Genomic DNA, 110,885 nt, shown 5'->3' on the forward strand with positions numbered 1-110,885 from the left:
GGCAAGGAGAACGGCAAGACCTTCGTCACCAGCGAGAACATCACCATCGAGCGGGCGAAGAAGGTCTTCGACCCCAAGACGGGCAAGTTCCTGCGCAACGACCCGGGCATCCGCCGGGTCTACGTCGAGGCGCAGAAGAGCGGCACGAAGTACGAGACGGGCACGCAGGACAACTACCGCGTGCAGGGCCTCAAGGGCGCCGACGCACGCAACGTCTACGGCATCGCGCAGAAGCTCGCCCTCGACAAGAAGGACTTCCAGGGGATCAGGGACAGCTACGAGTTCGACCCGGTCGCCGAGAAGTACATCAAGGTCGACCCGATGAACGAGGCGCGCTGGTACCCGACGCTGACGACGCTCTCGGACGGCAAGGTCCTCTCGGTCTCCGGGCTCGACGACATCGGCCAGCTCGTCCCCGGCAAGAACGAGACGTACGACCCGAAGACCAAGAAGTGGACGTACACCAAGGGGATCCGCCAGTTCCCGACCTACCCGGCCCTCTTCCAGATGGAGGACGGGAAGATCTTCTACTCGGGCGCCAACGCGGGCTACGGGCCCGACAACGTCGGCCGCACGCCCGGCATCTGGGACCTCGAGACCAACAAGTTCCGGAAGATCCCCGGGCTGAGCGACCCGAAGCTGATGGAGACCGCCGGCACGGTGGAACTACCGCCCGCACAGGACCAGCGCTACATGGTGGTCGGCGGCGGCGGGGTCGGCGAGTCCAAGGAGTCGAGCCGCAGGACGCGGATCGTCGACCTGAAGGCCAAGGACCCGAAGTTCGTCGACGGTCCCGAGCTGGAGAAGGGCACGCGCTACCCGCAGTCCTCCACGCTCCCCGACGACACGGTCCTGGTGTCCGGCGGCTCGGAGGACTACCGAGGCCGAGGCGACTCGAACATCCACCAGGCGCGGCTGTACGACGTGAAGACCAACACGTTCAAGCGCGTCGCCGACCCGCTCGTCGGCCGCAACTACCACTCGGGCTCGATCCTGCTGCCCGACGGCCGCGTGATGTTCTTCGGCTCGGACTCGCTCTACGCCGACAAGGCGAACACCAAGCCCGGCGTCTTCGAGCAGCGCATCGAGATCTACACGCCGCCGTATCTCTACCAGGACTCGCGGCCGACGCTCAGCGGCGGCACGAAGACCGTCGCGCGCGGCGGCACGGCGACGTACAAGTCGGACCACGCTCCGGCGATCAGGACGGCCCGGCTGATCAGGCCGAGCGCATCCACGCACGTCACGGACGTCGACCAGACGTCGATCGCCCTCGGCCTGAAGAAGTCGAAGGACAGCGTCACGGTGACCATCCCGAATGACCGCAGCCTCGTCGAGTCGGGCTGGTACATGCTGTTCGTGACGGATGATCAGGGCACGCCGAGCAAGGCGCGGTGGGTGCACGTGCCGTAGTGCAAGCACGTAGGCCGTAGGGGGTGTGGGGCCAGTGGCCCCGCACCCCCTACGGCACTCCAGCTCGCTCTACTCGCTCTATTTGCTCCACCTGCTGGCCTTGGCGAGACCGAGGGCGTACTCCGGCCACCAGGCCCCCGCCTTCGGACCCCCCTTGCAGTCGCCGTCCGACTCCCCGGGCCGCTTGACCCACAGGTACGCCTTGACCAGAGGGTCGCCCGTCCTGGTGCCGGGCTCCTCGCCCAGCGCCCTCCCGGGAGGATTGCACCAGCGCTGGGCCGGGTCGCCGCCCGTGTAGGGCCCCTTCCCGTTGCGGCTGGTGTCGATGACGAACGGCTTGTTGCCGACCTTCCCCGAGAGCTCCTTGCCGTACTTCACGGAGTCCGCTGTGGTGTAGAAGTTCGACACGTTGACCGAGAAGCCGTCGGCCTGGTCGATGCCGGACCGCTGGAGCGGCTGGAAGATCTGGTCGGGCTTCCCCCAGCCCGCGTTGCCCGCATCGAGGTAAACCGTCGTGTTCTTCAGTGACTTGAGCTTGCCGACGGCGCCCTTGAGGAGGTCGTAGCGCTCCTCGTGGAACTCCTCCGGCGTGCAGTTGTCCACCATGTGCTGCACGGCGTCCGGCTCCAGGATCACCGTCGCGTGCCGGTCGCCGATGCCCTTGGCGACACTGTCGATGAACGCCCGGTACTGGTTCCCGTCGGCCGCGCCGCCCTTGGAGAACTGGCCGCAGTCGCGGTGCGGGATGTTGTAGAGCACGAGCAGGGCGTCCCGGTCGGCCTGGTCGGCCGCCTCGGTGTAGCCCCGGGCCTGGTCCTCCGCGTTCTCCGGGAGGATCCACTCGCCGCTCGGCTGCTCGGCTATCTTCCGGATCTGCTCGGCGTCGTCCTTCTTGCCGGACTTCTCGTAGGCGGCGACCTGCTTGGCTGCGCTGCCGTCCGGGTTGACCCAGTACGGGTCGGATCCCTTCGGCTGCTGTTTCACGGGTGACGGTGAGCCGTTCTTGTCCTCGCCGTCCCCGGAGGAACAACCGGACACCAGCAGCGCCGCCCCCACGGCCGCCGCTCCCGCCCTCACCCCCCAGGCGCCGACACCGCGTACGCGGCCTGCGTCCTTGCGGTACATCCACTCCCCCTTGGGTGCCCTGTACGACTCTCAATCCTGGCATACGGGCCGCCCCGACCACGAGGACGGACAGGGTTCGTCAACTACCTGTTACAGCCCCCGCGTTCGGTGTTCACCAGGTGAGCGAGCACATCCGGACTTGGCGTCAAACAGCCTCTGGGCCACGTCGCCCATCCGCTCTACAGTCGTCGTGAGCGACCCGAGCCCCCGCCGTCACCACCTCTTGGAGAGGGCAGGTCTCTCCCACGGCCTCCCGCGCCGACGCCGGGTTACTCCCGCAGCCCGAGCGCGCGCGGTCGAGGACCAGCCCGGCCGGCGGCTCCCCGGGGGGAGCGGGTCACCGGCCGGGCCAGGTTGTCAGCGCTGTGGGTGTTGTCGGCGCTGTCGGTGTTGCCGGCGTTGTTGTCGTTGTTGTCGTTGTTGTCGTTGTTTCAGCTCGCAGACGTGGGCGCGTTGGCCACTCCGGTGAGGTACGCGGACACGACCACGTTGGCGGTGTAGGTGTGCGACGCCCGGTCGAAGGAGCCGCCGCACGTGATCAGCCGCAGCTCGGCCCGGTCGGACTTCCGCTGCCCGTACGCCTTTTGCGCGTCGAACCGTGCGCGGCTGAAGACCTGCACGTCGTCGACGGTGAACTCGGCGACGGAGCCGTCGTCCCGCCCGACCCTCACCTTGTCGCCCGGCTTGGCCGAGCTGAGGTGGTAGAAAACGGCGGGCCGGGTGTCCGTGTCGACGTGCCCGACGAGCAGGGCCGTGCCGCGCTCGCCCGGCTTCGCGCCTCCGCCGTACCAGCCGACGACACCTGCCTCCGAGAAAGGCGGCGGGTCTATCGCGCCGGTCCCGTCGAGACCGCTGACCGTCACCGGCGCCTTGATCTTCAGTGCGGAGACGTCGATGCTCTGCGGCTTTGCGCCGGACATCGACATCGGCTTGTGCGCGGGCGGCAGTTCGATGCCGGGCGGCCGTCCCACTGCGGCCGCGTCGCCGGTCGTCGGCGCGGACAGGCCGTGGAAGTCGGTGACTTCGCGGCCCCACACCCACAGGCCGAGCAGCAGTACGGCCCAGGCCACTCCGGTCACGAGCCGCCCGTTGCCATGAGGTCGTTCGCCGTCAGACATGAGCGGCCCCCGCTCAGTCGGATCGGCGCCGGCGGACGCTGCGGCAGGCCACGGCCACAGCCGCGACCGCCGCGAGCACCAGGCCGATCACCGCGTGCCGGGTGCCGGGGCCCTCCCCGCGCACACTGTCGGTGATCTCGGCGGTGTGGGCCGCGGTGAGCTGCGCGGTCCCGCCGCCGCCCGCGTGCACGGCCGCGGTGGGTGTCGGCGTGGGCCGGCCCGGCTGCAGGACCTGGACGCTGCCCCTGACCTTGTCGCCGGCGCCGTCGCAGGTCACCTTGGCCTCGTAGACCCCGGGCGTCGCTGACGAGCGGATGCGGGCCCGCGTCGTCAGGGTGGGCTGATCCGCGGACCGGACGAGGTCGCCGGGCGCCTCGAAGGCGTCCGAGTAGACCTTGCCCTTGGAATCCTTGCAACCGGAGACCCTGAGGTCGACCTGGGTCCCCGGGGCGGGGGCGTACGGGGTGACGGTGATGGAACCGGTGGATCCGTCGGATTCCCCGCCTTCCGCGTGGGCGGCGGCGACGGGCAGTGTCACCAGAACGGCTGCCGCCCCTATGGCACGGAGAGCGAACATCTCTCTACGCATTGTGAACCTCCTGTATGGAAGGGTCACGCGCGCAGGCCCGATCCGCATCCCGGGGCCGCCGGAAAAGGCCGCCCCGGGATGCGGGATCAGACGAGTTCGACCAGGTCAGCGATGGAATTGACGACCTCGGAAGGCCGGAAGGGATAACGGTCGACGTCGGCCCTGCCGGTCAGCCCGGTATCGACGAGCGGGAAGCCGAGCTGGTCAGGAAGGCCTACAAGGACGTGCTTCTCGGCAAGCGGGCCGCCATCGTCCACCGCGAATGGGCGAAGCTGGGAGTCCGTGGCCCCCCAGTGATCATCAAATCCGCAGGCAAGGGAGGGGCGCAGCGAGGGGTGTTTCGCCCTGATCTGATCGAGATCGTATGGAAGTGCTGACCGGTCCATCGTGAACAGGGGAATCGGTTGACGGGCCGTCGCCCGGCCGCATGCATAACATGGCCGTCCCGCAGGTCGACAGGGTAGGAGTCCGCACCCATGACAGAGCCCAAGCCCATCAAGTCGTGGCTGACCGACATGGATGGGGTCCTCATGCATGAGGGGGTTCCGATCCCCGGGGCGGACGCCTTCATCAAGAAGCTGCGCGATTCCGGCAAGCCCTTCCTCGTCCTCACGAACAACTCCATCTATACGGCCCGCGACCTGCATGCGCGACTTAATCGCATCGGCCTCGAAGTGCCGATAGAGAACATCTGGACGTCCGCTCTGGCAACCGCCAGATTCGTCGACAGCCAGCGGCCGAACGGCACGGCCTACGTGATCGGTGAGGCCGGCCTCACCACCGCTCTGCACGAAGCGGGTTACATCCTCAGTGACGCGGACCCCGATTTCGTAATCTTGGGGGAAACCCGCACTTACTCCTTCGAGGCTCTCACCAAGGCGATTCGCCTCATCAATAACGGTGCCCGTTTCATCGCCACCAACCCGGACAACACCGGCCCGTCCACGGAGGGTGTGCTCCCCGCCACGGGGTCGGTGGCCGCTCTGATCACCAAGGCGACCGGCAAGGAGCCGTATTTCGTCGGCAAGCCCAATCCGCTGATGATGCGCACGGGGCTCAACGCCATCGGTGCGCACTCGGAGTCCAGCGCGATGATCGGCGACCGTATGGACACCGACGTGCTGGCCGGACTCGAAGCCGGAATGACGACCTACCTCGTTCTGACCGGACTCACGAGCAAGGCCGATCTCGACCGCTTCCCCTTCCGGCCCACCAAGGTGGTCGAGTCGATCGCGGACCTCGTCGACCTCGTCTGACGAGTGCCCCGGCCACCCGGGGCGACCGGGTGGCCGGGGCACGACGGTGAAGGGTCAGTGCCCGTCGCCGACTTCCAGTCCTCCATGTTCGTCTGGAGGTTCTTGTCGATGTCGTTCCAGTCGGGCTCGAAGATCGACGCCGTCCATCACCTTGGACAGGGCGATGGCGTTCTCGTCGGTGGCCTTGACGTCCTTGCGCAGGAGTTCGCCCTTGTCGACCGGGGGCGGTCCGGGAGTGCGGTGCGCGCGGCGGGCGGTGCGGCCGGAATCCGCCCCTCACTCGCGGCCGGCGCGCAGCCGCCGGGAGCCCGCCACGAGGGCCGCGCCACCGATGAGCAGGGCACCGGACCCGAGGCCGAGACCGCGCAGGGAACGCGGCCCGGTCCGCGCGAGCTCATCGGGCGGCGCGAGCTCATCGGGCGAGAGGGGGCGGCCGTCGGGATCGGCGCCGATGCCGGTGTCTTCGCCTTTGTCTGCGCCCGTGTCTGCATCGGTGCCGGCGCCTGAGTCGCTGCCGGTCGACGGTCCCGTGGTGGGGCCGGTAGTGGGGCGGGTCGTGGGGCCGGTCGTGCGGGCGGTCGTGGGGCCGGTCCCGTCGGTGGGGCGGGCGCTCGCGGTGCCGCTGTCGCGGCCGGGCTTGCGCAGGCCGTCATCCCCGGCGTCGGGTTCGTCGCGCCGCTTGCCGGGACGCCTTCCGGGCGGCTCGCCCTCCTCGTCGTCGGTGAGCGTGAACCGGTAGTCGCCCGACTCCCCCACCCAGTCGCCGTCGTCGTCCCGGCGTTGCACAACGGCCGCGTTGGCGACGACGCTGTTCGGCTCGGCGTCGGAGGTGAACGTGAGCCGGGCCTTGACGGTGACGGTCTTGCCCGGGGCCACCCGGAAGCCGGGGAAGCCGTCGTCGAAGACGCCGACGTTCTCGTCCCACTCGGTCCGCTCGAAGCGCACGGGGTGGTGGCGCTTGCCGTCGGAGAACTCCAGCTGGATCTGCCGCGTCGTCAGCGTCCGCTTCTTGTCGATGAGTACGAGGACGGGGTGGATGCGGGCGCACTCGGCATCGGTCTTGTTCGTGAGGTCGAGGGACAAGGTGCGGAAGCCGCCGCCGGGGTGGTACGTCGTGGGGCCGCCGCGGATCCGGGTGCGGATCGGGAAGTCGGCGGGGTACTGGGCGGCGCAGGTGGGCTCGAGCGGGGCGGACCCGGCCGGGACCGGGTCGGCCGCGCGGGCGGGGCCGCCGGTCACCACGGAGATCAGGGCCACGGCAGTGACGGCGAGCGGGATACGCGGTCGCATGAGGAGCCTTTGTGATCGCGGGGCGGGAAGAGTACTGCCGTGGCGACCGTGTCACGCGCGACGCGCCCCGCGCCGGACCAGCAGGGCCCCGTTCGGCCCGATGCCCGAGCGATTCCGCTCGATCAGCTCAGATTTCTTTCATTCCGGTTGACTGGGAATGTCCGTCATCCGGTGGGCCGGGAAGTGACCGTGCGCCCGGCCGTACAGGGGCGCGAGGACCAGCTGGGCGGCGCCCTCGACCACCGCGGTCGCGGCGCCGGGCGCGCGCAGGACCGGGACCTCGAGCGTGCCGCCGCGCCGCGCCCGCTCGCCGAGCACCGCCCGTACCCCTTCGACGAAGCGCTCCTCGGCGGCTGCGACCGTGCGCCCGCCGAGCAGGACGAGGCCGATGTCGAGGAGGCCGACCATGTTCGCCGCGCCCTCGCCGAGCACGCGCGCGGCCTCGTCGAAGGATCCGGCCGCGACCGCCGCGAGGCACAGCGCCTCGATGCAGCCGCGGTTGCCGCAGCCGCAGAGCGGGCCGTCCAGCTGGATCACCTGGTGGCCGAATTCGCCCGCTCCCGTGTGCGGCCCGCGATACGGCGTGCCGCCCAGGACGAGTCCGGCGCCGAGCCCCGTACCGAGGTGGAGGTACGCGAACGAGTCGCCGCACCCGGCGAGCGCGAGGCCGAGCGCGGCCGCGTTGGTGTCCTTGTCCACGACCACGGGAAGCCCGAGCCGCTCCGCGAGCGCGTCCCGCAGCGGGAACCCGTCCCACTCGGGGAACCCGGTGACGCGGTGCAGCACGCCGGAGGAGTGGTCGAGGGGCCCGGGCAGCGCGACACCCACGCCGAGGACGCGGGGGGTGGGGGGTTCCGGGGGTACCGGGTCCTGCGCGTGGGGGTGGTCCGGGTCTCGGTCATCCGCGCCCCCGGCGCCCGCTCCCGCATCCGCTCCCGCTCCCGCGTCCGTGAGCAGCGCCTCCACCTCGCTCGCCGCCGCCTCCACCACCGCGTCGCCGCCCGCGCCGAAGGCCAGCGGGGCGCGGCGTTCGGCGACGACCGTGCCCGCGAGGTCGACCAGGACCGCCGTCAGTTCGTCGCGGTCCAGGTGGAGTCCGACCGCGTGCCCCGCGTCCGGCACGAGGCGCAGGACGGTGCGCGGCTTGCCGCCCGTCGAGGCGCGGCGGCCGGTGTCCGTCACCAGGCCCTGCTCCCGGAGCCGCGCCGTGATCTTGCTGACGCCCTGCGGCGTGAGGCCCGTGCGCTCGGCCAGTTCGAGCCTGCTGATGCCCTCGTCGCCCGCCGTGCGCAGCAGATCGAGTACGAGTGCGGCGTTGTGGCCTCGCAGCACCGTCAGATTGACCCCGGAGTTAGCCCTGTTCACTCCCCCATTGTCCCTTCCGCTTGCACTTTGGCAACACCGTTGCTTAAGTGGATGCATGACTGAAGGCATGACATCAGGTACGGCTGGGGCCACCGGCTCCCCCCTCCGCGTCGGTCTCGTCGGCTACGGCCTGGCGGGCTCCGTCTTCCACGCCCCGCTGATCGCCGCGACCGACGGCCTCGTACTCGACACGGTCGTCACCTCGAATCCGGAACGGCAGGCGCAGGCCCGCGCCTCCTTCGGTGACGGCATCCGCTTCGTGGCCACGCCCGACGAGCTGTGGCCCCTGGCCGGCGAGCTCGACCTGATCGTCATCGCCTCCCCGAACAAGACGCATGTACCGATCGCGACGGCCGCCCTCAAGGCGGGCCTCCCGGTCGTCGTCGACAAGCCGATCGCCGGCACCGCGGCCGAGGCGCGCGAGCTCGCGGCTCTCGCCGAGGAGCGCGGCCTGCTGCTCTCGGTCTTCCAGAACCGCCGCTGGGACAACGACTTCCTGACGCTGCGGAGTCTGATCGCGGACGGCGAGCTCGGCAGCCTCGGCGATGTATGGCGTTTCGAGTCGCGCTTCGAGCGCTGGCGGCCGCAGCCCAAGGGCGGCTGGCGCGAGTCCGGCGATCCGGAAGAGATCGGAGGTCTCCTCTACGATCTCGGCAGCCATGTCGTCGACCAGGCCCTGGTCCTGTTCGGCCCGGCCGTCTCGGTCTACGCGGAGTCCGATGTGCGGCGCGCGGGCGCGGCGGCCGACGACGACACCTTCATCGCGATCACGCACGCGAGCGGCGTCCGCTCCCATCTGTACGTCTCCGCGACCGCGGCCCAGCTCGGCCCGCGCTTCCGCGTCCTCGGCTCGCAGGCCGGCTATGTGAAGTACGGCCTCGACCCGCAGGAGGCGGTGCTGCGCGAGGGCACGATCCCGGCGGCCGGCGAGCCCTGGGGCGTGGAGCCCGAGTCGATGTGGGGCCGGATCGGTTCCGGCGAGTCCCCGCTGACCGGCGGCGGACGCCCCGTCGAGACGCTCCCCGGCGCCTACCCCGCGTACTACGCGGCCGTCGCCGCCGCCCTGCGCGGCACCGGCGAGAACCCGGTCACCGCCGAGCAGGCCGCGGCCGCGCTCGATGTCCTGGAGGCGGCCCGCCGCTCGGCCCGCAACGGTGTGACGGTGGCCCTGTGAGCGCGCCGACGGCCGAGGAGATCGAGGAGCAGGAGCGCCGCCTGATCCTGCCCAAGTTCACTTACGAGGACGCCTGGGAGCTGGGCTCGCTGCTCGTCGAGCTGGCCAGGGAGCGCAAGGCGCCGGTGGCGATCGACATCACGCGCGGCGGCCAGCAGCTCTTCCACGCGGCGCTCCCGGGCTCGACCCCGGACAACGACGCCTGGATCGCCCGCAAGCGCCGCGTCGTCGAGCGCTACGCCTGCTCGTCGCTGCTGGTCGGAACCCGTTTCCGGGCGAAGGGCACGACGTTCGAGGACTCGTCCAGGCTCGACCCGGACGCGTACGCGGCACATGGCGGCGCGTTCCCGCTCGCCGTCGAGGGCGCGGGAGTCATCGGAGCGGTGGTGGTCTCCGGCCTCCCCCAGCTGGAGGACCACGCACTGGTGGTCAAGGCCCTGGACCTCTTCGTCGCCGGGTGAGGGAAGCGCCCCTGAAAGGGGCGCGGGGAACTGCGCGCTCAGCCACAACGGACCGCGGCCGACAAACGACCGCCACCCGATGGCCCCCGCAGTTCCCCACCTGACCCAGCGGAGCGCTTACGCGTCCTTGAGTTCCTGGCGCTGGCGCCCCAGACCCTCGATCTCCAGCTCCACCACGTCCCCGGCCCGCAGGTACGGCTTCGGCTCGGGCTGCCCCATCGCCACGCCCGCCGGAGTCCCCGTGTTGATCACGTCGCCCGGGTACAGGGTCATGAACTGACTGACGTACCGGACCACTTCGGCGACCGGGAAGATCTGGTCGGCCGTGGAGCCGTTCTGCTTCAGCTCGCCGTTGACCCACAGTTTCAGGCCGAGCGCCTGCGGGTCCGGGACCTCGTCCGCCGTCACGAGCCAGGGGCCCAGCGGGTTGAACGTCTCGCAGTTCTTGCCCTTGTCCCACGTGCCGCCGCGCTCGATCTGGAACGCGCGCTCGGAGACGTCGTGCGCCACCGCGTATCCGGCGATGTGCGCCAGGGCCTCCTCGTGCGACTCCAGGTAGCGCGCCGTGCGCCCGATGACGATCGCCAGCTCGACCTCCCAGTCCGTCTTCACGGACGTGCGCGGTACGAGCACGGTGTCCTCGGGGCCGACGACCGTGTCCGCCGCCTTGAAGAAGACGACGGGCTCCGACGGCGGCTCGGCGCCGGTCTCGGCGGCGTGGTCGTGGTAGTTCAGGCCGATGCACACGACCTTGCCGATCCGCGCGACCGGCGGGCCGACCCGCAGGCCGTCCGCGTCGAGCACGGGCAGCTCGCCGGACTCGGCGGCGGCCCTTACGCGCCCCAGCGCCGCGTCGTCGGCGAGCAGTTCCCCATCGATGTCGGGGACGACTCCGCCCAGGTCACGCAGGACACCTTCGGCATCGAGCAGGGCCGGGCGCTCCGCCCCCGCGGTACCGACTCGCAGCAGCTTCATGGTTGAGACTCCTTGATCGAGGAGGGGCCTCGCGACGGGTGCAGCCATCGGAGGACTGGTCGATCGTCCAAGGTCCTCGTCCAGTCCGCAATACCTCGTTCACGGACTGGACTTCCCCCAAGCTCTTGAAGCGCTCCTTTTAGAGAGCAGGGGGGACCCCCACCGCGGCAGTGGCAAGCGCCGCGGCAGAGGGCATGTCGCGGTAGAGAACGGCCCGCTCGACGGCGCTCCACGTCGTGCTCGTGACCACGTACAGGGCGGCCGCGAGCGGCACGAAGCCCACCGTGAACAGCGTCATGAACGACATCAGCGGCATGATCTTCGTCATCGAGGCCATCGCGCCCGCGCCCGGCGCCTGCGGCCCGTCCGCGGCGGCCGGCAGCATCGGCTGGGCCGCCATCTGACGCTTCGTACGGGCGTAGTTGAAGCTCGCCACCGCCGCGACGATCGCGAACAGGACCAGATAGACGACGCCCTGAGCGCCGAAGAGCCCGCCGTCCGCGAGCGCGTCCTTGAAGCGCCCGCCGAGCGGCGCGGCGCCGAGGGTGTGGCCGAGCAGGGCGTTGGGCTCGCCGCCGATGCTGCCGTTCGAGAACAGGTGGTAGAGCAGGAAGAAGGCGGGCAGCTGGAAGAGGCTCGGCAGGCAGCCGGACAGCGGCGAGACCTTCTCCTCCTTGTGCAGCTCCATGATCGCTTTCTGGAGTTTCTCGGGGCTCTTCTTGTGCTTCTTGCGCAGTTCGGCGATGCGCGGCTGGAGCTTGGCGCGCTGGCGCTGCCCGCGGGCCGAGGCCCTGGACAGGGGGTGCACGAGAAGGCGTACGAACGCGGTGAAGAGGACGATCGCCGCCGCGGTCGCCGAGGCATGGAAGAGCGGGTCGAGCAGGTCGGCGATGTGCTCGACCAGGGTGGCGAAGACAGACATGAACGTCGACATGGGTGAGCCCTCCGGGGGTCCCGTCGTGCCGGAATCGGAAGACCGCCGGGAAGGGCGGCCGATCGGCGTGACGGCCCGTAGGGGGACTGCGGGTGGAGCAAGTCCGTGGAGCAAGTCCGTGGAGCGACTCCGTGGAGCAAGTCCGTGGAGCAGATCCCCTACGCGGCCGTCAGGAGGAGACGGCCGGGTGCTCGGGGGCGGCTGCGCCCGCGGGCGTCGGGATCGCGCTGCGGCAGGAACGCGGTGCGCTGCTCGCGGTCGCGCATCGTGGTGCGGACCCGGGTGCGGGGCACGGCGGGGGCGCTGCGCGCGGCGAGCAGGGAGCAGACGGCGAGTGCGGAGCCCGCGGCGGCGGTCGCGGCGAGCGCGACGGCGGCGGTGAGGCTGCCGGTGTCGACGAGAACGGTCTCGACGAGGAGGAACAGCAACAGGGCGGCGGGCCGCAGGGCCGTGCCCCAGGTGCGCGTCATGTCCGGCGTCCCTCCTTCCCGCTGCTCGGTCCCCTCCACGTGTTGTGGCGTTCTGCCCGTTATACAGGATGGGCCCGGACCGGATGAAGGGGCGGCTTCTCGGCCCCTCGCTCACCGGGGCCACATCCACTCGCTCATCGGGGCCGCATCCACTCACTCACCGGGGCCGCATCGACCGCAGCTTCCCCCACACCGCGAGCCGGTACTTGGACGTGTACTCGGGCGTGCAGGTGGTGAGCGTGATGTAGTACCCCGGCTCGCTGTACCCGGCGCCCCGCACGACCGCGCTGCGCGGCACGCCCGCGATGACGCCGCCGTCGCGGGCGGAGGTCTGCGCGAGGGTCTTGTCGACGACGTACGTGTACTCGGCGCCGCGCGTGCGCACCTGGACCTCGTCGCCCTTGCGCAGCCGGTTGATGTACCGGAAGGGCTCCCCATGGGTGTTGCGGTGCCCGGCGAGCGCGAAGTTCCCGGCGCGGCCGGGCTGGGCGGTGGCGGGGTAGTGGCCGACGTAGCCCTTGTTGAGGACGTTCTGCTTCCCGACGCCCTCGGCGACGGGGACGGTGAGGCCGAGGCGGGGGATGCTGAGGACGGCGTAGGCCTGGTCCCAGCGCGGTGTCGGGGGTGCGGTGGCGGGAGTGGTGCGCCGGGTGGACCGGCTGCCGTCGCCGCCCGCCCCGGAACCGGCCGGGCTGTCGTCAGCGGCCGGATCGGAGGCCCGGTCCTGGCCCCTGTCGCCCTGCCCGTCCGAGGGGGCGGCCGCCCACTCCCGCTCCAGCGCCCGCACCTTGCGCTCGGCGCCGGCCCGGGCCTCGCGGTTGGTCCACCACAGCTGATGGACGACGAGAAGGAGAAGGACGACCCCGAGGGTGACGGTGATCTCGGCGCCGGTCCACAGGGTGCGGCGCAGGGCCGAGGGGCGTCGCGTCGTCGTGGGGCGCCGCGGGGCCGATGAGCGGCGCAGGGCCGAGGAGCGGCGCCCGGGCGCACGGCGTCCCGCGCGCGGCCCCTGCCGCACGACGACCGGCCGACGCTCCCGTTCCCGTTCCCGCCGCCACTCCGGCTCCCGCTTCCGCTCCCGCTCCCGCTTCGGCTCGCGCACGGCCGCAAGATAGGCCCTGCCTCCGTAACTCACCAGGGAACGGACCGGCCCGCCCGTAAGATCGCGCCTCATGGGTCCCCTCTGGCTGCTCGCGCTGATCCCGTTCATATCGGGCCTCGTCCTGGCCGTCTCGCAGATTCTGCAACTCGTCACCGAGACACTCCGGCGTAGCACCGGCACGGTGGTCGACGCGGCCGTGACGGGCCATGTCGCGTCGAACGAGGCGTCGTACGCGGCGCTGTACCCGGTGGTCAGCTGGACGGCGGCCGACGGCACGGCGCACGAACAGGCGCTGCCCGACGAGGTGGGCCCGCACGCGCTCCCGGAAGGCCGCCGCGTACGCATACGCGTCGACCCGGCGCACCCCGGTCTCGCAGCCCTGGACACCGACCGCCGCTACCGCTCGTGCGTGGCCTGGCTGTGGGCGGGGACGGTGCTGTGGGCGGGCACGCTGGCCCTGGTGGTCGGGCGCATGGCGTACGTGTTGAACGAAAGCGACGGGTACGTGAGCCGGTGGTGACCTGGCGCCGGTGACGGTGGTCGGCAGTACGGTGTCCCCCATGCGCCCCGACACGCCTGCTACGCCCGCCGAGCCTGTAGACCATGCCAACCACATCGCCGAAGCCGAGCGCCTGGAGCGCATCGCCGGCCTGTATCCGGAGGACGCCGAGCAGCTGCTCCTCCAGGCCGCGGCGCACTACGAACTGGCGGATGCCCGCCAAAGCGCGGCCTCGCTGTACGACGGCCTCATTGCCCGACCGCCGTCCGAGCTGGAGCAGCCGCATCTGGTGAAGGCCCTGATGGCCGCGAACCTGTGGGAGTACGGCCACGAGGCCGAGGCTCGCGCGATCATCACGGGCATCCGGACGGCGGCCCCGAAGGACCCGGCCGCGTATGTGATCGTGGCGGAGGCCCTGGAGTCGCACGACGAACTGGAAGCGGCGCACGAGTCCTTCACGGAGGCCCTGACGCTGCTCCTGCCGGAGGCGGAGCGCACGAACCCGCCGTACGAGACGCACCCGCTCCTCCTGGGCCGCCACCGCGTACGCCGCCTGATCGGCCTGGAGCACGACGAGTGGGACGCGCTCGCGGACCGCGTCCACAAGTCCGAGGTGACCCTGGACGAACTCCACGACCCGAACCGGACGTGGGCGCTCGGCTCGGACAACCCGGCGGAGCTGAGGGCCGAAATCCTGCGCCTGCGCGCGGAGTTGGGCTCGTACAGGCAGGCACTGTCCCGCCCGTTCCCGGTGGCGGTACTGCACTGGACGGAGTCGGAACTCTCGGAACTGGTAGCGGCCTACCCGTCCCTGTCCGCCGAATACCCCTCCCACGAGGAGCACTTGGCGACCATAGAGTCCTCCCTCCGCGAACTCGCGGCATCGGGCACTCCGAACCTGGGCATCGTCACGGGCACGGTCCCGTCGTACGAGGCGTTCGCGGCGTCGGAGTCCTCGCCCCCCACAGACGCGTCGCTGCTACCGCAGTACGCCACGACGCTCGCGGCCCGAGGCCGCGCGGTGCCGTGGCCGCCGGAGGCGGGGGCGGAGTGCTGGTGCGGGTCGGGGTCGGCGTACGGGGAGTGTCATGGAGTGGAGGGGTACTGACCAGGGACGCGGAACCTGGTCAACTGGCCTCTGGATGGCAAGGGTTGAACATTCACGTGACGACGGACGGAGAGGCGGGAAGCGAAAGTCCCGACGGGGTTTCCGCCCATTCTTCGGACCCTCGCCACGCTATGTCCGACCCTTGCTGCACGTAACGCGACGGAATTGGCAGATCTGAGCCACAACGCGGATCAGCGGACGTCGGTGCTGGAGGGCCTCACGAGCCGACCGTCACACTCGGCTCCCGGCGTGGGCAGTAGTACGAGGCGCTCGCCTCCACGATCGGGTACAGCGACCTGCTCAAGGTGCTGTGCGAACTGCCCTGGCCGGAGCCCGCACGGTTCTCGCCACACCTGGAGTCGCTCGTCGAGGCCGGTGGCCTCGATCCTCCAATCGACGTCTGGGTCGTGATCCCCCCGGCAGACCGCGGGCCGACGCACTGGGACCAGGATCCTCAGCTCCTGGCCCCACTCCCTCGCCCGACGCATCCGGCGGCGTGGCCGTCTGCGACGCGGAGTAGCCGTGCTGTACCCGGTCGTCGAGGCCACGCCCACTCTCGGCACGGACGGATCGATCGACCCGCGCCACTTCGTCATGGCCTTTAACCTGGTTCCACCGGCGGGTTCTGTACGGCCGGGCCAGAGCCGGCTGCGTTTACGTGCCCGGGACTCGGGCAGGAGCGAGTTCGCGATCATCGATCGCCAGGACATCCGGCCGTAAGAGGCACACGACCCCATGAGCACCGCCAAACCCTCCTCGCCCGGCGTCTCCGCGAGAATGAGCCGGCAGGCGAGGCGGGACACAGCACCCGAGGTCGCGGTCCGCCGCCTGCTCCACGCCTCAGGCCTCCGCTACCGACTCAATGTGCGAGTCCCGGACATGCCCAGGCGGACGATCGACATCGCCTTCCCACCCGCGAAGGTCGCCGTCTTCATGGACGGCTGCTTCTGGCACGGCTGCCCGCAGCATGCGACACAACCGAAGGCGAACGCGGGATGGTGGCGCGCGAAGCTGGACAAGAACATGGCGCGGGACCGGGAGACGACCGAGCATCTGGTCGCTGGAGGGTGGACGGTTCTGCGATTCTGGGAGCACGAAGACCCAGAGGAAGTGGCCGTACAGGTAGGGGCTGCCGTGGAACGGCGCCGCGCACAACAAGCGAGGGGACGGAACGAATGGGCGGGCTGACCTTCGTGGACGTGTGTTCCGGGGCGGGAGGGCTCGCCCTCGGCCTCGAACAGGCGGGATTCGAGCCGCGACTGCTGCTGGACGACGACAAGCACGCCGTCACCACTCTGCGGACCAACCGACCCCTGTGGAACGTGCTTCACGCCGATTTGCTGGACTTCGAACCGTCCGAACACCCTGAGAGCTACGACGTCGACCTCCTGACAGCGGGCTTGCCACGAGTGAAATCGAGTGCGACGGTCGGGCGGGCCGACTCGCATGTGGAAGAGCGGCTGTTAGAGGCCACGATCTATCTCGTCCATGCGATCAGGCCTCGGGCGGTCCTCATCGAGAACGTTCCCGCGCTCGCGCACTCGGGCGAGTACCAGCAGTTCCGTGATTTCGCCCGGGCCGAACTGGTGCACTTGGGATACGAGTTCAGTTGGTTCGTCCTGAACGCCGCGGATTTCGGGGTTCCGCAGAACCGCAAGCAAGGCGTCCTGGTAGCCGTCGAACAGCGCCGCGCCGGGGCATTCCGGCCGCCGACTCCCTCCGTGCAGGAGCCGACGACTGTCGGGGCCACTCTGGGGCCGTCCATGGCCTCGCGCGGCTGGATGGACGCCGCCCGCTGGGCCTCTCAGGCCGGCCAGCTGGCTCCGACACTGGTGGGCGGCTCCAAGAACCGGGGCGGTGCCGACCTAGGACCGACTGGAGCCAAGCGAAAGTGGGCGACCATGGGCGTCGACGGCCACACCCTGGGCGACGAGATCCCCGGCCCGGACTTTGTATGGGACCCCGAAATGGGCAGGGGCGGCATGGTGAAGATCACATCTGAGCAGGCCGCGCTGTTGCAGGGATTCCCTGAGTCATGGGAGATCTCTGGACGCAAGACACCCCGGTACCGCCAGGTCGGGCATGCAACGCCGCCGCCCGTCGGGCGGGCACTGGGGCGAGCCGTCGCTGAAGCACTGAACGGGGATCCGGCATCCCCTGTTGCCGGCTAGACTTCGGCCACATGACCAGCACGGCGCCCCACAAGTCCATCCTCGACAAGCCCTTTGTCCTGGACCTCTTCGCGGGACCCGGCGGACTGGACGTCGCCGGGCACAAGCTGGACATCCCGAGTCTCGGCATCGAGTGGGAGAAGAGCGCCTGCCTGACCCGATACGCAGCGGGACTGGACACCATCCACGCCGATGTGAGCGCGGTTCGCCGTGACTCCTTCGATACGCTGCCGCCGGAGATCAATGTCCTTGCCGGTGGCCCTCCGTGCCAGACCTACTCTGTTGCCGGACACGGTGCCGGCCGTGAAGCTCTGGAGGAGGTCAAGAAGTACATCCACCGGCTGATCGCGGGCGAGTCCGACGAGGCGATCGACGCGGATCTGAGAAAGCTCACCGACCCGCGTACCGCCCTGGTCCTGGAGCCTCTTCGCTACGCCATCCAGGCAACCAGGAGCCAGACCCGTGCGCACCGCCCGTACGACGTCATCGTTCTCGAGCAGGTACCCACGGTCGCCCCGGTCTGGGAGCGATACGCCGAGGTGCTGACAAGCGAGGGCCTCCCTGATGGCACCAAGTACGAAGTCGTCTTCGACGTTCTCGCCACCGAGCGGTACGGAGTGCCTCAGACGCGGTCACGCGCCGTGCTGATCGCTCGGCGTGCAGGACTCGGACGGCCCTCCCTACCTTCGCCGACCCACCGTGCCTACGAGCCGAAGGGATGGACTCGTAGGAGTGCCTCGGCCGAAAGCCAAGTCCATCAGCCCACTCTGGACGACACCAGCGCGCCGGCGGCAGACGGACAGGAAGGGGCAGAGAAGCAATCGTGGAGGTCCATGGGTGAGGCCCTCCGCGACCCCGTGGGCACACATCCCGGGCGAACCACTCCCTTCCTCGTCCGCTCGAACTACGGCAGCTCCGGAAACCCGGGGCGCCGCGGGGTGCGGACCGACCAACAGCCCGCCGCCACCGTCACCGGTCGCATCTCCCGCTTCGTGGTCTTCGAGCACCTCGACGAGAACATCGTCCAGGAGGGTGCTCGATTCAGCATGAACGAGGCGGGGATGCTGCAGAGTTTCCCGCCGGACTACCCGTGGTCCGGTACGGCTCAGGCCCAGCAGGTCGGCAACGCCGTGCCGCCCGCGTTCGGCATGCACCTGCTGAGCGCAGCACTCGGTCTTCCGGTCCCTGACACAAAGACCCTGAGCAAGCCGTGGCAGGCCACAACAGAGCACCAACGGGCCAAGCTGCGAAGCCACGGCTGCGGGGCCGCCGACACGTGCACCGACAGGTGTCCGCGTCCGCAGGACCAGGTGCCACCGCCCTCCTCGCGCCCGCGCAAGAAGGCTTCGGTCAAGAAGGTCGCTCCGCGCTCGACCGGCCTCTGACCGGCGCGGTCTTGAGCAGGTCGGCGAAGTAGTCGGTGAGCGCGGCCACGGATTCCTCCGGAGCCGGCTCCTCGTCGGGCCCCTTCGGGAGCGCATGCCGCTCCACGGGTGGCGCCGACCCCGCCTCCGCGATCCAGTCCCGCAGACGGGCCGGGTCTCTGGGCTCGTCCGGTGCCAGGACGTCATAGATCAAGGTTGCTCCGGCCGCGTTGATTGCGGCGCTGAGGCCATTGACCCCTCGCCCTGTGGTGACCTGTTCGTTCCGCAGGAGCCGAACCAGGGCTTGGGCGGTGGGCCGGTGGTCGATCAACTCCAACCGGAGAACGGTGTGAATGAGGTCCTGGTTTCCGCAGGCCGCCTCGACCGGCTCGTAGTCCGACCCGTCCCTGAAGAGTTCAGCCGCCCACCACAGACGGGAGAAGCACTGGCGATCGGCGACGCCACGGAAGCGCTCCACGGCGATGCGCCGTTCCGGCCTCTTGGTCGTCGGCTCCGACAGGTGGCGCCACGCGACATAGTCGGGAGCCACGGCAAGGGCCAGGTGGTTCCACAGCCGCTTGTCAGCCGCCTCTCGCCGCGTAAGGCGCAGAGTGGCATGGAGCCGTGGCGCGAGCCAGGCGTCCGCTCGGGTACGGTCCTCCCGGAACTCGAACATGGCGTCTTCCACCAAGCCACGGATCGGTTCCGCCGACCACCTGGCATCGTCCTCGGGAAGCGGCTCGACCACTTTGGCGAGGTCGATACCACCGTGTACCTGCTCACCCCTGAGCAGTTCCTCGGTGAGAAAGGGATCGACAGCCGACGTGGGAAGGTGCGCCAAGCGATCCGGCACGTGGTTCGGCTTGGTGATCACAAGTTCCCCCGGTTGATCTGTTCCAGACTGCGAATCGCATAGCCCAGCGCCTTGGCGGCTTCGGCACGGCGGACCGCCGCGTAGTGGATGCGGGTCTGCAGCTCCACCCAACCCGAGTCGCCTGTGCGGCGACGATGGACCTGCCGCAGGGCTTCCTCCACATGCACGCCGGGAATCACATCGGGGAGCATCTCCCGCAACACCTCGCCCTGCCAGTCGGTCGGGAAGACCGGGCCACTGCCGGGCTCGACCTCCAGATCACCGATAGCGCCGTGGAACACCGCCGTCCAGGCGTCGGTTGCCATCTGGGCCACCACGAGGTCTCGCACCTTGCTGTCCACGCCGGAGCCACTGCTGTCCAGCAGCCCCATGACGCCCTCCACATCGGTGTTCACGAAGACGGTGGGCACCCGGGCCGAGGTGTCCACGATCCAGGGCGCGTCGGCGTACGCGTTCAACCATTCCCGGGAGCTTCTCCTGAACGAGGCTTTCTGGACATCCAGTTGGAGCCCACGGGTCGGCTCCTCCGAGACCGTGTCGATGATCCAGCTCTGGTCGGTCTCCGCGATGGCCCGGCCGCACACTCCGTCCACCGTGGCGACGGCGTGCACGGCGAGGAAGGCCCGCCCCACGTGATCGTCGCGGAGGACCTCCAGGGATCCGGACCAGTCTCGACCGTCCTCGGTGTCGTGCCCCAACTCCACCGAGGTGCGAATGTTGGTCTCGCCGTCGGTCAGCACAGCCAGGACCCGCACGTCGGACCAGGGTGCGTCCGATGCGTTCGCACCGGGCGGCAGAGTTGCCGACAGACCGATCGTGGCGCTCACCCAGTCGGCGTGACCAGCGACACCGAGTGCGACGGCCTGTTGCTGGGTCGAGTACGCGTTGGTCTCCAACGGGTCGAGGGTGCCGTCGGGGAGCCTCAACGAGGCTGAGTTCACCCTCAGCGTGACCGGACGGTTGAGTCGCTTGTACGGATAGATCTTCACGCGTCATCCCCCTTGCCTGCTCGGAGTTCGACGACGAGACGGGTGAGCGTCGTCCTGACCGGGTGGCTGGTGACGTCTGTGGATCCTCGGAACTTCGCGCGCCGAACGCCCGGCGTGAAGCGCAGGACTCCGTCCTCCACCTCACAGCCCTCGACGGCCACCAGCTCGGCCCAGATCAGCTTCGGGCGACCACCGGAACGCACGTCCAACTGAACGACCGGCACCATGGGGGTGACCTCGTCGCCGCGCGGGATGCTCACTTCGGCGGTGATCAGCCACTCCCCCTCCTTACCGATCGTCGCGTCGAGCCTGTCCAGTACAGGGACAACCGGACCGGAGGGCACCTTCGGCTTGGGCCTCGTCTTCACGGTCAGTGCCTTGCGAAGGGCCTCGCCGCCTTCACCGGCGCTGCGCCTCGGTCGTGCGACGAGCTCCTTGACCGCGCTGTTCACCTCGGTGGTCAGCATGTTGATCCGGCGATACGCGGACGGGGACCAGCGCAGGGTGAGCTCCTCCGTCTGCCCCCAGCGGTCGTGCTCGGGTGGCTCCGCCGCACGCAGGAATTCTTCCGCTTCCTTCGCGAAGGGGGCTGCTTCCCCGGCGGCCTCGCCCACCAGAAGAACAGCCTGGAAAGGATTGGTCCCGAGCGGCAGGTTCGGCACGCCGGTCTCTTTGACCGTCATACGGTTGCCGCGCAGCGAGTGGACCTGATTCTTGTCCCCGTCCTTGTCCACCAAGCCGTCAGTGACCAGCAGAACCGCTTGGTGGACACCGAACGTTCCGCGGACCCCTCCGGACAGCGGCAGCTTCAGCGGAACACTTCGCGCCGCGACGTGTCCGGCCTCCGTGAGCCGGTCCACCGTGGTGCCCTCGTAGTGCGCCCGCAGAGCCCGCGTTCGCGAGGGTTGCTTGTCGGAAGGATCCACCTGCTCCTCCTCCACGACCACATCGCCGTTACGCAGGGAACGGACGGAGGCCTCCAGCAGGGGAAGCCTGCTCCCACCCCCGGTCATCGCGGCCCAGAAGTCCCGCCCGAGAGCCTCGACCAGACGGCGGTGCATCCTGCGGATGTCGCGCGTGTCCTCGTCGCCGTCGTTCGCAGGCGCTTCGTCGTCGACGTCGGACGACCTCTCGTCGAGGCTGGCCACGTCGTGCGCACCGACAATCAGGAAGGAGGTTCCCGGCTCGTCGATCTCCCGGGTCAGGTGCAGGCGTGCCACGGTCTCCTCGTCCGCCCACCAGGAACGAGCGACCTGGGCGCCCGGAGAATCAGGGTCCGGGCGTCCGAACCAGGCGGGGCCGGCGTACGGTCGGCCGTCCACCTCACGCCAGGGCAGTTCGAGACGGCCGATGATTCGACGCTCGGTACGCCCCTCGTGAGGCACGGACAACGTGGAGTTGATGAGCACGAGCCCCAATGCGCTCGTGGCCCACAACGTCGCCTTCCCGAGGCCGTACGAACCACCCGCTCCATGGCTCGACTTGAGACTCTCCAATTGCCGTCTGACCACGGCGGCAAACTTTCCGTCCGCGTAGTCGTCGCCGATGAGTCCGGAAGCGTTGTAGTCGTCGACCCGCAGCAGGACCAGACGACCCTTCTCGTACATGTCGCGCACCCCGGCGTCCACGACCCGGCCGACCTTCTGACTGCCCGCGCCCTCCGAGACGGCGGAGTAGTGGGGGAAGAGGTCGTTCCAGAGGATCGCCTCGCGGAAGGCCTCGAGCGACTCACCCGTCAGCTCGTGCAACGTATAGCGGACCTTGACAGGACGGCCGTTCTCCGTGAGGCGTTCGTCCAGGCTGTTCTGACAGGTCTCTCGAGCAAGCACCTGTACATCGGCGTCGAAGGCGAAGGCCGCGGCATTGCCCAGGTCACGGCCACCGTCGGGATACCCCGGGCGGTGATACCAGGTGGTCGGAAGGCCGGCCTGGGTGTCGGTGGTCCGGGTGTGCACCGTGCCCACGTCTGTGCCTAGGGCTTTGGCGATGTCCAACATGACGGTGGGACGCGGAGTCGACCTTCCGGTGATCCATGCAGAGACGGCGGCCCGAGTCAACTTGAGCTCCTCGGCCAGCTCGGCCTGGGTCTTCCCTGCGAGCTTGAGCTGCCGAGCCAGCCAGGGCCCGAACTCCTCACCTGTCTCCACGCGCCACCTGCTCTTCCCCTCCGAGCCGCAGCGGATCGCTACGGCAGACCCGGAGGCTAATTTGACGCCGACTCAACTGTCAACCAACAGTTGATCGCATCCGCACCCAACAGCTCTTCACTTGGTGCCCGATTTCAGCTATTTCTTACATTTCGCACGCCCTTACGCCGACTTGAGAGCGGAACCATCAACTCCCCATCCGATGAAGGCAGTTGGGGTTGTCAGATCCTGGGGCTGCCGATAGCTTTGTACCGACGGAAGAGCCGTCTCGCTCGCTAACCCCGAATTTCGGGAAAGCCGGGCGACATGGGACACAAGTGCGTCCAAATCCAGAGATGGGATCGAAATACCCCTGCACCAGCACGCACCCCTGACCGTCTCGAAACTGCACAGAAACGTTTTCCCCAAAGAGCTGGCACCGCGAGACCCGAACCCCCTACCGTTTTCGACGGGGAAGGGTCTCAGTTCGAGAACTACCTACTTCACGGGGGACACCTGTGTCCAAACCCCTGTGCAACTCCAACTACATCACATCACGGGGGTCGACCTTCATGGACGGACAGGAATACGGCGAGCACTTGAACTCAGGCCGCGAGATGAGCGCATTCAACTTGGAAATACAGATGGCGGAAAGCAAGGCCAGGGTGGCAGAAATCCTCGAACGGGTCGACCTGTCCGAAGACGACTTCATCGAAGGATTTCCTGATTTGGCAAAGAAGGTTCAAGGGCTGCCGGACGGGTCTACCCTCTCGGACTGACGCTCCTGACTGAAACAGCACCCGCAAGCGCAGCACTAACACCGTGGGCTGAGGCGTATCAGACCTCGTAGAACGCTCGCCTTGAGGCCTCAGCAACCATCGCACGCCCATGAGAACAACGGGGCCGGCTGTCCACTCCTGACAGCCGGCCGGTGGTTCTCGTCCAAGAGCCAGACCTTGAGACCCAGGAGCGCAGGAGCTGTGTCACCTTCGAATCAGCCAGTGATCGAAACCGTTCTCGAGCAGTCCACTCGAGTTCTCCACACCTATGCCGTGGACCCGGGCCTCGTTGCCGAACACGCAAATGGAGAGCGCCGGATCACCCAAGGCGGATACGGCGACCGTCAGCTCTTCGAACTCGTCCAGAACGCGGCCGACGAGATTGCCGGAGAGCCGGGAGGGCGCGTCCACGTAACCCTCACGGGAACGCATCTGTACTGCGCCAACGAAGGAAGTCCGGTCACCTCCGAGGGCGCGGAGACAATTCTTCGGATGAGCATGTCGAAGAAGCGTGGAGGACAGATCGGAAGGTTCGGCGTCGGTGTGAAATCGGTTCTCGTGGTGACCGATGCGCCGGAATTCTTCAGCAGCTCCGGAAGTTTCGGATTCGACCGTGCATGGTCGTACGAGCAGATCAAGGAAGTAGCCGGCGTCGTCGCTCGGTACGGTCAGGAATTCGACGCCCCCGTGCTGCGGATGGCCCGCCCTCTCGACATACAGGCCGAGCGCGCCGCCGACCCCGTCCTGCACGAACTGCTGACCTGGGCAACCACCGTCGTCCGCCTCCCTCTGCTCCCGAAAGCGGACGAGCGGCTGGGGCGAGACATGCACGGCGGCCGCGCCAAGGATCACGGCGAGCCCCGCGACGAGTTCCCTACGGGCTTCCAACTCTTCTCACCACACGTGGCGAAGGTGGTCCTGGAGGATCGTCGCCCCCGCCCTGTGGCTCGCCGGGTCCTGACCACACGGCACTCCGGCGATCTGCACACCGTGACCGAGGAAAGGACGGGAAAGGCCACCACCACTGAGCGCTGGCGGGTGTTCACCACCGCCCACGAGCCCGGTCCGGCGGCACGGGCAGACGCCGGCGAACTCCACGACCGGCTGTCGCTCGCCCTGTCCTGGGGTGTTCCCGCCCTGGAGAGGGACGCGGAAAGCGGACTGTACGTCAACTCGCGGACCCGTGGCCGCGGCAGGTTCTGGTCCTTCTTCCCGACCAAGTACGAGATGTCGTTGAGCGGCATCCTCAACGGTGCATGGAAGACCAACGAGGACCGGCAGAACCTCCTCGACTCCTCGCCCTTCAACCAAGAGATAATCAAGGTGTCGGCGGCGCTGGTCGTCGACTCGCTTCCCGAACTGGCACCCGCCGAGGACCCGGCCGCCTATCTCCGTCTACTTCCCGGACGGGTCAAGGAGGCAATCAGTTGGGCGGACGAGTTCCTGACCCGGGAGATCTGGGCCCGCACCGCGACCCTTCCGTCCCTGCCGGACCAGGACGGCGTCCTGCGCGTCCCCACCGAACTGCGTATCCACCCCCGGCTCGACAAGGACCAGAAGAGGCTGGCCGGTTGGCTGCGGATGTGGAACGCCTGTCCCGGGCGGCCCTCGAACTGGCTGCACCCGAGCGTCGAGGCGGACGTGCTGCGTTCCGGGAAGGTCGAGCACATCCTCGGCGCGGCCGGACACGAGCGGTCCGACGTCCGCTCCTGGCTGGAGGCCCTGGTCGTGGGCGGTACTGCCGAGGCCTCGGCCGTGGCGATGCGGATCCTCGCCGACATGATCGAGCGTGGTTCTCCGTACGCGGACGAGGCCCGCAAGGCGCACATCGTGCTCACCGAGGAGCACGGACTCGTACCTCCCGTGCACGGTCGGGTCTTCCGTCGCGCCGATCAGGGCGGGCTGCGCGAGTCCCTGGTGTACGTGGTCGACGCGCTCGCCCAGGACTCGTCGCTGGCGCACGCGCTCAATGTCCTCGGAATCCGTGAGGCCGACGTCGAGGGACGCTTCGTCAGCGTCCTCGACCAAGGCTTCGACGGCTACAGGGGTGCCGAGTGGGAGCGATTCTGGGAGCTGTTCCGCCAGGCCGGGATCCGTCGGTTGGCGCACAGGGTCCTGGAGCGTGTCCCCTCGCCCGGCTCGACGCTGCGCGTACGGACCGCCGACGGACGGTTCCGGCCGATCGAGGACTGCATGCTTCCAGGCCCGGTGGTCGACGCCGGACGTGACCCGAGCATCGCCGTCGACATGGCCTTCCACTCCGACGACGTCGCCTTCTTCGCACAGGTCGGCCTGCTCGAACACCCCACCAGGGGAGTGCAGCCCAAGGAGGGAACAGCCTGGTTCGACGCCTACCGGGAGGCCGTCCATTCCGCGTACCTGCGCAAGCTGGACAGTCACGCCCCTCGCCCTGCGCTGAACCGGCTGAAGGTCGAGGGGGCCGCCATCGGGGGACCCCTGCACATCTTTCCCGCGCTCTCCGAGGCCTCCCGCGCCGCATTCCTGAAGGCGCTTCCCGACGACGCCGTAGTGGACAACTGGACCCGTCAGATCGGTGCGCAGAGCGGCACCCGGCAGCCCGTGGTCTCGCCGATCCGCTGGATGCTACGCAAACACGGCGCGGTCATCACATCCCAGGGAATCAAGCCGTTGAGGGAGGCGGTGGGTCCCCAGCTCGCCGCCTACCGCGACGTCCTCCCGGTCGCCGACATTTCCGCCGAGAAGGCTCGCAAGCTGCGGCTCCCAGCCACGGTCGACGAAGTTCCCGCGGACCGCTGGGACGCGCTCCTCGGCGAGGTCACCCGTAGCGAGGACGACTCCTTCGTCGGCGCCACCTACGTGATGCTCACTCGGTTCGGCGCGGACTTCCCTGCGGACTCCCTCACCCGCTGCCGCATCGGCGACACCTGGGGCACCCGCCCCGATGCCGAGATCACGCTTGCCGTCGGTGCCGCCGAGTATCGGGCGCTGCGTGCCGAGCAGCTTCCGGCGCTGCTCGTGCCCACTTCCGACGACGCCGAGCTGATGGTGGAGAACTGGGGCATGCTCCGCTACGCCGATGTGATCAGCCGGGAAACCCGTGAGGTCGTCGAGGGCGCTCCGGTCCCGCTGGTCGAGCTGTTTCCCGCTCTGCGGCGGAATCTCAACGGCTCCAATCGGAACAGCCTGGTGCAGCGGTGCACCGAGCTGGAGGAGGTCACGCGCACCCCCAACGGCACACGCACCTCTCCCCTGGACGCCGTCCGCCAGGACGGCACCGTCAAAGTCCGCGTCCCTCTCGACCCCGAACCGATGCTGCGACTGATCGACCGCGAACTCGGTCTGGGCCTCGGCCCGTCCGGCTGCAGGGCCGTGCTCGAGCATCAGGACCGGATGGCACGGGACAGCGCGATGCAGGCAGCGCGGAAGGCTGTGCGCGACACCGAGGACGTGGTCGCCAAGATCGAGCTGCTGATAGGGGCCGAGGCACTCCGGGGTGGCCTCCCCGAGGGACTCATGGAGGCAGAGCTCCAGGCGACCGACGGTGTCGAGCCGTCGGGTCGGCGGATCGCGCAGATGGCGTTCAACGCACACGGCGACGGTGTGCTGCATCAGCACGCCCGCGACATCCAGGCACGGTTCCCCGATGCCCCGGTGTCCTACAGCGGCTCTTCGTCCGCCGTCGCCTTCGTCTCGGACCTGAAACTGCCAGTGTCGTTCGCGGGTTCGCGGACCCCGACACCACCGTCGTCCGAGACCGTCGAGGGTCCCCGGGACTTCCCGAGCCTCCACGGCTACCAAGAGGACCTGGTCCGCAACATCACCACCATGCTCGACCGCCTCGCACCTCAGCGCGGCATGCTGTCGCTGCCGACCGGAGCGGGCAAGACCCGCATCACTTCCGAGGCCGTGATCCGCTGGGTCAAGCGCGTGGCGGACCTGAGGGGACCACTGCTATGGATCGCACAGACCGAGGAATTGTGCGAACAGGCCGTTCAAAGCTGGAAGTTCGTCTGGAGCAAGGTCGGCGCGGAGAGGCCGCTGACCATCAGCCGTCTCTGGAGCAGCAACGAGGTCGGAAACGTCGTCGATCACCCTCACCTGGTGGTCGCCACCGACGCCAAGCTGGAGCGCTGCCTGGGCACCGAGCAGTACGCATGGCTGAAGCAGGCTGCCCTGGTGATCGTGGACGAGGCCCACACCGCCATCTCCAAGAGGTACACCGAGATCTTGAGCCTTTTGGGGCTCACCCAGTACGAGACCGGCCGGCACCTGCTAGGCCTGACCGCCACCCCGTTCCGCAACACCAACGAGGACGAGACTCGCCGCCTGGTCAACCGCTTCGGCAACCGACGGCTCGACGAAGGCGTCTTCCCGTCCGGCGACCCGTATCGCGATCTCCAGAATTGGGGGATGCTCGCACAGGTCGAGCACCGCACTCTGGAAGGTGGTCGGATCGAGCTGACCCGTGACGAGAAGGTACAGGCCGAGCGGATGGCGATGCTCTCACGCGCCGCCGAACAGCGGCTCGCCGACGACCACGCGCGCAGCCGACGCATCGTCGATTCGGTGGCCGCACTGCCCAGCGGCTGGCCGACGCTGCTGTTCGCCACCTCCGTCGACCATGCCAAGTACCTGTCGGCCATGCTCAACGACCGGGGAATCCCCTCCGCCGCCGTGGACTCGACGACGAGTGCGCATGACCGTCGCACACGCATCGAGAGCTTCCGCAACGAGCGCATCCAGGTACTCACCAACTACGGTGTCCTGACCCAGGGATTCGACGCTCCCGCCACGCGCGCCGTGGTCGTCGCCCGGCCGGTGTACAGCACCAACGTCTACCAGCAGATGATCGGTCGAGGCTTGCGCGGTCCGCTCAACGGCGGCAAGGACACTTGCCTGATCCTCAACGTCAGCGACAACATCGCCAACTTCGACACCCAGCTGGCCTTCACCCAGTTCGAGCACCTCTGGAGCAGGAAGTGACCGACGCCTACCTCGACAGTCCGCCTCTCACCGACGAGCAGCGGACCGTGGTCGAGCAGCCTTGGGACGCGCGCGTCCTGGTCACCGCCGGAGCCGGGGCGGGCAAGACGCACACCTTGGTGCGCCGCCTCGACGCGCTGTGCGGTCATGAGGGCCCCGACGAGACTCTGGAGGCTGCCGAGATCCTGGTGCTCACCTTCTCCCGTGCCGCCGCACGCGAGTTGCGCGAACGGATCGCCCGGCACGGGGAGCGAGCTCTACGGGTGCGCGCCCAGACCTTCGACGCCTGGGCGTACGGGGTACTTCTCCACGCCCGCCCGGACGTCGAATGGAGCAAAACAGGCTTCGACGAGCGGATCACGGCAGCGGCTGAGGCGATCGAGCGAGGGGCGCTCGAGATTGGCGATTCCGTTCCGCCGGCTCACGTCGTGATCGACGAGGTACAGGATCTGCTAGGCGGCCGACGCGAGTTGGTGGAAGCGCTTCTCGACCGGTACCAGGACAGCTGCGGCTTCACGGTCGTCGGCGATGCCGCCCAGTCCATCTACGGCTTCCAGATCGAGGACCTGACCGAACGCGCCGACGAGACCGGGCGGTTCTTCGACTGGCTGCGCTTCTCGTACCCGGACGACCTGGTGGAACTCCACCTCACTCAGAGCTTCCGGGCCGTCACTCCCGAGGCCCGGGTCGCGCTGGAGTACGGCCCCAGGCTCCAGCGAGTCGCCGACGTGGACGAGGCGGCGACGCTCTACGAGGATCTGCGGGATCTGCTGCTGGAACCAGCGAACGGGATGGGTGCCCTCGCCGACCAGTTCACCATGGCCGGCCTGCGGGACCTCTCCGAGTCGTGTGCGATCCTCACCCGCGACAACCGACAGGCTCTGGTGGTCTCCGGCCTGCTTCACCACCACGGCGTGGAGCACCGGTTGAGGCGCCCGCTCGAAGACCGGCCGGTGCCGTACTGGGTTGCCGAGCTGCTGCGCCGCACGGAGGCGACAGGCCTCACCCAGGATCGGTTCCGCTCTCTGCTCGACGAGATCCCCCTGCCGTACGAGCCGAACGCGGGCGCCCTGTGGACGGTGCTGCGCCGCACAGCACGCGGGGCCGGACGCGACGTTATCGATCTGGAGCGGCTGCGTCGCTCGGTCTCTGACGGCAGGTTCCCCGACGAGGCGGCCGACCCGGAGACCACCAGGATCGTCGTTTCCACGGTGCACCGGGCCAAGGGTCTCGAGTTCGACAGGGTGATCGTCCTGAACCCGCCGACCGTCGTCGAGCTCGGCAAGCAGTACAAGGACGTGTTGGACCTTCCTGCCGAGGCACGAGCCCTCTATGTGGCGATGACGCGCGCCCGCCGGGATCTTTACCACGCGGAGTCTCCCGAGCTTCCTCTCCTCAGGAGAGCGGGTGGCAGGAAGAACGGTCGCCGGTACGTGGGTGGGTGGCGGTCCTACGACCGGTTCGGGATCGTCGTCGAGGCGAGTGATGTCAGTCGGGACAACCCTCCCGCTCACGACACCGATGCCGTGGCGACCCAGGCGTATCTCCTGAACCATGTCGGCCCCGGACAGGAAGTGGTGTGGCGGAAACGGCATGACCTGCCGATGGGCGAGTACCAGAGCCCGCCCTACGCGCTGATCCACGACGGGCGGCAGATCGGTGAGGCCTCGGAGCAGTTCCGCGAGGAGTTGTTCCGGGTGCAGAAGGTGAATCGGACGTGGGATCCCTGGTGGCCCGACGAGATCCACGGAATACGGGTGGACACCTTGGAGACCGTCACGGGCAGCCCCGCGGCGGGCGCCAACGCGGGTCTCGGTGATCGGGGTGTGTGGATCGCGCCCCGGATCACCGGCATCGGTCGGTACCGACGAGCCGACGACAACGAGGAGCAGCGCGCATGACGTACGTGGCAGGCCGACACTCCGAGCACTACCGGGTCCGGGACGAGGAACTCCTGGTGGGGCTCCGCCGTGAACTCCTCGGCCCCGCGCAGGATGCCGAGCCGGGCGACAGGGACGAGGTGCTTGAGCAGGACGCACCGATCGATCGCTACCTGACGGGCGTCCTGTATCCGCGAGCAGCCGACAGGGCCGCACAACAGCGGAAGGCTGAGGATCACGCCGAACTGGACGGCCTGGACGTCGCCCCGCGGCTCGCCCACGACGACGTCGAGGAGTCCGGCACCGCACAGGAAGTCGGCGCCGCGATGGACCGGCGCCCTTCCTCGATGGGGTTGACCTTCGCGATCGACCCGGCCATAAACGACACGATCGTGGTCTCTGCACGCGCAGCCGTCTACGAGCCCACGGACGCGGACGGCACGCTGATCCCGGCCCGCCGCGCCGAGGCCCGCACCACTGCCGACCAGCGGGAGCGGTGGCGACGTAGGGAGCTCGACCTCCCGGATCAGTCCGTCGTCGTGACCGAGCCGGCTCCGGGCGAACCGATCCCCCTCACCCCGGAAGCCGCACTGCACGTCATCGCCCGACGCCCCGACCCCAATACCGGGACGGTCACGGTCACGATCACGCTGATCAACACCCAGAAGGTCGGCGAGCGGGATCTCCAGGACGCGTACTCCTTGTTCCAATGCGGTCTCACGGTGCGGGCTCTCGACGGCTCCACCGCGTTCGTCGAGCGCGCAGCCCCGTCCGCCGCCCACGATCCGGAGATCGCCACGAGTCGGCTGCTGCACCGCCACGCCCCGACGTTCGCCGTCGGCCACGGCTGCTCCGCGGAATGGGACTGGACCCCGCCGCCGATCGGTATGACCGACACCGTCCGGGCCGCCGTCGCCGAGGTACGGAGCGAATTCGTACCCACCGTGGAGGTGCTGCTCACGGACTCCAACCCGGAGATCGACAGCTCAGCGCTCTCCATGTTGGGGCTGGCGGAAAAGCCCGACGGCGAGGTCCTGGCCGCTCTGGAAGAGCTCGTGACGGGCTACGAGCGCTGGATCGACCGCAAGGCTTCCGAGGCGGAGGCCCTGACCGGTGAGGCCCACGGAAAACCCGCCCGGGATCAGGTCGAGGCGTGCCGCGAGGCACTCTGCAGAATCCGTGAGGGCATCGCCCTGCTGCGGATCAAGCCTGATCTGATGCGGGCGTTCCGGCTCGCCAACCGTGTCATGGCCGACCAGCGTGCCCGCAGCGTCTGGGTGAAGGGCGGGCGCCACGGCTCCCCCGATCCGTCCGCAGGCCGCTGGCGTCCCTTCCAGATCGCGTTCATGCTGCTCTGTCTGGCCGGCATCGACGGCCCCGAGCACCGCGACCGGCAGGTCTCCGATCTGCTGTGGTTCCCCACTGGTGGTGGCAAGACGGAGGCCTATCTCGGACTGATCGCCCTCACGTCGTTCCTCCGTCGTCTTCGCCAGGGTACGAACGGCGGAGGTGTCACCGTTCTCATGCGCTACACGCTGCGTCTGCTCACCCTGCAACAGTTCGAGCGCGCGGCGGTACTGCTCTGCGCCATGGAGAACATGCGTCGCCGCACACCCGAGTTGGGTCATGAGGAGTTCTCCGTCGGTATGTGGGTGGGACGCTCGGCCACCCCCAACATGCTGGTCGAGGCCGACAAGAAGCTCGATGAACTGCGTGCGAACCTCGACAAGCGGCTGGCCACCGAGAACCCCGTCCAACTGCACGGCTGCCCCTGGTGCGGGACCCGTCTCGACGCCCGGAACTACGAGGTGGACGAGGACGCCAAGCGGATGCACGTCCGCTGTACCGGTGCGGGCTGCGACTTCGCCGACGGCCTGCCCGTCCATCTGATCGACGAGGCGGTGTACGACGCCCGGCCTACGCTGGTGATCGCCACCGTCGACAAGTTCGCCTCGATGCCATGGCGTCCGGCGACCTCCGCACTCTTCAACCGGAATGACCCGGACGACGCCACCCCTCCGCCGGAGCTGATCGTCCAGGACGAACTCCACTTGATCTCAGGCCCTTTGGGGACCCTCACAGGCCTCTACGAGACCGCCGTGGACGCCCTGGCCGACCGGCCCAAGGTGATCGCCTCCACGGCGACCATCCGTCGCGCTGCCGACCAGGGTCGACACCTCTTCGCCCGCGAAGTGAGGCAGTTCCCGCCGGCCGGACTGGATGCCCGTGACTCGTGGTTCGCCGTGGAGACACCGCGCGAGGAGAAGGCGAGCCGCCGCTATATCGGTCTCCTGGCCCCAGGTACCAGCCAGTCCACCCTATTGATCCGCACGTACGCCACTCTTCTGCACCGCGCCAAGCAGGCGGAGACCCAGGACGAGGTGCGCGACGCGTACTGGAGTCTCGTCGGATACTTCAACAGCTTGCGGCTCCTCTCGGCGGCCGAACTCCAGGTCCACGACGACGTGGTGGCCTATCTCGAGCTGCTCGCCGAGCGTGAAGGCGTGACGGTGCGGTCGGTCTCCAACTACTCCGAGCTGACCAGCCGGATCGACGCCAGTGAGATCCCCACCCGCCTCAAGGGCATCGAGAAAAGGCTGCCCGACGAGGACACCGTGGATGTCCTGCTCGCCACCAACATGATCGCGGTGGGCGTGGACGTGGACCGCCTCGGCCTCATGGCCGTGATGGGCCAGCCTCAGACGACCGCCGAGTACATCCAAGCCACGAGCCGCGTCGGTCGCGCCCATCCCGGGCTGGTCGCGGTGATGCTCAACTCGACCCGATCCCGTGACCGTTCCCACTACGAGAGTTTCCAGCACTACCATTCGGCCCTCTACCGTGAGGTCGAGTCCACCTCCGTCACGCCGTTCTCCGCCCGCGCCCGCGAACGAGGCCTGCACGCGGTGATCGTCGCCCTCGCCCGCATCCTGATTCCCGCCGCCCGACCCAATGAAGGAGCCGGCGAGGTCGAGTCCTACGAACCCATCCTCCGTGGCCCTGTGAAGTCCGTACTCCTGGACCGCGTCCGGGCGGTCACCCCGGAGGAGACCGAAGCCGTGTCGCTCGCCTTCGACGAGTTCGTCGAGTGGTGGTGCGAAGAGGCCGACATCCACGGCGGCCTCCTCTTCGAACCTCGCCGGGGCAGTCGAGTCCCCTCGCTCCTGAAGGCGTACGACGACGAGGCCGAGGATTCCGAGGCGTGGTCCACGCTCTGGAGCCTGCGGGACGTCGACGCCGAGTCCGCACTGTTCATGGAGGGAACCCGATGACCCCGCCCCCCGCCCGCCGTCGCCGGGCCGGCGCAACGGGAGCCGCACCCGCACACAACCTCCCGCGCCGCGGCACGGTCCGCCGTGCCCAGGCGATCACCACGTACGGTGTCGGATCGCTCATCGCCGTCGACCACGAGTCCTTCGTGGTCTCGGGTCTGGACCGCGCCGAGGAGACCTGGAACACCGACGAGTCTCCGCGGGTCCACGAGCGTCGCCTGGCCCGCGTCCTCGGTGTCGACTATTTCCGCATGCCGCCCGCGTCCGACGACACCAGCAAGGACGGCCTCCGGGTCCGACGCTTCCCCCTGATGCACTCGTGCCTGGAGTGCAACGAACTGCAGCGGCACCGCGACTTCAACCCGCCCGCGGGTCGAAGCATCTGCGGCGTCTGCGAGGTCGAGCTCGTCCCCTCACGTTTCGTCGTCGCCTGCGAAGCCGGACACCTCGACGAGTTCCCGTACTGGCAGTGGGTGCACCGCTCTGCCGAACGCGGTGCGACCTCTTCGGGACAGTGCGGCGGAAAGCTCAGGATGCGTTCGTCGGGGCGCACCTCCTCGCTCCGCTCGATCCTCGTCTCCTGCACCTGTGGACGCGCTCCCGAGGTCTCGATGGAGGGCTCGTTCCGCAGGAACGCACTCAAGGACCTCGGCCTCAAGTGCCGAGGCACTCGCCCTTGGCTTGGCACGTCCGCCCCCGCACAGGAGTGCGGACTTCCTCTACGTACGCTCCAGCGTGGTTCCTCGGCCGTGTGGCAGCCGGTGCTGAAGTCGGCGCTCTCCATCCCTCCGTGGAGTGACGGTCGCGCGGATCCCCTCGCCGAACACTGGGACGCCCTCCGCCAGTACGACGAGCGCGAGCACGTCGAGATCTACCTCAAAGGTGTCTTCAAGGGAGCGTGTCCTGTACCTCTCGACGAGGTGATGGCATTGCTCGACGCGGAGCGCGAAGAGGATCCCGATGGTGAGGCCGTCCCCACCTTCGATCACCGTTACCGCGCCTTGCGCAACAAGGAGTACGAGCGTCTCAGCGCGGGCAACGACGAGCGCGAGCACTCTCACGACGAACAGTTCGTCTGCGAGACCCCGCTGGGCGACCAGAGCGTCCTCGGTCCGATCGGCGTCACCGGTCCGATGCTGGTCAAGAAGCTCCGTGAGGTACGCGCCCTCAAGGCCTTCACCCGACTCGCGGACCCCGACTCGACGACCGAATCGAAGGAAATGCCACTCTCCGATTCTCCCTTGCGTTGGCTCCCTGCCATGCAGGTGCGGGGTGAGGGAGTCTTCCTCCGACTGGACAAGGACCGACTCGACGTCTGGGAGAAGGCCGCGGCGGTGGCGGCTCGGATCGAGCGGATGCGCACCGCTCACCAACGGGTGCTGGAACAGCGGGCGGACGACCCTGCCCGGGTCGTCCCTTCGCCTGCCACACCGCGCATGGTGCTGTTGCATACTCTGGCGCACGTTCTCATAAACGAGTGGAGCCTGGAGGCTGGTTATCCGGCTGCTTCCCTGCGCGAGCGTCTCTACGCCGCCGACGACATGGCCGGGGTGCTCGTCTACACGGCGACGAGCGACTCCGCGGGCAGTCTCGGAGGTCTTGTCGCCCAAGGCGAACCGGACGGTCTCGACCGGTCGATCCGTTCGGCCGTCCACCGAGCCGAGTGGTGCTCCTCCGATCCCCTGTGTGTTGAGTCGGAGGCGTCGGGAACCGGCAGCACCAACCTGGCCGCGTGTCACGCCTGCGTGATGCTCCCGGAGACCAGCTGCGAGCACAACAACTGCTTGCTCGACCGTGCGCTCCTGGTGGGCACCCCGGACGACCCGTCCATAGGGTTCTTCTCGGGTCTCCTACAGGGCTGAGGCAGCCACAGGCACTTCCCAGATCGGGCAGGGTTCAACGCAGCCGCCTGAGGCACCGCCTCAGGCGGCCGGCCGCGTCAGCCACCCCGCCCACCGAACAGCTGTGAACTACCCGACATGGACCTCGCACCACACCGTCTTACCGACACTCCGCTCCTCAACTCCCCAGTCCGACGCGACCTCCTGCACGATCAGGAGGCCCCGGCCGAACTGCTCGTTCTCGTTCGCCGGCCGTGGCTCCGGCAGCAGCTCTCCCCTGGGGTCGGACACCGAGACTTTCAACACGCTGCCAGCGAGAGTCAGTTCGACCTGAAAGAGGCGACCTCGGAAGCAGCCATGCAGCAGCGCATTCGTCGCAAGCTCCGACACCAGAAGCGCAACCGAGCCTGCCTGATCGCCATACCCCCACTCGTCGACCAGGCGCGCAGCGCGGCGCCGAGCCAGGGACACGCTTCTCGGGTACGCGGTGTAGGAGAGCTTGTCGGAGTGGATGACGCCCTCTTGAGCGTTCACCTCTGTCATCTGCATGTACCTCCGAAGGCAAGACACGCACAGCCAACTGGCAGCGCCGGTTGGGCTCTTGGATACAGAGAGTACGGAGACGACTACACCGGATGCAATCGACTCGGGGAAAATTACACCCGGACTGGTTGCGTGCCGACGCCGCCGAACCGCAAACTGTGCGTGCATCCAGGGAGGGCACCACGTGAAGCCAGATCAGCCGTCACAGGGAAATCGTGCCTCCACGGTCCTTGGCCGGCGGTTGGGCGGAGAGCTCCTCAAGCTGCGCCTTGAAGCCGGTCTCACGCAGGGGCAGGCGGCCCAGGCTCTATCCGCTTCGACAGCCAAGGTCGCGAAGATGGAGAGCGGCTGGGTTCCCATGCGCGATCCGGACATCCGAGCCCTCTGCGACCGCTACGGCGTCACTGACCTTGACCTGATCCACCACTTGCTGACGCTGGCAGACAGGGATCGCGACCGTCGCAAAGTCCGCGGCTGGTGGAATCAATACCCCGAGCTGCGCAATCTGGTTGAGTACGTCGCCCTCGAGGATGTCGCCACGTCGGTCAGGACTTGGCAACTCGCCTTTGTTCCAGGGCTGTTCCAGACACCCGACTACGCCCGCGCCCTCGCGGTCGGCAGCGCGGACTGGGAAGATCCCGATGAGATCGAGCGCTTCGTCGAAGCCAAAATCGCGAGGCAGAGCAGGTTGACCGGCGAATCGCCACTCGAGATCTGGGCCATCGTCGCCGAAGCCGCGTTGCGTCAGCTCGTGGGAGGACGCTCCGTCATGCGAGCCCAGTTGAGCAATCTCCTCGAGACAGCCCAGCTCCCCAACGTCAAACTTCAGGTGATGCCCAGCCTTGCGGGAGCCCACCCCGGAATGACCAGCGCCTTCAACATCGTTTCCTTCACGGATCCTGGCGCGATGGACGTGGTCTACATGGACACGACGTCATCTACGCTGTGGCTGGAGAGCGAGAAGGACGCGGCGCACCACAACTCGTTGTTCGGCCGCATCGCCCGACTCTCAATGGCGCAGCACGACTCTCGTGCCCTGATCGAGAGCATCCGCGAGGAGATTTAGTACATGCCCGCCTTCGAGTTCGCGAAGTCCACCTACAGCAGCGGCAACGGCGAGTGCGTCGAGGTGGCCGCCAACCTGCCCGGCATCGTGGCCGTGCGCGACTCCAAGGACTTCGGGCACCCACAAATCCGCGTCGGCAGCGTGGCATGGTCTCAGTTCATCAACTGCGTCACGCAGCGTCGGGCCGCAGGACACTGAGCTACAGACGGATTTCTCCGGCCTAGGGAGTTTCGTTTGGATCAGCCGGTCGTTGGTCCGGGTGTGCCGTTGACTGACGCGCAGTGGGCACGGATCGAGCCGTTACTCCCGGACCACACGCCGAAGCGGGGGGCCGGTGGCGGGACCACCGCGAGGTGATCGACGCGATCGCCTTCAAGTTCCAGACCGGAACGCAGTGGGTCCACCTGCCGGAGAAGTACGGCAACTGGAGAGGCGTCTACAACCGGCTGCGGATGTGGGCCGTCGACGGCACCTGGGAGCGCGTGTTCATCGCGTTGACGGCCCAGGCCGACGCGGACGAGGACCTCAACTGGGCTGTCTCGGTGGACTCCACGATCGTGCGTGCCCACCAGCACGCGGCCGGGGCCCGCAAAAGGGGGCCCCGGCCGGAGAGCCCGACGACCATGCCATCGGCCGCTCCCGCGGCGGGCTGACCACGAAGATCCATCTCGCTGCCGACGGCCGCTGTCGGCCTCTGGCGTTCGTCCTCACCGCAGGCCAGGCCGGCGACGCACCTGCTTTCAACGACGTCATGGCCCGCTTACGCGTTCCTCGTCGGCGAGGACGGCCCCGCACCAGGCCGGAACTGGTCCTGGCCGATAAGGCGTACTCCTCCCGCGCGATCCGCGAACACCTGCGCAAGCGCGGCATCCGGGCAGTGATCCCCGTCCCGGCGGACCAGCGGAGCCACCGGCTGCGTCGCGGCAGCCGGGGCGGCAGGCCACCGGCCTTCGACCGCGAGACCTACAAACAGCGAAACACCGTCGAGCGGTGCATCAACTGCCTCAAGCAGTGGCGCGGCATCGCCACCCGCTACGAGAAGACCGCAACCATCTACCTGGCCGCACTCCACATCGCAGGCATCTTCCTCTGGTCCGCACGGTGACCCGATGTCCGCTGAGCAGGACCTTTTGGCCGGTGCCGTGTCCGATGAGGCGACGGCCGGGCGGGGGCGGGAGTCGTGTCAGCGGACGACGTCGAACACGTTTTTCTGCAGGCCGTTGGCGTATGCCTCGTGCTCAACCAGCTTCAGCTTCTGGGTGTCCTTGTCCGTGGCGCTGAACAGGCGCTTGCCCGCGCCGAGCAGGAGCGGGAAGACGAGCAGGTTGTAGCGGTCGATCAGGCAGGCGTCCGAGAGGCTCTGGTTCAGGGCGGCGCTGCCGTGGACGATGATCGGGCCGCCCTCGGTCTCCTTCAGGGCGGTGACCTCGTCGAGTGAGCGCAGGATCGTCGTCTCGCCCCAATTCGTCACCAAGTCGTCCTCGGTGAGCGTGGTGGAGAGGACGTACTTCGGCATCGCCTTGTAGTCGGCGAAGTCCGCCATGTCCGGCCACACCGGGCTGAACGCCTCGTAGCTGGTCCGGCCCATCAGCATCGCCGTGGCTTCCTTCTGCTCGCGGCCCTTGATGTCGAACGCCTCGGGGATGAACTCGATGTCCTTGAAGGTCCAGCCGGAGTTCCGGTAGCCGGGCTCGCCGCCCGGGGCCTCCACGACGCCGTCGAGCGAGATGAAGGCAGTGCTAATCAAGGTACGCATCTATGGTTCCTCGGTGTCTCGTATCTGGTTCTCAGCGGGTCAGATCGGCGGACGCTTCGGCCGCACTTGCGGCTGCGGCGCATCAACCACGATCTATGACTGCTGATCATGAAGGAACTCATCGGTTCGCGCCCGGTCTTTCCGGCGGTAGGGCCGTAAGCGCCCCTGGCTGCGGCACCTACCAGCAGCGCAACAGCGACTTGCGGTGAAGGCCGCCAACCGGTGATGCGGGATCTTGACGCAGCCGGCCTCAGTGATCTAAACGAAACGGCCTAACTCGTGGATCGGCGATGCTGCTCTCTGCGGGCTGGAACTCGCGAGCTCACCCAGCTCTCGGGGGACCTGGCGGGTACCAACTGACGCTCGGTCGGTGTCCCGTGACCGACTGTTTGCCGGCCCCCCTACTCCCCGCCCGGCCCCCGCCCCTCCCCATAATCCGCCACGAAGCCTCCCCCGCCCACCTGCTCCGCCACCCGGTCCAGCCAGCCGCCCGGGGCGTACGGCGTCGGAGGGTCGACCTCCATGCCCAGTTCCGCCAGCGCCTGTGCGTAGTCGGATTCCTCGAGGGGCAGGGCGAGCAGTTCGTGGAGTTCTCCCGCCAGGCGCGCCACCAGGTGTGGGTCGGTCGTAGCCGCGTAGTCGGCGATCGCTTCGTCGTGGTCGGCGAACTCGTCCGGCATGTCCTGGGAGAACCAGCCTCCGAGGAACTGGGCCGCCTCCGGGAAGCGGGCGCGCCACTCCCAGTGGGTCAACGGGACTGAGGGCGGCGGCACTTCGCCTTCCTCGATGCTGTGCTTGATGTGGTCGGCCAGAATGGCCAGCCAGCCCTGGATGTCGTCCTCGGGCAGGCCCACGTCGGGGACCGCGTAGAACTCGCCCAGGCGCAGGCGTACTCGGCCCGGAGGGTTGCGGGAGTACTCGCGCAGCTGCGTCTCAGCGGCCGCCAGTGCCCAGGGGCGGGTGTGCCAGGTGTGGCGCAGGTAGGCGGTGAGGGCGGTGCTCGGCTTGTCCTCGGTGTCGTCGGCGGCCTGGCCGGCGTAGGCGCGCATCACCTGGTCCAGCTCGCCGTAGCGTCGGTCGTGTTCGAAGGGGTTCATGGGCACGGCTGCGGCGTCCTCTACGGGGTGATACGGGTGGCTACAGGTAGACCGGGAACGTGGCGTGCACGACGAAGCCGTGCGGGCTCGCGTCGTCCCGCTTGAGGATCACGCGTGCGGCCCGTGCGTCGACAGGGTCGCGGCCCGCCAGCATCATCGCCTGGAGCAGCACCCGGCCGACCGGGTCGGGGCGGGAGGGCCACGCGGCCTCCAGCGTGAGGCGGGCGCGGGTGGACTGCGCGAGCCAGCGGTGGATGAGCTGTTCGTTCGCGGTGACAACCTGCTGGGTGGCCCATTGGGCGGTCTCGCGGTCGGGATAGGTCGAACTTCTGGTCGGTACGGGATGAGATTCCGGCACGGTCACCGCCTTGTCGGTGCGGGAGTGGGAAGGCCACGTTCCGCCGTGGACTTCGCCAGTACATGGACGAGTTGCGCCATCGCGAGCGCTCCGGCCGCATCATCGGCATACCGGCGGACCGGCAGTGGGCCGGCCTCGTCGAGCAGAACCTGCTCACTGGCGAGGCAGAAGCCCAGAGCGAGCAGGGCGGCACGGCCGTTGCCGTCGTCGAAGGGGTGGAAGAAGGACACGTCGAGGTAGAGGCGGGCCGCGCGGGCCGGGAGAGGGATTCCCGAACCGTGGCCGGAGGCCTCCGCGAGACAGGCCGCGAAGCGGTCCCGGGTGTCGGGATGGAGTCCGTACCGTTCCCGCCCGCCCTTCGCGAACGCCGGGGAGGAACGGAATCGGACGTCCCGCCGGCCGAGAACCAGTTTCTGCCACGCGGAGAGGAGGCCGAGGTCGAGGGCTCGGCCGGCCTCCGCGTCCGACCTCGCCCGGTCCCATGCTGCCTGCAGTCTGACCGGGCGGCCGGGATCGTCCGCCCGCTCCTGCCGCCGGGCGGCCCGGGCAATTCCGTCGTGCCGCCCCCTCACCGGGCCGGCGAGATCTGGGCACGCCTGTTCCCACGGCACCTCGGAGCGCACCCTCAGCCAGCCGAGGAGGTCGTCACGCATCTGGCTTTCCGAGGGTTTCGGCCACGCGGGCCACCGTGGCGTCGTCCGGAGCGACCCAGCTGTCGAATTCCGCGTCGACCAGGTCGTCGGCCAGCTCCTCCGCACGGTCACGGGGCATCCCGGTCGACTCCAGGTACCAGGTCAACGCCTGGCTGAGCTCGCCGCGCCACAGCTCGCCGGCATCGGTCTTGGCGACGACCAGCGTGACGAGAGGCGCCGCCCCTCGCTCACGGTGCCGCAGGACGTCGGCCTCGTCGGCCCCGGGCGGGGGCGCGAGCCGCGCGAAGCATGCGGCGAGTTCCTCGAGCCAGTCCCGCCACTGGAGCAGCGCACTCGTGTACCGCCTGGCCTGCGCCTCCAGGTCACCGTCGCTGACACCGCTCGGCGGGAGTTCACGGATGACCGCGCCGGAGTCGGGGTACCCCTGCCATGAGCTGAACCAGCCGAACGCCCAGGCGCCGTACCGTTCGGCGAGCCCCTGTGCGACGGAGTTGTCCGACCACAGGCCGCGAGGGCGACCGGCCTCCGGGTCCGCAGAGGACACCACCTCGCGCACCACGTCCAGCGCCCCTTCGCGGTCGAACGGATGCCTGGCCGGATCGACGTCCTGCCAGTTCATCGACTCGGGATACCAGTACTGGTGAATGGCCTTTCCTCGCACTTCTTTCTCACTCCGTCGGCATCGAGGTCAGCACGACGAACGGCGGGTCGAGACTGTCGTCGTACTTGAGGACGGTCCTGATGCCCTTCACGTGAATCGGCTGAGCATTCAGGCCGTCGTTCTTGAACCCTGAATGATTCACGTCGTTGGGTTGCTTGGTCACGCTGCGGCCACTGTATTCGCCGTTCGGGGCCGTCCCGTCGAAGGACTTGGGCCGGTCGCCGTTCTGCGGGGGCGGTGGGCCGTCGAGCCACTTCTTGATCTCTTCGGAATTCTCGTCGATGTTGTGCTGGGTGAGTTCCTGAGCCTTGTCGACCGATTCGAAGGTGGACGCTCCGCCGATGGACGGCTTGCCGTGCGGCCAGGCCGCCGTCGGTGGGCCACCCTGGTCGCGCAGCCGTTGCGCGAGCTGCTCATCGGTCTTGCCCACGTGCTTGTCGAGCGTATGGCCGTGGTTGAGCCATTCGTCGCCCGCCAGGTCGATCTTGTACTTGCCGTTCTTCGTGTCCTCGGGATCGGTCCACTTGTGCCCGTGCTTGAAGTCGTCGAGCGACCGGGCACCGAACGCCTCGGCGCGTGCTTCCTCGGCTTGATACGTGGGCGCGCTCAAGTACGCCTCGTCCAACGCCTCCATGAGCGCGTCGAGCCGGGGCCAGAGCGCGTTCACGCGGCGGTTGTACTCCTCCACGACGCGGTTGAGCGCGGCCGTGTCGATGTTGAGGGTGATCTCTACGCTCACCTCCGCGGCGCCCTTGGCGAGGCCCTTGAGGAAGCGGCCTACGCCCTTCGCGCCCTCTTTGAGGTCCTTGAGGTCGACGCCGTCACTGAGGTCGATGTCGCCGACGGCCTTCTTGACCGCCTCCATGTAGATGTCCCAGACCTCGCCGTTCACGTACACCGCGGCCTCGGCGAACTCGCGCAGCAGGTCGCTGATCTTCATCGCGGTGTCGAACAGGACGGACATGACCGGGTGGCTGGGCTTCTGGTTGGCGGCCGAGTCGTGCTTCCACTCGTAGCCCGCCGTCTGCTTGCCCCAGGCGGTGGTGCCCCAGAGCGAGCTGCAGAACTGCCGCATGGCGTCGTGCCATTCGCTGTTGCTCTGCTGGGTGATGCCGTACATCTGGCCCGTCAGATTGCCCTCGGCCCACGACAGCGCCTTCGTCATGTCCGCCCAGGACTGCGACAGCGAGTTGAGGTAGTGCTGCTGCGGATACGGGTAGACCTCGGCGACCTTGCCCCAGCGGAAGGCATGTTCGAGCAGCGGGCGGATGATGTGCCAGACGACGTCGGGGATCCACTCCAGGAGCGAGCGGATGAAGTCGTCTCCGCCGTCGTCGTCGCCCCACTTCAGGTCGGGGACCGATCCGTAGTCCGGGGCCTTGTCGATGACGACGGGCGGGGGCTGTGTCTGGGGCTTGGTCTTGCCCGAGGCGTCGTTGGCGGCCTCCGCCTTGGAGTAGTTGTTCGCGGTGGTGGCGAAGCCGACGGCGGCGCCCCCGATACTGACCACGACCTTGGCCCACACCTCCAGGTAGCGGTTGGCCGCCTTGAGGTAGGAGGCGGCGAAGGCCTGCGGGGCCGTGCCGTAGCCGCCCGCGTCGGGGTACTCCTTCAGCTCCTTGATCAGGTTCTTGGCGGCCTTGTCGAACGGCGTCTGCTCGCCCGCGAACCCGCCCGCGACCTGGTGCAGGGTGGAGGGCTTGACGTCGATGGTGCCGCTGCCCGGCGCCGGCGTCCCCATCAGGCAGCGCCCCAGCCGCGCAGGACCGCCCGGTGCGCCGCCGCGTAGTTGATGTGGCCCGTCGTCACGATCTCGTGCAGCCACTTCTGGGCCGCCTGAAGGTCCTGCGCCGAGTGGTCCCACTCGTCGAGCTTGTCGATGAACATCTCCCTGGCCTCGCCCTGCCAGGACAGGACGACCGGCTCTACGCGCTCGTAGAGGTCGTCGATCCGCCCGTTGAGCTGCTTGAGGATGTCCTCGAGCTCCACCGCGAGGTGGTGGAGGGTGGTGAAGGTGACCGATATGTGGTCGTCGGCGTCGCTGGGCGGCACGGATCCCCCTTGTCGCTGTGCGCGTCTGCGGCTACGAGTTGTGGCGTACGGCTACGGGTTGCCGCTACGGCTACGAGTTGTGGCTACGGCTACTGCTTCGGCTGCATCTGCGTACGGGCTTCCGGTCCACGGCTGCGTACGGATGCGGCGGCGAATGGTGAACGCGATGGTGAGCGGGTGGACCGGCCCGGTCAGAAGCTGTCCAGGCCGCTGCGTGGCCGTGAAGGCGGCGCGGGCGCATCGACGTTCGGCGTGGACAGCTTGTCCGCCTCGCCCGCCACATCGACGTTGACCTGGATCCGGCGAAACTGGTCGAGCTTGTCCAGTTCGAGTTGTGTGAAGCCGTCGCGGCTCATGCGGACCGCCTGCTCCAGGACCTTCATCACCTCGCGGATCCGTACGGCGTCCTCGGCCGCGGCCCGGTGAAAGCCCCGGTACGCCGTCGACGCCGGGCCGCTCCAGCCCGCCTCGATGCTGTCGACGATCGTGTCCATGCGCTTGACCTGCTTGTCCAGGTGGTCCTGCATGCCGTCCAGGTCGTCCGCGAGCTTGGTCAGCTTCTCGGGCGGAACCCGTAGATCTTTTGGATCGCCCATCACGCCGCTCCCCCGGTCACATGTGGCGCTCAACCCCCGTTGATCGCACAGGAATTCTAGTGCACCGCGTGCCGCATACGACGGCGCCCTGGATCCCCGTACGCGGGGAACCGAACCTGCCCGCAGGTGCCGCAATCCCGCGCGTTAGCCTCGAATCGGTCCACGTCCACCCCGGGCCGCACATGACGGAGAAGCGAGGCAGTGATGGCGAAGGTACCGTCGGCCGCAGTGGCCGCGAGCGGGATTGTCGGCGGGTACGCCGTGGCCCGGTTCACCAAGAAGCGGCAGCTCGGCGGGGTCGTGCTGGCGGCCGCCGGGGTCGCGGCCGGGGCCCAGTGGCGGCAGGCCGCCGGGGGCAGGGTCGCCGCCGTACTCGGCGGTGTCTACGTCGCCGCCTTCGCCGGGTCGCACCCGCTCGCCAAGAAGCTCGGCGCCTGGCCCGCCGTGTTCACGGTCGCCGGGGGCGTCGCCGCCGCGTCGTACGTGCTGGCCGACCGGCGCTCCTGAGGCCCTAGCCCGGCTGCCGGTGCCCCAGCACATTCACCACTCGCCCCTCCGGGTCCCGTACGAAGAAGCGGCGCACGCCCCACTCCTCGTCGCGCAGGTCATGGACGATCTCCGCGCCGGATGCCCGTACCTGCTCGTAGACCGCGTCCACGTCCTCGACCTCCACGCTGAGGTCCGGGATCACGGGCGCGGTCTCGTCGTGGGTGAGGAAGCTGACCTGGGCGGTCGGGTTGGAGGGGGACACGAGGGTCGTCACCCAGCCCATGTTCATCGCCTCCTCGAAGCCGAGCAGGCCGTAGAAACCGCAGTTCTCGTCCATCGACTCCGGGGACTTCGTCGTGAGGTTCGGGACGATCCTGCGGATGGTCATCGGGGGGCTCCCGGGCGGTGGGGTGGGGTGGGGTGGGGTCCGGTCGGTGCCCGGACTCCGGGTCATCCTTGCGGAAGGTGCGCGTCACCTCCCCCTGAACGTCGACCTGTACGCGCCCGGCGACACCCCGAGGCCCGCCTGGAAGTGCTGTCTGAGCGACGTGCCCGTGCCGAAGCCCGCTTCCGTCGCGATGCGGTCGACGGTGTGGTCGGTCTGTTCCAGGAGTTCGCGCGCGCGGTCCACGCGGCGCTGCGTCAGCCACTGGATCGGGGTGAGGCCGGTCTCCTCCCGGAAGCGGCGGCTGTACGTGCGCACGGACATGGCGTCGTGTGCGGCCAGTTCGGCGAGGGTGAGGGGCTCTGCGAGGCGGGCGAGGGCCCACGCGCGCGACGCGGACGTGGACGTCAACCCCTGTGATTCCACGGGGCGTTGGATGTACTGCGCCTGGCCGCCCTCCCGGTGCGGGGGCACCACCGTGCGGCGCGCCACCTCCGCGGCGACGGCCGCGCCGTGGTCGCGGCGGATCATGTGGAGGCACAGGTCGATGCCCGCCGCCTCGCCCGCGGACGTGAGGATCCGGCCCTCGTCGACGTACAGGACACCGGGGTCGACCGTCACGGACGGGAACGTACGCGCGAAGAGATCGGCCGACATCCAGTGCGTCGTCGCGCGCCGGCCGTCCAGGAGTCCGGCGGCGGCGAGGACGAACGAGCCGGTGCAGATGGAGGCGACGCGGCGGGGGCGGGCCCCGCGCGCGTCGTCCGCCCCGCGCAGGGCCTCGGCCAGCTCCGTCGGCAGGCCGTCCGGCCCGAGGCTCTCGTCCGTCTCGTGCGACGCCGGTACGAGGACCGTGTCCGCGGCCGCCACCGTCGCCAGGCCGTGCTCCGCGTAGATCGGGAAGTCCGCGTCCGTACGGATCCTGCCGGGGCGCGGGGCGCAGGTGCGGACGTCGTAGAGCGGCTCGCCCGCCGCGGAGCGCGCCGTGCCGAACAGCTGGTGGACCAGGCCGAGTTCCATGGGCAGGACCCCGTCCCTGACGAGGACGGCGACGGTCCGGCGCCGGCCGCGCTCCGGGGTCGCCCGCCTTACGGAAGTCATGGCCAGATTCTTTCACATCATGGCTATCCGGCCAGTCGTGGGGGCGGGTGCCTCCGTCACAGAGTGCCGGGGTGGCACGGGACACCTTCGGCTCGTACGACCCGGTGTGGGTGGGCGCGGGGGCGCTGTGCGCGGGGGTGGCGCTCCTCGCGCTGACCGTACGCAGGTGCCGCAGGGGCAGCGCGTCACGCCCCCAGCGCCCGCGACACCGCGTAGATCGCGAGCCCTGCCAGCGAGCCCACGACCGTGCCGTTGATCCGGATGAACTGCAGGTCACGGCCGATGTGCGCCTCGATCTTCTTCGAGGTGTGCTCGGCGTCCCAGCCCGCCACGGTGTCCGTGATGAGGGAGGTGATCTCCTTGCGGTACGTCGTCACGACGTACGTGGCCGCGCCCTCGACCCAGCCGTCGACCTTGCCCTGGAGGCGCGTGTCCGTCGCCATCCGGGAGCCGAGGGAGAGCAGCGAGGCCCGTACGCGCAGCCGCAGCTGGCTGCGCTCGTCCTCCGCCGCCGCGACGATCATGGAGCGGACGGCGGACCAGGCGGAGGCGATCAGGTCCTGGACCTCGGGACGGGCGATGACCTCGGACTTCAGGCGCTCGACGCGCGCCCGCGTGTCCGTGTCGGACTGGAGGTCGGTGGCGAAGTCGCCGAGGAAGCGGTCGAGTGCGCCGCGGGCCGGATGCTCCGGCATGTCGCGCATCTCGGTGACGAAGCGGAGCAGCTCCTTGTAGACGCGGTCGCCGACCTTCCTGTCGACGAACCGCGGGGTCCAGCCGGGGGCGCCGCCCTGCACCGCGTCCATCACGGAGTCCTCGTGCAGCACCAGCCAGTCGTGGGCCCGTGCGCAGATGAGGTCCACGGCCCGCTTGTGGCCGCCGTCGGCGACGACCTTCTCCAGCATCTTGCCGATGCCGGGCGCGACCTCCTGCGCGTCGGCCCGGCGCGTGATCGCCTCGCCGACGACGGCCTGGACGTCCGAGTCGCGCAGCACGGTGAGGGCGCCGCGCAGGGCGGTGGCGAGCTCGGCCGTCACCCGGTCGGCGTGCTCCGGTTCGGCCAGCCAGGTGCCGAGCCGGCCGCCGATGCCGACGGCGCGCAGCCGCTGCCGTACGACGTCGAAGGAGAGGAAGTTCTCGCCGACGAACTCGCCGAGCGAAACGCCCAGCTGGTCCTTCTTGGTGGGGATGATCGCCGTGTGCGGGATGGGCAGGCCGAGAGGGCGGCGGAAGAGCGCGGTGACCGCGAACCAGTCGGCGAGGGCGCCGACCATGCCCGCTTCGGCGGCGGCGGCGACATAGCCCGCCCAGGCGCCCGCGCCGGAGTTCTGCCCCCATTTGGCGAGTACGTAGATGACCGCGACGAGCAGGAGCAGGCCGGTGGCGGTGGTCTTCATCCGGCGTACGCCGCGCTGCTTCTCCACGTCGGCGGGGCTGAAGGAGCCGGGCCCCGCGCCGAACGGGGCCGGCCGCGTACTGAATGAGGAGCCGCCCGCGCGGGCATGCTCACCCATGACCGCTTCGCCCGATTCCTCCACGTCCTGCTTGCCGCGCGCGGCCGCCGCGCGCTTCGCGTCCTCCACTTCGTCCACTCAGCTCACTCCGCCCGTCACAAGTCCGCTCACCCGGCAGTCCCCCCGTGTCATCCCTCTCACACATTGTCTCTACCTGACCGACTCCCGGAACGGACGACAAGTTCCCGGCGTCTCAAAAGGCGGAGGGGGGCAGTGTCGGCTTCCTCCCGACCCATGACGCATCATGGGGTCATCACACCGGAGCCTCGGGCTCCCGCTGCCCGAGGAGACACCCCCGCATGACCAAGCGCCACGGTTATGCCCTGTTGGCCGCGGTCGCGGCCCTGGTCGTCGTGATTTCGGCCGCCATATACCTGGGCGTCTCCGGCGCCTTCGACGGCTCAAACACCACGGTCAGCGCGGGCCCCCGGCACCCTCAGAACTCGGCGGCCCCCGCCTCCACCGGCACCTGGTCGGGCAGTTGGTCGGCCTCCCCCGCGGGCGGCGAGCCCGGCACGGAGACCGACGGCCTCGCGGGCCGCACCGTGCGCAACGTCGTGCACACCAGCATCGGCGGCACGAGCGCCCGCATCACGTTCTCCAACCTCTTCGGGCAGCAGCCGCTCAGCATCACGCACGCCTCGGTCGCCGTCGCGGCCGCGCCCAACACCCCGGCCGCCGCGGCGGGCACCCTGCGCCGCCTCACCTTCGGCGGCAACACCTCGGTCGTGATCCCGGCCGGCGCCCAGGCCATGAGCGACGCCGTTCGGCTGCAGGTCCCGCACGACGCGGACATGCTCGTCACGAGCTACTCGCCCACCCCGTCGGGCCCGGTCACCTACCACCCGCAGGCCCGCCAGATGTCGTACGTCGCCCAGGGCGACCGCGCGGAGGACGCGACCGGCGCCCCGTTCACGCAGCAGACCCCGTACTGGCGCTACGTCACCGCGCTCGACGTGCTGAGCAACGAGTCGGACGGCACCGTCGTCGTGATAGGCGACTCCCTGACCGACGGCGTCACCTCGACGGTGGGCGCCAACCGGCGCTGGACGGACGACCTCGCCGACCGGCTGCGCGACGAGAACGGCGCGGCCCGCTACGGCGTCGTCAACCAGGGCATCAGCGGCAACCGCATCCTGTCCGACGGCCTCGGCCGCCCCGCGAACAACCCGAGCGGCCTCTCGCGCTTCGACCGGGACGTCCTCGACCGGTCCGGCGTCAAGGCCGTCGTGATCGCGCTCGGCGTCAACGACATCCTGCGCAACCCGCACCAGACCGACCCCGACAAGATCGTCGAGGGGCTGCGGGAGCTGACCCGGCAGGCGCACACGCGCGGCCTGCGCGTGGTCGGCGCGACGCTCATGCCGTTCCAGGGCCACCGCGGCTACGAGCCCCGCCTCGAAGGCGTGCGCCAGGCCGTGAACGCGCAGATCCGCTCCGGCAAGGTCTTCGACGAGTTCGTCGACTTCGACAAGGCGCTGCGCGACCCGTACAACCCGCGCAAGCTCCTGCCCGCGTACGACTCCGGTGACCACCTGCACCCGAGCGACTCCGGCTTCCGCAGGATGGCGGACACGTTCAACCTGACGACGCTGAAGGGTTCGACGCCGGCCGAGCTGTAGCGCCCGGCCCGGCTGCACCACCGCTCACAGCACGGGTGCGCTACCGCTCACGGCACGGGTGCGCTACCGCTCACGGCGCGGGTGCACCACCGCTCACAGCACCGGTGCGCTACCGCTCACAGCACGGCTGCACCACCGCTCACGGCACCGGTGTCCCACCGCTCACGGCGCGGGTGTCCTACCGCTCACGGCGCGGTGCGCTACCGCTCACGGCACGACTGCACCACCGCTCACGGCACGACTGCACCACCGCTCACGGCACCGGTGTCCTACCGCTCACGGCGCGGGTGTCCTACCGCTCACGGCGCGGTGCGCTACCGCTCACGCCTCTCGCGGCGCTCCTCCGCCCGCTCCCACTGGCGCTCGCGCCGCTCCTCGTGGCGCTCGTGCCGCAGCTGATGGCGTTCGGCGTGCCGCTCGCGGTGCCCCTCCAGCGCCTCAAGGTGCGCGGCCATGCGGTCCAGCTTGTCCTGGCGGCGCTCCTCCTTGAAGCGACGGCGCTCCTCACGCCTCGCCTTGCGCTCCACGCCGACGCCGCCCATCAGGGCGAACCCCCGCACGACGACCCGCGGGGAGCCCGGCGTGCCCTCGCCCGACGCCCGGTCGTCGACGCCGCCCATGATGCCGAAGCCCTTGACGGTGACATCCAGCTCCGGCGGTACCTTGACGTGGATCCCGCCCATGATCGTGAAGCAGTTGATGACCACGTCGCGGGACGCGAACCGCGCCTCCCGCAGATCGATCTCGCCTCCGCCGAACATCGCGAACGAGGTGAACCTCTCGCCCACCGTCCAGCGCCCCTTGCGGCCGAACCCGCCGAAGAACGCGAGCGCCCACGTGGACGTGGCCTCCCCGCCGATCCGCGTCCGCCAGTCGAGCGCGCCCTCGGGCTGCGGCTCCTTCACAAAACTCACCGGGGTCTGCGGCGCCGCCGCGCCCGCCCCCGGCAGATCACGCGTGACGGGCGCCAGCTCGCCGTACGTACGCGCCTTGTACACGGCCTCGAGCCGCTCGTCGAACTCCTCCATGTCCAGGCGCCCCTCGGCGAGGGCGTCCCGAAGGACCTCCGCGACCCGGTCCCGGTCGGCGTCGGAGGCCCGCAGCTCGGGCAGGTCGTTCGGCTCGGGGCGCTCAGGGCGTTGGTCCGTCATGGGACCAGCCTACGAGGGCGCGGGCCTTCCTCCCAGGGATGGTTCCTCACGGGCGTACATCCGGGCGATCACGGACTCGATGTCCGGCTCCCGCACCGACAGATCCGCCAGCGGATACTGAGCCGCGATCTGCGCGACCAGCGGCGCCGCCGACTGTGCGGACGCGAACGCCAGCCACTGGCGCGGCCCGTCCACCTTCACCACCCGCGTGAACTCCACGTCCAGCGGCGGCAGTTCACGCTCCAGGTCGACCACGAGGGTCCGCTCGCTCTCTCCCACCTGGTGCAGGCCGGCGAGCTGTCCGTCGTACATCAGGCGGCCGTGGTCGATGACCATGACGCGTTTGCACAGCTGCTCGATGTCGGTCAGGTCGTGCGTGGTCAGCAGCACCGTCGTGCCGCGCTCCTCGTTCAACTCCCGCAGGAATCCCCGCACTTTGACCTTGGAGACGACATCGAGACCGATGGTCGGCTCGTCGAGGTAGAGCACCTCGGGGTCGTGCAGCAGGGCCGCCGCGATGTCGCCGCGCATGCGCTGCCCGAGGGAGAGCTGCCGTACCGGCGTGTCCAACAGGCCGCCCAGTTCCAGGAGTTCGACGCACCGGTCGAGGTTCTCCCGGTAGCGGGCGTCCGGGATGCGGTACATGCGGTGCATCAGCCGGTACGAGTCGATCAGCGGCAGGTCCCACCACAGCGTCGTGCGCTGCCCGAACACCACGCCGATCCGCCGCGCGAGCCGCGTCCGCTCCCGGGACGGCTCGATGCCCGCGACCCGCAGCCGGCCCGCGCTGGGCGTGAGGATGCCGGTCAGCATCTTGATCGTGGTGGACTTGCCCGCGCCGTTCGGCCCGATGTAGCCGACCATCTCGCCGCGCGGCACGCCGAAGGTGAGCGAGTCGACGGCCCGCACCTGATGACGCTCGCGCCGCAGCAGACCCGTCTTCCTGCGCACGTCGAAGACCTTCTCCACGCCGTCGACCTCGATGAAGTCCTCAGTCATACGCCTTCAGCTCCCGGTACTGCGGTACGAACGGACACCCGCGCGCCAGGCCAGACCCGCGAGCGCGCAGCTCCCGGCGGCCACCAGCGGCGGCGTGAAGGCGAGCCACGAGGGCAGGCCGATGGGATAGGGGCGGCCGAGCACGTACAGCGCGGGCAGCCAGTTGACGAAGGCCAGCGGCACGACGAACGTCACGCCGATCACGAAGTCCTTTGCGAACACCGTCGGCGGGTACTGGAGCAGCGTCAGCCCGCCGAACGTGAACGCGCTCTGCGCCTCGGCCGCGTCCTGCGCCCAGAACTGGAACGCCGCCCCGGCCACGTACACCGCGCCGAAGATCGCCGCGCCGCTCAGCAGCATCACCGGCAGCAGAAGCAGCTTGGCGGGCGTCCAGTCGAGGTCCAGGCGCGTCAGGGACCAGCCGAGGACCAGGGCGCCCTGGAGGAAACGGCCGAGGCGGCGCAGGCCGAAGCGGTCCGCGGCGACCTGGACGAGCACCGGGGCGGGGCGCACCAGGAACGCGTCGAGGGAGCCGTCGCGCACCCGCAGCCCGAGATCGTCGACGCTGCCGAGCAGGAGGGCGGTGATCCCGAAGGAGACGGAGGCGGTCCCGTACAGGAAGGCGGTCTCCGCGAAGCCGTAGCCGCCGATCGAGGTCGCCTGCGAGAACATCATCCAGATCACGACGAAATCGAGCGCCGTGACAAGGAAGTTGGTGAGGACCGCGGCCGCGAACGACGTGCGATAGACCAGGGTGGAGCGGATCCACATCGCGGCGATCAACCGGTAGACGCGTACGCTCCCGCCGACGTCAGCCACCTTGAAGCACCACCTTGCGTGTCGCGGAGGACTGGAGAAGGCGGCCCGCGGCGAGCAGGGCGACCGCCCACCCGGCCTGGAAGGCGTACGCGGCGAGGACTTCGGCCGCGCCGGAGCGGGCGCCGAGGAGGATGTCGGCGGGCATCTGGAGGAGCGACGCCCACGGCAGCACCCGCGCGATGTCGCCGAGCGCACCGGGCATCGCGTTCAGCGGCAGCAGCAGACCCGTGAAGAACATCCCCACCAGACCCCCGAACTGCAGCACGCCCGACCCGTCGAGCAGCCAGAACGCGCTCAGCGCCAGCACATAGCGAATCGCGAAACTCACCACCACCGCCAGCACCACCGCCACCAGGAACTCCAGCCACACCACCGGATCGCCCGGCAGCGCCAGCGGAAAAGCGAGCGCGCCCACCGTCAGCGGCACCAGACCCCGGCTGAACAACTGGAACACGGCCCGCCCCAAGTCCCCTGCCAGCCACCACAGTTGAAGGTCGACGGGCCGGTACAGATCCACGGCGATGTCTCCGTTGCGGATTCGCGCCACCATGTCGACGGCGAAACCCGCGTTGAACATCGACAGGGCCTGCGCAAGCGCCTGCCCGATCCACACATACGTCAGCGCCTGCGCCTGGTCGTACCCGCCGAGCCCCGGCCGCTCGTCCCACAGCGCCATGTACGTGTACGCCACGATGAACCCGAAGACGGTGTTCGTGAACACGCCCGCCGCGGTGGCCGAACGGTACGTCGCGTAGCGCCGGAACCCTCCGGCGGCGACGGCCGCGTACAGCCGGAAAGTCCCCACGGACACGCTCCCGTCCTCGTCTTCCGTGTCTTCCGTTCTGGACCAAAGCGCAGGAGCCTAGCGGGAGCGGGGTGTACCGTGCCACGCATTTTCGGCTCCCTCGGCGCGTGCCACGACCCGTCCGCACCACCCATCGATGCCAGAGTGTCCGGCAGGAAGTAAAGAGGCGTACGTGACGTACGGAGGGAAACAGGAGTTCCACAGGGCATGAGCGACGAGCCGCAGCAGCCGAAGGCCGCAGAGTCCGGGAACGCCGGGAAGGCCGGGAAGCCGGCGAAACGCAAACACCCCCGTCGCACAGGCTGGCGCCGCCTGATCCCCACCTGGCGCACGGTCCTCGGCACGGTCCTCGGCTTCCTGCTGCTGTGCATCGGCTTGTTCGCCCTCGGCTACTACCTCGTCAAGATCCCGCCCGCCAACGCCACCGCCACCGCGCAGAGCAACGTCTACCTGTACGCCGACGGCAGCCAGCTCGCCCGCGACGGCGAGATCAACCGCGAGAACGTCTCCCTCTCCCAGATCCCCAGGACCGTCCAGCACACCGTCCTGGCCGCGGAGGACCGCGACTTCTACGGCGAGTCCGCCATCGACCCCAAGGCGATGGTCCGCGCCGCCTGGAACACCCTCACCGGCAAGGGCAAACAGTCCGGCTCGACGATCACCCAGCAGTACGTGAAGAACTACTACCTGGGCCAGGAACAGACCATCACCCGCAAGGTGAAGGAGTTCTTCATCTCGATCAAGCTGGACCGCGAGGAGAGCAAGGACCACATCCTCGAGGGCTACCTCAACACCAGCTACTTCGGCCGCAACGCCTACGGCATCCAGGCCGCCGCCCAGGCCTACTACGGCGTCGACGTCGAGGACCTCACCACCGCACAGGGCGCCTACCTCGCGGCCCTCCTCAACGCCCCCAGCTCCTACGACGTCGTCGCCCACCCCGAGAACAAGGCGCAGGCCGTCGCCCGCTGGAACTACGTCCTCGACGGCATGGTCAAGGAGCGCTGGCTCAGCCCGGCCGACCGCAGGAAGATGACGTTCCCCATGCCCGACGACGCCAAGGGCCCCGCCGGGATGTCCGGCCAGCGCGGCTACCTCGTCCAGGCCGTCAAGGACTACCTCACGGACAAGGGCGTCATCGACGAGGACACCCTGGCCGTCGGCGGCTACCGCATCACCACCACGCTCCAGAAGAAGAAACAGGACGCCTTCGTCAAAGCCGTCGACGACGAGCTGATGTCCAAGCTCGACAAGGAGAACCGCCCGGCCGACCGCAACGTCCGCGCCGGAGGCGCCGCCATCGACCCCGCGACCGGCAGGGTCCTCGCGATGTACGGCGGCATCGACTACACGAAGCAGTACGTCAACAACGCCACGCGCCGCGACTACCAGGTCGGCTCCACGTTCAAGCCGTTCGTCCTCACCTCGGCCGTGGAGAACGCCTCCACCACCCAGGACGGCCGCGCCATCACCCCGAACACCGTCTACGACGGCACCAACGCCCGCCCCGTACAAGGCTGGAGCGGCGGCTACTACGCCCCGGAGAACGAGGACAAGACCGACTACGGCCCCATCACCGTCCGCACCGCCACCGACAAGTCCGTCAACGCGGTCTACGCGCAGATGGCCGTCGACGTCGGCTCCGACAGGGTCAAGCAGACCGCGATCTCCCTCGGCCTCCCCGAGAACACCCCCGACCTGACCGAGTCCCCCTCGATCGCGCTCGGCCCGTCCACGGCCAGCGTCCTCGACATGACCGAGGCGTACGCCACCCTCGCCAACCACGGCAGCCGCGCCACGTACACCCTCGTCACCGAGGTCACCAAGGACGGCGAGAGCATCGACCTGCCCGACCAGCGCACCAAGCGCGCCGTCACCCGCGAGTCCGCCGACACGACGACGTCCGTCCTGCAGAGCGTCGTCGAGGGCGGCACCGGCACCGCCGCCCTCGCCGCGGACCGGCCCGCCGCCGGCAAGACCGGCACCGCAGAGGAGGACACGGCGGCCTGGTTCGCGGGCTACACCCCCGACCTCGCCACCGTCGTCGCCGTCATGGGCCAGAACCCCTCCACCGGCGCCCACACCCCGCTGTACGGGGCGCTCGGCCTGCCCCGCATCAACGGCGGCGGCTTCCCGGCGCAGATCTGGGCCCAGTTCACCAAGGCCGCACTCCAGGGCAGTACGCCCAGGGACTTCGACCTGGATGTGGAGTCCGGCGCCGAACAGCCCGAGCTCCCCTCGCCGGCACCGGACGAACAGTCCATCGAACCGACCACCGGCGAGCCCTCCAGCGAACCCCCGTCCGAACCGGCGTCGTCCGGCCCCCCGACCGAACCGTCCACACCGGCGGAGCCCACCCTTGAGACTCCGTCACAGGAACCGAACCCGCCATCAGGACCGGTGAACGAACTGTTCGGTGACTCGGACACCACCCGCGACTCCGCATCCGACCCCGGGCAGTGACCGGGCCGGCGTCCAGGCGCCGCGACCCCGGCCATGATCCGGGCCCTTGAGCGACGCAATGCGTACGAGCCGTGCGATCTACAGGTACAGGCCCGTCGAGTCCTGGGAACCCTCGAACCGGTCCGCGGCCACCGCGTGCAGATCGCGCTCACGCATCAGCACGTACGCGACACCCCGCACCTCGACCTCGGCCAGGTCCTCCGGGTCGTACAGCACCCGGTCGCCCGGCTCCACCGTCCGCACGTTCTGCCCGACGGCCACCACGACGGCCCAGGCCAGGCGCCGACCGACCGCCGCGGTCGCCGGAATCAGGATGCCGCCGCCGCTGCGCCGCTCGCCCTCGGCGGTGTCCTGCCGTACGAGCACACGGTCGTGCAGCATGCGGATGGGCAGCTTGTCGTGCTGGGTGCTGTTCTTCTCGCTGTTGGCGCTCACGCCCCGAACCTACCTGCCGCGGCTGTCCGTACGCAGGAAGGGTCAGCGCTTACGGCGCCGCGCGGTCACGGCGAGCAGCCCCACGAGACCGACCACGACGACAGCCGCCGGAAGAATGCGCTCCACACGCGGCGCACCCTCCTCAGAGACGAACTGCGCCTTCACGTCCGACACCAGCCGGTTCGCACTCACATAGGCACGCCCGACGGAGTGATCGACACTCGAGACGAACTTGGCCTTCGCGTCGCCGACGATCGTCTTCGGGTGCACCCGCACCCCGATCTCGTCGAGCGTCTCGGCCAGCGCCTCGCGACGGCGCTTTATGTCCGCCTCGATCTGCGCCGGGGTTCGCGCATCCGACGTTTTCGACGTGTCCGACACCGCGCTGCCTCCATGGTCGCCGTTATGGCACTGGTCGTGGACAGTCTGTCAGCTCGGCGGCCGCCGCACCCCACGGCACCCCCATTACGCTCGGGTCCCGTACCCGTATCCCGTACGAGGAGTCCCACCATGAGCGAGCGACTGACGACCGGCGACACCGCCCCCGCCTTCACGCTGCCCGACGCGGACGGCAACGAGGTCTCCCTCGCCGACCACAAGGGCCGCAGGACGATCGTCTACTTCTACCCGGCCGCCCTCACCCCCGGCTGCACGAAGCAGGCCTGCGACTTCACGGACAACCTCGACGTCCTCGCAGGCGCGGGCTACGACGTGATCGGCATCTCCCCCGACAAGCCGGAGAAGCTCGCGAAGTTCCGCGAGAAGGAGAACCTCAAGGTCACGCTCCTCGCCGACCCCTCGAAGGAGACCCTCGAGGCCTATGGCGCCTACGGCGAGAAGAAGCTCTACGGCAAAACGGTGACGGGCGTGATCCGCTCCACGATCGTCGTGGACGAGAACGGCAAGGTCGAGCGGGCCCTCTACAACGTGAAGGCCACCGGCCACGTAGCGAAGATCATCAAGGATCTCGGAATCTGACCCGCCGGCCGCGGATCACCGCAGGCCTTCCGGATACGCGCACTGGATACGCGCAGATGTGACGGAAGTCCCCTTCACTGGGGACTTCAGTTTGCGATCGCTACCTCCGAGCAAGTGATCCCTGGAACAACGCGTCCACAGAAGGGATCACTCCTAGAACTGGTGGAGTCCCAGGCACGGGCCCGGGCCCCGAGGTTCTGACCCCGGCCCCTCACCCCTTCATGTGGCCCGCCCACACAGGATCGGACTGTTCCGCATTTCGTGCGTGACGGTCCGATTTTCGGTTCGTTGGTCCGTACGAGGTCACGAACGGACAGTCGTACGGGAGGGGCACGCATGGGCGAGAAGCGGTACACGCGGGAGCTGCTGGAGGAAGCGGCTCGGAACACACGGAGCTGGGGTGAGGCGGTTCGGTGGTGTGGGGGTGAGCCGACGCGCTACAGCAAGCGGTATCTACACCAGAGGATGGCCGAGGCTGGTATCGACGTCTCGCACTTCCAGCATGGGGCAGTGCGGCACACGGACGAGGCGTTGCGAGCAGCCGTCGTGGAGTCGCACAGCATCAGAGACGTGGTGCGGCACTTGGGCATCAACAACGTCGGCGGCAACCAGGCGCACATCGGCCGCCGGATCGCGGCGCTCGGAATCGACACCTCACACTTCGCGCCACCGGGGCAGAAGGCCAGGAAGGATCTGACGGTCCCACTGACCTTGCGGTCTCCGGATGATGGGCGGGTCCACGGAGTCCGCCTCCGTCGGGAACTCCTGCGGCTCGGCGTCCCGGAGCAGTGCGCGACCTGCGGCCGATCAGAATGGCGAGGGCGACCGATCTCGCTCGAAGTCGATCACCTCAGCGGCGAGTGGTGGGACAACCGCCCAGAGAACCTACGTCTGCTGTGCCCCAACTGTCATGCGGTTACGGACACTTACCGGGGCCGGAAGCGGAGGTCGGTATGAGCTGCAAGTACCCCCGCGAGTCCCTCGCAGAAGCAGCCAGGGAGTCGACCAGCCTGGTCGATCTGTTGCGCCGCGTCGGCGCACCGATGGGGAGCGGCCCTGCCGGTTACCTCCGTAAGCGGCTCGCCCACTACGAGATCGACACATCGCACTTCCAAGAGGAGCCGCTCCCAGAGCGCCCAAAGCGGTCGTACTCCAAGGAAGTACTGACGGACGCCGCGGCCCACTCCTCCAGCATCCGCGAGATGTTCATCCACATGGGAATCCCGCCGGAAGATGGGCCGTACTCGCTCATCAAACAGAAGCTGGCCAAGTTCGGCATCGACACCGGCCACTTCGGACCCGGCCGTGGGCATGCCGCCTCCGCCCTCTTCCCGGAAGAGGAGTTCACTCGCGCCGTCGCCGCTTCACGCAGTCTGGCCGAGCTGATGCGCAGGCTGGGCAAGTCTTCGCTCGATGGCAGCGGACGCGCCAAGGCCAAACGCAGCATCGACGAGTACGGGCTCTCAACTGAGCACTTCGGCGGGCAGGGCCACCGTGCCGGAACCACGTCGCCAATGCGTAAGGGCGCCGACGAGATCCTGGTCCGCCGGAAGGCCGGATCACACCGCACGCGTACGCACATGCTGCGCCGGGCGCTCGATGAGATCGGTGTGCCACGCACGTGCGCCGAATGCGGGCAGGGCGAGCTGTGGCAGGGAAAACGGCTCGTCCTGGAGATCGACCACATTAATGGCAACCCACTCGACGACCGCCGGAATAACCTTCGCCACATGTGCCCAAACTGCCACGCGTTCACCAATACCTGGTGCCGTGGCCGGAACCAAGGCCGGTAGCATGGCGGCCGAGCGGCGGTGGCGCAGTGGCGACGCAGCAGACTTAGGATCTGTGGCCCCTGACAGGGCTTGAGGGTTCGAATCCCTTCCGCCGCACCGGCAAATGAGGGGCGCGCCCCATGGCGCGCCCCTCGCCACATCTCAGCCCAGCAACTCCCGCACCGCCGGCACCAGCGCCCGAAACGCATTCCCCCGATGGGAGATCGCGTTCTTTTCGTCCGAGGTCAGCTCCGCGCACGTCCGCGTCTCCCCTTCCGGCTGGAGGATCGGGTCGTAGCCGAACCCGCCCGAACCTGCCGGGGCGTGCCGCAGCACTCCCCGCAACTGGCCCTCGACAACCCGCTCCGTGCCGTCCGGCATGGCCAGCGCCGCCGCGCAGGCGAAGTGGGCGGTGCGGTGGGTGTCGGCGTCGATGTCGGCGAGCTGGGCGAGGAGGAGGTCGAGGTTGGCCTTGTCGTCGCCGTGGCGGCCGGCCCAGCGGGCGGAGAAGATGCCGGGTGCTCCGCCGAGTACGTCGACGCACAGGCCCGAGTCGTCGGCGACGGCGGGCAGGCCGGTGGCCTGGGCGAGGGCGTGGGCCTTGAGGAGGGCGTTCTCGGCGAAGGTGACGCCGGTTTCCCTGACGTCGGGGATGTCGGGGTAGGCGTCCGCGCCGACGAGGTCGTGGGTAAGGCCTGCGTCGGCGAGGATCGCCCTGAGCTCGGTGATCTTGCCGGCGTTGCGGGTGGCGAGGATGAGGCGGGTCATGGGGACCAGTATCGCGCCGGTGTTCAAGCCGGTGTTCATGCCGGTGTTCATGCCGGTGTTCATGCCGGTGTTCATGCCGGTGTTACGGCGTGCAGACCTTGGTCAGTTCGCCCGCGGCGTCGGTGACAGGGCTGATGTCGGGGGTTTCGTCGCCGTTCTTGATGGCCGTACGGACGTTGCCCACGGCGGTGTTGAGGTCGCCGACGGCCTTGGAGACGTCGGCGTTGTCGGTCTTGTCGCCGATCTTGTCGAGGTTCTTGTCGATGGAGTCGAGGGCCTTGTCGGCCTGCGCGGGGTCGTTCGTCGCGTTGTCGACGGCCTGCTTGAGGTCGCTGACGCTGTCGGCGATGGAGTCGGCGGTCTGGACGCAGTCGAGCGCCTTGTCGAGCGCGCCGCAGCCGGCGGCGGCCGGTATGGCGATGAGTGCGGCGGTGGTGGCGAGTACGGCGATGCGGCGACGGTGTCGCGGGCGCGCGGCCATGGAACGGTCCTCCCCTTGTGTGCGGACGGGCGCACGGCGAGATGCCGTGCGCCCGTCCGTGGTGACGCAGTTGACGTCTTTCGGGTTGCCACCCTACTTGGCGTTCTCTTTACCTTTCCAGGGTGGCCTCGAGTGCCGCGCGCTGGGCGGTGGCGAGGTCGGCGCAGCCGGAAACGGCAAGGTCGAGAAGGGAGTTGAGTTCGTCGCGGGCGAACGGCTCGGCCTCGGCGGTGCCTTGGACCTCGACGAAGCGGCCGTCGCCGGTGCAGACGACGTTCATGTCGGTGTCGGCGCGTACGTCTTCCTCGTAGCAGAGGTCGAGGAGGGAGATGCCGCCGACGATGCCGACGGAGACGGCGGAGACGGTGCCGGTGAGGGGCTGGCGGCCGGCCTTGATGAGTTTCTTGCCCTGGGCCCAGGTGATGGCGTCGGCGAGGGCGACGTAGGCGCCGGTGATGGCGGCGGTGCGGGTGCCGCCGTCGGCCTGGAGGACGTCGCAGTCGAGGACGATGGTGTTCTCGCCGAGGGCCTTGTAGTCGATGACGGCGCGCAGCGAGCGGCCGATGAGGCGGCTGATCTCGTGGGTGCGGCCGCCGATCTTGCCGCGGACGGATTCGCGGTCGCCGCGGGTGTTAGTGGCGCGGGGGAGCATCGAGTACTCGGCGGTGACCCAGCCTTGGCCGCTGCCCTTGCGCCAGCGGGGGACGCCTTCGGTGACGGAGGCGGTGCAGAAGACTTTGGTGTCGCCGAAGGAGACGAGGACGGAGCCTTCTGCGTGCTTGCTCCACCCGCGTTCGATGGTGATGGGGCGGAGCTGTTCGGGGGTGCGGCCGTCGATGCGAGACATGGGGGGAGCCTAGCGAAAACGTCGAAGGCCCCGTTCCGGGTGTCCGGCGCAGGGCCTCCTCGGTGTGCTGCCTAGGCGGGTTGCCGGGGTCTCACATCATGTCTTCGATGTCGGCGGCGATGGGGTCGGCGTCGGTGCCGATGACGACCTGGATGGCGGTGCCCATCTTGACGACGCCGTGGGCGCCGGCGGCCTTCAGGGCGGCTTCGTCGACCTTGCTGGGGTCGATGACCTCGGTGCGCAGGCGGGTGATGCAGCCCTCGACCTCTTCGATGTTGTCGAGCCCGCCGAGCCCGGCGACGATCTTCTCAGCCTTGGTGGCCATGTGGTTCTCCCTGACTTCTCTCTCGGCCCGCCATGGGCCCGCTTTGTCACGGTAGCCCACGGTTGGCCCATCTTCACGGGCGGTCATGTAGCCCGTGACGAATGATGACGATCACGGCGTCATGCCCTCACAGGCCGGCGCCGACCGACCCGTCCCGCAACTGGTCTACACCAGTTTCCCACGACCGCCAAACGTACCGCCGCAGTGGCTTGTTCCGGGAGGACGTCTATGAGCGCCGACAGCGCGGCCGTCTATAAACCCAGCCCGTGGAACAACCTCTTCCAGGGTCTGCAGAAGATGGGTCGCAGTCTCCAACTCCCCATCGCCGTACTGCCGGCGGCAGGCATCCTCAACCGGCTCGGCCAGCCGGACGTCTTCGGCGACCAGGGCCTGGGGTGGACCGATGTCTCCAAGGTGATGGTCGGTGCCGGTTCCGCGCTGCTGGACGGCGCGCTGGGTCTTCCGCTGCTGTTCTGCGTGGGTGTGGCGATCGGTATGGCCAAAAAGGCGGACGGTTCGACGGCGCTCGCGGCAGTCGTCGGCTTCCTCGTCTACTACAACGTCCTGCACCAGTTCCCCGAGGACTGCGCGACCGGCGCCGAGGTGGTCACCACCGGATGCCAGTCGGCGGACCACACGGTGGCGGCGTTCACCTACCAGAACCCGGGTGTCTTCGGCGGCATTGTCATGGGCCTGCTCGCCTCGTTCTTCTGGCGGCGCTTCCACCGTACGAAGCTGGTCGACTGGCTGGGCTTCTTCAACGGCCGCCGGCTCGTCCCGATCATCATGGCCTTCGTCGCCATCGCCGTCGCCGCGATCTGTCTGTGGATCTGGCCGCCGATCGGTGACGCCCTGGAGAGCTTCAGCGACTGGCTCGTGGGTCTGGACTGGCTCGGCGCGGGCATCTTCGGCATCGCGAACCGCGCGCTGCTGGTGGTCGGTCTGCACCAGTTCCTGAACGTGCCCATCTGGTTCCAGTTCGGCACGTACACGAAGCCGGACGGCACGCAGGTCCACGGTGACATCAACATGTTCCTGGCGGGCGACCCGAACGCGGGCCAGTTCACGTCGGGCTTCTTCCCGATCATGATGTTCGCGCTGCCGGCCGCGTGCCTGGCGATCACGCACTCCGCGCGCCCGGAGCGCCGCAAGGTGGTCGGCGGTCTGATGCTGTCGGTGGCCCTGACGTCGTTCGTCACCGGCATCACCGAGCCGATCGAGTACTCGTTCCTCTTCGTGGCGCCGGTGCTCTACGCGATCCACGCGGTCCTCACCGGCGTTTCGATGGCGGTGACGTGGGCGCTCGGTGTGCATGACGGCTTCAGTTTCTCGGCGGGTCTGATCGACTACGTCATCAACTGGAGTCTGGCGACGAAGCCTTGGCTGATCATCCCGATCGGGCTGGCCTTCGCGGCGGTCTACTACGCGATCTTCCGGTTCGCCATCACCAAGTTCGATCTGAAGACACCTGGCCGCGAGCCCGAGGACCAGGTCGAGGACGTCACGAAGGCCTGACCGACGAAGGCCTGACCGCCCGCTCCCCCTCCGCACTCCCAAAACCCCCGGACCTCCTGGTCCGGGGGTTTTGTTCCGCGCCGTCGCATATGACTGAGCGCACAAGGATCCCGCGAAAGAGCAGGTTCCTTATACGACCTTCACCGTGCTACAACAGGTCTACACCACTGAGGTCTACACCACTGAGTGGTGTAGACCACGCGGCCGCAGGGCCGGGTTCCCGAGACGCCGCCGTCCCCACCTTGTCCCCCGGGCGGTGCCTTGCCTACTGGAGGAAGTTGTGACCACGGCCAGTGCCGCCCCCGCGGCCGCCAAGAAGAAGGGCGCGGGCGCGATGGCTGTCATGCAGCGTATCGGCCGCAGCCTCATGCTGCCGGTCGCGGTGCTGCCCGCCGCCGCGCTCCTGGTCCGGTTCGGGCAGCCCGACATGCTCGGCAAGGACTCGTTCCCCACCTTCATCACCAAGCTGGCGTCGTACATGTCGGCCGGCGGCGGCGCGCTGCTCGACAACATGCCGCTGCTGTTCTGCGTCGGCATCGCCATCGGCTTCGCCAAGAAGTCCGACGGCTCCACCGCGCTCGCGGCCGTCACCGGCTACCTCGTCTTCCAGAAGGTGCTCGCCACCTTCACGGACAGCAACCTGCCGAAGGTCGCCGCCGTCGTCGACGGCAAGATCGTCATGAACGAGGCGCCGGTCAACGCCGGTGTGCTCGGCGGTGTGGTCATGGGCGTCGTCGTGGCCCTGCTCTACCAGAAGTTCTACCGGACCAAGCTGCCCGACTGGGCGGGCTTCTTCGGCGGCCGCCGCCTCGTCCCGATCCTCTCCGCCTTCGCGGGCCTGGTCATCGGCATCGTCTTCGGCCTCATCTGGCCCGTGCTCGGCGCCGGTCTGCACAACTTCGGTGAGTGGCTGGTCGGCTCGGGCGCGGTCGGCGCCGGCATCTTCGGTGTCGCCAACCGCGCGCTGATCCCGATCGGCATGCACCACCTCCTCAACTCGTTCCCCTGGTTCCAGGCCGGTACGTACCAGGGCAAGAGCGGCGATATCGCGCGCTTCCTCCAGGGCGACCCGAGCGCCGGCCAGTTCATGACCGGCTTCTTCCCGATCATGATGTTCGCCCTCCCGGCTGCCTGCCTCGCGATCGTCCACTGCGCCCGCCCCGAGCGCCGCAAGGTCGTCGGCGGCATGATGTTCTCGCTCGCCGCCACCGCGTTCGTCACCGGTGTGACCGAGCCGATCGAGTTCACCTTCATGTTCATCGCCCCGGCCCTGTACGCGATCCACGCGGTGCTCACCGGTGTCTCGATGGCACTGACCTGGGGGCTCGGCATGAAGGACGGCTTCGGCTTCTCCGCCGGCGCGGTCGACTACTTCCTCAACCTCGGTATCGCGACCAACCCGTTGGGTCTCGCGCTGGTCGGCCTCTGCTTCGCGGTGGTCTACTACGTGATCTTCCGGTTCGCGATCACCAAGTTCAACATTCCTACGCCGGGCCGTGAGTCCGACGAGGAACTGGCCGAGATCCTCAAGGCCGAGAGCAAGTAGGCCCCGGCCCCCCGCACTACGGCGAAGGCCCCCGGAACCGAATGGCGAATCGGTTCCGGGGGCCTTCGTCATGCCGGGCTCAGATCTCGTACACCCGCCCGGGCACGGCCAGTTCGGCCGGACCGTCGTACGTGGCGCGGGCGTCCGCGAGGTTGGCCTGGGGGTCCGTCCACGGCGGGATGTGGGTGAGGACGAGGCGGCGGGCACCGGCCCGGGTCGCGGACTCGCCCGCCTCGCGGCCGTTGAGGTGCAGGTCGGGGATGTTCTCCTTGCCGTGCGTGAACGCCGCCTCGCACAGGAACAGGTCGCTGTCCGCGGCGAGTTCCTCGAGCGCGACGCACACGCCCGTGTCGCCGGAGTACGTGAGCGACCTGCCGCCGTGCTCGACGCGGATGCCGTACGCCTCGACGGGGTGGCTCACCTTCTCCGTGCGCACGGTGAACGGGCCGATCTCGTGCCAGCCCGGCTTCACGGTGTGGAAGTCGAAGACCTCGCTCATCGAGGAGGCAGAGGGCGTGTCCGCGTACGCCGTGGTCAGGCGCTGTTCCGTGCCCTCCGGGCCGTAGACCGGTATCGGGGCGCAGCGGCCGCCGTCGTGGCGGTAGTAACGCGCCACGAAGTAGCCGCACATGTCGATGCAGTGGTCGGCGTGCAGATGGCTGAGAAAGATCGCGTCGAGGTCGTAGAGACCGCAGTGGCGCTGCAGCTCGCCCAGGGCGCCGTTGCCCATGTCGAGTAGCAGCCGGAAGCCGTCGGCCTCGACGAGGTAGCTCGAGCAGGCCGAATCCGCGGACGGGAACGACCCCGAGCAGCCGACGACGGTGAGCTTCATAAGAGCCGGAACCTCCGCGCTGGCAGTCAGAGAGCGGGATATGAGCGGGATGGGAACAGAAGGAAAAGGGGTCGAGCGGTCCGTCGAGCGTAAGGCGCAAAAGGGCCGGTCGCTCCTCCGTCGTGGGCCGTTGTGGGAGAACTCACCTGTGCTGTCACCGGTTCGGGGGGCGTGCGTCGGGTGCGGCGTCGCGCGGGTGCCACCGGTACCGTCGTCCGTATGGACACGTCATGGTGGCTCGCGCTCGCCGCGGTGCTGCTGCTCGCGCTCGTCGCGGCGCTCGTCGACGGGTGGGGGCGCGGGCACCGTCGTCGGCCCGGCGGCCGGACCCGCCCGCCGCGGGGACCGCGCGCTCGCGGCGAGCGGCCGCAGCCGGGCGAGATCTGGTGGGCGCAGGTGCCGTACGAGGACGGGCCGGGGGATGAAGGGGCCGGGCGCAGCCCGTCGGGTAGGGCGGTGGTGGGCGACGGGCGGGCGGACAGGCCGTGCCTCGTTCTGGCCGTGCACCGGCGGCGGGTGCGCGTCGCGAAGATCACCAGCAAGTACCACGACGAGCGGGCCGGGGTGATCGCGCTGCCGCCCGGGTCGGTCGGGGACGCGCACGGCAGACCGAGCTTCCTGGAGACGGATGAGCTGCGTGAGGTTCCCGTGGGGGACTTCCGGCGAAGGGCCGGGGTGCTGGACCCGGTGGTGTGGGATCAGGTCCGGTATCTGGCGCGGTGACGGCGGCCGGCTGACGTGAGAGCGGGGGCCGGGCCGCGTTGCTGCCGGCCCGGCCCCCGCTTTCGCGTCAGCGTGCTTACGCCCAGAGCTGGCCGTGCAGCGTCTCGATCGCTTCTTCCGTCGTGGCAGCCGTGTAGACGCCGGTCGACAGGTACTTCCAGCCGCCGTCGGCGACCACGAAGACGATGTCGGCGGACTCCCCGGCCGCGACCGCCTTGCGGCCGACGCCGATCGCCGCGTGCAGCGCCGCTCCGGTGGAGACGCCCGCGAAGATGCCCTCCTGCTGGAGGAGTTCACGGGTGCGGGTCACCGCGTCCGCGGAGCCCACCGAGAAGCGGGTGGTCAGGACGGAGGCGTCGTACAGCTCGGGTACAAAACCCTCGTCGAGGTTGCGCAGGCCGTAGACCAGGTCGTCGTAGCGCGGCTCCGCGGCGACGATCTTGACGTCCGGCTTGTGTTCGCGCAGGTAGCGGCCGACGCCCATGAGGGTGCCCGTCGTGCCGAGGCCCGCCACGAAGTGCGTGACGGACGGCAGGTCGGCGAGGATCTCGGGGCCGGTCGTCGCGTAGTGGGCGCCCGCGTTGTCCGGGTTGCCGTACTGGTAGAGCATCACCCAGTCCGGGTGCTGCGCGCTCAGTTCCTTGGCGATGCGCACGGCCGTGTTGGAGCCGCCCGCCGCGGGCGAGGGGATGATCTCGGCACCCCACATGGCGAGCAGGTCCCTGCGCTCCTGCGAGGTGTTCTCCGGCATGACGCACACCATGCGGTAGCCCTTGAGGCGGGCCGCCATGGCAAGGGAGATGCCGGTGTTGCCCGAGGTCGGCTCGAGGATGGTGCAGCCGGGGGTGAGCCGGCCGTCCTTCTCGGCCTGCTCGATCATGTGGAGCGCGGGGCGGTCCTTGATGGAGCCGGTCGGGTTGCGGTCCTCGAGCTTCGCCCAGATCCGTACGTCCTCGGACGGCGAGAGCCGCGGCAGCCGCACCAGGGGCGTGTTGCCGACCGCGGCGAGCGGGGAGTCGTACCGCATCCCGATCAGGCCATGCCGCCGGCCACGGCCGGCAGGATCGTGACGTTGTCGCCGTCGGCGAGCTTGGTGGTGATGCCGTCCAGGAAGCGGACGTCCTCGTCGTTCAGGTAGACGTTCACGAAGCGGCGCAGCTGCTCGCCGTCCACGATGCGCGCCTGGATGCCCGCGTGGCGGGTCTCGAGGTCGGCGAAGAGCTCGGCGAGCGTGTCCCCACTGCCCTCGACGGACTTCTGGCCGTCGGTGTAGGTGCGGAGGATGGTCGGGATGCGGACCTCGATGGCCATGGCTGAGGGCTCCTGTCGGGAGAATTCACGTGGTGTGGTCGCGCGGCGGCGCGGGGCAGTGCCTGGGTGTACGGGGTACGGGGTCGTACGCGGGTGCGGCGCCGCGGCTCACGGCCGTACGGCGAATCGGTTCAGCGCGGACAGATGGCGCTGGCGAGGCGGCACAGGTCGACGTGAAGGCGCGCCACGAGCAGCATGCCCGGCGTCTTGTCACTCACGTCGTGGAGAACCATGGGCTCATCGTATCGATTCCCGGTGGGGGTCCCCGAATGTGATCTCAGCATGCGGTCGATATCCGTCCGAATTCTGGGACAACAGGATGTATGGGGCCGGAGTCTACGGGGTGATCTCGACCTCTTCCTCGGTCACGACGCCCTCGACGATCCGGAACGAGCGGAACTGGAAGGGTCCCGCGTCGTCGGTGTCCGCGGTGGAGACGAGGACGTAGTGGGCGCCCGGCTCGTTCGCGTACGTGATGTCGGTGCGGGAGGGGTGGGCCTCGGTCGCGGTGTGCGAGTGGTAGATGATCACGGGCTCCTCGTCCCGGTCGTCCATCTCGCGGTACAGCTTCAGCAGGTCGCCCGAGTCGAACTCGTAGAACGTGGGCGAGCGGGCGGCGTTGAGCATCGGGATGAAGCGCTCGGGCCGGCCGGTGCCCACCGGTCCCGCGACGACGCCGCACGCCTCGTCGGGGTGGTCGGCGCGCGCGTGGGCGACGATCTGGTCGTGGAGGGCCTGGGTCAGGGTCAGCATGGGGCTCAGGATAAGCAGACGGCCCTCCCGTACCGGAGTGCGGTACGGGAGGGCCCGGATGCTGAGACCCGGGGGGTTGCCCCGGACTGCCGGCCTGCTGGACTACTGGGACTGCTCGGACTTCTCCGGCTGCTTGCGCTTCGCGAACGCCGCGCTCTGCGGGTTGCGGCTGCGCAGGACGACGTACGAGATGCCGAGGATGACGGCCCACAGCGGCGCGCAGTAGAGCGAGACGCGGGCGTCCTTGTCGATGCCCATCAGCACGATCACCATGCCGATGAAACCGAGCGCCAGGATGCTGGGGATGATGCCGCCGGGAGCCTTGAAGGAGGACTGGGGCAGCTCGCCGCGGTCGGCCTTGATGCGGTAGCGGATCTGGCAGATCAGGATGACGATCCAGGCCCACATGCCGGAGATGGTGGCGAAGGAGACGACGTAGTTGAACGCCTCGCCGGGCCACTGGTAGTTGATCCAGACGCCGACCAGCATCATCGCGGCGGAGACCGTCGTGCCGATGAGGGGCGTGCCGGACTTCGTCAGCTTGGTGAAGAACTTCGGGCCCTGGCCGTTGAGCGCGAGGTCACGCAGCATGCGGCCGGTGGAGTACATACCGGAGTTGCAGGACGACAGGGCCGCGGTCAGGACGACGAAGTTGACGATGGCGGCGCCGACGCCGAGGCCCATCTTCTCGAAGGCGGCGACGAACGGCGAGACGCCCGGCTGGAAGTTCGTCCACGGCACGACCGAGAGGATCATGATCAGCGCGCCGACGTAGAAGACGGCGATGCGCCACGGCACGGTGTTGATGGCCTTGGGCAGGACGGTCTTCGGGTCCTTGGACTCGCCCGCGGTGACGCCGACGAGCTCGACGGCGAGGAAGGCGAACATGACCATCTGGAGGGTCATGAGGGTGGAGCCGATGCCGTTCGGGAAGAAGCCGCCGTCGGACCACAGGTGCGTGACGGAGGCGGTGTCGCCCGCGTCGGAGAAGCCGACCGTGAGGATGCCGGCGCAGATGAGGATCATGCCGACGATCGCGGTGACCTTCACCATCGAGAACCAGAACTCCAGCTCGCCGAAGAGCTTCACGGAGATCAGGTTCACGGCGTAGAGGATGAGGGTGAAGACGAGCGCGGTGAGCCATTGCGGGACGCTGTCGTGGGTCCAGTACTTCATGTACTGGGCGGCCGCGGTGACCTCGGTGATGCCGGTGACGACCCAGAAGAGCCAGTACGTCCAGCCGGTCACGAAGCCCGCGAAGGGGCCGATGAACTCACGCGCGTACTCCGAGAAGGAGCCCGAGACGGGGCGGTACATGAGGAGCTCACCGAGCGCCCGCATGATGAAGAAGATGACGAGGCCCGCGACGGCGTACGCGAGGATCAGGCTGGGGCCCGCCTTCGAGATGCCCTTGCCCGCGCCGAGGAAGAGGCCGGTCCCGATGGCGCCGCCGATGGCGATCATCTGGATCTGCCGGGCACCGAGTCCGCGCTGGTAGCCCTCGCCCTCGCCGGACTCGCCGGGGGCCTGCACGGCCTCATTGCCGTCGTGTTGTTTTCCGACCTGCACTGAGGTCATGGTGTTGCGCCTTTCTCCATGCCGATCCGTGCCGCTGCGGCTCGGATCGACTGTGACGATCCTCGGGGTTCTGGCCCCCTGGATGGATGGAGCTGTGCCTACCGGCGGTCTGCCGGTCGGGGCGCACCCGACGGGACAGGGGTGGCGTCCGTCGGGCGGTCGTGAAGATTTATCACGGCGGCAACACTGATCGAGAAAGCCACGTGTGGCACACACCACTGGAAAAACCGGACAAAAAGCCCCTCGTATGGCATACGCGGCCACTCGAGTAACAGGATCGTTATCCGGAATTGAGCAACCGCTGAGCGAACGCGCTTACATGCGGACTCTCAGCGTCCGGTCGACATGTCCCGACAGTTCAGGGCATAAGGGTTTCGACCAGAGTCTCCTGGAGCCCGCCCAGCCACAGATACGCCATCACCATCGGCTTGCGCGGGTCCTCGTCCGGGAGCCGGTAGAGGAGATCCGCGTCCTCTTCGTCGGTGATGTCGAGACGGATGCCGATCGCGAGGCGCAGATCGTTGAGCGCGCGCATCCAGCACACGGACTCCTCGGGCGAGAGCTTGAGGACCGCTCCCCCTTCGCCGGAGGACATCAGCGCGTCGAGCGAGCGGATCAGGGCGAGCGCGTCCTCGCGCTTGCCGGCCCGCAGGTCGTTCTCGGTGAAGCGCCTGAACTCGGCGGCGTGCGCGCGCTGTTCGTCCGCCTTGTCCGCCGTCGCCTCCTCGTCGCCCGGGCCGCCGTAGGCGTCGGGGAAGAGGCGCTGCAGGACCGGGTCGGACGGCGGCTCGCTCGGGCCCTCCGCGAAGAGTTCGGCGAGCGGGTCGCCGGACGCGTCCCCGCCGGGCCCGGGGCCGATCAGCTCCAGGAGCTGGACCGCCAGGGAGCGGATGATCGAGATCTCGACCTCGTCGAGCGCGACGGCAGCGCCGCCGCCGGGAATCGGTTCGAAGTGTCCTGGCATCAGGTGCGTCGCTACTCCGTCGCTGCTTGCGTGCGCTACTTGCGGTCCTGCTGAAGGGTGGCCCACAGACCGTAGCCGTGCATGGCCTGCACGTCGCGCTCCATCTCCTCGCGGGACCCGCTGGAGACGACCGCGCGGCCCTTCTGGTGCACATCGAGCATCAGCTTGGTGGCCTTGTCCTTCGAGTATCCGAAGTACGTCTGGAAGACATACGTCACGTAACTCATGAGGTTGACCGGGTCGTTGTGCACGAGCGTGATCCAGGGAACGTCCGGCTCGGGTACGGCGAAGGTCTCCTCCGCCGACTCGGTGCGTTCGATCTCTAGGGGTGCAGGAGCCGTCACACAGCCCATGCTGCCACTAGGGGGCGGCGACCGCACAAATGGGCACGGAAATCGTCACACTGACGCTAATTGGGGGTAGCATCCCGGATATGAACACAGCGGACCTTGGCCTGCCGGTGGATGTTCCGTCGACAGCGCTCTTCACCGATCACTACGAGCTCACGATGCTCCAGGCCGCGCTCAAGGCGGGCACGGCCGACCGGCGCTCGGTCTTCGAGGTCTTCACGCGCAGGCTGCCCGAGGGCCGCCGCTACGGCGTCGTGGCAGGCACCGGCCGGGTGCTGGACGCCGTCGAGAACTTCCGGTTCAACGCCGGCGAACTGGGCTTTCTGCGCGAGCGCGGCATCATCGACGAGCCGACCCTCGAATGGCTGGCCGCCTACCGCTTCAGCGGCGACATCTGGGGCTACCCCGAGGGCGAGGTGTACTTCCCCGGCTCCCCCGTCCTGCGGGTCGAGGGCACCTTCGCGGAGTGCGTCCTCCTCGAGACGGTGATCCTCTCCATCCTCAACCACGACTCGGCGATCGCCGCCGCCGCCTCCCGCATGGCCTCCGCCGCGGGCGGCCGGCCGCTGATCGAGATGGGCGCGCGCCGCACGCACGAGCTGGCCGCCGTCGCCGCGTCCCGCGCCGCGTACGTGGGCGGCTTCGCCACCACCTCGGACCTCGCGGCCGGCTTCCGGTACGGGATCCCGACGGTCGGCACGTCCGCGCACGCCTTCACGCTGCTGCACGACACCGAGCGCGACGCGTTCCGCGCCCAGGTCGACTCCCTCGGCGAGGGCACGACCCTGCTCGTGGACACGTACGACGTCACGGAGGCCGTGCGCCTCGCCGTGGAGATCGCCGGGCCCGGGCTCGGCGCCGTGCGCATCGACTCCGGGGACCTGCTGCTCGTCGCGCACCGCGTGCGCGGGCAGCTCGACGAACTCGGCGCCACCGAGACGAAGATCGTCGTCACCTCGGACCTCGACGAGTACGCCATCGCCTCGCTCGCGGCCGCGCCCGTGAACGCGTACGGCGTGGGCACGCAGCTGGTCACCGGCTCGGGGCACCCGACGTGCTCCATGGTCTACAAGCTCGTCGCGCGCGCCGAGTCCGACGACCCGAAGGCGCCGCTGCTGCCCGTGGCAAAGAAGTCCATGGGCGCGAAGACGTCCGTGGGCGGGCGCAAGTGGGCCGCACGGCGGCGCGACGATCAGGGTGCCGCCGAGGCCGAGGTGATCGGCACGGGTCCCGTCCCGGCCGAGCTCGTCGACCGGCAGCTCCTGGTCGAGCTGGTCAAGGGCGGCACGGTCGTCGCGCGCGAGCCGCTGGACGCGGCACGCGAGCGGCACATCGAGGCGCTCGGCGGGCTGCCGCTCTCGGCGACGCAGCTCTCGCGCGGGGAAGCCGTGATCCCTACGGAGTATCTCGTGAACGCGCCCGCCTGACACCCAGACGCCCCCTCCCGCAACGCACTTCAAGTCTCTACGCTCGAAGTCTCCCAGCCGAAGGACACCCGCTATGCGCCGCGCCTTGATCGTCGTAGATGTGCAGAACGACTTCTGTGAGGGCGGCAGCCTCGCGGTGGCGGGCGGGGCCGATGTGGCCGCGGCCGTCACCGAGCTGATCGGGCAGGCGCCCGCGGGGTACCGGCACGTCGTGGCCACCCGCGATCACCACATCGCGCCCGGTGACCACTTCTCCGAGTCCCCGGACTACGTCCACTCCTGGCCCCCGCACTGCGTGGCGGGCACGGAGGGCATCGGGTTCCACCCGAACTTCGCGCCCGTCGTCGCGTCCGGGGCGATCGACGCCGTCTTCGACAAGGGGGCGTACGCGGCCGCCTACAGCGGGTTCGAGGGGCTCGACGAGAACGGGGTGACCTTGGCGGACTGGCTCCGGGCCCGGGGGATCACCGATGTGGATGTGGTCGGGCTCGCCACGGATCACTGCGTTCGCGCCACCGCGCTGGACGCGGTGCGGGAGGGGTTTCGGGCTCAGGTGCTGCTTGATCTGACGGCCGGGGTGGCTGCGGGGACCACTGCGGCGGCGCTGGAGGAGATGCGGGGCGCCGGGGTGGAGCTCAGCGGCAAGCCTGTCGTCTGAGCCTTACTCCCCTCAAACGCCGGAGGGGCTGGGTGCCGGGGTGGAGGCTGAGCTGGAGTAGCCGGCCCGGCCGGACTGTCTCGGTCTCAGGAGGGCTCTGATCGGGTGCCAGAGTTCGCCTGCCGTGCAGTGGGGGGCGGCTCGCCAGAGCAGGCCGTCCGGGTGGTGCAGGACCGCCGTGATCTCGTCCGGTGTGGGGGGCTCCGCGTTGCCCCTCAGGTAGATCGCCCGCAGGCCCAGGTTGCGCAGCCGGGTCAGGGCGCGGGCGCGGTTCGCCGCGTGCACCAGGACCCGTACCGCACCGTCGTCCGGCGACGGGCTCGGCACGGTCAGCGCCACCACCACGGTGCCGTTCGGCAGCTTGCAGAACCCTCCTGCGGACATGACTGTCACACCCCCGTGAGACGTAGTGTCAATAAGAAACCCACAGGACGCACCTAAACACGATCGGCCGCCGCCCGCTAGAGGCCTTCGGCCGATCATGCTCTGACCTGCGGCGATGTGGACTACTTCGCCGAGGGGCCCACCTTCACCGTGATCGACGAGCCGTCGAGCGGCTGCCCGACGATCGAGATCCGGGTGTTGGTGTCAGTTGTCTGGACACTGCCGGTCGCGTTCTCCTTGTACCAGTACGTGCCCTTGTGGTCGCCGAAGACCGGAACGCCCAGCTTGACCTGCGAGCCGTCGCGCTTGACGACCTTCGACCTCCCGGAGAGCACCTGCTCCAGCGCGGCCTTGCGCTGCTGCTCCATCTGCTGACTGAAGGGGCCGCCGATGACGTGCCCCTTGCCCCGTACGTCTTGGCGTGCGACGTGGAGCTTCCTACGGCCGGGGGGTCGACCTGGGCGCCCGTCGCGAGGACCGATCAGGCAGCCGCGGTCGCCGCCGGCGTCACGAGCACGGCGGCGGATCTCAACGCCCGCCCCTTGGCGGTCACTTGATGGATCCCCTCCTCCGTGGCCTGTCAGCCACGTATCACAAGTGACGCTATTTGACCGGAGATGAAGGAGAAATAGCGGACCTTGGCTGAGGCAACTGGACTGCACTATGCAGTGGTGCGGCACCGGTATCCGGACGCAGGCTTCCCCCCCCAACGGGCGCGCCGAACCGTCCACTTCGTGGACTCGGTGACTCCGTGCGCCCCCCGTGCACCGGCACCGTGGGTTAGGTCACGCTTACCGCCCGTTCTCCTCGGGCATGCGTCGGATTAGAGTCATTTGACGGCGCGCCACGGCCAAGTCGACCCGGCTCCGCACCCCTTACATATGCAGCTGCCAATGGCTCCTGCTATACGCCAGTGAAGCAAGCATCCGCTGTCCCGAGGACGGATAACGCCATGCCGCGTCCGACTGCCGCACAGCTCGCCTACGGTTCCGCGACCGTGATCTTCTCGACACTCGCCATGCTGCTGTTGTCGCAGACGAGTTCGGGCCTCGGCGTCGCGGTCATCGCCCTGGCCGCACTCGGCCTCGGTCTTCTCGTGGCGCTGACGGTCCCCCTGCCGAAGTCGCGGCCCGCCGCCGCGCCGGCACCCGGGACCGCCGACGCCGGGGTCGTCACGGAGGAGCGGGTGCCGGTGCAGCGGGCCGTCGTGCCCGCGGCCGCCCCGCAGGCCGCCCCCGAGTCCGTGTACGAGGTCGCGCCGTCCGGCACACGCGGAACGGCGGGCCCGTGATCCACGGACCCGCCGGAAACACCGCCCCGCGTCTGCTCAGCCGGTGCTGACCACCACCGTCTTCGCGGCCTTGTCGTGCAGGCCCTGCTTGTAGGGCTTGTCGAAGAAGCTCCAGCCGCCGCAGATCGCGGTCCAGATGCAGGCGCAGCAGAACACCGCCGGCAGCCACAGGACCGCGGCGCGCACCAGGTTGGTCTGGACGCTGGGCGTGGCCCCGTCGTTGAGGTTCGCCACGCGCAGCTTGAGCAGCCGCTTGCCCAGGGTCTGGCCGGTCTTCGCGGTCATGAACGTGTCGTACCCGATATAGAGGACCGCGGCGAGGACGGACTGGCCGAACTGCCTGCCGTACTGGATCTTGTCGGGGTTCGTCTGGTACTCGGCGATCCCGAACGCCCAGGACAGCAGCCCCACGACGATGCTGACCAGGATGATGTCGATGATCCGCGCGAGCACGCGCTTGCCGCTGTCCGCCAGGGGCGGCATCCCGGCCAGCGGGTCATCCCCGTAGGGGCCGCCGCCATAGGGGTCACCCCCGTAGGGGCCTCCTTCACCGCCGCCGCCGTACGGGGGTGGTGGAGTGCCGCCGGGCGGGGGCGGCCCGGAGTCGTACGGGTTCCCCGGGCCCGGGGGGTTCTGGGGGCCCTGGGGGTTCTGAGGGCCCTGGGGGTTCTGCGGGTCCTGGGGGGTCCCGTACGGGTCCTGCGGGCCGTCGTACGGTGAGCCACCGCCGCTCTGGGACGGCGGTGGCTTTCTGAACGGGTCGTCTTCCGGGGGCTGGCCTGAGCCGGGGGGCGGCGGATCGGTGCTCATGGCCCGAGTCGACCGCGAACCCCCCGATTCCGCATCCGGCGAGCCGCCGTCCGGGGTACGACGACTCGCCCCTGCGGTGGCCGGGCGGGACGGCGGGGGTCAGCCCGCGACGAACGTACGGGCCGCCTTGTCGTGCCAGCACTGGCGCCACGGTCGGTCGAACAGGCACCACAGCACGCCGACGACGCCGATGGCCAGCAGGCCCGTCACGCAGTACACCAGCCAGCGCCGAAGCGCCGCGCCGAACGTGGGCGCCTCGTGCTCCTCGATGTCCCGCACCTGGAGCCCGCACACCCTCTTGCCCAGGGTGCGGCCCCACTTGGCGGTCGGCAGGGCCTCGTAGAGGACACCGGCGACGAGGAGGACGGCGAGGACGATACCCAGGTAGGCGCCGGTCGTGCCGTCCAGCAGCCAGACCGTGGCCTGGCGGCCCGACGCCTTCGCCGCGTCGATCTTCCCGTCGATGTGGTCGACGGCCTTGGTCCCGAGCGGGACGGCCGCCACCGCGGTGATCGCGCCGAGCACCACCGTGTCGATGAGCCGAGCCGCGAGACGCTTGCCGGGCCCTGCGGGCCGCGCCGATGCCTGTGCCTGGGCTGCCGCCAGGAACGGGTCGTTCGCCACGGGCTTCCACGGCGTGACGGGGCCTTCCGGCTCCGCGGGTTCGCCTGCGGCGGGCTGAGCGGACTGGCCGAGCTGCCCGGACCGACCGGGTTGGGCGAGCTGGTGCACCTGCTGCGCCCAGGACGGCGAGCCGCCGCCGGGGCCGGAGGTCATGGGGGCGGCGGATGCGGCACCGGCGGCCTGCGGCGGGACCGCGCCGGGGCGGCCGGCCTGGGGCTGCTGCGCCGGGGTGGGGGCCTGGGGTGCGTGGGGCGCGTGCGGGTGGAGGGGGGCGGCTGGTGCGGCGTGCGCCTGGCGGCCCTGCGCCTGCTGGGCCTGGGGTTGTTGAGCCGGCCCCTGCGGGGCGAAGCCCGCTTGCGGCTGAGGCTGCGGCTGGGAGCCGGGCCTGGGCTGGGGGTCGGCCTGCTGGGGCGCGGGCTGCTGGGCCGCCTGCGAGTGCTGGGCGATGGGCGGTTGGGGCTGAGCCTGCTGCCCCTGAACCTGCTGACCCTGGCCTTGGCCCTGACCCTGACCCTGCTGGCCCTGTACCGCAGGCCCTTGCTGGCCCGGCACCTGCCGAGCGGGCAGCGCTCGCATCGTCATCGTGCCCTCGGGGCGGTCCACGGGCGCCGTGGGGCGGCGGAACGTGACGGTCCCGTCCGTGGGCGGCGTCGGGGGCTCCGGCTGTGCCGGGCGGTTCGTGACCGCACCGTCCGCGTGCTCCTCCTGATGCTGCTGCGGAGCAGGCACGCGCGGGTCGGCGCCCCAGGACACACGGCGGTCCTGCTCGCCGCCGAAGCCGGTCTGGCGGGACGCGTCCGCCTGCCAGGCCGTGGCGGGTTCGGGTGCGGCCGGCTCGTCCGAGTACCGCTCCGGCTCCTCGTCGAGGAAGACCGGGCCGGTCTCCTCGACGGGCGAAGGCGAAGGAGAGGGCGAAAGCGAAGGGGCGGGGGCGGGCTCTGGGGCGGGGGCCGGGGTCACCCCGGCGGGGGCGGCGAGGGGTTCGCCGTCGGACGGGGCCGGGCGGCTCGTGCCGGGCACCCACGCGGCACCGTTCCAGTACCGGACATATCCGGGAATGGACGGATCGGGGTAGTACCCGTCGCGGGGGCTGTCGTCGCCGGGGGCCGGAGTTGGGGCGCTCATGTCCGTCGTCCCGTATCTGCTCGGGGGTTTTGTTGGGGGTCCACATCTATCAGACCACCGACCGCCACCGGGCGGGTCCGCCCGTACGGACTACTTTCCGGGGACGCCGGAAAAACTTTCCGGAACTCGCGTAATGCTCCGCGCCCTTCGCCCTCTCTCCTTGCACGGGCCCGCTCTCGCGTGCCCCCGCACGACCCGTACGAGGAGAGGAAACGCACGACATGCACACCGTGGTGGAACGTGAACTCGAGCTGAGGCTCGTCCTGTCGCCCGAACGCAGCATCCCCGTCCCTGCCCGCCTCACCTACCGGACCGACGACCCGTACGCCGTCCACATCGCCTTTCACATCGGCTCCGGTAACCCGGTCAACTGGACGTTCGCGCGCGAGTTGCTGGTGGAGGGGGTGTTCCGGCCGTGCGGGCACGGGGACGTGCGCGTGTGGCCGACGAAGGTCGACCGCCGCAGCGTCGTCCTCATGGCGCTGAGTTCACCGGAAGGCGACGCGCTCCTGGAAGCGCCCGCCGCCGCCGTGTCCTCGTGGCTGGAGCGGACGCTGCGGGTGGTCCCTCCGGGCTCTGAGTCCGAGCGGCTCGGCATCGACGACGGCCTCGCCGAGCTGCTCGCCCCCACCCCGGGCCGCGTCGACGAGCTGTGGCTGCGCGACCCGTGGCCCTCGGACGAGTCCGTGGACGGTGAGTGAGCGCGCGTCCCACGGGGGTGGATGCGAGCAGGAGAACGCTTCAGGAGCGGCGGGCGTCAGAAGAGCTTGCCCGGGTTGAGCAGGCCGAGCGGGTCGAAGGCCGCCTTGACGGCGCGCTGCATCTCGATGCCGACCGGGCCGAGCTCGCGCGCCAGCCACTCCTTCTTGAGGACGCCGACGCCGTGTTCGCCGGTGATGGTCCCGCCGAGTTCCAGACCGAGCGCCATGATCTCGTCGAAGGACTCGCGGGCCCGTCGGCCCTCGTCGGCGTCCTGGGCGTCGAAGCAGACGGTGGGGTGCGTGTTGCCGTCGCCCGCGTGGCAGCAGACGCCGATCGTCAGGTCGTACTTCTCGGCGATACGGTCGACGCCACTGAGCATCTCGGCGAGCCTCGAGCGCGGCACGCACACGTCGTCGATCATCGTCGTGCCCTTGACGGCTTCGAGCGCGGTGAGTGAGAGGCGCCGGGCCTGGAGGAGGAGTTCGGACTCGGCGGCGTCCTCGGCGGGGACGACCTGGGTCGCGCCCGCGGCTTCGCACAGGGCGCCGACAGCGGCGAGGTCGGCGGCCGGGTCGAGGGTGTCGAAGGCCGCGAGGAGCAGCGCCTCGGTGGTCTCGGGCAGCCCCATGTTCGCCATCGCGTTGACGGCCTTCACGGTCGTACGGTCCATGAGTTCGAGCAGTGACGGGACGTGACCGCCCTCCATGATCTTGCAGACGGCGTCGCAGGCGGCGTCCGTGGAGGCGAATTCGGCGGCCAGGACCAGCTGCTGCGGCGGCTCGGGCCTGAGCGCGAGCGTGGCCCGTACGACGATGCCGAGGCTGCCCTCGGAACCGACGAACAGACGCGTGAGGTCGTAGCCCGCGACGCCCTTGGCGGTGCGGCGTCCCGTGGACAGGAGCCGGCCGTCGGCGAGGACGACGTCGAGCCCGAGGACGTACTCCGCCGTCACCCCGTACTTCACGCAGCACAGGCCGCCCGATGCCGTGCCGATGTTCCCGCCGATGGTGCACATTTCCCAACTGGACGGGTCCGGCGGGTAGTAGAGGCCCTTTTCGTTGACGGCCCGGGAGAGCGTGGCGTTGATGACGCCCGGCTCGACGACCGCGATCCGGTCGACGGTATTGATCTCCAGGATGCGGTCCATCTTGACCAGGGACAGCACGACGCAGCCCTCGGACGCGTTGGCCGCGCCGGACAGGCCCGTGCGGGCGCCCTGCGGGACGACCGGGACGCGCAGCTCGGTCGCCGTGCGCATCACGTGCTGGACCTGCTCGACGGTGCGGGGCAGCACCACGACGGCGGGCGCGCCCGCGGCGCAGAAGCTGGCCATGTCGTTGGCGTACGAGGCCGTGACGTCGGGGTCGGTGAGGACCGCCCCGGCCGGGAGGCCTTCCTGAAGTCGTTCGGTGAGTGTGCGGCTCATGATCACAGCGTCGCACTCGGGGCCATCGGTGTGAACCCGTCTGAGACGCCCTTCACGTGCCGGGATGTTGCCGTGATGTGCTCTTCGTATTGACGCACAGTGTGCGCCATGAAGACCGAGGAGATCGGGCAGATCGATGCGGAGCGGCCGGCCACGGGTCACGAGCCGGGGCGCCGGCTGTCCCCGCTGGTGAGGCGCGTGCTGATCAGCGCCGTCGCGGGGTCCGTGGTGCTCGGCGGTGTCCTGCTGGTGCTGCCCTCCTCGCCGGAGCACGCGACGCCGCCCGCGCCGGAGTCCGCGCCAGGGTCCGCCGGGCGGGCGATGGACGCGGCGGCCGCGGGGGCCGCCGCGTCGCTGCCCGATCTGACGGTGCTCATCGGGGAGCGCGAGTCGTATCTGCGGGCCCATCCGCGTGACGACCGGTCGTGGGCGGTGCTCGGGGCCGCCTACGTGGAGCGGGGGCTGCGGACGGCCGACTCGGCGTACTACCCGAAGGCGGAGCGCGCCCTGCGGACCTCGCTGAAGACGCGGCCCGCCGGGAACGTGGACGCCCTGAACGGGCTCGCCGCGCTCGCCAACGCGCGGCACGACTACCGCGCCGCGAAGAAGTGGGGCGAGGCGTCCGAGAAGCTGGCGCCGAAGCGGTGGACGACGTATCCACTGCTCATCGACGCCTACGGGCAGCTCGGGGACTACAAGGCCGTGGACCGGGCCCTGGAGAAGCTGACGAAGCTGCGCTCGGGCGCGGCCGTGATGGCACGCGAGGGGCAGGTCTACCGGGCCCGCGGCTGGCGTGAGGACGCGCTCGCGTCGCTGACCGACGCGGCGGCGCTCGCCCCGACACCGTCCGAGCAGGCCGCGTGTCTGCACCGGGTGGGCGAGCTGGCGTGGGAGCGGGGCGAGCCCGCACAGGCGCTGGACTACTTCACCCAGGCCCTCGCGGCCGACCCCGACCAGGACGCGTCGCTCGCCGGGAAGGGCCGCGCCCTGACGTCGCTGGGCCGTACGACGAAGGCGCTCCAGGCGTACCGGAGCGTGCTCGCCAAGCGCCCGAGGCCCGAATACGCCCTGGAACTGGGCGAGTTGTTCGAGTCGATCGGGTTCGGCGACGCGGCGAAGGAGCAGTACGACCTGCTACGGAAGCGGGTGGACGCGGACGGGGCGAACGGGGTCGACGACTCGCTCCTCCTCGGCCGGTTCGAGGCGGACCACGGGGACCCGCGGGCGGCCGTGACCCGGCTGCGGGCCGAGTGGGAGCGGGCGCCGAGCGTGCAGAGCGCGGACGCGCTGGGCTGGGCGCTGCACAAGGCGGGCGACGACAAAGAGGCGCTGAAGTACGCGAAGCGCGCGACGGACCCGGAGCACGGGGGCACCGTACGCAGTGCGCTGATCGCCTACCACCGGGGGGAAGTGGAAAGGGAGTTGGAGCTGGACGGGCCCGCCCGCCGGCACATCGGTGAGGCCCTGCGCATCAACCCGGCGTTCTCGCCGCTGCTGGCCCCGCTCGCGAAGGAGGCGCTGGCCGCACTGGGCGGCCCGTCGGCCGACGGGCCGCCCGAAAGGGTGCGGGAGACCGAGGCGAACGCGGCACCGTCGTCGGGGCCCCACGCGGCGCCCCGGAGCCCGGCCCCCGAGCGCCCCGAATCCCGGCGCCCGGCGGGCGAAAGCCCCGCGGCCCGCCCGGCCGCCCCCGTCGCGCCGCCCAAGTCCGCGGCCCCGCCGGCCACGCCTCCGGCAGCCCCGGCCAAGCCGTCGTCCCCGCAGGCTCCTCAGGCGCCCAAGTCCCCAGGCGCGTAACCCCCGGGACCCGGGACCTCGGCCCCCTAGAGCACACCCGACTAAATCACACCGGTCCCGATGAGCCCGTTCCGCGTGATCAGGGATGCCAGTTCTTCCTCGCTCAGGCGGTCCGTTCCCGCGGGGCGCCTGGGCAGGACCATGTACCGCGTCTCCGCGCTGGAGTCCCAGACCGTGATGTCCACGGCCTCCGGGAGCGTCACTCCGAACTCGTCGAGGACGCCGCGCGGGTCCCGCACGACGCGGGAGCGGTACGCCTCGCTCTTGTACCAGCCGGGCGAGGGCCCGAGCAGGCGCAGGGGATAGCAGGAGCACAGCGTGCAGACGACGACGTTGTGCGTGTCGGCGGTGTTCTCGACGACGCGCAGCCGCTGCTTCTGAACTCCCCCGGCGGAGAAGCCCAGTTCGCCCACCGCCGCGGTGCCGTCGGCGAGGAGCCGCTCGCGGTAGGCCGGGTCGGTCCACGCGCGGGCCACGACCTTCGCGCCGTTCACGGGCGAGGCGCCCGCCAGGAACCCGTCGATGACCTCGTCGACGGTGTCGCCCCCGACGATGCCCCGCGCCTCCAACAGGCTTTCCAGGCGCCGTACCTGACGGGAGATCACCGCGTCCTCGTGTGTACCGGACATCACTCGGCCTCCCTCAGATAGCTCTCCGACAGGTCGAGTACGACGTGGTGGTCGCCCTCGCCCCACAGCTCGCGCGCCGCGAACCGGACCGCGTAGATCATCTCGACGGGGGCGTCGTCCCGCCCCTGCGCGCGCACGTCGGCGAGCGGCGCCCGGCCCTCCGGCTCGACCACGACGCCGCGCTTGCCACGGGCGTACCGCGGCAGGCGCGTGTGGTGCGGCGGGTCGTGCGGGTACGTGCGGACGTGGGCACCGGCCGCGAAGCGGTCAGTCATCGCGCAGCGCCCCTTCCTCGATGACGCCCTTGCGTTCGAGGAGCGTGCGGATCGCGTGGAACCACCGCTCGTAGTACGAGGCCGCGAGGTACTCGCCCGGCGGCATCGTCTCGATGGCGTCCCTGAACTCGTCGAGGTTGAAGACCCCTTTGACGAGGAGCGCGCGCTGGAGAGCGAAGACGCGCGCCTCCCAGTCCGCGTGAAAGGGCTCGGCGTCGTCACTGGTGTCGATGGCGCCGAACCCTGTCATGCCGCCCACGTCATTGATCCTGGCCATGAGACCAGCCTAGACGCGCTCTCTACAGATTGCCGCGCTTGTCCTGCTCGCGCTCGATCGCCTCGAAGAGCGCCTTGAAGTTGCCCTTTCCGAAGCCCATCGAGCCGTGCCGCTCGATCATCTCGAAGAAGACGGTCGGCTTGTCCTGGACCGGCTTGGTGAAGATCTGCAGCAGGTAGCCGTCCTCGTCGCGGTCGACGAGGATCTTCTCCTCGCGCAGGGTCTCGACGGGCACGCGCGTCTCGCCGGCCCACTCGCCGAGCGTGTCGTAGTACGAGTCGGGGGTGTCGAGGAACTGGACGCCCGCGGCGCGCATGGTGCGTACGGACTCGACGATGTCGTTCGTGGCGAGCGCGATGTGCTGGACGCCGGCGCCGCCGTAGAACTCCAGGTACTCGTCGATCTGGGACTTCTTCTTGGCGATGGCCGGCTCGTTGATCGGGAACTTGACCTTGAGCGTGCCGTCCGCGACGACCTTCGACATCAGGGCGCTGTACTCGGTCGCGATGTCGTCGCCCACGAACTCCTTCATGTTCGTGAAGCCCATGACCTTGTTGTAGAACGCCACCCACTCGTTCATCCGGCCGAGCTCGACGTTGCCGACGCAGTGGTCGATGGCCTGGAAGGTCCGCTTGGCCGGCGGCGCGACGATCGGCTCGGCGGCCGCGAAGCCCGGCAGGTACGGGCCGTCGTACCCGGTGCGCTCGACGAGCGTGTGGCGGGTCTGGCCGTACGTGGCGATCGCGGCGCGCACGGCGGTGCCGTGCTCGTCCTTGGACTCGTACGGCTCGGTGATGCCGCGGGCGCCGTGCTCGACGGCGTACGCGTACGCGGCGCGGGCGTCCGGGACCTCGATGGCGAGGTCGACGACGCCGTCGCCATGCTCGGCCACATGGTCGGCGAGGAACTGGCCCCAGTCGGTGGAGACCTTGATGACGGAGGTGAACACGAAGCGGGCGGAGCCGTTCGTGAGCACGTAGGAGGCCGTCTCGCGGCTGCCGTTCTCCGGGCCCGAGTAGGCCACGAGCTTCATGCCGAAGGCGGTCGAGTAGTAGTGGGCGGCCTGTTTGGCGTTGCCCACGGCGAAGACGACCGCGTCCATTCCCTTCACCGGGAAGGAGTCGGCCTCGCGCGCGGTGTCGGGGGTGGGCTGGATGTTCGCAGAAGTAGCTGCCATGGCCCGAGACTCTCTCCGAACCACAAGGTGCGCAATAGTTGGTGATTCCGGTGGTCAATCTGCTCAGTGGAGCGTCAATATGGGCGGGCGATCTGTACAGGATGACCACCACGGAGGCCCGTATGGCGATCGATCATCTGGACGGGCAGCTGATCCTGCTGCTCGCGCGCGAGCCCCGGATCGGGGTGCTTGAGGCGTCCCGGCGCCTGGGGGTCGCGCGCGGCACCGTGCAGGCGCGCCTCGACCGGCTTCAGTCGAACGGAGTCATCCGCGGCTTCGGACCTCAGGTCGACCCGGCGGCCCTCGGCTATCCGGTCACGGCGTTCGCCACGCTGCAGATCCGGCAGGGCCAAGGCCGCGACGTCAGGGCGCACTTGACGACCGTCCCCGAGGTCCTCGAACTCCACACGACGACCGGCACCGGCGACATGCTGTGCCGTCTCGTGGCCCGCTCGAACGCCGATCTCCAGCGTGTGATCGACCGGGTCGTGGGTTTTGATGGCATCGTCCGGGCTTCCACCGCGATCGTCATGGAGAACCCCGTTCCACTGCGGATCATCCCGCTCGTGGAGCAGGCCTCGTCGGATTCCTGACGCGCAGGTCCTTGCCGCTCGCGGAGCCCGCCCGGACGAGGTGAGTGCCGGCGCTGCGTCTTCCCGGGGACAACCCCGGACCACCGGCTGATGCCGGCCGGACGACAGCCCGGCGCAAGGAGGTGAGGCCCGTGAACTTCTGGGACTACATCAGCACAGCCCATCAGCAGCTGCTGGCGGACGCCTACCAGCACGCCAGCGTGGTCTTCCAGTGCATGGTCGTCGCGACCGTCATCGGCGTGGTGATCGGTGTGGTCACCTACCGCAGCGAGTGGGCGGGCAACCTCGCCACCACGACGACCTCGACCATCCTGACGATCCCCTCGCTCGCCATGATCGGTCTCCTCATCCCGATCGTCGGCCTCGGCGTCCCGCCGACGGTCGTCTCGCTCACCCTGTACGGGCTGCTGCCCATCGTGCGGAACTCGATCGTGGGCCTGCGGGGCGTGGACCCCTCCCTGATCGACGCGGCGCGCGGCATCGGCATGTCCCGCACGGCCCGGCTCGCCAAGGTGGAGCTGCCGCTCGCCTGGCCGCCGATCCTCACCGGGATCCGGGTCTCCACCCAGATGCTGATGGGCATCGCCGCCATCGCGGCCTACGCGTCCGGACCCGGGCTCGGCAACGAGATCTTCCGCGGCATCGCGTCCCTGGGCAGCAAGAACGCACTGAACCAGGTGCTCGCGGGCACGGTCGGCATCATCATCCTCGCGCTCCTTTTCGACGCCGCGTACGTCCTCATCGGCCGCCTGACCATCCCGAGGGGGATCCGTGTCTGATTCCTTGCCCGAGACTCCCAAGGCGACCGCCACGGCGACCGCAACCGCCGACGGCGGTGCCGGGGAGCCCGGTTCCACGACCGGGGCGACGATCGAATTGGAGAACCTCACCAAGCGCTACCCCGGATCCGCCGCGCCCGCCGTGGACAACGTCAGTCTGGAGATCAAGGCGGGCGAGACCGTCATCTTCGTAGGGCCCTCGGGTGGCGGCAAGACCACCCTCCTCAAGATGATCAACCGGCTCATCGAGCCGACCAGCGGCCGGATCAGGATCGGTGGCGAGGACGTCACGGACATGGATCCGGTGAAGCTCCGGCGCAAGATCGGCTACGCGATCCAGGCCTCGGGCCTCTTCCCGCACATGACGGTCGCGCAGAACATCGCCCTGGTGCCGAAGATGATCGGCTGGTCCAAGTCGAAGATCAAGGCGCGCGTCGAGGAGATGCTGGACCTGGTCGGTCTCGATCCCGGCGAGTTCCGCAGCCGCTATCCGCGCCAGCTCTCCGGAGGTCAGCAGCAACGCGTCGGCGTGGCACGGGCGTTGGCGGCCGACCCGCCCGTACTCCTGATGGACGAGCCGTTCGGCGCGGTCGACCCGATCACCCGCGACCACCTCCAGGACGAGCTGATCCGCCTCCAGCGGGAGCTGCACAAGACGATCGTGTTCGTCACGCACGACTTCGACGAGGCGATCAAGATCGGCGACCGCATCGTGGTCCTGCGCGAGCGCTCGCACATCGCCCAGTTCGACACCCCCGAGGCCATCCTCACCAACCCCGTCGACGACTTCGTGTCCGGCTTCGTCGGCGCAGGCGCCGCCCTCAAGCGCCTCAACCTCACCCGCGTACGGGACGTGGAGATCACCGACTACCCGACGGTCCAGGTCGACGACCCCCTCCAGGCCATCTTCGACACGCTGCGCGACGCGGGCACGAACGAACTGCTCCTGCTCGACAAGCGGCGCCGCCCCTACAAGTGGCTGCGGCGCGGCGACCTGATGCGCGCCAAGGGGTCACTGGCCCGCGCGGGCACCCTCGTGCACGACACGGTGACCCGGGACGCGACCCTGCGCGACGCGCTCGAAGCGGTCCTGACCGACAGCGCGGGACGTGTCGCGGTCACCGGGCGGCGCGGCGAGTACGAGGGCGTCGTCGACGTGGAGACGCTGATGAACTCCGTACACGAACTCCTGGACGCCGACCGGCTCGAGGCCGTGGAGCACCAGCACGAACTGGAGGAACTGCGGGCCCAGCAGACCCATCAGGAGCAGGAAGGCGAGGGGGGACTGAAGGCGTGAACACCCCCAAGTCGCCTCCGGGCAAGCGTCCGGAGGGCGAGCACGAGGTGAAGGGCGTCGCGTTCCGCGACGAGGGCGAGGCCGAGCAGGAGGCGCCACCACCGCCGCCGGCCCGCGAGAAGCGCCGGATCTCCTGGCAGAAGCTCACGTTCCTGCCGGTCGTGATCGCGGCCGTGCTGCTGGCCACCTGGATCTGGTTCCAGCAGGCCACCCTGGACACGATCAGCGAGAACGCCATCTCGGGCGGTCAGGTGTGGAAGCTCGTCAAGCAGCACATCTACCTGACGGTGGTCTCCACGTTCTTCGTGCTGATCATCGCGATCCCGCTGGGCATCCTGCTGACCCGCAGGATGTTCCGCAAGGCGACCCCGTTCGCCCTCGCCTTCGCCAACATGGGCCAGGCCACCCCCGCGATCGGCCTGCTCGCCCTGCTGGTGATCTGGCTGGGCATCGGCCGGCGGTCGGCCCTGATCGGCATCATCATCTACGCGATCCTGCCCGTGCTCTCCAACACCATCGCGGGCCTGAAGGCGAACGACCCCACTCTCCTCGAATCGGCGCGCGGTATCGGCATGTCACCGTTCGGCGTCCTCACCAAGGTCGAACTCCCGCTGGCCGTACCGCTGATCCTCGCGGGCGTGCGCACGGCGCTCGTCCTGAACGTCGGCACGGCGACCCTCGCCACGTTCGGCGGCGGTGGCGGGCTCGGCGTCCTGATCACCACCGGCATCACCAACCAGCGCATGCCGGTCCTGGTGCTCGGCTCGATCCTGACCGTCGCGCTGGCCCTGCTCGTGGACTGGCTGGCCTCCCTCGCCGAACTCCTTCTGCGGCCACGCGGACTGGAGGTGCGGACATGAGGCGTACGTCCCGTGCGGCGGCGGCAGCGGGCCTCGTCGCGTCACTGCTCGCAGGCTGCGGACTGACCAGCGGCAGCCCGCTGGTCGACGAGGTGAAACCGGGCTCGATCGGCAAGGGCGAGCCGCTCAAGGGCGCCAACATCACTGTCACGTCCAAGGAGTTCACCGAACAGCTGATCCTCGGCGCCATGATGGGCATCGCCTTCAAGGCGGCCGGCGCCGACGTCCTCGACCGCACCGGCATCCAGGGCTCCATCGGCGCCCGCGAGGCCATCAAGAACGGTGACGCGGACGGGATGTACGAATACACGGGCACCGCCTGGATCACCTACCTGGGCCACTCCACCCCCATCCCGGACCCGCAGGCCCAGTGGCAGGCCGTGCACGACGCCGACCTCAAGAACGGCATCACCTGGCTGCCGAAGTCCGCGCTCAACAACACGTACGCGCTGGCCATGAACGAGGCCAACTTCAAGAAGTACGGCACGAAGACCCTCTCGGACGTGGCCGCCCTCGCCAAGAAGAACCCCAAGGCCGTAACGCTGTGCGTGGAGAGCGAGTTCGCCAACCGTGCGGACGGGCTGCACGGCATGGAGAAGGCGTACGGCATGAAGATCCCGACCGCGAACGTCACGCAGATGGACACCGGGATCATCTACACGCAGGTCGCGAAGGGCACCTGCACCTTCGGCGAGGTCTTCACGACCGACGGCCGCATCAGGGCGATGAAGCTCAGGGTGATGGCGGACGACAAGCACTTCTTCCCGAACTACAACGCGGCCCCGGAGATGAACACCAAGTCCCTGGAGAAGTATCCGGCGATGGCGAAGGTCATCGAGCCGATCACGAAGAAGCTCAACAACACGGTCGCGCAGGAGCTGAACGCGAAGGTGGACGTCGAGGGCCAGGACCCGCACAGCGTGGCGAAGGACTGGCTGGTGAAGGAGGGGTTCGTGACGGAGTGAACCGGCCCTGGGTCGGTGACGGAGTGAGCCGGCCCTGGGTCCAAGTGAGCTGATCCGGCTGCTGGGGGCAGGGATTCAGCAGCTGGGGGCAGGGGTTCAGCAGCTGGGGGCAGGGGTTCAGCAGCTGGGGACCTTGCTCCCGTCACCCTTGTCCAGGGCCGTCAGCGCGGAGACCGCGCCCCGCAGCGTCGTCACGGGGATCAGCCGCATGCCCTTGGGCAACTCGGCCTTGGCGTCGCCGCACTCCGCCCTCGGCACCAGGAACACCTTGGCGCCGTCGCGCCAGGCGGCCTGCGTCTTGAGCGACACCCCGCCGACGGCGCCGACCTTTCCGCCGGAGGTGATGGTGCCCGTACCGGCGATGGAACGGCCGCCCGTGAGATCGCCCCCGCTGCCGTTGCCGTCCAGCTTGTCGACGATGCCGAGGGAGAAGAAGAGCCCCGCGCTCGGCCCGCCGACGTCAGCGAGCTGGAGGTCCACCTTCACCTCGTCCGGGGACTTGCCCAGAAAGCCGAGCGCGGCCTCGGTCGCGGAGTCCTGCGACTTCTTCATCTCGCCGAGGTTGTGCTGCTCGATCTCCTTGGTGGAGTCGCCCGAGGGGTATACGGCGTCGCGGGGCATGACGGCACGGTCCGTACGGAACCAGCTGTCGACGACGTCGCCCAGACTCACGTCCGCGTCGGGCCCGGTCGCCACGATCGTCACCATGCGCAGCTTCCCCGTGGTGTCCCGGGTGGGCGCCCCGGAAATCTCGATGACGGGCTTCCCCTTCGAATCCCCGAGCACATCGGTGGTCGGCCCGGGCTGCGCCAGCGCGAACGGCAACGGCGCAAACCCCGCCACGGCAAGCAGAGCCACCACAGGCAGAGCACAAACGGCAAGGGCCCTGGGCCGAGAAATCCGAGAGAGAAGCACGGCCCCAATCTAACGCGAGGGCCAGACGAGACGAGGGCGCCCCATGACGAGGGCGCCCCATGACGAGGGCGCCCCATAGGGGCGCGGGGAACTGCGCGCTCAGCCACAACCAGCCCGCAGCGAACAACGGACCGCCTCACTCAGGGGCGCGGGGAACTGCGCACCCAGCCACAACCAGCCCGCAGCGAACAACCGACGGCTTCACTCAGGGGCGCGGGGAACTGCGCAAAACGCCCGCCACTGATACCCCGCACAAATAACCGGCACCGCAACGCGCCTAGCGCAACGCGTCGGCAACCTCCCGCGCCGCATCAAGAACCCGCGGCCCCACCCGCTCAGGGACGGAGTCCGAAAGCATCACCACCCCCACACTCCCCTCAAGCCCGCTCACCCCCACCAACGGAGCCGCGGCGCCACAGGCACCGGCCTCGAGCTCCCCATGGGTCAGCGTGTAACCAGGCTCAGGCACCAGCCCCTGCCGCGCAGCGAGTATGGCGCGGCCCGCGGCCCCCCGGTCGAGCGGATGCCGAAAACCGGCCCGGTACGCCACGTGATAGTCCGTCCAGGTCGGCTCGACGACGGCCACGGCGAGCGCCTCCGAGCCATCGACCAGCGTCAGATGCGCGGTGGCCCCGATGTCCTCGGCAAGGGATCGCAGCGCCGGCAGCGCAGCCTCCCGGACCAGCGGATGCACTTGGCGGCCCAGGCGCAGCACGCCGAGCCCCACCCGCGCCCGGCCTCCGAGGTCGCGTCGGACCAGGGCGTGCTGCTCGAGCGTGGCGAGCAGGCGGTACACGACGGTGCGGTTCACGCCGAGCTTGTTGGACAGCTCGGTGACCGTCAGTCCGTGGTCGGTGTCGGCGAGCAGCTTGAGGACACGCAGTCCCCGGTCGAGCGTCTGGGAGGTCTCCGCGGTCACGACGCCCACTCCTTAGTGGTGAAGGCGGCGGCCCCCTCCGCGGCGGTTGCGACGCCGGTCCCGTGGGCGACGCGCATCAGAGGCCGCCGGTCGGCAATCGACCCGGTTCGGATGGTCCCGGGCGGAGGCGCATGGCGCACCGGCTGCGCTCCGCGGCGGCTCTGCCACGGGGCGTGTGCGTTGCCGGGAATGTAGCGAGGTCGTCCCGCTCAGCGGAAGACTCCGTCCAGAATCCGGGCAGTAACTATCCTGACCTGTACCGATTGCCCCGTTACGCGGGGCATGATCAACGGAGCGTGCACCACCTCTGCACGTAGCGCACACGATTCCCGGCGCGCGCGACTCGCCCGGCGCGAGCCCCACGAACCCCACGGGTCACAGAGACCCCGCGCAACGCCGCCCCTTGAGGGACGTCACTTCATCCGGGTGGCCCACTCCTGGACCTTTGCGATGCGCTGCCGCAACTGCCCGGCCGTGGCCTCCGCGCTCGGCGGCCCCCCGCACACCCGCCGCAGCTCGGTGTGGATGACACCATGCGGCTTGCCGCTCTGATGTACGTACGCCCCGACCATCGTGTTCAGCGACTTACGGAGTTCGAGGAGCTCCTTGTGCGAGACGACGGGCCGCCGCTCGGCCGGCATCTCGAGGAGATCGGCCTCACTGTCCGGCTTCTTCTTGCTGTGCGCGATCTGCCGGGCCTGCCGCTTCTGGAGCAGCATCTGCACCTGGTCGGGTTCGAGGAGGCCGGGAATACCGAGGTAGTCCTGCTCCTCCTCGCTCCCCGGGTGGGCCTGCATGCCGAACTCGGCACCGTCGTAGAGGACCCGGTCGAACGTGGCCTCGGACTCGAGCGCCTCGAACGAGAACTGCTCCTGCTCCCCCGTGTCCTCGTCCTCCTGCTTGTTCGCCTCGTCCATCTCCTGCTCGGACTCGGCGTAGGGGTCCTCCTCCCCGTCCTTCTTCGGCTTGTCGAGCACATGGTCGCGCTCGACCTCCATCTCGTTGGCGAAGCCGAGGAGGTCGGGGACGGTGGGCAGGAAGACGGACGCGGTCTCGCCGCGCCGCCGCGAACGTACGAAACGGCCCACGGCCTGCGCGAAGAAGAGCGGGGTCGAGATCGTCGTCGCGTAGACGCCCACGGCGAGCCGGGGCACGTCGACGCCCTCGGACACCATGCGGACGGCGACCATCCAGCGGTCGTTGCTCGCCGAGAAGTCGTCGATCCGCTTCGACGCGCCGGTGTCGTCGGAGAGGACGGTGGTGGGCTTCGTGCCGGTGATCTCCCGGATCAGCTTGGCGTAGGCGCGGGCGGAGTCCTGGTCGGCGGCGATGACAAGACCGCCGGCGTCCGGGATGCCCTTGCGGACCTCGGTGAGCCGCTGGTCGGCGGCGCGCAGCACGCTCGGCATCCACTCGCCGCGCGGGTCGAGGGCCGTGCGCCAGGCCTGGCTGATGGCGTCCTTGGTCATGGGTTCGCCGAGCCGGGCGGCGATCTCGTCACCGGCCTTCGTGCGCCACCGCATGTTGCCGCTGTAGGAGAGGAAGATGACGGGCCGCACGACGCCGTCGCCGAGCGCGCTGCCGTAGCCGTACGTGTAGTCGGCGGAGGAGCGCCGGATGCCGTCCCTGCCCTCTTCGTACTGGACGAAGGGGATGGGGTTGGTGTCAGAGCGGAACGGCGTACCGGTGAGGGCGAGTCGGCGGGTGGCCGGCTCGAAGGCCTCCTGGCACGCCTCGCCCCACGACTTGCTGTCACCGGCGTGGTGGATCTCGTCGAGGATGACGAGGGTCTTGCGCTGCTCGGAGCGGTTGCGGTGCAGCATCGGCCGCACGCCCACACCCGCGTACGTGACGGCGACGCCCTGGTACTCCTTGTTGAGCGGCCCGGCGCTGTACTCCGGGTCCAGCTTGATCCCTATGCGCGCGGCGGCCTCGGCCCACTGCTTCTTCAGGTGCTCGGTCGGCGCGACCACGGTCACCTGCTGCACGACATGGTGGTGCAGCAGCCAGGACGCGAGGGTGAGCGCGAACGTCGTCTTGCCGGCGCCCGGGGTGGCGACGGCGAGAAAGTCGCGCGGCTGCTCCTGGAGGTACCTCTCCATGGCCCCTTGCTGCCAGGCACGCAGCTTGCCCGCGGTGCCCCAGGGGGCCCGGCCGGGGAAGGCGGGTGAGAGGTGGTGGGAGGAGGTGGAAGAGGCGGTGGCGGCGGTGGTAGTCACGGTCTCCGGGTTCGACGGGCGCGGGAACGGGGCGACGAGGCGGGTTGGCGGGTTACGCGTATGGGGACGGGGCGACGAGGCGCGGGACGGGGCGATGATCGGAGCGGTCGGGTACGTACGACAACCGGGCCACCCTACCGGTGGACCCCTCACTTCCCGGGGCAGACTCGGGGGCTCGGGGGCTGGATGCGACGGGCCTCACATCCGCCGCCCCACGGCTCTCACATCCGTTGTCCGACGGCTCTCACACCCGCCGTCCGACGGTCCGCACACGCGCCGTCCAACGGATCTCACATCCACTGTCCGACGGTCCTCATGCTGCCCGTCAGCGCCGCTCGGCCCGTACCCGCGTGGCCACCCACGCCCCCGCCAGTGCGACCGCGGCCATCGGCAGGAATACGGCCGCGAACGCCGCCGGATGCGACCCGCCGGCCGCCGTGGCGCCGTGCGCGGCCCCCACCGCCCCGCCCCCGAGCGCGGCGAACGCGGCCCCGCCCACGGCCAGCAGGACGACGTTCGAGAGGCCGTCCGAGATCTGCAGCGCGGCCGAGTTCGCCCCCGCCTCCTCCGGCGCCGACAACTGGAGCAGCAGCACGCTCGTCGACGAGATCACCAGGCCCATCCCGAGACACCCGAAGCCCCACGCCACCGCCACGATCCACACCGGCACGGCCTGGATCAGCACGCTCGGCGCGGTCACGATGGCCGCGGCCACCAGGACCATCCCGGCCGCCATCATGCGCTCCCGGTACGGCTCGAGGCCCGGCCGGGACTGCACGTAAGAGCCCAGCGCCCAGGTGGCCCCGCCCACCGCCAGTGACAGCCCGGCCGTCATCGGCGAGAGCCCGCGCTGGGTGACGAGCATCAGCGGCACGAAGGACTCGGCCGCGATGAAGGACCCGGCGGCGACCCCGCGCAGGAGGACCACGGCGGGCAGCCCGCGGGCGGCGCGGTACGTGCCCCGGGGCAGCAGCCCGAGCACGGCCGGCACGAGCAGGGCGACGCCCACGGCGCCGGGGAGAAGGGACACCCAGGCCAGGTCCTGGGCCGCGTACTGAAGGAACCCGGCGCCGAAGGAGATCCCGAGAGCGAGCCGGATACGGCGCCGGTCGACGGCGCCCGGGACGGTGCCCTCGGCGGGCCCGGAGGCGCGGCGTCGGATCTGCGGCAGGGCGAGCGCGAGCGGGAACACGACCAGCACGGGGATCCCGATGAACACCCACCGCCACCCGAGGTGCTCGGTCACGGCGCCGGACGCGAGCGGCCCGACGACGGAGGGAACCACCCAACTCGCGGCGAAGGCGGCCATGATGGCGGGCCGCAGCCGCTCCGGATAGGCACGGCTGACAACGACGTACAACGCCACGATGACCAGCCCGCCCCCCAGCCCCTGCACGGCCCGCCCGGCGATGAACATCCACATGGACGCCGCGGTACCGGCGAGCAGCAGCCCGGCCGCGAACGCCGCGATCCCCGCCCCCAGAGGCGCGAGGGGACCGCGCCGGTCGGCCCACTGCCCGGACAGCACCATGCCGAAGAGGCTGGTGGTGAAGTAGGCGGAGAAGGCGAACGCGTACAGCGACACCCCGTCGAGCTCACGCGCGGCGACAGGCATGGCGGTCCCGACGGCGGTGGCCTCGAACGCGATCAGCAGAACGACGGAAACGATGCCAATGCTGAGGGCGCGATAGCCGCGCCCCAGCACGCCTTCACCGGTCTCGACGTCGAGAGCGATACCGGGGGCGAGTTCGGCACCAGGATGGGCGGAGGTGTCGGAGGCGCTGTCCCGGGCGACATCGCCTCCGACACCGGACGGTTCCAGATCGGTCATGGGCTTCAGAGTAAGGGGCACAACGGTACTTGACCCCTGTCGATGGTCCCGTTCTCCTGGTCCCTTGGTCGTACGACTCCTCGTACGCGCCCCGCCCACCATGAACGCCGTGTGGCAGTCACATTGCACCCCACGCGGCCCTCTTGGCGCGGCGGCCCACGGACCGTACGGTCAAGACATCGAGTTCAACGAACCTGGTTCCGAACTCAGTTGGCCGTGTGCCCGAGTGGTTTAGGGATTCGCCTGCAAAGCGAAGCACACCGGTTCGATTCCGGTCACGGCCTCGACCCGCCCACAAGGGGGCGCCCCGTTTCGACGGGGCGCCCCCTTGGCGTTGCCTACGGCGGCGACGCCATCGGCTCAGGTCTCGCAGCGCGCCCCCCGTCAAGGCAGACGGATTGCGCCACCCGAGACGGACACCCCTCCACCCCGCCCACTACTGGGCTGCGGCACTGATCACCCGGACGTGGGGTGACCAGTTCCTCCGGTCCCTCGTTGCCCAGAATCCCGCCTACATGCCCGCCACCATGAAAGCCGTGGGCTGCACCCACCCCTGACGATCGAGCACATGCGACGCGTCATCCACCGGCCGTAAGAATGACGCCCCCACCCACAACAATCACCGCGAACGCGACGAACACAGCCACAAACAGCAGCAGCTTCCCCGCGGAGGGGCCTGGCTCGTAAGAGCGCGGCTCGGGCCCGGCCGCCGGATCCTGGCGACCTGAAGGCTCACCTGTCGTCACCACTGCCGTCCTCTCTCCGCGAAGTTCGCACTCTCAAAGTACGACCCCGCCGAGACCCGCAGTCAGCGACCCCGCCCCAGTCGGCGCGCCAGGCAGCCCTCGCCACCTCGCCCGCGGAGTGAACCTCCCCGCGCAGAGCGAACCTAACGACCGGTCGCACGGGGCCCCGTGTCAGATACGGGGCCCCACCGACCACTCCTGCCACCCCCGTGACGCGGCAGTGCCGCCACACCATAGGCCTGGACCACTGCAAATCCACCGTGCGGCCACTGGATGATCACTGGGCTTCCGCAAACGGAATGAGGGCCGCCCAGCCACGGGGGAAGCTGGGCGGCCCTCTTACTCAAGAGTAAGTACACGGCGGCGGATGCGGGCCCTCAGATGGCCGAAGTTTGCTCGATCTGCACGCCGGGCGCGCCACCATCACACACACGTCTGCGCTGGTCATCGCGATGAACGAGTCGTGCGGGCGGCGTCGCGAGGCCACGCCGATTCGGCCGGAGTCGATCCCCCCGTAACGGCACCTCCTTACACAACGGCACCTACTTACACACAACGGAAGGGGCGGAGCCGGAATCCTTCGGTGCCGCCCCTTCCGGCTGCCTACCTACGCACTCAGGAGCCCGACATGGCGTCCCCGAACATGAGGTCGTCCCCCGAGTTCGCCATGCCTACGGATGACGTACCGAAGCTCACCGCGCCGGTGGACCGAGTACTTCGACGGGAGTACTTCGACGGGAGCTACCGAGCCGCCGCCGGCCGGTTCTCCAACCGCACCGCGGAAAGATGATCAGCCACCAGCCAACCCGCCAGGCCGGCACGCCCCGGCCTCAATCGCGCACCACGCCGTTGCCCGAGCGCCCGCCGGCCCCCTCCCCACCGAACACCCCACCCAACGCCGCCCGATAAGCCGCCTCAGCACTCGCCACAACGAGCCGCTCATCAATGTCCGCCCGCATGATGAGCAACCGGTAGTAGAAGGGCGCGCTGAGCGCCGCGATGACTTCGTACGCGTCTGTATCCGGAGGAACCTCGCCCCGGTCGACGGCGCGACGCACCAGCTGCGTCACCACTTCGGTGCGCGCCATGAACGCGCCGCGGACAAGATCCGCGATGTGAGGGTCGTACGCGGCGGCCGCCACCATCGCCTCGACGAGGTTGCGACTGCGCGGCAGGGCGTGGAACCCGGCGATGGCCTCGGCCAGTTCGTACAGGTCCTGACGGAACTCACCGGAGTCCGGCGTGGCGATCGTCTTGCTGTGCTGGGCCATCAGATCGACGACGACACCCTCGACGCTGCGCCAGCGGCGCCTGATCGTCGAGACGTGCACACCCGAACGCGCCGCGAGCTTGTCGAGGGTGAGCGCGCCGAACCCGGTCTCGTCGAGTTCGTGCAGCGCGGCCGCGAGGACGGCCGCGCGGGTGCGGGCCGTACGTCCGCCGGGGCGGGCGGAGCCGTGCTGTGGTCGCTCAGTCATCGACGCCAAATGTAGACGCCACGACACCGAGGCAAACGCCGAGCCGCCAGGCACGCCCCAGCCTGGGCCCCAACTGGACCCACCCGAACACCGATCCGACGGTCACCAGATCTTCACGTGCGGTCAGAACGATTCCTGCCGGTTTCCCTTTGCGCTGCCGACCGGCTTCCGGATAACGTGGCCACACCTTAATGCGCGGCAAGGAGCATTAGCGCATGGGTGTACGGGGGAACGTGGGCCGGGTCGAACCGGGCCCACACAACGGGGGATAGCGTCACCGCTGCCGCGCCGGCCAACGCCGCGCGGCAGCGGTGACGCCACGACCGCGACGGAGACCTCACCGCGGCGACTCGGCGGGCCGCAACCCCGCAGCCTCCCGCCAGAGCTTCAACTGCCGCCCGACGGCTTCGACAACGGCCCGCTCACACCGACGGGCACGCTGCGTATCGAGGTGACGGACGCACGCGGAGACGCGATGCCGGGCGAACCGGGCTACGGCCTCCTTCTGGTCGAGGCCTTCGCAGACGCCTGGGGTACGAGACTGGGTCCGCCCCCGACGAAGACGGTATGGGTGAAATTGTCGGCATCAGAGCTGTCCTGACCGCATCGAGGTTTTCACGACGCGGTGAACCGTCACCCGGCCGCTCCCGCGATCAAAACCAAAGAACTCAGGGAAAGAACCCTCCCCAACCACCCCCAAGCCCCCGCAGCCGCAGTCCGCCGTCAGCCGTCAGCCGTCAGCCGTCAGCAGCCGCGCCTCACCCACAAGGGTGATCACACTCAACTCGGCTTGCAGAATGCCCCGTTCACACACCACGCTCACCCAGAGCAGCACAACTCAAGAACACAGAACGGCCCCCGCCGGGACGGCAATCCCAGTGCGAGGGCCTGACCACCAAGGAAGAAAGACCCTTCCCGATGGCTGATCAGCAGCTTAACGCGCCCCCGCGCGCCCAGTCCCAGATTCCGGCGGACGTTCCCTCGGGCGGCGTCCGCCACGAGAACCGCCGCCACCCGGACCGCTACACGGTGATCGGTAACCACCTCACCCAGCACCGCGAGCTGTCCCTCATGGCGATCGGCCTGGCCGCCCACATCCAGTCGCTCCCACAAGGTGCCAGCGCCACGATCAAGACCCTGACGGCCCGGTTTCCGGAGGGCGAGGTCCGCATCGCGGCGGCGTTACGCGAACTGGAAGCGAAGGGCTACATCTCCCGCACCCGCGAACGCCTCCCGTCAGGCCGAGTGGTCACCCGCACGACGTCGTACAACAACCCACCGGCAATGATTGGCAGTTCAGCGCCAGAGCCCCCGCGGAAACCCCGCCATCCGGCAACTCCCCCGCGCCCAAATCTGCCAATCACCCCATCAACACCACCGGCTGCGGCCCCCGAGCACCCAACGCTCCCCACCCGCACCGACCCAGCCGCGTCACTCCTGGCAGACCTACGCCGCGAAGACCCCCGCCTCATCCTCCCGACCCGCGAAGTGACCCGCCTCGCCCCGGCCGTAGCGGAGTGGCTGGACAGGGGCATCACTCCAGAAGCAGTACGCAGAACCCTGACGACCGAACTCCCACAAACGAAGATCCACCACCCGGCGGCCCTCCTGTCCCACCGCCTCACAAACCTCCTGCCGCCACCCCTCCCCCCAACGCCCCCGGCAACGCCCCACCGCGCCGCTCCAACCCGCGCCCCACTCCAAAACTGCGACGGCTGCGACCGAGCCTTCCGCTCCCCGGCCCCAGGCAAGTGCCGGTCGTGCCGGGACGCCACGCAGGAGGCCGCCTAGCATGAAACTCATGACTCCTGCCCCCGGCCAGCACCGACGAGAGGCGAGCGACATGACCATCGCCCCCGGCAACGCTCGCGCGGCAAGCCACACCTACCGAACGATGCGGGAGTTCGTTCAGGCGATGGACGACACGCTTCCCGGCAAGTTCGAGATCACTAAAGAGGGGATCGTCCACGACATGATGTCGCCGGCGAAGTCGCACGAGCTGACCGCGCTGCGCATCCGGAAGCGTCTGGACAAGGTGCTGCCCGAGGACCTGGTCGCCCACACCGGCACACCGGACGTGGAGGACGAGCCGGAAGGCATCATGCGCCACCCCGATGTCATGGTCATCGCCGAATCCGACATGGAAGGCGAGGGTGCATTCGACCCACGCACACTGCTGGCCGCCATCGAGGTCGTCTCCCGCTCGAACCCCGACAACGACTGGGTCGGCAAGATCCGGGACTACCCCACGATGGGCATCCCTGTCTACGTCATCTTCGACCCCCGAACGGGTACTGGCGCGGCCCTCACAGACATCCACCCCACCCCAGAGGGTCCGCGCTACGCAACGCGCAAGGACTTCGTCTACGGCGAGGACGTCACAATCGCCGACTGGACGATCTCCACCGAGGGGCTCTCCCGGTACGTATGACGACGAGGGTAAGCCCAACCACCGCAGCAGGACCGACGGGCTGTCCCGTATAACAGCGTGAGCTGGGGGTTTGCCGACTACGGCTGTGCTCCAGAGCGTTCGCGACGAGTTCCCAGCGATTCGTTCCAAGGCATCCGCAACGTCCCCGGCCAGCCTCCACGAGTCGGCAACCCTGCGGAGCGTGGCACCGAGAGCCGCGTCAGCAGAAACGAGGCTGTTGTCACGGAAAGTGCGCAGCTCGACGGACTCGACGCCGGAGAGGCCGACCACATCCAGAGTCGCGCACCCACGCTCAGCCAGCACGGCACTCGGCGTTCCGCCCCACTCGGCCACCCGCAGCCCCCTATAGGCGGAACCGTGCTGCCCGCCGTGCCATCACGCCGTGTCCACGTATGAGTTGGGGATCTCTCCATCTGAGAACGCTCACCTTGGACTCAGGGCTTAACGGAGAGCGGCAACAAATGCTCAAGTTCCTCGGGAGAAGCTATGTTCGAAGCGCATCCCATTTGCTCGGCGAGCTTCCGTGCCGCTGAGTGCGAGATGCGAGTCAGAAGCTCCGGCTTGTCCGAGTTGCGGTACGAATCCAGGCGCGAGGTCAGAGTATTGACGCTGAGCACCACGTCGCCCTGTTTGCCGGGCCCCACTGGACAACGCAGCCCCAGCCACACGCCGGCGTCAGAGGCACTGGCATAGGGGAGTCGTCCAGGATTCCCGCCCTTGGAGAGGGGGAAGACGGTGCGGCTCTCGCTGCTCGAAGTCTCATATTCCGACGGCTTCATGCGAATCCAGCGAGTGGAAATCTGAAACGTACCTGAAGCGAATTTATCAGCGGAATGAAAGAGGCAGAGATAGACCCGCTTGCCATTTCTGGCTGGAATCGCTTCCTGCTCGAGCTGTCCGGCAGCCCGAGCAATGGGCTGCACCTTTAGTGTTTCGTCCTCGTCGGAGTCGCTGAATCGCTTGGAGCGAGTCACCTTCTCCGCCGCGGATCCGCCGCTCTCTCCCAGAATTCCATCGCAGATCTGAGAGGCCGATCGTCCTTGCGCTGCCGGCGACTTGGTCGTGCCACTGGGACCGTCCGGCGAGCTCGAGCAGCCGCCCAGTACCAAGGCCACCATGGCCAGAAACAGCGAGAGAGTTGACTTCTTCACTGCAGATCTCATGCGAGCGGCCTTACTGGGGAGTGGGGAGCTGACCGACGTTCTCTTGGTTCTGGCTTCCGCGCGTGTATCCGAGGTTCTGGGCCCTGATCAGCGCTTCGTTCAGGTCCTGGTATTTGTCCCGTGGCCACTTGTCGGACTCATCGGCACGCTCTAGAAGCGAGTAACCTGGTTGCCAGGAGGCCTTGTTGCCACTGGCGAAGACGTCGTTGCCGTCCGCATGGCTCTTCTCCGAGTTATCCCGGTGATGAGCCTCCGCGTACTGGTCCAAATTGTGATCGATGAGAGCGCCGGTCACGCCTTCGACCTGGCCGCTTGCGATGGGAACGACGGTCGCGGCCAATCCAGTCGCGGGCTCGGGGACAAGAGAGAAGAATCCGCCGGTAACGACGCCCGAGATGACCTTGTCTCGTTCGATGCGAGCATCAACGGCATCATTATATTTCTTGTCTGCCTCGACGCCTTCGGCCTTGATCTCCTCCGCTCGCGACTTGTCCAGGACCCCTTGGACTTCAGCCCCCGTCCGAATCGATGTTTCAGCTTGCGTCGAGTTCACATCGCCATCGGCTTCGATCGTGGGCGGATGAGCGTCGGTCAATGAAGTGGTGTACACCTGCTGGGCGGTGCCCAGGCTCGCATATCCATCGGGGTCTTGACCGACAGCGCTGATGAACTTCGTGACGTCGAAGTTCCCCTCATTGAAGTGAGCGCGCTCACTCAGGGAACTGCGTTCCCCATTGTCCATTGCATAAAGCGACTTGTCTCCCCCGCCGTTCATGGCCCAATTGATATCGTCGATATAAGCGGAGCCGATTTTACCGAGACTGTCCCCGATGCCTTGTTGTTTCTGCATCAGTTGCGCACCGCTGAGTCCGGTCTGCTTGTCGTCCTTGTACTCTGCGTCCTGTCCATATCGCTGTACAACGCTCTCGGCGACCTTGGCAGTGTCGGCGTCACGATGAAGCTCGGGCGGATGCGCGTCGTATGCGGCACCGGTTGTTGCCGACTCCAGCGCATGCCCCAGCGAGTCATATCCCGCGATGGTTTTGGCACCGGTCTCGGCGTAGTCCTTGGGCCACTCACGTTCCTCGGTGAGGTAATCGAAATTCTTGCCCTCGTTGAAGAACTCGGTGGACGCCTCCGCGTTGTGGCCAAGGCCCTCCATGAACCCGGTCATCGGGTCCGTGCCCGCGTCATTGGACGCCCCGTAGTGAAGCCTCTCGTAACCACCCGTCTTGTCCCACGGCAGGACATCCTCACGCGTCTTGTGGCGCTGAAGGCCGGCGTACTCATCGGACTTGTGCTTCTTCTCGTAGTCGATCAGCTCGGTGCCGTAGTCATGCATGAAGTCCTTGTCGAACGTCCCATTTCGCATGAAGTTACTCATGACCTGGAAGCCGTAGACCGGGTTCTGGCCGTTCGGGCGGACGTTTGTCCCGCCGTTCGCGATGACGTCACTCTTCCACTTCTGCATGGCGTCGCTGTCGGAGTGACTTGCCGTGGCGAGCGTGGTGCCGAGCTGCTTCTCGAGACCACCGAGGAGCTTCATTCGTTGCTTCTGTTCGTCGGACAAGCCTTGCCGGGAACGAGGGTTCACGGCGAATTGAGAGTCGTCGGCTGCCTCCGCGTAGAACCGCATCACCCTCTTGGCGCCGACGTCGGTCGCGATCTTCTCGGCGAAGAGCGGATCGTTCTTGTACTTGGCGAGGGCCGTATTGAGTGAGTTGAGCTCGGTGTTGCTGATGTCGTCCGGATCCTTCTTCAGGATCTTGGAGATTTCGTCGGCCTTCTTGATCGCCTCGGCAGCCTCGTCACGGTTCTCGTAACTGGCGCCAGAGAACCCGTACTTGGCCTGGTCGACGATGAGGCGAAGAGCTTCAGCGGCGGTCCTGTCGCTTTCCGCCGCCTTGGTGAGGATGCCCTCGATCTGGGTCTTGAGGCTCTCCAGCGCACCGGCGGGCGGTTCGGGGACGGGTGGGCCCTGGCCGACGAGCGGAGGCGGGCCCTGGACGCGGAACGTTCCGTTGCCCGTGTCGGTGACCGAGAGGCTGTTCTTCCTTCCGCCCTCGATGGCCTCGTTGAGCTGGGTACGGTACTCCTTCAACTCCCCATGGGTGTCCGAGAGGATATTGGTGATGGTCTCGGCCTGCGTGTGGGCATCGCCAAATTCACCGGCGGTCTTGTCGATGAATTCCCGCGAGACGGTGGCGTTCACCCCAGCCCAGCTGGCTCTGTCTGCCTTCTTCTTGAGATTCTGCTCGGCGTCGTTCTTGAGAGTCAGCAGCTTCTTGGTCATCTGCTCCCAGTCGGTGATCGCCTCACCGAGCTGGCTGAAGTTGCCGAAACGGAGCGTGTCGAGGTCCATCAGCGGTCCTTCCGCTCGTCAAAGCCCTTGTCGAGCTCCGAAATGCTGCTGATGGTGCCTGCGATGTAGACCTCGTCCTTGGCGTGAGCACCCTTGGTGTAGTCGAGGTGATTGGAGATGTGGGCGGTGGCGTCGAGGAGAGACTGGACCTGATCGACCCAATGCACGGCGACGTGGTCCAGCGCCCCACCGATCGCAAAGCCCTGGCTCTTCAGGCCGCCCGCCGCCTTCATGGACGCGATGCGCGCATGGTCGCTGTAGCGCCCGAAGTCCTGGTGGAGCTTGTACGCTGCATCACCCACCGCGGCCAGGTCCTTCTGACTTACCTGCAGATCGCCTTGGGTACTTCCACCGCCACCACCCGGCTCAGGCGCCAGCTGGTTCAACTGCATCTTTGCGGAGTGCTTCTCCGCTGCCTGAGCCTTGAGCTGCTCCCACTCGTCCCACGCCATGCGGTGGTCGCCTCCCCCGTGCGCGACTGGCCGACATACGATCGCGGCCACGTGGGGAGCAAAGTACCAAAGGAGAGCCCTGATCAGGTTTCGGGGATGCAAAGATGTGGTGCATTTGCACGTGCATGGTTTTCGATGGCACGACCGATCGACTGAGCTTCCCCCGGCACTCTATTCATTAGAACTAGCCTACGAATCAGGGTGTGTGCGCTCTCAGGTGGCGAGATCCGCAATCCGTGGGGGACGCGGCGTGATGGCCTGCCCGTCCGCACTTGGGTGCGACAACTGCTGGCCGCCGTCGAGGTCGTCTCCCGCTCGAACCCCGACAACGACTGGGTCGGCAAGATCCGGGACTACCCCACGATGGGCATCCCGGCCTACGTCATCCACTCCTACGTCGTCGGGGTCGACCGATGCCATGTCGTCGGCCACGTGCCCGGGAGGGACGGGGCACGCACCACGATCACTCCCCGCTGCTACAAAGGGGCACTCGGAAACAGATCCGCACCACCAACAAACGGGGACAACACGTGACTGTCATGGCCGTCGGCTTTCTCGCAGCCGCCGTACTGTTCACCGCGCTCGGCATCGCGAATCAGCGCTGGCTCCAGCAACGTCTGGCGGGACGACGCACGGGCGCAGGGCGGGGCGAGCTGACAGGTACAGCTCTGGCGTGGCGACGGGGGCTATTTCTGCTTCTCGCAGCGGTCGCGGCCTTTCAGGGGGTCAAAGGCCTCAGGCTCGCTGACGACACATCATGGAACGCCGACGAACTCGACCAGGCAGTACGGCAGGCAGCCTCCTCCCTGGAGGCTGAGCCGCATCTGGACGACCCTTACGACGACTACTCCTCGCTCATCAGGAGCAGCATCCTCGACGCGAGTAAGGGCCTGGGACCAGCACCTGCCGTTTACGTCGAAGCGGTCGGCAAGAACTCCTACACAGTGACAGCCGATGGCGCCCGAGACGGCTTCTGCATGCGCATCTCACAGACCGAATCAGACAAGGGCGGCCTCCTGGTTCCCGGCGCGGGCGACCAGCCATCTACACGTGTCCCGGAGTACGACCTGAAGGCACAGATCGCGAAGGGAAGCTGCTGACGGGCCCCAAGTGACCTCGCCTGTGAGATCGCAATCGCTTGCATGCCCACTCGAACCTAAAGGCGGAGTCGCGAAGGTTCAGCACGAGGAGACGAACGCGACCCAGGCGGTCGGCGCGACCGACAGGTGCGGGTGCCGAGTGTCCTTGGAATCACGGACGTGGACGGCTATCGAGGTGGCGGCGACTTCAACGCAGTCACTGGGTTCACTGCTGCTGCTGTAGCTGCTCTTGAACCACTCAAGCGAGCTGGCGTCCCCGGCAGAGGCCTCGGCGCGGATCATGTCTCCCCCAGAACTTGCTCGACGAACGCGAGTGACTCCTGCGATGTCAGAGCCTCGGCCCGGATGATGCCATAACGCAGCTCAAGAATCCGGAGCTGCCTCGGGTCGGAAACAAGGCGACCGTTGAAAGCCCCGTCGGAACGCCCCACTCCCGAACCGTCCTCGAACTTCAACACCTCGATCAACCCACCCGTTCCGGGATGACTTGCGTGGCAGGTCGGCATCACCTGGACATCCACGTTCGGCAACTGGCCCACCTTCAGCAACCGTTCGAGCTGCCGGCGCATGACCGCTGCCCCGCCGATCGGTCGGCGCAACGTCACTTCCTCCTGGACGAAGCTCAGCTCAGGGCCTGGAGAGCGCTTATAGATCGACTGGCGCGCCACACGTGCCGCCACAGCCCGCTCCAGCTCGTCCGACGACAGCGTAGGCCTCCTGGTCCGCAGCAGAGCCCGAGCGAACTCCTCTGTCTGCAGCAGCCCATGAATGTTGTGGTTGCTGTACAGAGCCAGCTCAACCGCCCGCGCCTCAAGCTTCGCCAGCTCCCTGACCTTCTTCGGATACCGGGCCTGTGCAACATCGTCCGCCATAGCCGCGATCTTCCCGCCGGCGCTCAGCACCTCATCGGCCTTCACCAGGAACTCGGGACGCGGAATCCGCTTCCCGCTCTCCAACTTGTAGACCTGGTTCTCCCCATACCCCACCAGCGCACCGAACTCGGCGGCCCCCAGCCCCGCCGCCTCACGCCACATCCGAAGCTGTCGCCCGAGGGCCTCGACCAGGGCAACGGAATCGTTGTCCGGATCGACGTCCCACCCGACCTCGCCCTCCGCCCCATCGCCACTGTCCGCAGTCACACTCATACGCCCTGTGCCTCCTCCGTGGTGTCGGCCCCCAACGCCCCTCGCACCCAACACGTCACGACTGACGCCCTGTACAAGCCCGTACAGCTACTGGACAGTCACCGTACGCATCAGCGCGATCTCTGTTCAGGCTACGCACGCCTGGCCACGCTGAGTGACATGACGGAAAAACTCATCGAGCTCACCAACCCCGCCACACCCACCCCCAGCTTCACGATCCTGCTGTCGGCAACCCGCAGAGGGGCCCGCCTCGCCCGGCGCCTGACAGTCCAGCAACTCATTGACTGGGCCCGCCCGTTCGAAACGGCGGAACAGATCGTCGCGGAACTGGCGAACAACGCGGCGCTGCATGGACGGGTGTCAGGCAGAAGCTTCCGCCTGACACTCACACTCACGGCCGCGAGCACGCTGCGTATCGAGGTGAGGGACACACGGCCTGAGGTCACACCACCCAGAATCCCCGAACTCCCGCCCAGCAACGCAGAGTCCGGTCGGGGCCTGCTACTGGTCGACGCACTGGCAGACCGCTGGGGCACGGAGGCAGGCCCGCCACCCGCCACCCGCCAAAACGGTATGGGCAGAATTGACCGTATCGGCGTCAGCTTGACCGCATCGAGGTGTTCGCGACCCGGTGGCCCGTTGCCCGGCAAGGCGCGCGATCAAAAGCCAAGAATCCCGGGAGAGAACCCTCCCCAACCTCCCCCAAACCCCCGCGGCGAGGCCTCTCTACCCGGCCCTCACCCACAAGAGTGATCAAGCCCAACTCGGCCTGCGAACAAGCTGCTTCACACCCCAGTCTCAGCAAAACAACCCCCACAAACACTTCGGCCCCCGCCGGGACTGGCATCCCAAGGCGAGGGCCTAACCACCCAGGAAGAAGACGCTTCCCGATGGCTGTTCAGCAGCTTAACGCGCCCCCGTGCGCTGAGCCCGATGTTCCCTCAGGGACGACCCCCGCCGGCGGAATCCACCACATCAACCGCCGCCATGCCGACCGCTACACAATCGTCGGCAACCACCTGGTCCAGCACCGCCAACTCTCCCTCACGGCCATCGGCCTGGCGGCGCACATCCAGTCGCTCCCACGCGGAGCGAGCGCCACGATCAAGACACTGGCGGCCCGCTTCCCGGAGGGCGAGGTCCGCATCGCGGCGGCGTTACGCGAACTGGAAGCGAAGGGCTACATCTCCCGCACCCGCGAACGCCTCCCGTCGGGCCGAGTGATCACGCGCACGACGTCGTACAACAACCCACCAGCCATGAATGGCAGTTCAGCGCCAGAGCCCCTGCGGAAACACCGCCATCCGGCAACTCCCCCGCGCCCAAACCTGCCAATCACCCCATCAACACCACCGGCCGCGACCCCCGAGCGCCCAACGCTCCCCACCCGCACCGACCCAGCCGTGTCACTCCTCGCGGACCTACGCCGCCACGACCCCCGCCTCCTGCTCGCAACCCGCGACGTACACCGCCTAGCGCCGGCGGTCACCGCGTGGCTGGACAGAGGCATCGCACCAGAGGCCGTACGCCGAACCCTGACCACCGGCCTCCCCCCGGAACCCCTCCGCAGCCCGGCAGCCCTCCTGTCCCACCGCCTGACGGAACTCCTCCCGCCACCGCTACCACCGCGCCCTGCGCAACCCTCACCCCCGCCCCGCCCGACCCCCCTCCAGAACTGCGACGGCTGCGACCGAGCATTCCGCTCCCCAGAACCAGGCAAATGCGCCACGTGCCGCGCCTGCCTGCCGGAGGCCGCGTAACCCAATGCGCCACGAACGCCACGATCCCCAGCGCTACTTGGCGGTGCGGGAGCTGCTCCACACGCTGGACGGCACACTGACCGGCAAGCTGGAGATCACGAGGGAGGGGATCATCCATGACGCAACGGCGCCCAACGGCCCCCACGAGCTGACAGTGCTCCGCATCAGGAAACACCTGGAACAGGCAATGCCAAATGACCTGGTGGCCCACACCGGGGTCCCCGACGTGGAGGCCGAGCCCCACCAGATCCTGCGCCGCTCGGACATCATCGTGATCGCCGAGACCGACATGGAAGGCGAGGGCGCCTTCGACCCGCGCACGCTACTGGCCGCAATCGAGGTCGTCTCACGCTCCAACCCGGACAACGACTGGGTAGGCAAAATGAGGGACTACGCGCTCCTGGGCATCCCCGCCTACGTGATCTTCGATCCTCGAACAGGCAACGGCGCCGTGATGACCGACATCCACCCCACACCTGAGGGCCCGCGCTACGCAACCCGCAAGGACTTCGTCTACGGCAAGACCGTCACCATCGCCGACTGGACGATCACCACGGACACACTCCCCCGCTACGCCTGACCCACACTCCACTCACGCCACACCCCGAGCGCTCACGCACAGTTCCCGTCAGATCACCATCGGACAACGTGATCTTGTTAGTTCGGTTGCTAGGTTGATCGCAGTCAGCGCATCCGGCAGTCGCGAATGCAACCAGACGCACGGGACGCACAGCACACACGGGGGAAGGTACTCACCCATGGCATGGGAAGAGTGGGAGCAACTCAAGACCGATGCGGAGGCTCGGCGGTCTACACAGATGCAGATCAATCACGTGGCCCCAGTAGGCGGCGACGGGGCCGCCACCCCCACCTTCGGGGACCTGAAGGTCAAGAACGCCGACCTGGAGAAGATCGGCAAGGAGGCGCACTCCCTCTTCGAGCACCTCGGCCGTGAAGGCAAGGTGGCCCACTCCAGCAGCGACTCGGCCGCGAGCAATCTCAAGCAGCAAGGCTTCGACCTCGCAGCAGGGCTTCAGCACGTATCGAACCGCTGGGAGAAGCAGCTCGGATCGCTCCTGGACGCCTGCGCCCAGATCTCGAACCATCTCCACAGGACGCAGTCCATCCACAGTGGAGACGAGGACTACATCCGCCGCACCATGAGCAGTATCGACACGCTCGACCAGGGCTTTGACGAGCGCGTGGGCAAGGCAGGGAAACCGAACCCCGCCTACTACGGCAAGCCGAGCGAGAAGAAGGACGACTGAAGCTGATGGACTTCGACGCGCTCTACCACGCCAACTTCAAGCTGCTGGATGACGCTGTAGGGGACTGGAACCTGCTCGTCGGCAACCTGGAGAAGCTGGAGACTCAGGCCGAGGACGGACTCCACAAGGCCGCCAACAAGGCCAACTGGGCGGGCATGAACGCCCAGGTGACCAAGGAGTTCATCGGGAAGACGGCTGGCGAGTTCACTGATGCCCACACCCAGGCCAAGACGATTCACGGCATCCTCAGCGACACCGTAGGTGAGCTGAAGGGGTACCAGGAGGATCTGAAGAAGGCCATCAGCCGGGGCCAGAAGAAGAACCTGACGGTCACCTCCACCGGCGACGGCGGGTTCGCGGTCCGCGCCGCGAAGGGATACACGCCGCCCGAGCATGGCCAGAGCGAGGTCACCGCGCTCCGGGACGAGGTCCAGAAGATCCTCGACAAGGCGACTGAGAGCGACAGTTCGGCCAGCAAGGTACTGAAGGCCATCGCCGATCAGAGTGAGCTTGGGTTCTCCGACGCGAAATACAAGAACCGGGACGAGGCGGCGGCAGCCATCAAGGCGGCCGAAGAGCTGGCCAAGATCGCCAAGAAGAACCCCGAGGACCTCACGGTCAAGGACTTCGACCGGATCAACGCCGGGTTGAAGAAGTACAAGAACGACGAACTGTTCTCAGAGCGGTTCGCCACCACGCTCGGCCCGAAGAAGACCATGGAGTTCTGGGCCGGCATCAACGACCCAGGCGTGAACTGGGAAATCGGGCACGGTCGCGTCGACCAATTCGATGACCTACAGCGCAACTTGGGCATGACCCTCGCCCACGCCTCCCAGAGCGACTCGACCGCGATGGACAACTGGCGGCGCGACGTCATCTCTCTCGGCGACAAGCCCATCCACGGCGACCGAGGAGGCCCCATGGGCTTCCAGGTCATGAGCAACCTGATGCGCACTGGTGACTACGACGACCAGTTCATGAAGGACTACGGCACCAAACTCATGGCCACGGAGCGCAAGCTCACCGGCAACGGCGAACACGCCAATATGGCATGGCAACACATGGGTCCGGACCAGATACTCAATCGCATCGGCGAGGACAGCGGGTCGGATCCACTCACGGGTTACCTGAAGGGGATTTCCAATAGCCCTGACGCGGCTACAGAATTCTTCAACGAGCAGTTTGTTTCGAAGGACGACTCACCCTTCGAGCGCGATACGGACGACGGCAACGACTACAAGGGCAAGGTCGCTCTTTCCAACTTCCAGTACCTGTTCGAGGAGAGGGACTGGCCTCAGGAGACCAACTCGCACGGCGACGACCTTCACACCGGACGAAATAATCTGGCCCTCGCTCTGGAGGCGGCAACCACCGGGCACCCCGCCGGTGAACAGCCCACAGCCGACACCCCCGCGCACAGCGAGGACCAGGCCAAGCTGATGAAGAGCATCGTCCACTCCGTGTCGGAAAACCCTGAACGCCTGACGAAGAGCAGCTACATGTCCGACAGCATGGGACAGATCACCGCAGAATACATGCCGGATGTCCATCGCGGTCTCCATGCCGGCGCCTCAGGCGAAAACCAGCTCTTCCCCATCGCAGGATCCTCCGCAAATCTGAATGACGAACGGGATCTCACACGATTCCTTTACGCAGTCGGGCGTAACCCCGAAGGCTATGCGGCCGTAAACCTTGGGCAGAACAGCTACACCACCCACATGATGCAGTACCACTTTCAGCATCCGGACGCATACGCCCCCGACCCTCACTACCCCACGGCGGAACACCTCAAGCAGGCGGCTGGTGAGACCGCACGAACTGCCGGGCAAATCGAGGGAATTCTCGGCGCGGGCCGCGCCTACGAGAGCGAAATCGAAGGCGGAGCAAAGGATGCCGACTACAACAGCGCTCTCGAAAAGGCCAGCACGTGGGGCGGAACAGCGATCGGCATCGGTGTCGGATTGGCCACCGAGCCAGTCACTGGCCCAGGCGGCATCATCATCGGCGACGCTGCAGGAACCGCAGCGGATGAGATCATCGGCAAAATCACCGATGGCGCTATGAAAGACAGCTCGGGAGAGGTCATCTACCGCAACGGTCACAGCGTCGAAGGCACCGCAGATTCCACGTACAAGCTGGTCGAAGAGGCCACAAAAAAGGCGGGCGAAAACACAGGGGACCGCCATCCGATGATCGAATCATTTGTTTCCTCTCAAGCTGAGGACGGGTTCTCCAGCTCCAGAAAAAAGGTTCACGACTATATGGATGGCGAAGGAATCCCGCACCAACTGGACACGGAAGACTGAGGGTTGACTCAAATGCACCGCAAAGCATTCTTCATTGGAGGGATTGGTGTCGCGGTGGCCCTGCTTGTGGGAATTTTCTACGCTGCCGGGCTTCCGCCGTTCGAGAAGAAGGGCGAGATCGACGCCGAAGAGATGTGTTCATCACTCGGCAATGCGTCGCAGAGCCATCGCGCCCTCGAATCTGTTCTGCCCGGCAGAAACGCCTACTCGTTCGATGACAGCGTCCACCCGCTGACTGAGACCTCAGCCGCCGACTTCGCCTCGACATGTTTCGTTGACGGCGGCGGTGACCAGCTACTCGTCGTCAAGACGGAGATGCTACGAGGTGACTCTCAAACCGACTGGGCTACCTGGGTAAAGGGGACCGTCAAGAACTCCCAGGGCGCCACTCCGTTCGCTTCCGGTGCCAGCGCCTTCGCCTCGAGCCGGTTTGCGGCGATCTACCTTCCCTGCACAGCAAGGCCGAAGGCCAACATCAGCGTCGCCGTCGATCTCAAGGACCCCAGTGACTCCGACGCAGCCGATGCACGCAAGAACCTGATCACACTGGCGGAGACTACGGCGAAGTTCGCCCACCAAAAGGCTCGCTGCAGTTTGGCCTCCGAGATCGAGAACTGACGGGCGGTGCCCCTCTCGGGCTGGAGTCTTACTATGACAAGCCAGTTGCCCAGTTTCGCCGAAACGGCGTTCGGGCAACGGGTCTAGATCTACGAACAAATATCTAGCCAACTCAGCATCAACGACTTGGGAAGGAAACATGCGAGGGTTCCCACACAGGCAGCGCTCCTGGGGCGTCGTGCTACTCGGTTGCACGATGGTTTCCGGTCTGTTGTCCGCATGTTCCTCACCGGCCCCCAAACGGGAATACGCGCTGCCGAATTCGCTGTGCGGAATCAAGATCTCCAGCATTGCACTGGAGGCGGTTCTGACTCCTGGAAAGAAAATCAGTGCTCAGCCGACGTCCGCAGTGGGTATCAACCGCTGTCGCCTCCAAGTCGATGGGGAGATCGTTTTCTCCAGCAGCATCGAACAACGGGACGTTGACGCTACGGCGAGAGACGTTGCCATGTCCGCATTCGGCGTGAGCCCGAATGACACCGGCACTGCCAACGGCCGATTCATCTATTCAAAAACCGGAGCCGTCGGCCGCGTGGAATGTCCGAACTCCAAGGTCGCCGAGGCCAATTTGTGGGTTACAGCACGCGTGCCTGATGCTTCATCGGCGTCAGACATGCGTCATTTCATC

At 68.5% G+C, this 110,885-nt stretch carries 106 protein-coding genes, 2 tRNA genes and 3 pseudogenes (2 of these 111 running past the window's edge); 49 read left to right on the plus strand and 62 right to left on the minus strand.

The window, feature by feature from the left end; all coding sequences use genetic code 11:
• On the plus strand, positions 1-1,413 hold the 3' portion of the coding sequence (glxA, locus tag ACY0PA_RS17285) for a radical copper oxidase GlxA (RefSeq protein WP_473085461.1). The gene continues 525 nt to the left of window position 1, outside the view; only the last 1,413 of its 1,938 coding nucleotides appear in the window; its start codon lies off the left edge, out of view; the stop codon is at positions 1,411-1,413.
• A 78-nt stretch (positions 1,414-1,491) separates the two neighbouring features.
• On the opposite strand, the gene ACY0PA_RS17290 is transcribed toward glxA, so the two are convergent.
• The 4 genes and pseudogenes from ACY0PA_RS17290 to ACY0PA_RS17305 form a co-directional block, all read right to left on the minus strand.
• On the minus strand, positions 1,492-2,538 hold the full coding sequence (locus ACY0PA_RS17290) for a glycoside hydrolase family 6 protein (protein WP_473085462.1): 1,047 nt from the start codon (positions 2,536-2,538) through the stop codon (positions 1,492-1,494).
• Positions 2,539-2,969: 431 nt separating this feature from the next.
• The gene (locus ACY0PA_RS17295; protein WP_473085463.1) at positions 2,970-3,656 is read right to left on the minus strand and encodes a class F sortase; all 687 of its coding nucleotides are present in this window, start codon (positions 3,654-3,656) and stop codon (positions 2,970-2,972) included.
• 13 nt (positions 3,657-3,669) lie between these two features.
• Positions 3,670-4,233 carry a hypothetical protein gene (locus ACY0PA_RS17300; RefSeq protein WP_473085464.1) on the minus strand — a complete coding sequence of 188 codons (564 nt, stop codon included), beginning with the start codon at positions 4,231-4,233 and terminating at the stop codon, positions 3,670-3,672.
• A 98-nt stretch (positions 4,234-4,331) separates the two neighbouring features.
• Positions 4,332-4,433 (minus strand): annotated as a pseudogene (locus ACY0PA_RS17305) (TIGR01457 family HAD-type hydrolase); the annotation flags it as partial.
• Between the two features lie 288 nt (positions 4,434-4,721).
• Here ACY0PA_RS17305 and ACY0PA_RS17310 point away from each other — a divergent pair.
• Positions 4,722-5,501, plus strand: a complete 780-nt coding sequence (locus tag ACY0PA_RS17310) for an HAD-IIA family hydrolase (protein WP_473085465.1) — start codon at positions 4,722-4,724, stop codon at positions 5,499-5,501.
• Between the two features lie 276 nt (positions 5,502-5,777).
• Here the strand turns inward: ACY0PA_RS17310 and ACY0PA_RS17315 are convergent, their stop codons facing one another.
• Complete coding sequence (locus ACY0PA_RS17315) at positions 5,778-6,791, minus strand: hypothetical protein (RefSeq protein ID WP_473085466.1); 1,014 nt, start codon at positions 6,789-6,791, stop codon at positions 5,778-5,780.
• Between the two features lie 138 nt (positions 6,792-6,929).
• Positions 6,930-8,156, minus strand: a complete 1,227-nt coding sequence (locus ACY0PA_RS17320; protein ID WP_473085467.1) for an ROK family transcriptional regulator — start codon at positions 8,154-8,156, stop codon at positions 6,930-6,932.
• Positions 8,157-8,211: 55 nt separating this feature from the next.
• On the opposite strand from ACY0PA_RS17320, the gene ACY0PA_RS17325 reads away from it, so the two are divergent.
• Both ACY0PA_RS17325 and ACY0PA_RS17330 read left to right on the plus strand, forming a co-directional pair.
• The gene (locus ACY0PA_RS17325; RefSeq protein ID WP_473085468.1) at positions 8,212-9,330 is read left to right on the plus strand and encodes a Gfo/Idh/MocA family oxidoreductase; all 1,119 of its coding nucleotides are present in this window, start codon (positions 8,212-8,214) and stop codon (positions 9,328-9,330) included.
• Positions 9,327-9,791: a heme-degrading domain-containing protein gene (locus ACY0PA_RS17330; RefSeq protein ID WP_473085469.1), complete on the plus strand. Its 465-nt coding sequence runs from the start codon at positions 9,327-9,329 to the stop codon at positions 9,789-9,791. The genes ACY0PA_RS17325 and ACY0PA_RS17330 overlap by 4 nt, the downstream gene beginning before the upstream one ends.
• A 117-nt stretch (positions 9,792-9,908) precedes the next feature.
• On the opposite strand, the gene ACY0PA_RS17335 is transcribed toward ACY0PA_RS17330, so the two are convergent.
• From ACY0PA_RS17335 to ACY0PA_RS17350, 4 genes are all read right to left on the minus strand, one after another.
• Positions 9,909-10,766: a fumarylacetoacetate hydrolase family protein gene (locus ACY0PA_RS17335; protein ID WP_473085470.1), complete on the minus strand. Its 858-nt coding sequence runs from the start codon at positions 10,764-10,766 to the stop codon at positions 9,909-9,911.
• 139 nt (positions 10,767-10,905) lie between these two features.
• On the minus strand, positions 10,906-11,700 hold the full coding sequence (locus tag ACY0PA_RS17340) for a YidC/Oxa1 family membrane protein insertase (RefSeq protein WP_473085471.1): 795 nt from the start codon (positions 11,698-11,700) through the stop codon (positions 10,906-10,908).
• 158 nt (positions 11,701-11,858) lie between these two features.
• A complete protein-coding gene (locus ACY0PA_RS17345; protein WP_473085472.1) occupies positions 11,859-12,170 on the minus strand; it encodes a DUF6412 domain-containing protein in 312 nt (103 codons plus the stop codon).
• 157 nt (positions 12,171-12,327) lie between these two features.
• Complete coding sequence (locus tag ACY0PA_RS17350; RefSeq protein WP_473086346.1) at positions 12,328-13,134, minus strand: class E sortase; 807 nt, start codon at positions 13,132-13,134, stop codon at positions 12,328-12,330.
• Between the two features lie 208 nt (positions 13,135-13,342).
• Here ACY0PA_RS17350 and ACY0PA_RS17355 point away from each other — a divergent pair, with 208 nt between their 5' ends.
• The 6 genes from ACY0PA_RS17355 (at position 13,343) to ACY0PA_RS17380 (ending at position 18,435) form a co-directional block, all read left to right on the plus strand.
• Positions 13,343-13,792: a DUF3592 domain-containing protein gene (locus ACY0PA_RS17355; protein ID WP_473085473.1), complete on the plus strand. Its 450-nt coding sequence runs from the start codon at positions 13,343-13,345 to the stop codon at positions 13,790-13,792.
• 40 nt (positions 13,793-13,832) lie between these two features.
• Positions 13,833-14,879, plus strand: coding sequence for a hypothetical protein (locus ACY0PA_RS17360; protein ID WP_473085474.1), 1,047 nt, complete (start codon positions 13,833-13,835; stop codon positions 14,877-14,879).
• Positions 14,880-15,401: 522 nt separating this feature from the next.
• Positions 15,402-15,599, plus strand: coding sequence for a hypothetical protein (locus tag ACY0PA_RS17365; protein ID WP_473085475.1), 198 nt, complete (start codon positions 15,402-15,404; stop codon positions 15,597-15,599).
• 15 nt (positions 15,600-15,614) lie between these two features.
• A complete protein-coding gene (locus ACY0PA_RS17370) occupies positions 15,615-16,067 on the plus strand; it encodes a very short patch repair endonuclease (RefSeq protein ID WP_473085476.1) in 453 nt (150 codons plus the stop codon).
• Complete coding sequence (locus ACY0PA_RS17375; RefSeq protein ID WP_473085477.1) at positions 16,055-17,050, plus strand: DNA cytosine methyltransferase; 996 nt, start codon at positions 16,055-16,057, stop codon at positions 17,048-17,050. Before ACY0PA_RS17370 ends, ACY0PA_RS17375 begins: the two co-directional genes overlap by 13 nt.
• An 11-nt stretch (positions 17,051-17,061) precedes the next feature.
• Entirely contained in the window at positions 17,062-18,435 is a 1,374-nt protein-coding gene (locus ACY0PA_RS17380; RefSeq protein ID WP_473085478.1) for a DNA cytosine methyltransferase, read from the plus strand.
• Here ACY0PA_RS17380 and ACY0PA_RS17385 read toward each other — a convergent pair.
• The 3 genes from ACY0PA_RS17385 to ACY0PA_RS17395 are packed head-to-tail and all read right to left on the minus strand — an operon-like array spanning position 18,401 to position 22,424.
• On the minus strand, positions 18,401-19,288 hold the full coding sequence (locus ACY0PA_RS17385) for a DUF6339 family protein (RefSeq protein ID WP_473085479.1): 888 nt from the start codon (positions 19,286-19,288) through the stop codon (positions 18,401-18,403). The two genes, ACY0PA_RS17380 and ACY0PA_RS17385, sit on opposite strands and share 35 nt — an antisense overlap.
• Complete coding sequence (locus tag ACY0PA_RS17390; RefSeq protein WP_473085480.1) at positions 19,285-20,277, minus strand: hypothetical protein; 993 nt, start codon at positions 20,275-20,277, stop codon at positions 19,285-19,287. The genes ACY0PA_RS17385 and ACY0PA_RS17390 overlap by 4 nt, the downstream gene beginning before the upstream one ends.
• Complete coding sequence (locus ACY0PA_RS17395) at positions 20,274-22,424, minus strand: helix-turn-helix transcriptional regulator (RefSeq protein ID WP_473085481.1); 2,151 nt, start codon at positions 22,422-22,424, stop codon at positions 20,274-20,276. The genes ACY0PA_RS17390 and ACY0PA_RS17395 overlap by 4 nt, the downstream gene beginning before the upstream one ends.
• Before the next feature lie 551 nt (positions 22,425-22,975).
• Between ACY0PA_RS17395 and ACY0PA_RS17400 the strand changes: the two genes are divergently transcribed.
• The 5 genes from ACY0PA_RS17400 to drmB all read left to right on the plus strand — a co-directional run bounded on the left by ACY0PA_RS17400 (position 22,976) and on the right by drmB (position 35,161).
• The gene (locus tag ACY0PA_RS17400; RefSeq protein WP_473085482.1) at positions 22,976-23,182 is read left to right on the plus strand and encodes a hypothetical protein; all 207 of its coding nucleotides are present in this window, start codon (positions 22,976-22,978) and stop codon (positions 23,180-23,182) included.
• Positions 23,183-23,383: 201 nt separating this feature from the next.
• Entirely contained in the window at positions 23,384-28,147 is a 4,764-nt protein-coding gene (locus tag ACY0PA_RS17405; protein ID WP_473085483.1) for a sacsin N-terminal ATP-binding-like domain-containing protein, read from the plus strand.
• Positions 28,144-30,048 (plus strand): UvrD-helicase domain-containing protein, encoded by a 1,905-nt coding sequence (locus ACY0PA_RS17410; protein ID WP_473085484.1) that lies wholly within the window; start codon positions 28,144-28,146, stop codon positions 30,046-30,048. The genes ACY0PA_RS17405 and ACY0PA_RS17410 overlap by 4 nt, the downstream gene beginning before the upstream one ends.
• Positions 30,045-33,299 (plus strand): helicase-related protein, encoded by a 3,255-nt coding sequence (locus ACY0PA_RS17415; RefSeq protein ID WP_473085485.1) that lies wholly within the window; start codon positions 30,045-30,047, stop codon positions 33,297-33,299. Before ACY0PA_RS17410 ends, ACY0PA_RS17415 begins: the two co-directional genes overlap by 4 nt.
• A complete protein-coding gene (gene drmB, locus ACY0PA_RS17420; RefSeq protein ID WP_473085486.1) occupies positions 33,296-35,161 on the plus strand; it encodes a DrmB family protein in 1,866 nt (621 codons plus the stop codon). The genes ACY0PA_RS17415 and drmB overlap by 4 nt, the downstream gene beginning before the upstream one ends.
• A 108-nt stretch (positions 35,162-35,269) precedes the next feature.
• On the opposite strand, the gene ACY0PA_RS17425 is transcribed toward drmB, so the two are convergent.
• Complete coding sequence (locus ACY0PA_RS17425) at positions 35,270-35,683, minus strand: ATP-binding protein (RefSeq protein ID WP_473085487.1); 414 nt, start codon at positions 35,681-35,683, stop codon at positions 35,270-35,272.
• Positions 35,684-35,867: 184 nt separating this feature from the next.
• On the opposite strand from ACY0PA_RS17425, the gene ACY0PA_RS17430 reads away from it, so the two are divergent.
• From ACY0PA_RS17430 to ACY0PA_RS17440, 3 genes and pseudogenes are all read left to right on the plus strand, one after another.
• Positions 35,868-36,749 carry a helix-turn-helix domain-containing protein gene (locus tag ACY0PA_RS17430; protein ID WP_473085488.1) on the plus strand — a complete coding sequence of 294 codons (882 nt, stop codon included), beginning with the start codon at positions 35,868-35,870 and terminating at the stop codon, positions 36,747-36,749.
• 3 nt (positions 36,750-36,752) lie between these two features.
• Entirely contained in the window at positions 36,753-36,947 is a 195-nt protein-coding gene (locus ACY0PA_RS17435) for a DUF397 domain-containing protein (protein ID WP_473085489.1), read from the plus strand.
• A 63-nt stretch (positions 36,948-37,010) separates the two neighbouring features.
• Positions 37,011-37,854, plus strand: a pseudogene (locus ACY0PA_RS17440) (IS5 family transposase).
• A 78-nt stretch (positions 37,855-37,932) separates the two neighbouring features.
• Here the strand turns inward: ACY0PA_RS17440 and ACY0PA_RS17445 are convergent.
• The 8 genes from ACY0PA_RS17445 to ACY0PA_RS17480 form a co-directional block, all read right to left on the minus strand.
• On the minus strand, positions 37,933-38,505 hold the full coding sequence (locus tag ACY0PA_RS17445; protein ID WP_473085490.1) for a dihydrofolate reductase family protein: 573 nt from the start codon (positions 38,503-38,505) through the stop codon (positions 37,933-37,935).
• A 401-nt stretch (positions 38,506-38,906) separates the two neighbouring features.
• Positions 38,907-39,608: a contact-dependent growth inhibition system immunity protein gene (locus ACY0PA_RS17450; protein WP_473085491.1), complete on the minus strand. Its 702-nt coding sequence runs from the start codon at positions 39,606-39,608 to the stop codon at positions 38,907-38,909.
• Positions 39,609-39,642: 34 nt separating this feature from the next.
• A complete protein-coding gene (locus ACY0PA_RS17455; RefSeq protein WP_473085492.1) occupies positions 39,643-39,960 on the minus strand; it encodes an RNase A-like domain-containing protein in 318 nt (105 codons plus the stop codon).
• 2 nt (positions 39,961-39,962) lie between these two features.
• Positions 39,963-40,613 carry a Fic family protein gene (locus ACY0PA_RS17460; protein WP_473085493.1) on the minus strand — a complete coding sequence of 217 codons (651 nt, stop codon included), beginning with the start codon at positions 40,611-40,613 and terminating at the stop codon, positions 39,963-39,965.
• Complete coding sequence (locus tag ACY0PA_RS17465) at positions 40,606-41,232, minus strand: hypothetical protein (RefSeq protein WP_473085494.1); 627 nt, start codon at positions 41,230-41,232, stop codon at positions 40,606-40,608. The genes ACY0PA_RS17460 and ACY0PA_RS17465 overlap by 8 nt, the downstream gene beginning before the upstream one ends.
• 49 nt (positions 41,233-41,281) lie before the next feature.
• Positions 41,282-43,015, minus strand: coding sequence for an RNase A-like domain-containing protein (locus ACY0PA_RS17470; RefSeq protein ID WP_473085495.1), 1,734 nt, complete (start codon positions 43,013-43,015; stop codon positions 41,282-41,284).
• Positions 43,015-43,326, minus strand: a complete 312-nt coding sequence (locus tag ACY0PA_RS17475; RefSeq protein ID WP_329573212.1) for a WXG100 family type VII secretion target — start codon at positions 43,324-43,326, stop codon at positions 43,015-43,017. Before ACY0PA_RS17475 ends, ACY0PA_RS17470 begins: the two co-directional genes overlap by 1 nt.
• 191 nt (positions 43,327-43,517) lie before the next feature.
• The gene (locus ACY0PA_RS17480) at positions 43,518-43,922 is read right to left on the minus strand and encodes a WXG100 family type VII secretion target (protein ID WP_473085496.1); all 405 of its coding nucleotides are present in this window, start codon (positions 43,920-43,922) and stop codon (positions 43,518-43,520) included.
• Between the two features lie 204 nt (positions 43,923-44,126).
• Here ACY0PA_RS17480 and ACY0PA_RS17485 point away from each other — a divergent pair, with 204 nt between their 5' ends.
• Positions 44,127-44,429, plus strand: a complete 303-nt coding sequence (locus ACY0PA_RS17485) for a hypothetical protein (protein WP_473085497.1) — start codon at positions 44,127-44,129, stop codon at positions 44,427-44,429.
• A 4-nt stretch (positions 44,430-44,433) separates the two neighbouring features.
• On the opposite strand, the gene ACY0PA_RS17490 is transcribed toward ACY0PA_RS17485, so the two are convergent.
• The 3 genes from ACY0PA_RS17490 to ACY0PA_RS17500 form a co-directional block, all read right to left on the minus strand.
• A complete protein-coding gene (locus tag ACY0PA_RS17490) occupies positions 44,434-44,799 on the minus strand; it encodes a VOC family protein (RefSeq protein ID WP_473085498.1) in 366 nt (121 codons plus the stop codon).
• A gap of 84 nt (positions 44,800-44,883) precedes the next feature.
• Entirely contained in the window at positions 44,884-45,897 is a 1,014-nt protein-coding gene (locus ACY0PA_RS17495; protein WP_473085499.1) for a GlxA family transcriptional regulator, read from the minus strand.
• 185 nt (positions 45,898-46,082) lie between these two features.
• Positions 46,083-47,411: a DUF445 domain-containing protein gene (locus tag ACY0PA_RS17500; RefSeq protein WP_473086347.1), complete on the minus strand. Its 1,329-nt coding sequence runs from the start codon at positions 47,409-47,411 to the stop codon at positions 46,083-46,085.
• Between the two features lie 299 nt (positions 47,412-47,710).
• Here ACY0PA_RS17500 and ACY0PA_RS17505 point away from each other — a divergent pair, with 299 nt between their 5' ends.
• Positions 47,711-49,033, plus strand: coding sequence for an SGNH/GDSL hydrolase family protein (locus ACY0PA_RS17505; protein WP_473085500.1), 1,323 nt, complete (start codon positions 47,711-47,713; stop codon positions 49,031-49,033).
• Positions 49,034-49,347: 314 nt separating this feature from the next.
• On the opposite strand, the gene ACY0PA_RS17510 is transcribed toward ACY0PA_RS17505, so the two are convergent.
• The 4 genes from ACY0PA_RS17510 to ACY0PA_RS17525 are packed head-to-tail and all read right to left on the minus strand — an operon-like array spanning position 49,348 to position 52,813.
• Entirely contained in the window at positions 49,348-50,184 is an 837-nt protein-coding gene (locus ACY0PA_RS17510) for a DUF1707 SHOCT-like domain-containing protein (RefSeq protein ID WP_473085501.1), read from the minus strand.
• Positions 50,185-50,193: 9 nt separating this feature from the next.
• On the minus strand, positions 50,194-51,183 hold the full coding sequence (locus tag ACY0PA_RS17515) for an ABC transporter ATP-binding protein (protein WP_473085502.1): 990 nt from the start codon (positions 51,181-51,183) through the stop codon (positions 50,194-50,196).
• A 6-nt stretch (positions 51,184-51,189) separates the two neighbouring features.
• Positions 51,190-51,954: an ABC transporter permease gene (locus ACY0PA_RS17520; RefSeq protein WP_473086348.1), complete on the minus strand. Its 765-nt coding sequence runs from the start codon at positions 51,952-51,954 to the stop codon at positions 51,190-51,192.
• Positions 51,955-51,994: 40 nt separating this feature from the next.
• A complete protein-coding gene (locus tag ACY0PA_RS17525; protein ID WP_473085503.1) occupies positions 51,995-52,813 on the minus strand; it encodes an ABC transporter permease in 819 nt (272 codons plus the stop codon).
• Between the two features lie 201 nt (positions 52,814-53,014).
• Between ACY0PA_RS17525 and ACY0PA_RS17530 the strand changes: the two genes are divergently transcribed.
• Positions 53,015-55,270, plus strand: coding sequence for a transglycosylase domain-containing protein (locus tag ACY0PA_RS17530; protein WP_473085504.1), 2,256 nt, complete (start codon positions 53,015-53,017; stop codon positions 55,268-55,270).
• Between the two features lie 78 nt (positions 55,271-55,348).
• Here the strand turns inward: ACY0PA_RS17530 and ACY0PA_RS17535 are convergent, their stop codons facing one another.
• Positions 55,349-55,651 carry a GroES family chaperonin gene (locus ACY0PA_RS17535; protein WP_199841797.1) on the minus strand — a complete coding sequence of 101 codons (303 nt, stop codon included), beginning with the start codon at positions 55,649-55,651 and terminating at the stop codon, positions 55,349-55,351.
• A gap of 96 nt (positions 55,652-55,747) precedes the next feature.
• On the minus strand, positions 55,748-56,086 hold the full coding sequence (locus tag ACY0PA_RS17540) for a DUF3618 domain-containing protein (protein ID WP_473085505.1): 339 nt from the start codon (positions 56,084-56,086) through the stop codon (positions 55,748-55,750).
• A gap of 129 nt (positions 56,087-56,215) precedes the next feature.
• On the opposite strand from ACY0PA_RS17540, the gene bcp reads away from it, so the two are divergent.
• The 4 genes from bcp (at position 56,216) to ACY0PA_RS17560 (ending at position 58,572) form a co-directional block, all read left to right on the plus strand.
• Positions 56,216-56,683, plus strand: a complete 468-nt coding sequence (bcp, locus tag ACY0PA_RS17545; RefSeq protein WP_473085506.1) for a thioredoxin-dependent thiol peroxidase — start codon at positions 56,216-56,218, stop codon at positions 56,681-56,683.
• Between the two features lie 336 nt (positions 56,684-57,019).
• Positions 57,020-57,640, plus strand: a complete 621-nt coding sequence (locus ACY0PA_RS17550; protein ID WP_473085507.1) for an HNH endonuclease — start codon at positions 57,020-57,022, stop codon at positions 57,638-57,640.
• Positions 57,637-58,476 (plus strand): HNH endonuclease signature motif containing protein, encoded by an 840-nt coding sequence (locus ACY0PA_RS17555; protein WP_473085508.1) that lies wholly within the window; start codon positions 57,637-57,639, stop codon positions 58,474-58,476. Before ACY0PA_RS17550 ends, ACY0PA_RS17555 begins: the two co-directional genes overlap by 4 nt.
• A gap of 12 nt (positions 58,477-58,488) precedes the next feature.
• Positions 58,489-58,572: transfer RNA gene (locus ACY0PA_RS17560), tRNA-Leu, on the plus strand.
• A 45-nt stretch (positions 58,573-58,617) separates the two neighbouring features.
• Here ACY0PA_RS17560 and rdgB read toward each other — a convergent pair.
• The 4 genes from rdgB to ACY0PA_RS17580 form a co-directional block, all read right to left on the minus strand.
• On the minus strand, positions 58,618-59,223 hold the full coding sequence (gene rdgB, locus ACY0PA_RS17565) for an RdgB/HAM1 family non-canonical purine NTP pyrophosphatase (protein ID WP_473086349.1): 606 nt from the start codon (positions 59,221-59,223) through the stop codon (positions 58,618-58,620).
• Positions 59,224-59,305: 82 nt separating this feature from the next.
• A complete protein-coding gene (locus ACY0PA_RS17570; protein WP_473085509.1) occupies positions 59,306-59,704 on the minus strand; it encodes a hypothetical protein in 399 nt (132 codons plus the stop codon).
• A 109-nt stretch (positions 59,705-59,813) separates the two neighbouring features.
• Positions 59,814-60,551 (minus strand): ribonuclease PH, encoded by a 738-nt coding sequence (rph, locus tag ACY0PA_RS17575; protein ID WP_473085510.1) that lies wholly within the window; start codon positions 60,549-60,551, stop codon positions 59,814-59,816.
• Between the two features lie 91 nt (positions 60,552-60,642).
• On the minus strand, positions 60,643-60,963 hold the full coding sequence (locus tag ACY0PA_RS17580) for a PTS sugar transporter subunit IIB (protein ID WP_454399903.1): 321 nt from the start codon (positions 60,961-60,963) through the stop codon (positions 60,643-60,645).
• 141 nt (positions 60,964-61,104) lie between these two features.
• On the opposite strand from ACY0PA_RS17580, the gene ACY0PA_RS17585 reads away from it, so the two are divergent.
• Both ACY0PA_RS17585 and ACY0PA_RS17590 read left to right on the plus strand, forming a co-directional pair.
• The gene (locus ACY0PA_RS17585) at positions 61,105-62,391 is read left to right on the plus strand and encodes a PTS transporter subunit EIIC (RefSeq protein ID WP_473085511.1); all 1,287 of its coding nucleotides are present in this window, start codon (positions 61,105-61,107) and stop codon (positions 62,389-62,391) included.
• 280 nt (positions 62,392-62,671) lie between these two features.
• Positions 62,672-63,937, plus strand: coding sequence for a PTS transporter subunit EIIC (locus tag ACY0PA_RS17590; RefSeq protein ID WP_473085512.1), 1,266 nt, complete (start codon positions 62,672-62,674; stop codon positions 63,935-63,937).
• Between the two features lie 79 nt (positions 63,938-64,016).
• Here ACY0PA_RS17590 and ACY0PA_RS17595 read toward each other — a convergent pair whose 3' ends face one another.
• A complete protein-coding gene (locus tag ACY0PA_RS17595) occupies positions 64,017-64,769 on the minus strand; it encodes an MBL fold metallo-hydrolase (RefSeq protein WP_473085513.1) in 753 nt (250 codons plus the stop codon).
• A 219-nt stretch (positions 64,770-64,988) separates the two neighbouring features.
• Here ACY0PA_RS17595 and ACY0PA_RS17600 point away from each other — a divergent pair, with 219 nt between their 5' ends.
• Positions 64,989-65,492 carry a type II toxin-antitoxin system PemK/MazF family toxin gene (locus ACY0PA_RS17600; protein ID WP_473085514.1) on the plus strand — a complete coding sequence of 168 codons (504 nt, stop codon included), beginning with the start codon at positions 64,989-64,991 and terminating at the stop codon, positions 65,490-65,492.
• Between the two features lie 76 nt (positions 65,493-65,568).
• Here ACY0PA_RS17600 and ACY0PA_RS17605 read toward each other — a convergent pair whose 3' ends face one another.
• From ACY0PA_RS17605 to clpS, 7 genes are all read right to left on the minus strand, one after another.
• Positions 65,569-66,519 carry a PLP-dependent cysteine synthase family protein gene (locus ACY0PA_RS17605; protein WP_356289146.1) on the minus strand — a complete coding sequence of 317 codons (951 nt, stop codon included), beginning with the start codon at positions 66,517-66,519 and terminating at the stop codon, positions 65,569-65,571.
• Between the two features lie 5 nt (positions 66,520-66,524).
• A complete protein-coding gene (locus ACY0PA_RS17610; protein ID WP_473085515.1) occupies positions 66,525-66,803 on the minus strand; it encodes a MoaD/ThiS family protein in 279 nt (92 codons plus the stop codon).
• A 131-nt stretch (positions 66,804-66,934) separates the two neighbouring features.
• Positions 66,935-67,036: a putative leader peptide gene (locus ACY0PA_RS17615; protein ID WP_362906215.1), complete on the minus strand. Its 102-nt coding sequence runs from the start codon at positions 67,034-67,036 to the stop codon at positions 66,935-66,937.
• Between the two features lie 103 nt (positions 67,037-67,139).
• On the minus strand, positions 67,140-67,556 hold the full coding sequence (locus tag ACY0PA_RS17620; RefSeq protein WP_356289143.1) for a M67 family metallopeptidase: 417 nt from the start codon (positions 67,554-67,556) through the stop codon (positions 67,140-67,142).
• Between the two features lie 102 nt (positions 67,557-67,658).
• Positions 67,659-69,134 (minus strand): amino acid permease, encoded by a 1,476-nt coding sequence (locus tag ACY0PA_RS17625; RefSeq protein ID WP_473085516.1) that lies wholly within the window; start codon positions 69,132-69,134, stop codon positions 67,659-67,661.
• Between the two features lie 358 nt (positions 69,135-69,492).
• On the minus strand, positions 69,493-70,098 hold the full coding sequence (locus tag ACY0PA_RS17630; protein WP_473085517.1) for a DUF2017 domain-containing protein: 606 nt from the start codon (positions 70,096-70,098) through the stop codon (positions 69,493-69,495).
• Between the two features lie 35 nt (positions 70,099-70,133).
• Entirely contained in the window at positions 70,134-70,451 is a 318-nt protein-coding gene (gene clpS, locus ACY0PA_RS17635) for an ATP-dependent Clp protease adapter ClpS (RefSeq protein WP_100593970.1), read from the minus strand.
• Positions 70,452-70,531: 80 nt separating this feature from the next.
• Here clpS and ACY0PA_RS17640 point away from each other — a divergent pair, with 80 nt between their 5' ends.
• Positions 70,532-71,875 (plus strand): nicotinate phosphoribosyltransferase, encoded by a 1,344-nt coding sequence (locus ACY0PA_RS17640; protein ID WP_473085518.1) that lies wholly within the window; start codon positions 70,532-70,534, stop codon positions 71,873-71,875.
• A gap of 73 nt (positions 71,876-71,948) precedes the next feature.
• Positions 71,949-72,533: an isochorismatase family protein gene (locus tag ACY0PA_RS17645; RefSeq protein WP_473085519.1), complete on the plus strand. Its 585-nt coding sequence runs from the start codon at positions 71,949-71,951 to the stop codon at positions 72,531-72,533.
• A 12-nt stretch (positions 72,534-72,545) separates the two neighbouring features.
• Here the strand turns inward: ACY0PA_RS17645 and ACY0PA_RS17650 are convergent, their stop codons facing one another.
• Positions 72,546-72,917, minus strand: coding sequence for a hypothetical protein (locus ACY0PA_RS17650; protein WP_473085520.1), 372 nt, complete (start codon positions 72,915-72,917; stop codon positions 72,546-72,548).
• Positions 72,918-73,039: 122 nt separating this feature from the next.
• Positions 73,040-73,285 (minus strand): hypothetical protein, encoded by a 246-nt coding sequence (locus ACY0PA_RS17655; RefSeq protein WP_473086650.1) that lies wholly within the window; start codon positions 73,283-73,285, stop codon positions 73,040-73,042.
• Positions 73,286-73,869: 584 nt separating this feature from the next.
• Between ACY0PA_RS17655 and ACY0PA_RS17660 the strand changes: the two genes are divergently transcribed.
• The gene (locus tag ACY0PA_RS17660; protein ID WP_473085521.1) at positions 73,870-74,208 is read left to right on the plus strand and encodes a hypothetical protein; all 339 of its coding nucleotides are present in this window, start codon (positions 73,870-73,872) and stop codon (positions 74,206-74,208) included.
• Between the two features lie 36 nt (positions 74,209-74,244).
• On the opposite strand, the gene ACY0PA_RS17665 is transcribed toward ACY0PA_RS17660, so the two are convergent.
• Positions 74,245-75,018 carry an RDD family protein gene (locus ACY0PA_RS17665; protein ID WP_473085522.1) on the minus strand — a complete coding sequence of 258 codons (774 nt, stop codon included), beginning with the start codon at positions 75,016-75,018 and terminating at the stop codon, positions 74,245-74,247.
• A gap of 99 nt (positions 75,019-75,117) precedes the next feature.
• Positions 75,118-76,767 (minus strand): RDD family protein, encoded by a 1,650-nt coding sequence (locus tag ACY0PA_RS17670; protein WP_473085523.1) that lies wholly within the window; start codon positions 76,765-76,767, stop codon positions 75,118-75,120.
• Positions 76,768-76,988: 221 nt separating this feature from the next.
• Here ACY0PA_RS17670 and ACY0PA_RS17675 point away from each other — a divergent pair, with 221 nt between their 5' ends.
• Positions 76,989-77,468, plus strand: coding sequence for an SsgA family sporulation/cell division regulator (locus tag ACY0PA_RS17675; protein ID WP_473085524.1), 480 nt, complete (start codon positions 76,989-76,991; stop codon positions 77,466-77,468).
• Between the two features lie 56 nt (positions 77,469-77,524).
• Here ACY0PA_RS17675 and ACY0PA_RS17680 read toward each other — a convergent pair whose 3' ends face one another.
• Entirely contained in the window at positions 77,525-78,895 is a 1,371-nt protein-coding gene (locus tag ACY0PA_RS17680) for an FAD-binding oxidoreductase (protein ID WP_473085525.1), read from the minus strand.
• Between the two features lie 108 nt (positions 78,896-79,003).
• Between ACY0PA_RS17680 and ACY0PA_RS17685 the strand changes: the two genes are divergently transcribed.
• A complete protein-coding gene (locus ACY0PA_RS17685; RefSeq protein ID WP_473085526.1) occupies positions 79,004-80,692 on the plus strand; it encodes a tetratricopeptide repeat protein in 1,689 nt (562 codons plus the stop codon).
• A 41-nt stretch (positions 80,693-80,733) separates the two neighbouring features.
• On the opposite strand, the gene nthA is transcribed toward ACY0PA_RS17685, so the two are convergent.
• The 4 genes from nthA to hppD are packed head-to-tail and all read right to left on the minus strand — an operon-like array spanning position 80,734 to position 83,050.
• Entirely contained in the window at positions 80,734-81,321 is a 588-nt protein-coding gene (gene nthA / locus ACY0PA_RS17690; RefSeq protein ID WP_473085527.1) for a nitrile hydratase subunit alpha, read from the minus strand.
• On the minus strand, positions 81,321-81,596 hold the full coding sequence (locus ACY0PA_RS17695; protein WP_100593959.1) for an SH3-like domain-containing protein: 276 nt from the start codon (positions 81,594-81,596) through the stop codon (positions 81,321-81,323). The genes nthA and ACY0PA_RS17695 overlap by 1 nt, the downstream gene beginning before the upstream one ends.
• The gene (locus ACY0PA_RS17700) at positions 81,589-81,873 is read right to left on the minus strand and encodes an SH3-like domain-containing protein (protein ID WP_100593958.1); all 285 of its coding nucleotides are present in this window, start codon (positions 81,871-81,873) and stop codon (positions 81,589-81,591) included. Before ACY0PA_RS17700 ends, ACY0PA_RS17695 begins: the two co-directional genes overlap by 8 nt.
• A 22-nt stretch (positions 81,874-81,895) precedes the next feature.
• The gene (gene hppD / locus ACY0PA_RS17705; protein ID WP_473085528.1) at positions 81,896-83,050 is read right to left on the minus strand and encodes a 4-hydroxyphenylpyruvate dioxygenase; all 1,155 of its coding nucleotides are present in this window, start codon (positions 83,048-83,050) and stop codon (positions 81,896-81,898) included.
• 122 nt (positions 83,051-83,172) lie between these two features.
• Between hppD and ACY0PA_RS17710 the strand changes: the two genes are divergently transcribed.
• The 5 genes from ACY0PA_RS17710 (at position 83,173) to ACY0PA_RS17730 (ending at position 87,544) form a co-directional block, all read left to right on the plus strand.
• The gene (locus tag ACY0PA_RS17710; RefSeq protein WP_473085529.1) at positions 83,173-83,643 is read left to right on the plus strand and encodes an Lrp/AsnC family transcriptional regulator; all 471 of its coding nucleotides are present in this window, start codon (positions 83,173-83,175) and stop codon (positions 83,641-83,643) included.
• A gap of 131 nt (positions 83,644-83,774) precedes the next feature.
• Complete coding sequence (locus tag ACY0PA_RS17715) at positions 83,775-84,422, plus strand: ABC transporter permease (RefSeq protein ID WP_473085530.1); 648 nt, start codon at positions 83,775-83,777, stop codon at positions 84,420-84,422.
• Complete coding sequence (locus ACY0PA_RS17720) at positions 84,415-85,719, plus strand: betaine/proline/choline family ABC transporter ATP-binding protein (protein ID WP_473085531.1); 1,305 nt, start codon at positions 84,415-84,417, stop codon at positions 85,717-85,719. Before ACY0PA_RS17715 ends, ACY0PA_RS17720 begins: the two co-directional genes overlap by 8 nt.
• Positions 85,716-86,579 (plus strand): ABC transporter permease, encoded by an 864-nt coding sequence (locus ACY0PA_RS17725; RefSeq protein ID WP_473085532.1) that lies wholly within the window; start codon positions 85,716-85,718, stop codon positions 86,577-86,579. Before ACY0PA_RS17720 ends, ACY0PA_RS17725 begins: the two co-directional genes overlap by 4 nt.
• On the plus strand, positions 86,576-87,544 hold the full coding sequence (locus ACY0PA_RS17730; RefSeq protein WP_473085533.1) for a glycine betaine ABC transporter substrate-binding protein: 969 nt from the start codon (positions 86,576-86,578) through the stop codon (positions 87,542-87,544). The genes ACY0PA_RS17725 and ACY0PA_RS17730 overlap by 4 nt, the downstream gene beginning before the upstream one ends.
• A 117-nt stretch (positions 87,545-87,661) precedes the next feature.
• Here the strand turns inward: ACY0PA_RS17730 and ACY0PA_RS17735 are convergent, their stop codons facing one another.
• From ACY0PA_RS17735 to ACY0PA_RS17750, 4 genes are all read right to left on the minus strand, one after another.
• Positions 87,662-88,459, minus strand: coding sequence for a S16 family serine protease (locus tag ACY0PA_RS17735; RefSeq protein WP_473085534.1), 798 nt, complete (start codon positions 88,457-88,459; stop codon positions 87,662-87,664).
• A gap of 277 nt (positions 88,460-88,736) precedes the next feature.
• Positions 88,737-89,378 (minus strand): IclR family transcriptional regulator, encoded by a 642-nt coding sequence (locus ACY0PA_RS17740; RefSeq protein ID WP_100593951.1) that lies wholly within the window; start codon positions 89,376-89,378, stop codon positions 88,737-88,739.
• 413 nt (positions 89,379-89,791) lie between these two features.
• Positions 89,792-91,597 carry a DEAD/DEAH box helicase gene (locus tag ACY0PA_RS17745; RefSeq protein ID WP_473085535.1) on the minus strand — a complete coding sequence of 602 codons (1,806 nt, stop codon included), beginning with the start codon at positions 91,595-91,597 and terminating at the stop codon, positions 89,792-89,794.
• Between the two features lie 325 nt (positions 91,598-91,922).
• Positions 91,923-93,428: an MFS transporter gene (locus ACY0PA_RS17750; RefSeq protein ID WP_473085536.1), complete on the minus strand. Its 1,506-nt coding sequence runs from the start codon at positions 93,426-93,428 to the stop codon at positions 91,923-91,925.
• 212 nt (positions 93,429-93,640) lie between these two features.
• Between ACY0PA_RS17750 and ACY0PA_RS17755 the strand changes: the two genes are divergently transcribed.
• A tRNA-Cys gene (locus ACY0PA_RS17755) sits at positions 93,641-93,712 on the plus strand.
• Positions 93,713-94,802: 1,090 nt separating this feature from the next.
• Positions 94,803-94,964: a hypothetical protein gene (locus tag ACY0PA_RS17760; protein WP_473085537.1), complete on the plus strand. Its 162-nt coding sequence runs from the start codon at positions 94,803-94,805 to the stop codon at positions 94,962-94,964.
• 40 nt (positions 94,965-95,004) lie between these two features.
• Here ACY0PA_RS17760 and ACY0PA_RS17765 read toward each other — a convergent pair whose 3' ends face one another.
• Positions 95,005-95,652 carry a TetR-like C-terminal domain-containing protein gene (locus ACY0PA_RS17765; RefSeq protein WP_473085538.1) on the minus strand — a complete coding sequence of 216 codons (648 nt, stop codon included), beginning with the start codon at positions 95,650-95,652 and terminating at the stop codon, positions 95,005-95,007.
• 1,843 nt (positions 95,653-97,495) lie between these two features.
• Here ACY0PA_RS17765 and ACY0PA_RS17770 point away from each other — a divergent pair.
• The gene (locus ACY0PA_RS17770; RefSeq protein ID WP_473086350.1) at positions 97,496-98,083 is read left to right on the plus strand and encodes a Uma2 family endonuclease; all 588 of its coding nucleotides are present in this window, start codon (positions 97,496-97,498) and stop codon (positions 98,081-98,083) included.
• A 434-nt stretch (positions 98,084-98,517) separates the two neighbouring features.
• Here the strand turns inward: ACY0PA_RS17770 and ACY0PA_RS17775 are convergent, their stop codons facing one another.
• Genes ACY0PA_RS17775 through ACY0PA_RS17785 form a run of 3 tightly spaced genes read right to left on the minus strand, consistent with a single transcriptional unit; the run spans position 98,518 to position 102,060 of the window.
• On the minus strand, positions 98,518-99,234 hold the full coding sequence (locus ACY0PA_RS17775; protein WP_473085539.1) for a hypothetical protein: 717 nt from the start codon (positions 99,232-99,234) through the stop codon (positions 98,518-98,520).
• 22 nt (positions 99,235-99,256) lie between these two features.
• Positions 99,257-101,608, minus strand: a complete 2,352-nt coding sequence (locus ACY0PA_RS17780; protein WP_473085540.1) for a hypothetical protein — start codon at positions 101,606-101,608, stop codon at positions 99,257-99,259.
• Positions 101,608-102,060, minus strand: a complete 453-nt coding sequence (locus ACY0PA_RS17785; RefSeq protein WP_473085541.1) for a hypothetical protein — start codon at positions 102,058-102,060, stop codon at positions 101,608-101,610. Before ACY0PA_RS17785 ends, ACY0PA_RS17780 begins: the two co-directional genes overlap by 1 nt.
• Before the next feature lie 279 nt (positions 102,061-102,339).
• On the opposite strand from ACY0PA_RS17785, the pseudogene ACY0PA_RS17790 reads away from it, so the two are divergent.
• Positions 102,340-102,447 (plus strand): annotated as a pseudogene (locus ACY0PA_RS17790) (Uma2 family endonuclease); the annotation flags it as partial.
• Between the two features lie 143 nt (positions 102,448-102,590).
• Complete coding sequence (locus ACY0PA_RS17795) at positions 102,591-103,160, plus strand: hypothetical protein (RefSeq protein WP_473085542.1); 570 nt, start codon at positions 102,591-102,593, stop codon at positions 103,158-103,160.
• Positions 103,161-103,238: 78 nt separating this feature from the next.
• Here ACY0PA_RS17795 and ACY0PA_RS17800 read toward each other — a convergent pair whose 3' ends face one another.
• Positions 103,239-103,442 carry a DUF397 domain-containing protein gene (locus ACY0PA_RS17800; protein ID WP_473085543.1) on the minus strand — a complete coding sequence of 68 codons (204 nt, stop codon included), beginning with the start codon at positions 103,440-103,442 and terminating at the stop codon, positions 103,239-103,241.
• Complete coding sequence (locus tag ACY0PA_RS17805; protein WP_473085544.1) at positions 103,439-104,305, minus strand: helix-turn-helix domain-containing protein; 867 nt, start codon at positions 104,303-104,305, stop codon at positions 103,439-103,441. The genes ACY0PA_RS17800 and ACY0PA_RS17805 overlap by 4 nt, the downstream gene beginning before the upstream one ends.
• A 159-nt stretch (positions 104,306-104,464) precedes the next feature.
• Between ACY0PA_RS17805 and ACY0PA_RS17810 the strand changes: the two genes are divergently transcribed.
• The 6 genes from ACY0PA_RS17810 to ACY0PA_RS17835 all read left to right on the plus strand — a co-directional run.
• Entirely contained in the window at positions 104,465-105,058 is a 594-nt protein-coding gene (locus ACY0PA_RS17810) for an ATP-binding protein (RefSeq protein WP_473085545.1), read from the plus strand.
• Positions 105,059-106,069: 1,011 nt separating this feature from the next.
• Positions 106,070-106,645: a Uma2 family endonuclease gene (locus ACY0PA_RS17815; RefSeq protein ID WP_473085546.1), complete on the plus strand. Its 576-nt coding sequence runs from the start codon at positions 106,070-106,072 to the stop codon at positions 106,643-106,645.
• Positions 106,646-106,823: 178 nt separating this feature from the next.
• Positions 106,824-107,333 (plus strand): hypothetical protein, encoded by a 510-nt coding sequence (locus ACY0PA_RS17820; protein ID WP_473085547.1) that lies wholly within the window; start codon positions 106,824-106,826, stop codon positions 107,331-107,333.
• 5 nt (positions 107,334-107,338) lie between these two features.
• Positions 107,339-109,639, plus strand: coding sequence for a hypothetical protein (locus ACY0PA_RS17825; RefSeq protein ID WP_473085548.1), 2,301 nt, complete (start codon positions 107,339-107,341; stop codon positions 109,637-109,639).
• A 12-nt stretch (positions 109,640-109,651) separates the two neighbouring features.
• A complete protein-coding gene (locus tag ACY0PA_RS17830) occupies positions 109,652-110,257 on the plus strand; it encodes a hypothetical protein (protein WP_473085549.1) in 606 nt (201 codons plus the stop codon).
• Between the two features lie 196 nt (positions 110,258-110,453).
• A protein-coding gene (locus ACY0PA_RS17835; RefSeq protein ID WP_473085550.1) for a hypothetical protein crosses the window boundary here: on the plus strand, positions 110,454-110,885 show its 5' portion. 51 nt of this gene lie beyond the right edge of the window; the window shows 432 of its 483 coding nt (coding positions 1-432); it begins with the start codon at positions 110,454-110,456; its stop codon lies off the right edge, out of view.

The organism is Streptomyces sp. DS1-CR2 (assembly GCF_055760475.1).

What these genes read in the sequence shown, in the direction of transcription:
- ACY0PA_RS17805 (WP_473085544.1), bottom strand. Translation starts at nt 104,305, where the DNA reads ATGAGTGTGACTGCGGACAGTGGCGATGGGGCGGAGGGCGAGGTCGGG.
- nthA (WP_473085527.1), bottom strand. Translation starts at nt 81,321, where the DNA reads ATGTCCGGTACACACGAGGACGCGGTGATCTCCCGTCAGGTACGGCGC.
- ACY0PA_RS17630 (WP_473085517.1), bottom strand. Translation starts at nt 70,098, where the DNA reads ATGCCAGGACACTTCGAACCGATTCCCGGCGGCGGCGCTGCCGTCGCG.
- hppD (WP_473085528.1), bottom strand. Translation starts at nt 83,050, where the DNA reads ATGGCAGCTACTTCTGCGAACATCCAGCCCACCCCCGACACCGCGCGC.
- ACY0PA_RS17780 (WP_473085540.1), bottom strand. Translation starts at nt 101,608, where the DNA reads ATGGACCTCGACACGCTCCGTTTCGGCAACTTCAGCCAGCTCGGTGAG.
- ACY0PA_RS17810 (WP_473085545.1), top strand. Translation starts at nt 104,465, where the DNA reads ATGACGGAAAAACTCATCGAGCTCACCAACCCCGCCACACCCACCCCC.
- ACY0PA_RS17370 (WP_473085476.1), top strand. Translation starts at nt 15,615, where the DNA reads ATGAGCACCGCCAAACCCTCCTCGCCCGGCGTCTCCGCGAGAATGAGC.
- ACY0PA_RS17770 (WP_473086350.1), top strand. Translation starts at nt 97,496, where the DNA reads ATGACCATCGCCCCCGGCAACGCTCGCGCGGCAAGCCACACCTACCGA.
- ACY0PA_RS17335 (WP_473085470.1), bottom strand. Translation starts at nt 10,766, where the DNA reads ATGAAGCTGCTGCGAGTCGGTACCGCGGGGGCGGAGCGCCCGGCCCTG.
- ACY0PA_RS17650 (WP_473085520.1), bottom strand. Translation starts at nt 72,917, where the DNA reads ATGTCCGCAGGAGGGTTCTGCAAGCTGCCGAACGGCACCGTGGTGGTG.
- ACY0PA_RS17600 (WP_473085514.1), top strand. Translation starts at nt 64,989, where the DNA reads ATGGACACGTCATGGTGGCTCGCGCTCGCCGCGGTGCTGCTGCTCGCG.
- ACY0PA_RS17655 (WP_473086650.1), bottom strand. Translation starts at nt 73,285, where the DNA reads ATGGAGCAGCAGCGCAAGGCCGCGCTGGAGCAGGTGCTCTCCGGGAGG.
- ACY0PA_RS17750 (WP_473085536.1), bottom strand. Translation starts at nt 93,428, where the DNA reads ATGACCGATCTGGAACCGTCCGGTGTCGGAGGCGATGTCGCCCGGGAC.
- ACY0PA_RS17680 (WP_473085525.1), bottom strand. Translation starts at nt 78,895, where the DNA reads ATGAGCCGCACACTCACCGAACGACTTCAGGAAGGCCTCCCGGCCGGG.
- ACY0PA_RS17520 (WP_473086348.1), bottom strand. Translation starts at nt 51,954, where the DNA reads ATGTGGATCCGCTCCACCCTGGTCTATCGCACGTCGTTCGCGGCCGCG.
- ACY0PA_RS17380 (WP_473085478.1), top strand. Translation starts at nt 17,062, where the DNA reads ATGACCAGCACGGCGCCCCACAAGTCCATCCTCGACAAGCCCTTTGTC.
- ACY0PA_RS17375 (WP_473085477.1), top strand. Translation starts at nt 16,055, where the DNA reads ATGGGCGGGCTGACCTTCGTGGACGTGTGTTCCGGGGCGGGAGGGCTC.
- ACY0PA_RS17700 (WP_100593958.1), bottom strand. Translation starts at nt 81,873, where the DNA reads ATGGCCAGGATCAATGACGTGGGCGGCATGACAGGGTTCGGCGCCATC.
- ACY0PA_RS17325 (WP_473085468.1), top strand. Translation starts at nt 8,212, where the DNA reads ATGACTGAAGGCATGACATCAGGTACGGCTGGGGCCACCGGCTCCCCC.
- drmB (WP_473085486.1), top strand. Translation starts at nt 33,296, where the DNA reads ATGACCCCGCCCCCCGCCCGCCGTCGCCGGGCCGGCGCAACGGGAGCC.
- ACY0PA_RS17485 (WP_473085497.1), top strand. Translation starts at nt 44,127, where the DNA reads ATGGCGAAGGTACCGTCGGCCGCAGTGGCCGCGAGCGGGATTGTCGGC.
- ACY0PA_RS17685 (WP_473085526.1), top strand. Translation starts at nt 79,004, where the DNA reads ATGAAGACCGAGGAGATCGGGCAGATCGATGCGGAGCGGCCGGCCACG.
- ACY0PA_RS17615 (WP_362906215.1), bottom strand. Translation starts at nt 67,036, where the DNA reads ATGGTTCTCCACGACGTGAGTGACAAGACGCCGGGCATGCTGCTCGTG.
- ACY0PA_RS17300 (WP_473085464.1), bottom strand. Translation starts at nt 4,233, where the DNA reads ATGTTCGCTCTCCGTGCCATAGGGGCGGCAGCCGTTCTGGTGACACTG.
- ACY0PA_RS17580 (WP_454399903.1), bottom strand. Translation starts at nt 60,963, where the DNA reads ATGACCGCCCGTGAAGATGGGCCAACCGTGGGCTACCGTGACAAAGCG.
- bcp (WP_473085506.1), top strand. Translation starts at nt 56,216, where the DNA reads ATGAGCGAGCGACTGACGACCGGCGACACCGCCCCCGCCTTCACGCTG.
- ACY0PA_RS17530 (WP_473085504.1), top strand. Translation starts at nt 53,015, where the DNA reads ATGAGCGACGAGCCGCAGCAGCCGAAGGCCGCAGAGTCCGGGAACGCC.
- rdgB (WP_473086349.1), bottom strand. Translation starts at nt 59,223, where the DNA reads ATGACCCGCCTCATCCTCGCCACCCGCAACGCCGGCAAGATCACCGAG.
- ACY0PA_RS17495 (WP_473085499.1), bottom strand. Translation starts at nt 45,897, where the DNA reads ATGACTTCCGTAAGGCGGGCGACCCCGGAGCGCGGCCGGCGCCGGACC.
- ACY0PA_RS17480 (WP_473085496.1), bottom strand. Translation starts at nt 43,922, where the DNA reads ATGGGCGATCCAAAAGATCTACGGGTTCCGCCCGAGAAGCTGACCAAG.
- ACY0PA_RS17760 (WP_473085537.1), top strand. Translation starts at nt 94,803, where the DNA reads ATGGCGTCCCCGAACATGAGGTCGTCCCCCGAGTTCGCCATGCCTACG.
- rph (WP_473085510.1), bottom strand. Translation starts at nt 60,551, where the DNA reads ATGTCTCGCATCGACGGCCGCACCCCCGAACAGCTCCGCCCCATCACC.
- ACY0PA_RS17345 (WP_473085472.1), bottom strand. Translation starts at nt 12,170, where the DNA reads ATGACGCGCACCTGGGGCACGGCCCTGCGGCCCGCCGCCCTGTTGCTG.
- ACY0PA_RS17640 (WP_473085518.1), top strand. Translation starts at nt 70,532, where the DNA reads ATGAACACAGCGGACCTTGGCCTGCCGGTGGATGTTCCGTCGACAGCG.
- ACY0PA_RS17290 (WP_473085462.1), bottom strand. Translation starts at nt 2,538, where the DNA reads ATGTACCGCAAGGACGCAGGCCGCGTACGCGGTGTCGGCGCCTGGGGG.
- ACY0PA_RS17695 (WP_100593959.1), bottom strand. Translation starts at nt 81,596, where the DNA reads ATGACTGACCGCTTCGCGGCCGGTGCCCACGTCCGCACGTACCCGCAC.
- ACY0PA_RS17510 (WP_473085501.1), bottom strand. Translation starts at nt 50,184, where the DNA reads ATGACGGACCAACGCCCTGAGCGCCCCGAGCCGAACGACCTGCCCGAG.
- ACY0PA_RS17460 (WP_473085493.1), bottom strand. Translation starts at nt 40,613, where the DNA reads ATGCGTGACGACCTCCTCGGCTGGCTGAGGGTGCGCTCCGAGGTGCCG.
- ACY0PA_RS17585 (WP_473085511.1), top strand. Translation starts at nt 61,105, where the DNA reads ATGAGCGCCGACAGCGCGGCCGTCTATAAACCCAGCCCGTGGAACAAC.
- ACY0PA_RS17660 (WP_473085521.1), top strand. Translation starts at nt 73,870, where the DNA reads ATGCCGCGTCCGACTGCCGCACAGCTCGCCTACGGTTCCGCGACCGTG.
- ACY0PA_RS17645 (WP_473085519.1), top strand. Translation starts at nt 71,949, where the DNA reads ATGCGCCGCGCCTTGATCGTCGTAGATGTGCAGAACGACTTCTGTGAG.
- ACY0PA_RS17310 (WP_473085465.1), top strand. Translation starts at nt 4,722, where the DNA reads ATGACAGAGCCCAAGCCCATCAAGTCGTGGCTGACCGACATGGATGGG.
- ACY0PA_RS17610 (WP_473085515.1), bottom strand. Translation starts at nt 66,803, where the DNA reads ATGGCCATCGAGGTCCGCATCCCGACCATCCTCCGCACCTACACCGAC.
- clpS (WP_100593970.1), bottom strand. Translation starts at nt 70,451, where the DNA reads ATGGGCTGTGTGACGGCTCCTGCACCCCTAGAGATCGAACGCACCGAG.
- ACY0PA_RS17710 (WP_473085529.1), top strand. Translation starts at nt 83,173, where the DNA reads ATGGCGATCGATCATCTGGACGGGCAGCTGATCCTGCTGCTCGCGCGC.
- ACY0PA_RS17815 (WP_473085546.1), top strand. Translation starts at nt 106,070, where the DNA reads ATGCGCCACGAACGCCACGATCCCCAGCGCTACTTGGCGGTGCGGGAG.
- ACY0PA_RS17670 (WP_473085523.1), bottom strand. Translation starts at nt 76,767, where the DNA reads ATGAGCGCCCCAACTCCGGCCCCCGGCGACGACAGCCCCCGCGACGGG.
- ACY0PA_RS17515 (WP_473085502.1), bottom strand. Translation starts at nt 51,183, where the DNA reads ATGACTGAGGACTTCATCGAGGTCGACGGCGTGGAGAAGGTCTTCGAC.
- ACY0PA_RS17425 (WP_473085487.1), bottom strand. Translation starts at nt 35,683, where the DNA reads ATGACAGAGGTGAACGCTCAAGAGGGCGTCATCCACTCCGACAAGCTC.
- ACY0PA_RS17675 (WP_473085524.1), top strand. Translation starts at nt 76,989, where the DNA reads ATGCACACCGTGGTGGAACGTGAACTCGAGCTGAGGCTCGTCCTGTCG.
- ACY0PA_RS17785 (WP_473085541.1), bottom strand. Translation starts at nt 102,060, where the DNA reads ATGGCGTGGGACGAGTGGGAGCAGCTCAAGGCTCAGGCAGCGGAGAAG.
- ACY0PA_RS17595 (WP_473085513.1), bottom strand. Translation starts at nt 64,769, where the DNA reads ATGAAGCTCACCGTCGTCGGCTGCTCGGGGTCGTTCCCGTCCGCGGAT.
- ACY0PA_RS17800 (WP_473085543.1), bottom strand. Translation starts at nt 103,442, where the DNA reads ATGATCCGCGCCGAGGCCTCTGCCGGGGACGCCAGCTCGCTTGAGTGG.
- ACY0PA_RS17505 (WP_473085500.1), top strand. Translation starts at nt 47,711, where the DNA reads ATGACCAAGCGCCACGGTTATGCCCTGTTGGCCGCGGTCGCGGCCCTG.
- ACY0PA_RS17605 (WP_356289146.1), bottom strand. Translation starts at nt 66,519, where the DNA reads ATGCGGTACGACTCCCCGCTCGCCGCGGTCGGCAACACGCCCCTGGTG.
- ACY0PA_RS17470 (WP_473085495.1), bottom strand. Translation starts at nt 43,015, where the DNA reads ATGGGGACGCCGGCGCCGGGCAGCGGCACCATCGACGTCAAGCCCTCC.
- ACY0PA_RS17400 (WP_473085482.1), top strand. Translation starts at nt 22,976, where the DNA reads ATGGACGGACAGGAATACGGCGAGCACTTGAACTCAGGCCGCGAGATG.
- ACY0PA_RS17550 (WP_473085507.1), top strand. Translation starts at nt 57,020, where the DNA reads ATGGGCGAGAAGCGGTACACGCGGGAGCTGCTGGAGGAAGCGGCTCGG.
- ACY0PA_RS17340 (WP_473085471.1), bottom strand. Translation starts at nt 11,700, where the DNA reads ATGTCGACGTTCATGTCTGTCTTCGCCACCCTGGTCGAGCACATCGCC.
- ACY0PA_RS17465 (WP_473085494.1), bottom strand. Translation starts at nt 41,232, where the DNA reads ATGAACTGGCAGGACGTCGATCCGGCCAGGCATCCGTTCGACCGCGAA.
- ACY0PA_RS17500 (WP_473086347.1), bottom strand. Translation starts at nt 47,411, where the DNA reads ATGGGTGAGCATGCCCGCGCGGGCGGCTCCTCATTCAGTACGCGGCCG.
- ACY0PA_RS17570 (WP_473085509.1), bottom strand. Translation starts at nt 59,704, where the DNA reads ATGGCCGCGCGCCCGCGACACCGTCGCCGCATCGCCGTACTCGCCACC.
- ACY0PA_RS17355 (WP_473085473.1), top strand. Translation starts at nt 13,343, where the DNA reads ATGGGTCCCCTCTGGCTGCTCGCGCTGATCCCGTTCATATCGGGCCTC.
- ACY0PA_RS17435 (WP_473085489.1), top strand. Translation starts at nt 36,753, where the DNA reads ATGCCCGCCTTCGAGTTCGCGAAGTCCACCTACAGCAGCGGCAACGGC.
- ACY0PA_RS17555 (WP_473085508.1), top strand. Translation starts at nt 57,637, where the DNA reads ATGAGCTGCAAGTACCCCCGCGAGTCCCTCGCAGAAGCAGCCAGGGAG.
- ACY0PA_RS17360 (WP_473085474.1), top strand. Translation starts at nt 13,833, where the DNA reads ATGCGCCCCGACACGCCTGCTACGCCCGCCGAGCCTGTAGACCATGCC.
- ACY0PA_RS17620 (WP_356289143.1), bottom strand. Translation starts at nt 67,556, where the DNA reads ATGCTGACCCTGACCCAGGCCCTCCACGACCAGATCGTCGCCCACGCG.
- ACY0PA_RS17535 (WP_199841797.1), bottom strand. Translation starts at nt 55,651, where the DNA reads ATGCTGCACGACCGTGTGCTCGTACGGCAGGACACCGCCGAGGGCGAG.
- ACY0PA_RS17765 (WP_473085538.1), bottom strand. Translation starts at nt 95,652, where the DNA reads ATGACTGAGCGACCACAGCACGGCTCCGCCCGCCCCGGCGGACGTACG.
- ACY0PA_RS17445 (WP_473085490.1), bottom strand. Translation starts at nt 38,505, where the DNA reads ATGCGTACCTTGATTAGCACTGCCTTCATCTCGCTCGACGGCGTCGTG.
- ACY0PA_RS17295 (WP_473085463.1), bottom strand. Translation starts at nt 3,656, where the DNA reads ATGTCTGACGGCGAACGACCTCATGGCAACGGGCGGCTCGTGACCGGA.
- ACY0PA_RS17490 (WP_473085498.1), bottom strand. Translation starts at nt 44,799, where the DNA reads ATGACCATCCGCAGGATCGTCCCGAACCTCACGACGAAGTCCCCGGAG.
- ACY0PA_RS17825 (WP_473085548.1), top strand. Translation starts at nt 107,339, where the DNA reads ATGGACTTCGACGCGCTCTACCACGCCAACTTCAAGCTGCTGGATGAC.
- ACY0PA_RS17315 (WP_473085466.1), bottom strand. Translation starts at nt 6,791, where the DNA reads ATGCGACCGCGTATCCCGCTCGCCGTCACTGCCGTGGCCCTGATCTCC.
- ACY0PA_RS17730 (WP_473085533.1), top strand. Translation starts at nt 86,576, where the DNA reads ATGAGGCGTACGTCCCGTGCGGCGGCGGCAGCGGGCCTCGTCGCGTCA.
- ACY0PA_RS17820 (WP_473085547.1), top strand. Translation starts at nt 106,824, where the DNA reads ATGGCATGGGAAGAGTGGGAGCAACTCAAGACCGATGCGGAGGCTCGG.
- ACY0PA_RS17415 (WP_473085485.1), top strand. Translation starts at nt 30,045, where the DNA reads ATGACGTACGTGGCAGGCCGACACTCCGAGCACTACCGGGTCCGGGAC.
- ACY0PA_RS17665 (WP_473085522.1), bottom strand. Translation starts at nt 75,018, where the DNA reads ATGAGCACCGATCCGCCGCCCCCCGGCTCAGGCCAGCCCCCGGAAGAC.
- ACY0PA_RS17830 (WP_473085549.1), top strand. Translation starts at nt 109,652, where the DNA reads ATGCACCGCAAAGCATTCTTCATTGGAGGGATTGGTGTCGCGGTGGCC.
- ACY0PA_RS17625 (WP_473085516.1), bottom strand. Translation starts at nt 69,134, where the DNA reads ATGACCTCAGTGCAGGTCGGAAAACAACACGACGGCAATGAGGCCGTG.